The organism is Halospina denitrificans (assembly GCF_004364635.1).
Lineage (GTDB): Bacteria > Pseudomonadota > Gammaproteobacteria > Pseudomonadales > Oleiphilaceae > Halospina > Halospina denitrificans.
Genome location: NZ_SOAX01000006.1, coordinates 1 through 115,343, shown reverse-complemented (window position 1 = coordinate 115,343; position 115,343 = coordinate 1). Strand labels below are relative to the sequence as shown.

At 61.0% G+C, this 115,343-nt stretch carries 105 protein-coding genes and 2 tRNA genes (1 of these 107 running past the window's edge); 50 read left to right on the top strand and 57 right to left on the bottom strand.

Annotated features, from left to right (window positions below; genetic code table 11):
- Positions 1-563, top strand: partial view of a LysR family transcriptional regulator gene (locus DES49_RS12515; RefSeq protein ID WP_341776812.1) — the 3' portion only. It extends 343 nt beyond the left edge of the window; the window shows 563 of its 906 coding nt (coding positions 344-906); the start codon falls outside the window, past its left edge; its stop codon occupies positions 561-563.
- Here DES49_RS12515 and DES49_RS12510 read toward each other — a convergent pair.
- The gene (locus DES49_RS12510) at positions 548-898 is read right to left on the bottom strand and encodes a hypothetical protein (RefSeq protein WP_133736763.1); all 351 of its coding nucleotides are present in this window, start codon (positions 896-898) and stop codon (positions 548-550) included. The two genes, DES49_RS12515 and DES49_RS12510, sit on opposite strands and share 16 nt — an antisense overlap.
- A gap of 121 nt (positions 899-1,019) precedes the next feature.
- Here DES49_RS12510 and DES49_RS12505 point away from each other — a divergent pair, with 121 nt between their 5' ends.
- The 4 genes from DES49_RS12505 to DES49_RS12490 are packed head-to-tail and all read left to right on the top strand — an operon-like array spanning position 1,020 to position 6,553.
- Positions 1,020-2,180, top strand: coding sequence for an isocitrate/isopropylmalate dehydrogenase family protein (locus DES49_RS12505; protein WP_133736762.1), 1,161 nt, complete (start codon positions 1,020-1,022; stop codon positions 2,178-2,180).
- Positions 2,181-2,185: 5 nt separating this feature from the next.
- Positions 2,186-3,151, top strand: a complete 966-nt coding sequence (locus DES49_RS12500; RefSeq protein ID WP_133736761.1) for an AAA family ATPase — start codon at positions 2,186-2,188, stop codon at positions 3,149-3,151.
- A gap of 4 nt (positions 3,152-3,155) precedes the next feature.
- A complete protein-coding gene (locus tag DES49_RS12495; RefSeq protein ID WP_208297042.1) occupies positions 3,156-4,361 on the top strand; it encodes a DUF58 domain-containing protein in 1,206 nt (401 codons plus the stop codon).
- Positions 4,358-6,553 (top strand): transglutaminase TgpA family protein, encoded by a 2,196-nt coding sequence (locus DES49_RS12490; RefSeq protein WP_133736759.1) that lies wholly within the window; start codon positions 4,358-4,360, stop codon positions 6,551-6,553. The genes DES49_RS12495 and DES49_RS12490 overlap by 4 nt, the downstream gene beginning before the upstream one ends.
- Positions 6,554-6,562: 9 nt before the next feature.
- Here the strand turns inward: DES49_RS12490 and DES49_RS12485 are convergent, their stop codons facing one another.
- Positions 6,563-7,555: a D-2-hydroxyacid dehydrogenase gene (locus DES49_RS12485; protein ID WP_133736758.1), complete on the bottom strand. Its 993-nt coding sequence runs from the start codon at positions 7,553-7,555 to the stop codon at positions 6,563-6,565.
- A gap of 184 nt (positions 7,556-7,739) precedes the next feature.
- Between DES49_RS12485 and DES49_RS12480 the strand changes: the two genes are divergently transcribed.
- The 6 genes from DES49_RS12480 (at position 7,740) to DES49_RS12455 (ending at position 13,960) form a co-directional block, all read left to right on the top strand.
- On the top strand, positions 7,740-8,969 hold the full coding sequence (locus DES49_RS12480) for a pyridoxal phosphate-dependent aminotransferase (protein ID WP_133736757.1): 1,230 nt from the start codon (positions 7,740-7,742) through the stop codon (positions 8,967-8,969).
- Positions 8,970-8,996: 27 nt separating this feature from the next.
- Entirely contained in the window at positions 8,997-9,578 is a 582-nt protein-coding gene (locus DES49_RS12475) for a YceB family lipoprotein (protein WP_133736756.1), read from the top strand.
- A 35-nt stretch (positions 9,579-9,613) separates the two neighbouring features.
- Entirely contained in the window at positions 9,614-10,108 is a 495-nt protein-coding gene (locus tag DES49_RS12470) for a TspO/MBR family protein (RefSeq protein WP_133736755.1), read from the top strand.
- A gap of 73 nt (positions 10,109-10,181) precedes the next feature.
- Complete coding sequence (locus DES49_RS12465) at positions 10,182-11,051, top strand: EamA/DMT transporter family protein (protein WP_133736754.1); 870 nt, start codon at positions 10,182-10,184, stop codon at positions 11,049-11,051.
- Positions 11,052-11,166: 115 nt separating this feature from the next.
- Positions 11,167-12,363 (top strand): multidrug effflux MFS transporter, encoded by a 1,197-nt coding sequence (locus tag DES49_RS12460; RefSeq protein ID WP_133736753.1) that lies wholly within the window; start codon positions 11,167-11,169, stop codon positions 12,361-12,363.
- 118 nt (positions 12,364-12,481) lie between these two features.
- Complete coding sequence (locus tag DES49_RS12455) at positions 12,482-13,960, top strand: rhomboid family intramembrane serine protease (protein WP_133736752.1); 1,479 nt, start codon at positions 12,482-12,484, stop codon at positions 13,958-13,960.
- Between the two features lie 6 nt (positions 13,961-13,966).
- Here DES49_RS12455 and DES49_RS12450 read toward each other — a convergent pair whose 3' ends face one another.
- A complete protein-coding gene (locus DES49_RS12450; protein ID WP_133736751.1) occupies positions 13,967-15,265 on the bottom strand; it encodes a DUF4013 domain-containing protein in 1,299 nt (432 codons plus the stop codon).
- 149 nt (positions 15,266-15,414) lie between these two features.
- Here DES49_RS12450 and purU point away from each other — a divergent pair, with 149 nt between their 5' ends.
- From purU to DES49_RS12435, 3 genes are all read left to right on the top strand, one after another.
- Positions 15,415-16,272, top strand: coding sequence for a formyltetrahydrofolate deformylase (gene purU, locus DES49_RS12445; RefSeq protein ID WP_133736750.1), 858 nt, complete (start codon positions 15,415-15,417; stop codon positions 16,270-16,272).
- A gap of 164 nt (positions 16,273-16,436) precedes the next feature.
- The gene (locus DES49_RS12440) at positions 16,437-17,855 is read left to right on the top strand and encodes a DUF1329 domain-containing protein (RefSeq protein WP_424955238.1); all 1,419 of its coding nucleotides are present in this window, start codon (positions 16,437-16,439) and stop codon (positions 17,853-17,855) included.
- A gap of 60 nt (positions 17,856-17,915) precedes the next feature.
- Positions 17,916-18,359 (top strand): YaiI/YqxD family protein, encoded by a 444-nt coding sequence (locus DES49_RS12435; protein WP_133736749.1) that lies wholly within the window; start codon positions 17,916-17,918, stop codon positions 18,357-18,359.
- A gap of 7 nt (positions 18,360-18,366) precedes the next feature.
- On the opposite strand, the gene DES49_RS12430 is transcribed toward DES49_RS12435, so the two are convergent.
- The gene (locus tag DES49_RS12430; protein WP_133736748.1) at positions 18,367-19,071 is read right to left on the bottom strand and encodes a glutamine amidotransferase; all 705 of its coding nucleotides are present in this window, start codon (positions 19,069-19,071) and stop codon (positions 18,367-18,369) included.
- Positions 19,072-19,279: 208 nt separating this feature from the next.
- On the opposite strand from DES49_RS12430, the gene DES49_RS12425 reads away from it, so the two are divergent.
- Positions 19,280-20,512, top strand: coding sequence for an alginate export family protein (locus DES49_RS12425; RefSeq protein ID WP_243865040.1), 1,233 nt, complete (start codon positions 19,280-19,282; stop codon positions 20,510-20,512).
- A 61-nt stretch (positions 20,513-20,573) separates the two neighbouring features.
- Here the strand turns inward: DES49_RS12425 and acs are convergent, their stop codons facing one another.
- The 3 genes from acs to DES49_RS12410 form a co-directional block, all read right to left on the bottom strand.
- Positions 20,574-22,517, bottom strand: a complete 1,944-nt coding sequence (gene acs, locus DES49_RS12420) for an acetate--CoA ligase (RefSeq protein WP_133736747.1) — start codon at positions 22,515-22,517, stop codon at positions 20,574-20,576.
- Positions 22,518-22,609: 92 nt separating this feature from the next.
- On the bottom strand, positions 22,610-24,154 hold the full coding sequence (locus DES49_RS12415; protein ID WP_133736746.1) for a fatty acyl-CoA reductase: 1,545 nt from the start codon (positions 24,152-24,154) through the stop codon (positions 22,610-22,612).
- A 97-nt stretch (positions 24,155-24,251) separates the two neighbouring features.
- Positions 24,252-25,514, bottom strand: a complete 1,263-nt coding sequence (locus DES49_RS12410) for an AAA family ATPase (RefSeq protein ID WP_133736745.1) — start codon at positions 25,512-25,514, stop codon at positions 24,252-24,254.
- Between the two features lie 326 nt (positions 25,515-25,840).
- On the opposite strand from DES49_RS12410, the gene DES49_RS12405 reads away from it, so the two are divergent.
- The 3 genes from DES49_RS12405 to DES49_RS12395 all read left to right on the top strand — a co-directional run bounded on the left by DES49_RS12405 (position 25,841) and on the right by DES49_RS12395 (position 29,958).
- On the top strand, positions 25,841-27,997 hold the full coding sequence (locus tag DES49_RS12405) for a putative bifunctional diguanylate cyclase/phosphodiesterase (protein WP_133736744.1): 2,157 nt from the start codon (positions 25,841-25,843) through the stop codon (positions 27,995-27,997).
- A 238-nt stretch (positions 27,998-28,235) separates the two neighbouring features.
- A complete protein-coding gene (locus DES49_RS12400; RefSeq protein WP_133736743.1) occupies positions 28,236-28,889 on the top strand; it encodes a class I SAM-dependent methyltransferase in 654 nt (217 codons plus the stop codon).
- A gap of 61 nt (positions 28,890-28,950) precedes the next feature.
- Positions 28,951-29,958, top strand: coding sequence for a DUF2156 domain-containing protein (locus DES49_RS12395; protein WP_133736742.1), 1,008 nt, complete (start codon positions 28,951-28,953; stop codon positions 29,956-29,958).
- On the opposite strand, the gene murI is transcribed toward DES49_RS12395, so the two are convergent.
- Both murI and nudC read right to left on the bottom strand, forming a co-directional pair.
- Positions 29,895-30,752, bottom strand: a complete 858-nt coding sequence (gene murI, locus DES49_RS12390) for a glutamate racemase (protein WP_133736741.1) — start codon at positions 30,750-30,752, stop codon at positions 29,895-29,897. The two genes, DES49_RS12395 and murI, sit on opposite strands and share 64 nt — an antisense overlap.
- The gene (gene nudC / locus DES49_RS12385; protein ID WP_133736740.1) at positions 30,745-31,554 is read right to left on the bottom strand and encodes an NAD(+) diphosphatase; all 810 of its coding nucleotides are present in this window, start codon (positions 31,552-31,554) and stop codon (positions 30,745-30,747) included. The genes murI and nudC overlap by 8 nt, the downstream gene beginning before the upstream one ends.
- 129 nt (positions 31,555-31,683) lie before the next feature.
- On the opposite strand from nudC, the gene plsB reads away from it, so the two are divergent.
- Positions 31,684-34,170, top strand: coding sequence for a glycerol-3-phosphate 1-O-acyltransferase PlsB (gene plsB, locus DES49_RS12380; protein ID WP_133736739.1), 2,487 nt, complete (start codon positions 31,684-31,686; stop codon positions 34,168-34,170).
- Positions 34,171-34,182: 12 nt separating this feature from the next.
- Here plsB and DES49_RS12375 read toward each other — a convergent pair whose 3' ends face one another.
- The 4 genes from DES49_RS12375 to ppc all read right to left on the bottom strand — a co-directional run bounded on the left by DES49_RS12375 (position 34,183) and on the right by ppc (position 39,173).
- On the bottom strand, positions 34,183-34,986 hold the full coding sequence (locus DES49_RS12375; protein WP_133736738.1) for a class I SAM-dependent methyltransferase: 804 nt from the start codon (positions 34,984-34,986) through the stop codon (positions 34,183-34,185).
- Between the two features lie 81 nt (positions 34,987-35,067).
- Positions 35,068-35,766, bottom strand: a complete 699-nt coding sequence (gene tsaB, locus DES49_RS12370; protein ID WP_133736737.1) for a tRNA (adenosine(37)-N6)-threonylcarbamoyltransferase complex dimerization subunit type 1 TsaB — start codon at positions 35,764-35,766, stop codon at positions 35,068-35,070.
- 11 nt (positions 35,767-35,777) lie between these two features.
- The gene (gene adk, locus DES49_RS12365) at positions 35,778-36,434 is read right to left on the bottom strand and encodes an adenylate kinase (protein WP_133736736.1); all 657 of its coding nucleotides are present in this window, start codon (positions 36,432-36,434) and stop codon (positions 35,778-35,780) included.
- A 108-nt stretch (positions 36,435-36,542) separates the two neighbouring features.
- Positions 36,543-39,173, bottom strand: coding sequence for a phosphoenolpyruvate carboxylase (ppc, locus tag DES49_RS12360; protein ID WP_133736735.1), 2,631 nt, complete (start codon positions 39,171-39,173; stop codon positions 36,543-36,545).
- 107 nt (positions 39,174-39,280) lie between these two features.
- Between ppc and DES49_RS12355 the strand changes: the two genes are divergently transcribed.
- Positions 39,281-39,493, top strand: coding sequence for a hypothetical protein (locus DES49_RS12355; RefSeq protein WP_133736734.1), 213 nt, complete (start codon positions 39,281-39,283; stop codon positions 39,491-39,493).
- 6 nt (positions 39,494-39,499) lie between these two features.
- Here DES49_RS12355 and DES49_RS12350 read toward each other — a convergent pair whose 3' ends face one another.
- The 5 genes from DES49_RS12350 to cysM form a co-directional block, all read right to left on the bottom strand.
- Entirely contained in the window at positions 39,500-39,838 is a 339-nt protein-coding gene (locus DES49_RS12350; protein ID WP_133736733.1) for a pilin assembly protein, read from the bottom strand.
- A 100-nt stretch (positions 39,839-39,938) separates the two neighbouring features.
- Positions 39,939-40,814 (bottom strand): nucleoside triphosphate pyrophosphohydrolase, encoded by an 876-nt coding sequence (mazG, locus tag DES49_RS12345; RefSeq protein WP_133736732.1) that lies wholly within the window; start codon positions 40,812-40,814, stop codon positions 39,939-39,941.
- A gap of 16 nt (positions 40,815-40,830) precedes the next feature.
- On the bottom strand, positions 40,831-43,074 hold the full coding sequence (gene relA / locus DES49_RS12340) for a GTP diphosphokinase (RefSeq protein ID WP_133736731.1): 2,244 nt from the start codon (positions 43,072-43,074) through the stop codon (positions 40,831-40,833).
- Between the two features lie 3 nt (positions 43,075-43,077).
- Positions 43,078-44,421: a 23S rRNA (uracil(1939)-C(5))-methyltransferase RlmD gene (gene rlmD, locus DES49_RS12335; protein WP_133736730.1), complete on the bottom strand. Its 1,344-nt coding sequence runs from the start codon at positions 44,419-44,421 to the stop codon at positions 43,078-43,080.
- A gap of 38 nt (positions 44,422-44,459) precedes the next feature.
- Positions 44,460-45,353, bottom strand: a complete 894-nt coding sequence (gene cysM / locus DES49_RS12330; protein WP_133736729.1) for a cysteine synthase CysM — start codon at positions 45,351-45,353, stop codon at positions 44,460-44,462.
- A gap of 142 nt (positions 45,354-45,495) precedes the next feature.
- Here cysM and DES49_RS12325 point away from each other — a divergent pair, with 142 nt between their 5' ends.
- Complete coding sequence (locus tag DES49_RS12325; RefSeq protein ID WP_133736728.1) at positions 45,496-48,348, top strand: ATP-binding protein; 2,853 nt, start codon at positions 45,496-45,498, stop codon at positions 48,346-48,348.
- Here the strand turns inward: DES49_RS12325 and pdxJ are convergent.
- The 9 genes from pdxJ to DES49_RS12280 all read right to left on the bottom strand — a co-directional run bounded on the left by pdxJ (position 48,323) and on the right by DES49_RS12280 (position 56,524).
- The gene (gene pdxJ, locus DES49_RS12320; RefSeq protein WP_133736727.1) at positions 48,323-49,081 is read right to left on the bottom strand and encodes a pyridoxine 5'-phosphate synthase; all 759 of its coding nucleotides are present in this window, start codon (positions 49,079-49,081) and stop codon (positions 48,323-48,325) included. The genes DES49_RS12325 and pdxJ overlap by 26 nt on opposite strands.
- Positions 49,081-49,791, bottom strand: coding sequence for a DNA repair protein RecO (recO, locus tag DES49_RS12315; RefSeq protein WP_133736726.1), 711 nt, complete (start codon positions 49,789-49,791; stop codon positions 49,081-49,083). The genes pdxJ and recO overlap by 1 nt, the downstream gene beginning before the upstream one ends.
- Entirely contained in the window at positions 49,791-50,690 is a 900-nt protein-coding gene (era, locus tag DES49_RS12310; protein ID WP_133736725.1) for a GTPase Era, read from the bottom strand. Before era ends, recO begins: the two co-directional genes overlap by 1 nt.
- Positions 50,687-51,382 (bottom strand): ribonuclease III, encoded by a 696-nt coding sequence (gene rnc / locus DES49_RS12305; protein ID WP_133736724.1) that lies wholly within the window; start codon positions 51,380-51,382, stop codon positions 50,687-50,689. Before rnc ends, era begins: the two co-directional genes overlap by 4 nt.
- Positions 51,379-51,711 (bottom strand): DUF4845 domain-containing protein, encoded by a 333-nt coding sequence (locus tag DES49_RS12300; RefSeq protein ID WP_166646079.1) that lies wholly within the window; start codon positions 51,709-51,711, stop codon positions 51,379-51,381. Before DES49_RS12300 ends, rnc begins: the two co-directional genes overlap by 4 nt.
- Before the next feature lie 77 nt (positions 51,712-51,788).
- A complete protein-coding gene (gene lepB / locus DES49_RS12295) occupies positions 51,789-52,589 on the bottom strand; it encodes a signal peptidase I (protein ID WP_133736722.1) in 801 nt (266 codons plus the stop codon).
- 8 nt (positions 52,590-52,597) lie between these two features.
- A complete protein-coding gene (gene lepA / locus DES49_RS12290) occupies positions 52,598-54,400 on the bottom strand; it encodes a translation elongation factor 4 (RefSeq protein WP_133736721.1) in 1,803 nt (600 codons plus the stop codon).
- Positions 54,401-54,545: 145 nt separating this feature from the next.
- Positions 54,546-55,964, bottom strand: coding sequence for a DegQ family serine endoprotease (locus DES49_RS12285; protein WP_208297041.1), 1,419 nt, complete (start codon positions 55,962-55,964; stop codon positions 54,546-54,548).
- A gap of 95 nt (positions 55,965-56,059) precedes the next feature.
- Entirely contained in the window at positions 56,060-56,524 is a 465-nt protein-coding gene (locus tag DES49_RS12280) for a SoxR reducing system RseC family protein (protein WP_166646078.1), read from the bottom strand.
- A 147-nt stretch (positions 56,525-56,671) separates the two neighbouring features.
- On the opposite strand from DES49_RS12280, the gene nadB reads away from it, so the two are divergent.
- The 4 genes from nadB to ygfZ are packed head-to-tail and all read left to right on the top strand — an operon-like array spanning position 56,672 to position 60,010.
- Positions 56,672-58,276, top strand: coding sequence for an L-aspartate oxidase (nadB, locus tag DES49_RS12275; protein WP_133736719.1), 1,605 nt, complete (start codon positions 56,672-56,674; stop codon positions 58,274-58,276).
- A 42-nt stretch (positions 58,277-58,318) separates the two neighbouring features.
- The gene (locus DES49_RS12270) at positions 58,319-58,573 is read left to right on the top strand and encodes an FAD assembly factor SdhE (RefSeq protein WP_133736718.1); all 255 of its coding nucleotides are present in this window, start codon (positions 58,319-58,321) and stop codon (positions 58,571-58,573) included.
- The gene (locus DES49_RS12265) at positions 58,557-59,021 is read left to right on the top strand and encodes a hypothetical protein (RefSeq protein WP_133736717.1); all 465 of its coding nucleotides are present in this window, start codon (positions 58,557-58,559) and stop codon (positions 59,019-59,021) included. The genes DES49_RS12270 and DES49_RS12265 overlap by 17 nt, the downstream gene beginning before the upstream one ends.
- Before the next feature lie 8 nt (positions 59,022-59,029).
- Positions 59,030-60,010 (top strand): CAF17-like 4Fe-4S cluster assembly/insertion protein YgfZ, encoded by a 981-nt coding sequence (ygfZ, locus tag DES49_RS12260; protein WP_133736716.1) that lies wholly within the window; start codon positions 59,030-59,032, stop codon positions 60,008-60,010.
- 22 nt (positions 60,011-60,032) lie between these two features.
- Here ygfZ and ung read toward each other — a convergent pair whose 3' ends face one another.
- The 13 genes from ung to ffh form a co-directional block, all read right to left on the bottom strand.
- On the bottom strand, positions 60,033-60,773 hold the full coding sequence (ung, locus tag DES49_RS12255) for a uracil-DNA glycosylase (protein ID WP_133736715.1): 741 nt from the start codon (positions 60,771-60,773) through the stop codon (positions 60,033-60,035).
- A 6-nt stretch (positions 60,774-60,779) separates the two neighbouring features.
- Positions 60,780-62,297, bottom strand: a complete 1,518-nt coding sequence (lysS, locus tag DES49_RS12250; RefSeq protein ID WP_133736714.1) for a lysine--tRNA ligase — start codon at positions 62,295-62,297, stop codon at positions 60,780-60,782.
- Positions 62,298-62,317: 20 nt separating this feature from the next.
- Positions 62,318-63,413, bottom strand: a protein-coding gene (prfB, locus tag DES49_RS12245; protein ID WP_133736713.1) for a peptide chain release factor 2 whose coding sequence is annotated in 2 segments (ribosomal slippage) — positions 62,318-63,340 and positions 63,342-63,413 — 1,095 coding nt in all. Because the reading frame shifts where the segments join, the coding sequence is not laid out codon by codon here.
- A 212-nt stretch (positions 63,414-63,625) separates the two neighbouring features.
- On the bottom strand, positions 63,626-65,353 hold the full coding sequence (gene recJ / locus DES49_RS12240) for a single-stranded-DNA-specific exonuclease RecJ (protein ID WP_133736712.1): 1,728 nt from the start codon (positions 65,351-65,353) through the stop codon (positions 63,626-63,628).
- 15 nt (positions 65,354-65,368) lie between these two features.
- Positions 65,369-66,775, bottom strand: a complete 1,407-nt coding sequence (gene thrC, locus DES49_RS12235; RefSeq protein WP_133736711.1) for a threonine synthase — start codon at positions 66,773-66,775, stop codon at positions 65,369-65,371.
- 22 nt (positions 66,776-66,797) lie between these two features.
- Positions 66,798-68,099 carry a homoserine dehydrogenase gene (locus DES49_RS12230; protein ID WP_133736710.1) on the bottom strand — a complete coding sequence of 434 codons (1,302 nt, stop codon included), beginning with the start codon at positions 68,097-68,099 and terminating at the stop codon, positions 66,798-66,800.
- A 107-nt stretch (positions 68,100-68,206) separates the two neighbouring features.
- On the bottom strand, positions 68,207-68,956 hold the full coding sequence (locus DES49_RS12225) for a DsbC family protein (protein WP_133736709.1): 750 nt from the start codon (positions 68,954-68,956) through the stop codon (positions 68,207-68,209).
- A 72-nt stretch (positions 68,957-69,028) separates the two neighbouring features.
- Positions 69,029-69,934 (bottom strand): site-specific tyrosine recombinase XerD, encoded by a 906-nt coding sequence (xerD, locus tag DES49_RS12220; protein ID WP_243865039.1) that lies wholly within the window; start codon positions 69,932-69,934, stop codon positions 69,029-69,031.
- Positions 69,927-70,286, bottom strand: coding sequence for a 50S ribosomal protein L19 (rplS, locus tag DES49_RS12215; protein WP_133736707.1), 360 nt, complete (start codon positions 70,284-70,286; stop codon positions 69,927-69,929). The genes xerD and rplS overlap by 8 nt, the downstream gene beginning before the upstream one ends.
- A gap of 44 nt (positions 70,287-70,330) precedes the next feature.
- Positions 70,331-71,089, bottom strand: a complete 759-nt coding sequence (gene trmD / locus DES49_RS12210; protein ID WP_133736706.1) for a tRNA (guanosine(37)-N1)-methyltransferase TrmD — start codon at positions 71,087-71,089, stop codon at positions 70,331-70,333.
- Positions 71,090-71,107: 18 nt separating this feature from the next.
- The gene (rimM, locus tag DES49_RS12205) at positions 71,108-71,635 is read right to left on the bottom strand and encodes a ribosome maturation factor RimM (protein ID WP_133736705.1); all 528 of its coding nucleotides are present in this window, start codon (positions 71,633-71,635) and stop codon (positions 71,108-71,110) included.
- Between the two features lie 30 nt (positions 71,636-71,665).
- A complete protein-coding gene (gene rpsP, locus DES49_RS12200; protein ID WP_133736704.1) occupies positions 71,666-71,911 on the bottom strand; it encodes a 30S ribosomal protein S16 in 246 nt (81 codons plus the stop codon).
- A gap of 113 nt (positions 71,912-72,024) precedes the next feature.
- Complete coding sequence (gene ffh, locus DES49_RS12195) at positions 72,025-73,443, bottom strand: signal recognition particle protein (protein ID WP_133736703.1); 1,419 nt, start codon at positions 73,441-73,443, stop codon at positions 72,025-72,027.
- Positions 73,444-73,560: 117 nt separating this feature from the next.
- Between ffh and DES49_RS12190 the strand changes: the two genes are divergently transcribed.
- From DES49_RS12190 to DES49_RS12175, 4 genes are all read left to right on the top strand, one after another.
- Positions 73,561-74,403, top strand: coding sequence for a cytochrome C assembly family protein (locus DES49_RS12190; RefSeq protein ID WP_243865038.1), 843 nt, complete (start codon positions 73,561-73,563; stop codon positions 74,401-74,403).
- A 30-nt stretch (positions 74,404-74,433) separates the two neighbouring features.
- Positions 74,434-75,720, top strand: a complete 1,287-nt coding sequence (locus DES49_RS12185) for an HlyC/CorC family transporter (RefSeq protein WP_133736702.1) — start codon at positions 74,434-74,436, stop codon at positions 75,718-75,720.
- 148 nt (positions 75,721-75,868) lie between these two features.
- Positions 75,869-78,067 (top strand): DUF1631 domain-containing protein, encoded by a 2,199-nt coding sequence (locus tag DES49_RS12180; RefSeq protein ID WP_133736701.1) that lies wholly within the window; start codon positions 75,869-75,871, stop codon positions 78,065-78,067.
- Between the two features lie 26 nt (positions 78,068-78,093).
- Positions 78,094-78,855, top strand: a complete 762-nt coding sequence (locus DES49_RS12175) for an energy transducer TonB family protein (protein WP_133736700.1) — start codon at positions 78,094-78,096, stop codon at positions 78,853-78,855.
- 10 nt (positions 78,856-78,865) lie between these two features.
- Here the strand turns inward: DES49_RS12175 and grxD are convergent, their stop codons facing one another.
- Both grxD and DES49_RS12165 read right to left on the bottom strand, forming a co-directional pair.
- The gene (gene grxD / locus DES49_RS12170) at positions 78,866-79,198 is read right to left on the bottom strand and encodes a Grx4 family monothiol glutaredoxin (RefSeq protein WP_133736699.1); all 333 of its coding nucleotides are present in this window, start codon (positions 79,196-79,198) and stop codon (positions 78,866-78,868) included.
- A 70-nt stretch (positions 79,199-79,268) separates the two neighbouring features.
- The gene (locus tag DES49_RS12165; RefSeq protein ID WP_133736698.1) at positions 79,269-80,822 is read right to left on the bottom strand and encodes a hydantoinase B/oxoprolinase family protein; all 1,554 of its coding nucleotides are present in this window, start codon (positions 80,820-80,822) and stop codon (positions 79,269-79,271) included.
- Positions 80,823-80,929: 107 nt separating this feature from the next.
- Between DES49_RS12165 and DES49_RS12160 the strand changes: the two genes are divergently transcribed.
- A complete protein-coding gene (locus DES49_RS12160; protein ID WP_133736697.1) occupies positions 80,930-82,129 on the top strand; it encodes an aspartate aminotransferase family protein in 1,200 nt (399 codons plus the stop codon).
- 50 nt (positions 82,130-82,179) lie between these two features.
- Complete coding sequence (argF, locus tag DES49_RS12155; protein WP_133736696.1) at positions 82,180-83,100, top strand: ornithine carbamoyltransferase; 921 nt, start codon at positions 82,180-82,182, stop codon at positions 83,098-83,100.
- A gap of 2 nt (positions 83,101-83,102) precedes the next feature.
- Here the strand turns inward: argF and glpK are convergent, their stop codons facing one another.
- The 5 genes from glpK to DES49_RS12130 all read right to left on the bottom strand — a co-directional run bounded on the left by glpK (position 83,103) and on the right by DES49_RS12130 (position 88,601).
- Entirely contained in the window at positions 83,103-84,584 is a 1,482-nt protein-coding gene (glpK, locus tag DES49_RS12150; RefSeq protein WP_133736695.1) for a glycerol kinase GlpK, read from the bottom strand.
- On the bottom strand, positions 84,581-86,182 hold the full coding sequence (locus tag DES49_RS12145) for an ATP-binding protein (RefSeq protein WP_133736694.1): 1,602 nt from the start codon (positions 86,180-86,182) through the stop codon (positions 84,581-84,583). Before DES49_RS12145 ends, glpK begins: the two co-directional genes overlap by 4 nt.
- Positions 86,175-86,936 carry a response regulator gene (locus DES49_RS12140; RefSeq protein WP_208297040.1) on the bottom strand — a complete coding sequence of 254 codons (762 nt, stop codon included), beginning with the start codon at positions 86,934-86,936 and terminating at the stop codon, positions 86,175-86,177. The genes DES49_RS12145 and DES49_RS12140 overlap by 8 nt, the downstream gene beginning before the upstream one ends.
- Before the next feature lie 110 nt (positions 86,937-87,046).
- Positions 87,047-87,505 carry an FKBP-type peptidyl-prolyl cis-trans isomerase gene (locus DES49_RS12135; protein WP_424955237.1) on the bottom strand — a complete coding sequence of 153 codons (459 nt, stop codon included), beginning with the start codon at positions 87,503-87,505 and terminating at the stop codon, positions 87,047-87,049.
- A gap of 61 nt (positions 87,506-87,566) precedes the next feature.
- A complete protein-coding gene (locus DES49_RS12130; protein WP_133736692.1) occupies positions 87,567-88,601 on the bottom strand; it encodes an NADP(H)-dependent aldo-keto reductase in 1,035 nt (344 codons plus the stop codon).
- Positions 88,602-88,774: 173 nt separating this feature from the next.
- Here DES49_RS12130 and DES49_RS12125 point away from each other — a divergent pair, with 173 nt between their 5' ends.
- Together DES49_RS12125 and DES49_RS12120 are read left to right on the top strand one after the other, a co-directional pair.
- The gene (locus tag DES49_RS12125; RefSeq protein WP_133736691.1) at positions 88,775-89,977 is read left to right on the top strand and encodes a glycosyltransferase family 4 protein; all 1,203 of its coding nucleotides are present in this window, start codon (positions 88,775-88,777) and stop codon (positions 89,975-89,977) included.
- Positions 89,928-90,491 (top strand): phosphatase PAP2 family protein, encoded by a 564-nt coding sequence (locus tag DES49_RS12120; RefSeq protein WP_133736690.1) that lies wholly within the window; start codon positions 89,928-89,930, stop codon positions 90,489-90,491. Before DES49_RS12125 ends, DES49_RS12120 begins: the two co-directional genes overlap by 50 nt.
- A gap of 18 nt (positions 90,492-90,509) precedes the next feature.
- Here DES49_RS12120 and dinB read toward each other — a convergent pair whose 3' ends face one another.
- Positions 90,510-91,586 (bottom strand): DNA polymerase IV, encoded by a 1,077-nt coding sequence (gene dinB, locus DES49_RS12115; RefSeq protein WP_133736689.1) that lies wholly within the window; start codon positions 91,584-91,586, stop codon positions 90,510-90,512.
- A gap of 106 nt (positions 91,587-91,692) precedes the next feature.
- On the opposite strand from dinB, the gene minC reads away from it, so the two are divergent.
- The 6 genes from minC to DES49_RS12085 are packed head-to-tail and all read left to right on the top strand — an operon-like array spanning position 91,693 to position 96,365.
- Positions 91,693-92,448: a septum site-determining protein MinC gene (gene minC, locus DES49_RS12110; RefSeq protein ID WP_133736688.1), complete on the top strand. Its 756-nt coding sequence runs from the start codon at positions 91,693-91,695 to the stop codon at positions 92,446-92,448.
- A 34-nt stretch (positions 92,449-92,482) separates the two neighbouring features.
- Positions 92,483-93,292: a septum site-determining protein MinD gene (gene minD / locus DES49_RS12105; protein WP_133736687.1), complete on the top strand. Its 810-nt coding sequence runs from the start codon at positions 92,483-92,485 to the stop codon at positions 93,290-93,292.
- 2 nt (positions 93,293-93,294) lie between these two features.
- Positions 93,295-93,552, top strand: coding sequence for a cell division topological specificity factor MinE (gene minE / locus DES49_RS12100; protein WP_133736863.1), 258 nt, complete (start codon positions 93,295-93,297; stop codon positions 93,550-93,552).
- A 55-nt stretch (positions 93,553-93,607) separates the two neighbouring features.
- Positions 93,608-94,423, top strand: a complete 816-nt coding sequence (locus DES49_RS12095) for an START domain-containing protein (protein ID WP_133736686.1) — start codon at positions 93,608-93,610, stop codon at positions 94,421-94,423.
- A gap of 3 nt (positions 94,424-94,426) precedes the next feature.
- Positions 94,427-94,942 (top strand): CBS domain-containing protein, encoded by a 516-nt coding sequence (locus DES49_RS12090; RefSeq protein ID WP_133736685.1) that lies wholly within the window; start codon positions 94,427-94,429, stop codon positions 94,940-94,942.
- A 37-nt stretch (positions 94,943-94,979) separates the two neighbouring features.
- On the top strand, positions 94,980-96,365 hold the full coding sequence (locus DES49_RS12085; RefSeq protein ID WP_424955236.1) for a PhoH family protein: 1,386 nt from the start codon (positions 94,980-94,982) through the stop codon (positions 96,363-96,365).
- Here the strand turns inward: DES49_RS12085 and DES49_RS12080 are convergent.
- The 4 genes from DES49_RS12080 to DES49_RS15515 form a co-directional block, all read right to left on the bottom strand.
- A complete protein-coding gene (locus DES49_RS12080; protein WP_133736684.1) occupies positions 96,362-97,486 on the bottom strand; it encodes a succinylglutamate desuccinylase/aspartoacylase family protein in 1,125 nt (374 codons plus the stop codon). The two genes, DES49_RS12085 and DES49_RS12080, sit on opposite strands and share 4 nt — an antisense overlap.
- Positions 97,487-97,488: 2 nt before the next feature.
- On the bottom strand, positions 97,489-98,397 hold the full coding sequence (rimK, locus tag DES49_RS12075; protein WP_133736683.1) for a 30S ribosomal protein S6--L-glutamate ligase: 909 nt from the start codon (positions 98,395-98,397) through the stop codon (positions 97,489-97,491).
- Positions 98,398-98,400: 3 nt separating this feature from the next.
- Positions 98,401-98,859, bottom strand: coding sequence for an ATP-dependent zinc protease family protein (locus DES49_RS12070; protein ID WP_133736682.1), 459 nt, complete (start codon positions 98,857-98,859; stop codon positions 98,401-98,403).
- A 143-nt stretch (positions 98,860-99,002) separates the two neighbouring features.
- Positions 99,003-99,164: a hypothetical protein gene (locus DES49_RS15515; RefSeq protein WP_166646077.1), complete on the bottom strand. Its 162-nt coding sequence runs from the start codon at positions 99,162-99,164 to the stop codon at positions 99,003-99,005.
- A 147-nt stretch (positions 99,165-99,311) separates the two neighbouring features.
- On the opposite strand from DES49_RS15515, the gene DES49_RS12065 reads away from it, so the two are divergent.
- Complete coding sequence (locus DES49_RS12065; protein WP_133736681.1) at positions 99,312-100,703, top strand: cryptochrome/photolyase family protein; 1,392 nt, start codon at positions 99,312-99,314, stop codon at positions 100,701-100,703.
- Positions 100,704-100,858: 155 nt separating this feature from the next.
- Here DES49_RS12065 and DES49_RS12060 read toward each other — a convergent pair whose 3' ends face one another.
- The 4 genes from DES49_RS12060 to hemA are packed head-to-tail and all read right to left on the bottom strand — an operon-like array spanning position 100,859 to position 104,899.
- Positions 100,859-101,614, bottom strand: coding sequence for a HesA/MoeB/ThiF family protein (locus DES49_RS12060; RefSeq protein WP_279591383.1), 756 nt, complete (start codon positions 101,612-101,614; stop codon positions 100,859-100,861).
- A complete protein-coding gene (gene prmC / locus DES49_RS12055) occupies positions 101,611-102,474 on the bottom strand; it encodes a peptide chain release factor N(5)-glutamine methyltransferase (RefSeq protein ID WP_133736680.1) in 864 nt (287 codons plus the stop codon). Before prmC ends, DES49_RS12060 begins: the two co-directional genes overlap by 4 nt.
- Complete coding sequence (gene prfA / locus DES49_RS12050) at positions 102,471-103,562, bottom strand: peptide chain release factor 1 (protein ID WP_133736679.1); 1,092 nt, start codon at positions 103,560-103,562, stop codon at positions 102,471-102,473. The genes prmC and prfA overlap by 4 nt, the downstream gene beginning before the upstream one ends.
- Positions 103,559-104,899: a glutamyl-tRNA reductase gene (gene hemA / locus DES49_RS12045; protein ID WP_133736678.1), complete on the bottom strand. Its 1,341-nt coding sequence runs from the start codon at positions 104,897-104,899 to the stop codon at positions 103,559-103,561. Before hemA ends, prfA begins: the two co-directional genes overlap by 4 nt.
- A gap of 175 nt (positions 104,900-105,074) precedes the next feature.
- Here hemA and DES49_RS12040 point away from each other — a divergent pair, with 175 nt between their 5' ends.
- The 10 genes from DES49_RS12040 to DES49_RS11995 all read left to right on the top strand — a co-directional run bounded on the left by DES49_RS12040 (position 105,075) and on the right by DES49_RS11995 (position 113,808).
- The gene (locus DES49_RS12040; protein WP_133736677.1) at positions 105,075-106,865 is read left to right on the top strand and encodes a tetratricopeptide repeat protein; all 1,791 of its coding nucleotides are present in this window, start codon (positions 105,075-105,077) and stop codon (positions 106,863-106,865) included.
- Entirely contained in the window at positions 106,865-107,491 is a 627-nt protein-coding gene (gene lolB / locus DES49_RS12035; RefSeq protein ID WP_133736676.1) for a lipoprotein insertase outer membrane protein LolB, read from the top strand. The genes DES49_RS12040 and lolB overlap by 1 nt, the downstream gene beginning before the upstream one ends.
- Positions 107,488-108,360, top strand: a complete 873-nt coding sequence (ispE, locus tag DES49_RS12030; RefSeq protein WP_133736675.1) for a 4-(cytidine 5'-diphospho)-2-C-methyl-D-erythritol kinase — start codon at positions 107,488-107,490, stop codon at positions 108,358-108,360. Before lolB ends, ispE begins: the two co-directional genes overlap by 4 nt.
- Positions 108,361-108,379: 19 nt before the next feature.
- Positions 108,380-108,454 (top strand) — tRNA-Gln (locus DES49_RS12025).
- A 55-nt stretch (positions 108,455-108,509) separates the two neighbouring features.
- Entirely contained in the window at positions 108,510-109,463 is a 954-nt protein-coding gene (locus tag DES49_RS12020) for a ribose-phosphate pyrophosphokinase (RefSeq protein ID WP_133736674.1), read from the top strand.
- 111 nt (positions 109,464-109,574) lie between these two features.
- Positions 109,575-110,234 (top strand): 50S ribosomal protein L25/general stress protein Ctc, encoded by a 660-nt coding sequence (locus DES49_RS12015; RefSeq protein WP_133736673.1) that lies wholly within the window; start codon positions 109,575-109,577, stop codon positions 110,232-110,234.
- A 21-nt stretch (positions 110,235-110,255) separates the two neighbouring features.
- A complete protein-coding gene (gene pth, locus DES49_RS12010; RefSeq protein WP_133736672.1) occupies positions 110,256-110,846 on the top strand; it encodes an aminoacyl-tRNA hydrolase in 591 nt (196 codons plus the stop codon).
- Positions 110,847-111,030: 184 nt separating this feature from the next.
- Positions 111,031-112,122 carry a redox-regulated ATPase YchF gene (gene ychF, locus DES49_RS12005; RefSeq protein ID WP_133736671.1) on the top strand — a complete coding sequence of 364 codons (1,092 nt, stop codon included), beginning with the start codon at positions 111,031-111,033 and terminating at the stop codon, positions 112,120-112,122.
- A 144-nt stretch (positions 112,123-112,266) separates the two neighbouring features.
- Positions 112,267-113,622, top strand: a complete 1,356-nt coding sequence (locus DES49_RS12000) for an alanine/glycine:cation symporter family protein (protein ID WP_133736670.1) — start codon at positions 112,267-112,269, stop codon at positions 113,620-113,622.
- A 109-nt stretch (positions 113,623-113,731) separates the two neighbouring features.
- A tRNA-Met gene (locus DES49_RS11995) sits at positions 113,732-113,808 on the top strand.
- 120 nt (positions 113,809-113,928) lie between these two features.
- Here DES49_RS11995 and DES49_RS11990 read toward each other — a convergent pair.
- Complete coding sequence (locus DES49_RS11990; protein WP_133736669.1) at positions 113,929-114,888, bottom strand: hypothetical protein; 960 nt, start codon at positions 114,886-114,888, stop codon at positions 113,929-113,931.
- Between the last annotated feature and the right edge of the window lie 455 nt (positions 114,889-115,343).

The following is a 115,343-nucleotide window of genomic DNA, read 5'->3' as shown; positions in this document are numbered from 1 at the left end:
CGCTCATGCAGGACATGGCGAATTATCCGGGTATTGAAGTGGTCAGTAAGCGGGTGCCGCGACGGGAAATGGAGCAGCAGCTTGCCTCCGGGAAGCTTGATTTCGCGGTGGATGTCCTGCTGCCGGTCAGCGATCAGACAGCGCACGAACGGCTGCATGAGGATCAGCTGGTGGTGGTGGCTTGGAAGGATCATCCGGTGGCGGGGGAACAAATCAGCATGCAGGACTATCTGGCCCAGAATCACATACTGGTCTCCTCCCGTTCGGAGGGCCAGGGGCTGGAGGATTTTGCGCTGAGTGCTCGCGGGCAGCGGCGCAAGATCGTGCTGCGGTGCCAGCACTATTTCGCGGCCTGCCGGGTGGCCTCCGAGACGGATCTGCTGGTGACCATGCCGGCCACCTACGCCGGCATCATCAGCCAGTACCTGGATGTCTGCCTGATGGCGGCGCCGGAGACCATGCCGGATGTGGACGTGCACCTGTACTGGCACCGCCAGTACGAACGGGAACCGGCGCTGATGTGGTTCCGGGAACGGTTGCGCCAGCTTCAGGCGACCAGGTAGAGGCCGCCGAACAGCAGCCCACCCGCCAACGCGGAACTCACCAGCACGACCGAAAAACCCCAGAGGAGCACAGTGGCTTCATGGATCTGGGGCATGACGCCTCGGGCGCTGCGGAAGAAGGCAAAGGTTCCGAGGATGGGCCCGCCGAATCCCATGAACAGCAGTCCGACCCCAAATCCTGCAAAGGTCCAGACGGCGATGATGCGGGAGCGTTCGAAAAGCCGTTCCGTGTCCCCCATGCTCCGCATGAAAAGGGCCGCCCCACCCCACATCAGGCCGAAGGTGAGCAGGATCAGCAGCAGTCCGATGGCAAAGATAATCACTCGATAGAACATGAATCAGTCCGGGAACACGGGGTCGGGAAATGATAGCGCATCAATTTGAATATAGAACTTGCCACAAAAACAACAGCACCTACAGTAGAAAATGTCATCTTCTCTTTCAGGATAACGCGCCATGAGCACTGCCAAACCAGCCCGCGTTGCGGTCACACCCGGGGACGGCATCGGCCCCGAAGTCATCCACCAGTCGCTTCGCGTACTGGAGCATCTGCGTAGCCAATACGGACTGCCGCTGGAATGGGATCAACTGGAATGGCCTTCCACGGACTGGCACCGCCGCCACGGCAGCATGATGCCGGAGGATGCCATGGAACAGCTGGCCGCCTACGACGCCATCCTGCTGGGGGCACTGGGCGACCCCGGGCCACGCCGGGATCCCAACCGCTACGTGCTCTCGGACAGCGTTTCTCTCTCCCCGCTTCTGGAGATGCGCAAGGGCTTTGACCAGTGGGTCTGTGAACGCCCCGCCCGCCAGCTTCGCGGAGCCCGGCAGTACCTGGCGGACCCGCGCGCGGCGGATACCGACATGCTGGTGATCCGCGAGAACAGCGAGGGCGAGTACGTTGGTCAGGGCGGGCGGCTGCGCCAGGGCCAGCCCGGCGAAATCGCCACCCAGACCGAGATCTTCACGCGTTTCGCCACCGAACGCATCATCCGGTACGCCTTTGACCGGGCGCAAAAACGGGCGGCGGAACGCCGCGCGGCGAACGAGGCCCGCACCTTCGAGGCGCTGGACGGGCAGACGTACGAGAGCCAGGTCTGCGTCATCACCAAGCGCAACGCCCTGCGGTACTGGGGTGACCTCTATACCGAGGTATTCGCCGAAGTGGCGAAGGACTACCCGGACGTGGCGACGACCCATGAGCTGATCGATGCCGCCTGCATGAAGTTCGTCCAGGCGCCCTGGCAGTTCGACGTGGTCGTGGCGAGCAATCTGCAGGGGGACATCCTCACGGACCTGGCAGCGGTCATCTCCGGCGGCCTGGGCGTGGCGCCGTCCTGCAACCTCAACCCGGACGACCCCAGCCGCCCCTCCATGTTCGAACCCACCCACGGCAGCGCCCCGGACATTGCCGGCGAGAACAAGGCCGACCCCACGGCCATGCTCTTCACCACCGCCCGCATGCTGGACTGGCTGGGTGAAACCAGGCCACCCCTGGCTGACGCCGGCAAGGCCCTGTTTGAGGCCGTTGCCGCCGACCTGGAAGAGCACGGCCACGAGACGCGCGCCACCGATGCCATTGGTGACGCCATCCTCGCGCGATTGGGAGCCTGATGCTGATGGAGGAACAAAGCCCCAAAGAAGCCCTGACCGCCCTGCACAGGAACCTGTCCTCGGTCATTCTGGGCAAGAGCGAGACAATGAAACTGCTGCTCGTGGCGCTGATCTGCCGTGGCCATGTATTGCTCGAGGATGTCCCCGGCCTGGGCAAGACCACCCTGGCACGGGCCCTTGCGACCTCGCTCAACGTGGATTTCAAGCGGCTCCAGTGCACCCCGGACCTGCTGCCCTCGGACATCACCGGCGTCAATATCTTCTCCCAGGAGGAACACGCGTTCCGCTTCATACCGGGTCCCGTCTTCACCAACATACTGGTAGCGGACGAAATCAACCGCGCCACGCCCCGGAGCCAGTCGGCCCTGCTGGAAGCCATGGCCGAAGGCCAGGTGAGCCTGGAGCGCGAAACACACGCCCTTCCTGATCCCTTCCTGGTGATCGCCACCCAGAACCCGATTGAGTTCAGCGGCACCTACCCGTTGCCGGAAGCACAGATGGATCGCTTCTTCATGCGTATTTCCCTGGGCTATCCGGAGCACGAGGACGAAGTCCGCATCATGCGAAGCCAGCGGAACGGACACCCGCTCGAGGCCATTCAACCCGTGATGTCCGCGGAACAGCTCCAGAGCTGGCAGCGTTACGCGGAGCGAATCACCCTCAGCGACACCATCATGGATTACATCGCCCGCATCGTACGCGCCACCCGGGACTTCCCCGGCATTCGCCTGGGCGCCAGCCCGCGGGGGTCGCTTGCATTGATGCGTGCCGCCCGCGCCATGGCGCTGTTAAGCGGTGAGAAGGAGGTAACCCCCGAACGGGTCCAGCAGGTGGCGCCCTCGGTGCTGCTGCACCGGCTGGTGTTCAAGGACGCCAGCCTGGCCACGCCCCAGGACCAGGCCCGGGTGCTGGAACGCCTGATGGAAGAGGTCGCCGTGCCGGACAACCCGAGCGCGGATGCCACGGCCTGAGCCCATGCCCCTGAAAGAGCGCATCAAGCAGCACCTCAGCCTGCACTGGTTCCTGTGGCTGCTCGCCCTGGCCTGTTTCCTGATTGCCTGGAACCGGGGCCTGGCGCTGCTCTACGGCATGCTGGCGCTGCTGCTGGCGGTGCTGGCGATGTCCTACCTCTATCCCCTGTGGCACCTGCGCGGCATTGGCGTGTCGCGGCCCCGGCAGGCCGAAGCCCAGGTGGGCGGCACCCTGCATCTGCGCTACACGCTGACCCACAGACACAATGCCTATCACATCGAGCTCACCGACGAGCTGCCCTTTGCCGTGGAAGAGGAGCACCCCGGCCATTTTATCTCCCATCTACCGAAACGCGCGGAGCTGGACCTGCCGGTCACCTGTCGCCAGCGGGGCGTGTTCACACTGAGCCGGCTGCGGCTTGCCTGCGCCTACCCCTTCGGGGTCTTCCGTTATCACAAAACCCTGGAAACCCGGCCGATGGAAGTCACCATCCTGCCGCGCACCGTCGCCATTGGCGCGCCGCCGATGCTGACCTCGCGGCAGCACTCCGTCGACGGCACCATCCAGACCACAGGGACCGGTGCCCAGCACGAGTTCGCCGGAGTGCGCGAATACCGCCAGGGTGACAGCCTGCGCCACATCCACTGGGCGGCCTCGGCCCGGCACCAGGAAATGGTGGTCAAGGAATACGAGGACCAGGACCGCCCCAGCCTGCTGGTGGTACTGGACCAGTCCGCCGCCGCCAACATTGGCGAGGCGCCGGAATCCACCTTCGAAACCGCGATAACACTCTGTGCCTCGGTCATCCGCCACGCCATGGAAGCGGGCATGGCCGTGCACGTCATGGGTCGCGGCCAGCATGAAACCCGCTTCAGCGTACCGTCGCACTGTCGTGACATACGGCCCTACCTGGAGCAACTGGCCCACGCCAGCGCTGACGGCAACGATGACGAAGACGCCTATCCCGGCCTGGTTCACGAGGCCCTGGCAACCTTCCCGCAGACCAACACCCTGATGACGTTCCGCAACCGTTCCCGGCGCCAGACGATCGAACCGCCCCCGGGCGTGACCCTTCTGGATATGGAACTGGTGGACGAAAGCTTCATCTATCCATTACGCCGCTTCGAGCAGAGCTGGGGCGACCGGCACGGCAACACCCTGACCTACTCCATCACTCGCAACACGGCGCTGGAGGGGCTTTTCCGATGACGATCGAATCCTTCCGCGTTCACTGGTGGCTGTCCGTGCTCTTCGCCACCGCCGTCGCCGGGGCCCTTTCGGTTCTGGTGTCAGTGCCAGCCGCAATGCTTGGGGGCGCCGCCACGCTCGCAGCCAGCGTCCTCAGCCTCTGGGCGGCCTGGCGCAAACGCGCCCGTGCGGATGCGCTCAAGTGGGCGTCCGACCCGGTGCTGATCGCCGGCATGTTCCTGTTCGTGTTCCTGCTCTTTACTGCCGGTCTGGTGCCCGCGCTGCTGGGACTGCTGTGCGCGGCGCAACTCGGCATGAACCTGGTTTTCCGGCTGCACCGCCACCTCTACTTCAGCCTCATGGTTACCTTCGCGGTGCTGATGTTCGGCGCCTCCCGGGCCACCCATGGCGGCTACCTGCTGTTCTTCGCGCTCTACTGCATCAGCGGCTGCCTCTGTCTGGGTTATGCCTACATGGACCGACAGCTTGGCCAGAACCACAGCGGCGATGCCACACCGGTATGGCGCCATCGGGACAAGGCCCAGGTGTCGCTGGTCCTGATGGTGCTTGCCCTGGGCATCTACCTGGTCATGCCCCGACTTCCGGCCGCCAACATCGGCAACCAGATGGCCAGCGCCCCCGAGTTCTACCAGGACCGCGAATGGGAACAGGAAGCGCAGAGAGACAGCGATCCCCTCCAACAGGACAGGAGCAGGAACAGCGAGAGCCGCGACCCTGGCCGGGAGGGTGGCAGCCCGGCCACTCCCAATGAGGGCAGCACCGGTTACCAGGGGTTCAGCGACCGGATGGACATCCGCGACCCGGATCCGGACAACCAACGCTTCAGTAATGCCATCGTGGCCCGGATGCGGGCCGACAGGGGCGCCTACCTGAAAGTGGAGACCTTTGACCGCTTTGACGGCGTCACCTGGTCCAGGACCAGCAACGGCCAGCGTAAGCACCTGCTTGCGGAAAACGACGGCGACCTGGGCATCACCGGGGAGGACGCCAACTTCCAGCAGCAGATCCACATAGAACAACCCATGGGCCGCTTCATTCCGGCAGCCCCCGTGCCCGCCCTGCTTCACCTGCCCGCCTCGGTGGTGGCCATCGATGCCTACGGCAACATCAAGCTGCCCTCGGGCTTGCAGGACGGCACCCGCTATGCCGTGGAGTCGGTCAGTCGGCAGCATAAAGGCCGCGAGCTGGCGGGCAACACGCCACCACCACGGGACGCCGATCTCGCCCTGCCCGAGGATCTGGATCCACGCATCCAGCAGCTGGCGGAATCCGTTACCGAGGACACGGATAGCCGCTGGCAGGCCGCCCTGGCACTGGAAGAACACCTGCGCACGGAATACGACTACAGCCTGGAATCCGTGTTCGAGTCCCAGAACCGCACGCCACTTCCCCGGTTCCTGTTCGAGGACCGCAAGGGCCACTGTGAATTCTTCGCCAGCTCACTGGCCGTGATGCTCCGCACCCTGGACATCCCCGCCCGCCTGGTCACCGGCTTCTCCGCGACGGACCGCAACCCGCTCACCGGCTATTACGAGATCCGCGCCCTTGACGGCCACGCCTGGGTGGAAGCCTGGATCGACGGTGTCGGCTGGGTCCTGCTGGAACCCACCGCCTATTACCAGCTACCGAAGCCGGAACAGGAGACCCTCACCGCCAACCAGATCCAGGAGTACGCCCAGCGCCTGCAACAAATGGAGAACGCCCTGGGCAACGACCGGGAATTCACCTGGCGGGGTCTGATGCTCGGGCTCTGGGACGTCCTCTACCGTTACAGCATCGCTCTACTGGCCCTGATCAAACTCTTCGTGATGACCGTCTGGCCGTTGCTGATTGGTGGTGCCGCACTCGTTCTGGCCGGCTACCTGCTGTGGCGTCTGAATCGAAACCGGATTCAGGACCGGATCAGTTACTGGCGTGTGAACCGCTACCAGCCCTCGGACCCGAAGCAGGCCGCCGGATTCTACCTGAAGCACCTGCAGGCCATGATGGCGCGGCGCGGTCTTGAGCGTCCGCCAGGGATGACCATTGAGCACTACACCCGGCTACTGGAGGATCAGGCAGATCTCGCCGAGCCACGGGAGATCGTCACCCTGATCAATACGCTGTTCTACAGCGAGGAGGAGGTGCCTGGAAGCGATACCACGGATCCACTTCTGGAGGCGTTCAACCGCCTTTACCATCACCACCGCTGACAACCGAGCTCAACGACGGTTCGGCACATACCCGGAGGCCTTATCCACCACGTTGAAGAGCGCCTCGCCCTTCTCCCGGTTGGCCAGGTTCTCCAGGAACTGCTCCGTCAGGGCCGCTTTCCAGCCGATGAGGTCGCCGGCCATGTGGGCGGTGAGGATGGCGTTGTCCATAGCCCAGAGGGGGTGGTCGGACGGCAGGGGTTCTTCCTCGAACACATCCAGCCCGACGCCGGCAATGTCGCCATTCTGTAAAGCGCTTACCAGGGCCTGGGTGTCCACGATGGGGCCACGGCCGATATTGATCAGGCGGGCGGTGGACTTCATGGCCTTGAAGGCCTTGGCGTCGAAGAGCTTTTCGGTGGCCGGTGTCAACGGCGCGGCAATGACCACGAAGTCGGCCAGGCCAAGCTGATCGTGCAACGCGGCGTTGTCATGCACGGCCACAAAGTCCGGGTCATCACTGCGTGAGCGGCGGGCAATGCCATGGACTTCCAGGCCGATGGCAGACGTCAGTCGGGCGATCTCCCGGCCGATGGAGCCGGCGCCCACCACCAGAACCCGTGCGCCCTTTGCCTTTTCCGTATCCCGGTGCTTCCAATGGTGCTGGAGCTGCAGCCGCATGGAGGTGGGGAAGTCCTTGGCGAACATCAGAATGGTGCAGAGCACGTATTCGGCAATGCCCCGGTCGAAAATCCCCTGGGCATTGGTAACCGTGACTTCGCTGTTGACCAGTTCGGGGAACATCAGTGCATCAACGCCGGCGCTGGTCGCATGGATCCACTGCAGCGCATCCGCCGAGGGCCAGGCCTCGCGCAGGGCCTCGGTGCGGAAGTCCGTCACCATCATGATGTGCGTGCCCGGCAGGGTCTGGCGCAGGGTTTCGGCGTCCCACGCAAAGCGGACGTCGGCGGCCCTGTCGAACAAGGGGTCAAGTCCTGGTGGACGCTCCTCGTCCGGCGCCGTGAGTACCGTGATGACGGGCTTGTTGTCCGTGCTGGCCATGAGAAACCTCCTGCGGGTGCGTTCTGACGTCAGCATAGAGCCTGGGGGCTGACTTTACCATTCCATACCGGCATGATAAGGGTTTTCACGGATTCGCGGGCGGCCGTGAGTCCCTTGCTTTCCGGGGCTTTATTGGCCATTGTGGAAGTAATTATATGTCCATCCAGACACGGGAGAGCGGTTCATGGCAACATCTCCGGGCAAGGCAGTCGCTCCGAGTGCACCCAAGCGCAAGCTGACCTACCGTAAGGCGAAGGCTCGCTGGCATCCGTCCATGCAGGCGATACCGGTACCGGGCATCCGCCGGATGGTGAACATGGCCGCGGAAATGGACGATGTGATCCACCTGTCCATTGGCCAGCCGGATCTCCCCACACCCAAGCACGTCACCGATGCCGTGGTTGACGCCCTCCATGCAGGCCAGACCGGGTACACCATGGATGCTGGCCTGCCGGAGCTGCTGGTGGCACTACGCGACTATTATGGCAACCGCTACGGACGCGAGCTGTCCACGGAGAACATCCTGGTCACCAGCGGTGCCACCGAGGCCATGTACCTCGCGCTGTCAGCAACAGCAGCGCCCGGACGCCAGTTCCTTGTAGTGGATCCTTCCTTTCTCCTTTATGCCCCGCTCATACGCATGAACGGTGGCGAGGTGAAATTCATCCCGACCCGCCCGGAAAACGGCCACCAGCTGGACCCGGACGACATCATCAAGAACATCGGCATGCGCACCTTTGCGGTGGTCCTGAACTCACCGAATAACCCCACGGGTGCGGTCTATCCCAAATCCACGATCGAGGCCATCGTGGAAGAGTGCGCTTTCCGGGGCATCCAGGTGTTCAGTGACGAGGTCTACGACCACATGATCCTGGATGACGAGGAATACGCCAGCGTGCTGAGCTGCGGTACGGACCTGGACCACCTCATGTGCATCTCCAGCTTCTCCAAGACCTACAGCATGGCGGGTCTTCGCGTGGGCTGGGTTATCTCCAGCCAGGGCGCGATCAAGAAGCTGCGACGCTACCACATGTTCACCACCTCGGTGGCCAACACGCCCGCCCAGTTTGGCGGCGTGGCAGCACTGGAAGGCGACCAGCAGAGCGTGCGGGACATGATCGACATCTACCGTGAACGGCGGGACCTGATCGTCGACCTGGTGAACCAGACGCCACACCTGACCGGCTACAAGCCGGGCGGCGGCTTCTTCATCTTCCCGGACCTTCCGGACCATGTGGACGCGGCCGATGTCTGCCTCCGCATGCTCAAGGAAACCGGTGTCTGCGCCGTTCCCGGCGATGCCTTCGGGGAACACTGCACCAACTCGATCCGGTTCTCGTTCTCCACATCAAGCGAGAAGATTGAGGAAGCCTTTGACCGCATCATCCCCTGGATGAAAAAGCAGAACTTCTGATCAACGGAACACACAGGAATCGGAATCTTGAAAGGATTACGTATCATGGTTGCGGCGCTGCTGCTGGGTATGGCCAGCGGCTGCGCCAGCTTCAGCCCCTACAGCATTGATGAAGCGACAGTCCAGGGCCACCTGGCGGAACAGATCCAGAACGTCTCCCGGGACATCCAGGCCAGCGGCCTGCCCATCACCCTTCAGCTGAACCAGGCCGATGTGGCGATTGGGCCGGATAACCGGGAAATCGTCGTGATCGACTTTGCGGGCAAGGCCATTCTGCAGGTGCCGCGCGTGCCCATCGACATCCGGTTCAGCGTGGAGGGCAAGCCCGAGTACGAGCCTGAGGAAAAAGCGATCTATGTGCGCAATGTGAAACTGCTGTCCTCGGAGATCGAGGCCGCTGGAAGCGCCTTTAACCTGTCCCCGCTGAAAGGAACCCTGTCGGATTTTGCCTCGCAGCTGTTGAACGAAAACCCGGTCTATCGACTGGATGAGGATGACGGAGCCGCCCGGCTGTTCGGCATGATGAACCTGAAGGTGGCCATCAAGCCCGGTCGCATTGCCCTGGTTCCTGCTGGTAGCGATGAGGAAGTCCAGCGCCCTGTCCGCTGAGCGGCTGATCCCGGTTCCAGTTCGGAGAATGATGAATGTCGCGTTTTTCCACAACTGAACAGCTGGCAGGTCTGGCTGGGTGGTTCGTGATTATGGTGTTTGTGGCGGTTCTGGGTGCGGTTGCCTCGATCAACGCGGGCAGCTTCTACCAGACGCTGACACAACCGGCCTGGGCACCGCCCGGAAGCTGGTTCGGCCCTGTCTGGACGACCCTCTATACCCTGATGACCCTGGCCGCCTGGCTCATCTGGCGTGATCAGGGGTTCCGGGGTGCCGCGCTACCACTGTCGATCTTCCTGATCCAGCTTGTTCCCAATGTGCTCTGGAGTTGGCTCTTCTTTGCCTGGCATCTAGGCGCACTGTCGGTCGCCAACATCCTGGTGCTGTGGGTACTGATCGTCGCCACCCTGATTGCATTCTGGCGGACAAAGCCGTTAGCCGCTGTGCTTCTGGTCCCCTACCTGCTCTGGGTCAGCCTTGCGGTGGCACTCAATATCAGCGTCTGGCAGCTCAATCCGCAGCTGCTCTGATCGCCCGGAAGCGGGCACTGCCTTTGAACGGGACACCGGGGTACAATGCGTGCCCGTTTCATGGAGTGGTTAATTGGCATACCTGGTTTTCGTCACGGTTCTCTGGGCCTTTTCATTCAGCCTGATTGGGGAGTATCTGGCCGGCGCAGTGGACAGTGACTTTGCCGTGCTGACCCGCGTCACCTGCGGCGCCCTCGTCTTCCTGCCACTGATCCGCTGGCGAGGGCTGGCGCCTGGGCTGCTGCTGGGGGTCATGGTAGTGGGCATGCTCCAGTTCGGCGTAACCTACCTGCTCCTCTACCGCTCCTTTGCCTTCCTGAATGTGCCGGAAGTACTGCTGTTCACCGTCTTTACGCCCCTCTACATCACGCTCATCGACGATGCGTTCTACCGCCGCTTTGCGCCGGTCGCGCTGCTGGCTGCGGCCATCGCAACCCTGGGCGCGGTCATCATCCGCTATGACGGGCTGAGTCCGGGATTCCTGACGGGATTCCTTCTGATGCAGGGCGCCAACGCGGCCTTTGCGGCGGGGCAGGTGGGCTACAAGCACCTGTTCCGCTTCTACCCCACCACGGTTCCGGCCTGGCGCTATTTCGGGTTCTTCTTCCTGGGCGCACTGGTGATCGCCCTGCCCGCATTCCTGGTTTTCGGTGACCGCACGATGCTCCCCGCAACCACGACGCATTGGGCGGTTCTCGGTTGGCTGGGTTTTGCCGCATCCGGAATCGGACTGTTCCTCTGGAATCGTGGCGCCTGCCTGGTGGATGCGGGCACCCTGGCGGTGATGAACAATGCACTGGTTCCCGCCGGTCTGCTGGTCAACCTGGTAATCTGGAACCAGGATGCCAACCTGGCGCGACTTGTGGCCGGTGGCGCCGTGATCGGCCTGTCACTCTGGGTGAATGCGCGGTTCTCGCGCTATGCACGCCTGCGCCTGGCCTGATCCCGCCTGGAGTATCGCGGTATTCACGGACGCCTGCATTGATTAGCCTCCTAACGGGATATCACCGATCAATGATAAAATCCGGTGGTTGCGCCGCCAGGAGGAGACCCGATTCATGCCCCACATCCAGTTCGCCCTTCTGCTGGGAATGACCGTGGCCCTGGGGCCACTGGCGCTGGATGCCTACCTGCCCGCATTTCCGAGGATCGCTGAGGACCTGGGCGCCATGAACTCGGATATCGGGCTTACCCTGAGTGCCTATGTGGCCTCGCTGGGCCTGGCCCAGCTTATCGGGGGGCCACTGTCGGACCGTTACGGGCGACAGCGGATCCTGTTCTCGGGGCTGGCCATCTTTGCGGCCTCGGCACTGATGGTCGCACAGGCGCAGACGCTGTCGGAGATGCTCACCTGGCGCGCCACCCAGGGCATTGGCGGTGCCCTGTGCGCGGTCTCGGTGCCGGCACTGGTCCGGGACCAGTTCCGTGGATCGGAGTCTGCCCGCCTGTTCGGGCTGATTGGCCTGATGATGTTCATTGCCCCGGCTGCGGCGCCTTCCATCGGCACCCTGCTGCTCACGGTCAGCGATTGGCCCGCGATCTTTGTGATGCTGGCCTGCTATGCGGCGCTGCTCGCCATTCTTCTGCACTTTGCGCTTTTCCGGCGACTGCCACCCAGGGAAACCGAAAGCACCCCGGTTCACACCCTGGTGACCAACTACCTTCTGGTTCTGAGACACCCCGTAACCATGCGTTTTATTGCGCTCCAGGCCCTGGCATTCAGCGCCATGCTGGTATTCATCACCCACGCCTCTTTCATCTACCAGGAGTGGTTCGGCCTCTCGAGCACTCTATTCTCCGCTCTCTTCGCCGCCAACATCGGCGGCATGGCCACGTTCAATCTGCTCAACCGCAAACTGCTGCTGCACTTCGAGTCCGTGAGACTGCTGCGAACATGGGTGTTTCTACAGGGCGCCGCCATCGCCGCAATCGTCGTCTGCACCTTGCTGGAGACCCCCTACTGGGCGGTTGCCGCCTGCATCATTGTGGCTACCGGCTGCATGGGCGCCCTGGTGCCCAACAACATGGCCAATGCTCTGGAGTTCTTCCCCAAACTGGGGGGTACGGCCTCAGCCCTGCTGGGGGCTTCGCAGTTTACGGTGGCAGGGGCAATCAGCGCCACATCAGCGGCCCTCGCCGGCGGAACCCTGCTGCCCATCGTGCTGACCATGGCCGCCTGCTCACTCGGCTGTGTGGTGCTCGCGGCCGGAGCGCCACGAGCGGTACGTCGGCAACACGCCGGACAGGGCCTGTAGCCGTGGATAGCGGGGTCCATCCGGACCAACAATGACAGATTGGAAAAGATGGACAAAAATGCAGGGACGCATTCGTATCCGATAACCCCAGCCGCATGACAAAAGGACCTTTGTTGCCGTGTTGATCATCCCCCTTCACAAGAAACTCTCCCGCAGGAATTTCCCACTCGTCACCCTCCTTCTCATCCTGGCAAACGTCTTTGTTTACCTCGGATTGCAGGGGGGCGACACGGAAGTTGAGATGGAGGCCGCCCGCTATTACCACGAAAGTGGCCTGGAAGAGCGCGAGTGGCAATGGCTGGACAGTTACGTGCCGCCGCAGGACCAGGCCTTTCGTGAGGATATGAAGGAGGCCGACGCGCTGGAGGAGGCGGAATATGACCCGGAGCTGGTAGCCATGGTCCGATCACGGGTGGTCGAGTCCCATCCGGACTTTCTTGATGCCGCCCAGGACGGCGCCTTCGCCGAACCCGGCACCGACGAATACAACGCCTGGCACTCCGATCGGCGCGACTACGAAGCGCTGATCGACAGGAGCTTCACCCGCCGCTACCTGATGCGTTACGACGATTTTGATCCAGTCACCGCCCTGACGCACATGTTCATGCATGGCGGCGTGGGGCACCTGGTAGGCAACATGGTGTTTCTGCTTCTGTTGGGGATCCTGGTCGAAGGGGCCCTGGGTCGGGGGCTTTTCCTGGCAAGCTACCTGGTTGCGGGATTTGGCGCCGCCTCGGCCTCACTGGCGGTTCACTGGGGATTGCCCACGGGGATGCTCGGGGCCTCGGGAGCCATTGCCGGGTTGATGGGGCTCTTCACCGTTCTCTACGGCCGGCTCAGGGTGCGTTTTTTCTACTGGGTCTGGGTCTACTTCGATTATGTCCGGGCTCCGGCCATTATCCTGCTGCCCGCCTGGCTTGGCTGGGAGCTTTTACAGTTCCTGATGGCGGACGGCACCAATGTTGCCTATGAAGCCCATATGGGCGGCATTGTGACGGGGGCACTACTGGCTTTCGGGGTTCGCCAGCTGGATTGGCAGAGAGATGATTTTCTGGAGGAGGAATCCCAGCGTGACGATGACCGGGAAACACTGGCGTCAGCACGCGCGGATATTGCGGAACTGCGCGTCCCCCAGGCCAAGCACAAGCTCAGGCCACTGCTGGAGCGTCATCCCGGAGATACCGCCGTACTCAAGGCCTGGTACGGGGCCTGCAAGCTCAAGGCGGACGATCCGGAAGTGAATGATGCCGCCCGCCGCATACTGGCCCTCAAAGGCGAAGACAGCGACGAACGCCAGCTGGTGATTGATACCTTCCGGGAACACCGCCGACGCGCCGGCATGCGCATGGATGGCAGCCAGGCCCTTCAGCTTGCCTCCCGACTCATCCACTGGGGGGCGCTCGACGAGGGTCGCCTCCTGCTGAATGGGCTCCTGCGCAAGCCCAGGGACAAGGAGGGGCTGGCCACCGCCTGTCTCAAGCTGGCAAACAAGCTGTCCGCGGACGGGCGCGGTGATGAGGCCCGGCCCTACGTCGAGCAGGTCCCGAAGCTCACCGAGGACCCGGCCCTGCTGAACGCGGCCAGGAACCTGGGCTAGGTCCGTTCAGGCACTGCTGCTGTTTCCGACCACGCTGTTGGCGACGTTTTCCGCGGTCGCTGCCAGCTGGTCAATATCATCCTTCAGCGGATGTTCCGGGAACCGTTTCTGCAGCTGGCGAAGCACTCCAAGGGCCTTGGTTTCATCCCCGCGACCGTAGAAAAGCGCCCTGGCGCCGAGATAATAATTCTCCACCACGTCCGGATGACTGGGATGGCGTTTGGCAAAACCATTGGTCAGCCGCATGACCAGCTCATGCCAGTCGTAACGGTCCGCAATGCGGGCCAGGTCCCGGACCTGTCTGGGGTCGGACGGTTCAAACCGGGGATCGATCTTCAGGCAGTGCTCGGCCACGCCCAGGGCCTTTTTGGGCTGCTCAACCCCATACAGCAGAACCGGAATGTATTCTCGGCCATGGGCGAGCAGATCCTCATTGCGCCCCTGCAGCTCAAGCAGCTTGCGGTAGCGGTCGTGTTCCTCCGGCTGTCCCCCGGTACGCAGTTCGCGATAAAGCAGCGCGATCGCCTCGTCCACATTCCCGTCCCGCACCAGCGCCTCTGCCTGCTGGAGCGTGGGGCTGCGACTGTCATTGGCGGCGGCACGGGTGCTTGCATCAACTTCCTGCTGAACCCCAAGTGCATCATGATGCTGGAAAACCAGGTACCCCATGAGGTGAAAAGAGGCGATCAGGAAGTAGCCCCCCACAAGGAAAAGACCAATATGACCAATAAATCCCGCACCCACCGCACCGGTAAGCAGGGACTCGGCAACTCCTCGGCTGATACCCAGCATAAAGAGCAGCAACGAGGCGATGAAATAGGGCAGGCCCACGGTGCGCATGATATCGACCCAGGTGGCGGGATTGAGCGCATTGATCAGGCTGCCGGTAATAGCCAGGGTGATAATGGCTGCGGGCGTCGCCAGCACTATGAACACGACCCCGGCAATCAGCAGCAACATCGATCCTGTGACGCTTGCGATCATGACAAGACCAAAGATCAGGACCATGAAAAGTCCTATCGTCTTGAACAGCACAAGGCTGCTCGTGCCCCGCTGGATCTCGGGGGGCGAATCCCAGCCGCGGGCGGTGGCATCCAGAACGTCGTAGGCAAACTTGTACAGCCCGATCCAGGCGGCCAACCCAAACAACAGACCGATGACAGGAATCAGGATTCCAATGGCATAAAGGACCGCGTAAAGACTGAGGGCCGTCAGGCAGGCTGACTTGAAGGGATAGCCGAACACCTGGGGCAGCCGCTCCCAGATGGGCGGGACGCGGTCCTCGTCCGTGGCAAGTGAACTCATTGTACCTCCGTTTAATACGCCGCCACTGCGCGACTTTTTTCCGTTTCCACCGGAATGCCTGCCCGGCGGGTTATGATGACACTGAAATGGAACATAGCAGGCTCTCCCAGCGATGAGAAGCCGACAACCCCCAACCAGGAGATACCGTTATGGACGTCTCGGCCATCCTGCTCATCCACTGCCCGGACCAACCCGGCCTGGTGGCCGCCATTTCCAACTTCATAGCGGACAACGGCGGCAACATCCTGGATCTGGACCAGCATGTGGACGATGAGCGGGGCGTGTTTTTCATGCGGGTTGAGTGGGATCTGGCCGGTTTCAGGATTCCGTTGCCACAGATTGCTGAACGCTTCGGCGACGCCATCGGTACGCCCTTTCACATGCAGTGGCAACTACACTTCTCCAATGAACGGCCTCGAATGGCCATCTTTGTCTCGCGCCTGCCTCACTGCCTCACCGATCTCCTTGCCCGCTGGCAGTCGGGCGAGTGGCAGGTCGAGATTCCGCTGATCATCAGCAACCACGATACACTGCGGCCCGTGGCGGAGCAGTTCGGTATTGAGTTCCGGGTCTTTCCCATCGATGCCACCAACAAGGCTGAACAGGAAGAACGGGAGCTGGCGCTGCTGCATGAATTCGCGATCGACCTGGTGGTCCTCGCCCGCTATATGCAGGTGCTGTCGCCAAGGCTGATCAATGCCTTTGACGCACGGATCATCAATATCCACCACTCCTTTCTACCCGCCTTTCCCGGCTCCAGGCCCTACCATTCGGCCCACGCAAGGGGCGTTAAGATCATTGGTGCGACCAGCCATTACGTCACGGAAGAACTGGATTCCGGCCCCATCATTGCCCAGGACGTGACACCTATCACCCATCGCGACCCCGTGGACGCACTCGTCCGCAAAGGTAGGGACCTGGAGCGCACGGTGCTCGCCAGGGCCATCTGGTTCCATATACAACGAAAGGTTCTCAGCTACGACAACCGCACGGTGGTTTTCGACTGACCCGGCCGTCTGTAACCGTTTTTTCAATACGCAAAAGACTGTAAAAGCTCCGGGGCTTGCTGTTTCAACGGCAACCCAGTCCTGATATTCTTCGCGCCTCCTGATGATTCGTGCCTCCCCGCATCACACTCAACATTTCCATTGATAGACCAAGGTTCCCGATCATGTTTGACTCGAACCCCCATAAGGGTCCCGTGAGCCGCCTCACGCTGGGCGTTTTTGCACTCTTCATGTTCTGCGCGATTCCTGCCATGGGCGCGGTATCCCCCGAAAAGGCGGAACTCCTTGGCAGTGACCGATTGACCCCCGCCGGCGCGCCGCGAGCGGGAAGCGAGGACGGCGTTATTCCGGCATGGGACGGCGGGATCGAGGAGCCACCACCGCATGTAGAGGGTTACGACGGATCGGGTGATTTCCATCCGGATCCGTATGCCGGCGATGATCCGCGCTTCACCGTAACCGCGGACAATATGGATGAGTACAGTGACTATCTGACACAGGGCACTCAGGCGCTGCTGAAAACCTACCCCGAGACCTATGAGCTGAAGGTCTATCCCTCCCGGCGCAGCGCGGCCATGCCCGACTGGGTAGCTGAAAATACCCGGGAAAACGCCACGGAGGCGACCCTGGTTGCCAGCGGCGATGGCATTGAGGGTGCCTACGGCGGCATCCCCTTCCCGATTCTCCACGGAACCAACGAAGACCATGCCATGCAGGCCATCTGGAACCACAAGACCAGCTGGCGCGGCATTCACGTGAACCGGCGTTCCGGCGAAGCCGTGGTCGAGCCGGGTGGTTCCTACAGCCTGGTGATGTCGGAACAGGACGTCTTCTACAACTTCTACAACCCAGAGGGCAGCGAAGAGACGCTGGACAACACCCTGTTCTACTACCTGTCCAAGACCAAGTCTCCCGCCCGCCTTGCCGGCGGCGCTGTCCTGATCCACGAAACCCTGAACCAGGTGCAGGAACCGCGTCAGGCCTGGGGGTACAACCCGGGCCAGCGTCGTGTGCGGCGTGCGCCCAATCTGGCGTATGACTCACCGGTCGCCGCCGCCGAGAACCTGCGGACCGCCGATGAGACCGATCTGTTCAACGGAGCCCTGGACCGCTACAACTGGGAATACCGCGGACTCAAGCAGTACTTCATTCCCTATAACAACTACCGGATTGCCCAGGAAGGCGTCACCTACGATGAGATCCTGACGCCGCACCACACCAACCCGGATCTCCAACGCTGGGAGCGCCAGCGGGTGCATGTGGTTGTCGCCACCCTGAAGGAAGGGCAGCGCCACATCTTCTCGAAGCGCGTCTTCTACATCGATGCGGACAGCTGGAAAGTCGTAAGCGTGGACCAGTACGACAGCCGGGGCGAGCTCTGGCGGGTCAGCCAGGCGATGCTGAAGAATTTCTACGAGGTTCCCACCGTCTGGACCGCCATGGATATATTCCATGACCTGCAATCAAGGCGCTATCACGTCCAGGGCCTGGATACCGAGGAAGGCAAAACCCGCGTGATTACCGATAAGGTTCCGGGCGAGCGCTACTTTACGCCCAGGGCCGTACGCCGTCGCGGGCGTTGAAGTCATGCTATGCTGGTCCGTTCATGCCGAATTCAGTGACCGGACCACGCGGGACATGCTATGACAATCTGGGTCGACGCCGACGCCTGCCCCGGCGTCATCAAGGAAATCCTCTTTAGGGCCGCCGAGCGCACCGGAACCCGGGTGACGCTCGTGGCCAACCAGCCGGTTCGCACTCCCCCGTCCAGGCTGATCGACAGCCTTCAGGTCTCGTCCGGTTTCGACGTGGCGGACGATGAAATCGTGCGTCGTGTTGAGCCCGGGGATCTCGTGATAACCGCCGATATACCGCTGGCGGCGGAAGTTATGGAGAAAGGGGGGCATGCGCTCAATCCACGCGGGGAACTCTACACCAGGGACAATATCCGCGTGCGTCTGAACATGCGCGACTTCATGGATACCATGCGGTCCAGCGGCGTCCAGACCGGCGGACCACCACCATTGGGCCCCCGTGAAAAACAGGCTTTTGCCAACCATCTGGACCGGTTACTGCAACAGCGCTAGCGTCGCCCTATCGTTCAATCTGCGCCAACCAGCGCTCAAATACCTCACTAGCAACCGGCTCCAGTGCAGGAAGACACTCACGGGCCCTCTCCCTGAGCGCAGAAACATCCAGCCCCGCCGCCTCCAGCTCGGCGCAATGCCCAATCAGCCAGCGCTCAAAGCTCGAAAGCGTCACTTCCAGATGAAACTGCAACCCCAGCACATGGGGTACTGGCTGGAATGCCTGGTTATTGCACATCCCGGTTTCCGCCAATGAAGGCGCCATTGTCAGAAGCGCACACTCCTCGCCGTGCCAGTGCAGGACATCATGCCCATCCGCCAGGGGCGCAAGCACCGAATCCTGGCCCGCCTCTGTCAGCTCCAGGCTGGAAAAACCGATCTCCTTCCCCGTCATCGGCGTGACCGGCGCTCCCCAGGACCGCGCAATAACCTGGGCTCCAAGGCAGATGCCCAGAACGGCAGTCCCTGCCCCTGCCAGTTCGGAAACCAACCGGAACTCGTCCTCGAGGAAGGGGTAACGCATGGGGTCATTCACCGAGATCGGCGCTCCCAGAATGATCAGAACATCCGGCTTCTCCTGTTCGATGCGCTTGAGGTCATCCACCCCGGCTTCGCGGTAGGACACGCGGTAGCCATGTCGTAACAGCAGTGGTTCCAGCAGCCCCAAATCCTCAAAGGCGAGATGGCGAATGGCGATCGCTTTCCGGCTCATGCTCCTGATCCCCTTATCGGCGTTCACGCGAATCATCCATGCTCCTCCTGCCCCTGTAAAGTGGGAATGCCATTCCCGGGAAGCGCTCCTGAAACGACCAACACGGTTTTTTAAAATTCATTGAGAACAATCATTTTAAATATTTCTTAACTGAACGACGCTACTCACACGATGAAGACTCAAAGCAACCTCAAGGGAGAAACAACCCATGATTAAAAACCGTAAACCCCATCTCGCGACAGTCAGGATGCCCCTGGTATTGGCTCTGGCCACGGCGCCATTGGCCGCAGCGCCGGTAGCCGCAGACCCGGTCACAGAGGCCATCAAAAACGGTGAGGCCTCGCTGAGTGCCCGCTACCGCTACGAATTCGTGGACCAGGCCACCATCCCCAATGACGCCCACGCCTCCACACTGAAGACCAAACTCGGCTATCGCACGGGCAAGGTCAGTGGCTTCAGCGGCTTCCTGGAGGCTGAAAGTGTTACCGCTATCGGATCTGAGAATTTCGCGAGCCCCACGAACAACGTCACTAACCACCCGGTGGTCGCGGATCCGACTGAAACGGAGATCAACCAGGCCTACCTCCGGTATCAGGGCCTGGCGGATACGGACATCAAGTACGGTCGCCAGCTCTTTACCCTGGATAACCACCGGTTCGTCGGACACGTCGGCTGGCGCCAGAATGAGCAGACCTATGATGCAGCCACGGTGGTGAACCAATCCCTCGCGGACACAACCCTGACGGCCGGCTACATCCACAACGTCAATCGGATTTTCTCCGAAGCCGCCGGCGCGGCGGGCGATCACGGCATGCAGAGCGGTATCTTCAACGCGCGCTATGACGGGCTTTCGGCCGGCTCACTGACGGCCTACAGCTACCTGCTGGACTATGACAGCGTCGATACCAACTCCACCAGCAGTTACGGCCTTCGTTTCACAGGCGGGACCGACCTGAGCGACAACGTCAGGGGACTGTACACGCTGGAGTACGCTCAGCAGTCTGACTATGCCGACAACCCCAACAGCTTCGATGTGGATTATTATCGGGTCGAAGGTGGGGCCAGTGTTTCCGGCGTCACCCTCAAGCTGGGTCAGGAAATGCTTGGGTCGGATGACGGTAATGCCGCCTTCCAGACGCCTCTGGCCACACTCCATGCCATGAACGGCTGGACGGACAAGTTCCTTGGCACACCGGCCAACGGTCTTGTTGATACCTACGCCTCTATTGGCGGTAAGGCCGGGGACATCAAGCTCATGGCCATTCACCACCAGTTCGAGAGCGATACCGCGAACCAGGATTATGGGACCGAAACAGGCGTACTGGCCACCAAGCCGCTGAACGAGACCTACACACTGGGCTTCAAGGCCGCCAGCTACAGCGCGGACGATTTCAGCGTGGACACGGATAAGGCCTGGCTCTGGGTTCAGGCTTCATTCTGAACCTGATGCCAATCCCCTGCCCCTGGCGGCCATCACACCTCCAGGGGCAGTCGGCTATCGATCAACGGAAGGCGCGGTGCTCCATGAGCTCATCCACAACTCCGGGATCTGCGAGTGTGGACGTATCCCCGAGATTCTCAGTCTCGTTGGAGGCGATCTTACGCAGGATCCGGCGCATGATCTTACCCGAGCGGGTCTTGGGAAGACTCGGCGCCCACTGAATGACATCCGGCGCGGCAAGCGGCCCCAGGCGCTTACGCACCCACTGGACCAGTTCATCGCGCAGTTCATCACTCGGGTCCTCACCGCTCATCAGGGTAACGTAGATGTAGATACCCTCCCCCTTCACATCGTGGGGATAGCCAACCACGGCTGCCTCGGCCACCTTGTCGTGAGCAACCAGTGCACTTTCAACTTCAGCGGTACCCAGGCGGTGGCCTGACACATTCAGTACGTCGTCAACCCGGCCCGTGATCCAGTAGTCGCCATCCTCGTCACGCTTGGCACCATCACCCGTGAAGTAAACACCGTCATAGGTACTGAAGTAGGTCTTCATGAAGCGCTCATGATCACCAAAGACGCTGCGCATCTGCCCGGGCCAGCTGTCCTTGATGCCCAGGTTTCCTGACGCGGCCCCTTCCAGCTCATTGCCTTCGTTATCAAAGAGCGCGGGTTGGATGCCAAAGAATGGCTTCGTCGCCGAACCGGGCTTGAGTTCAGTTGCTCCGGGGAACGGCGCGATCATTATGCCGCCCGTCTCGGTCTGCCACCAGGTATCCAGAATGGGCGCCTGCTCGTTGCCGATAACCCGGTAGAACCATTCCCAGGCCTGGGGATTGATCGGCTCGCCCGCAGTCCCCAATAGCCGAAGGCTCTTGCGGGAAGTGCCGTCCATAACGTGGTCGCCCCCGGCCATCAGGGCCCTTATGGCCGTCGGCGCGGTATAGAGGGTGCTGACGTTGTGCTTGTCCACGATCTGGCCAACACGCGAGGCATCGGGATAATTGGGAACTCCCTCGAAAATCACGGTCGTGGCCCCATTGGCCAGGGGACCGTAGAGCGTGTAGCTGTGGCCGGTTATCCAGCCAAGGTCCGCCGTACACCAGAAAATCTCACCACGGCGGTAATCGAAGACATACTCGTGGGTCATGCTGGTGTAGACCATGTACCCCCCGGTGGTATGCAATACCCCTTTGGGCGCCCCCGTGGAACCGGAGGTGTAGAGCATGAAGAGGGGATCCTCCGCTTTCATTTCCTCCGGCTCACACCAGGGTTCCGCCTCTTCCATCAGCCGGGCGAAGTCCACGTCACGCTGGTCGTGCCAGTCGATATCGGCGCCCGTATAACGAAGCACAATCACCTTCTCAACAAAGTCGAGCGCCGGGTTTTCCACCGCCTCGTCAACGTTGTTCTTCAGCGGAATCCTGCGCCCACCCCGCATACCCTCGTCGGCCGTGATCACGAACCGGGAATGGCCATTCTCAATACGTGCACCCAGTGCCTCCGGCGAAAAGCCCCCAAACACCACCGAGTGGAGGGCACCGATCCGAACGCAGGCCAGCATCGCAACAGCCGTCTCAACAAGCATGGGCATATAGAGAGTAACCACATCGCCTTTTTTGACGCCCAGCCCTTTCAGAACATTGGCGAAACGGCAGGTCTTCTCATGCAGTTCGCGATAGCTTATGTGGCGTGAAATACCGGGGTCATCGCCCTCGAAGATAATGGCGGTGTCATCGCCGTGCTCAGCAAGATGACGGTCAAGGCAGTTAACGGAGGCGTTCAGGGTGCCGTCCTCGTACCAGCGGATATCCACCTTGCCGCGCTCGAAGCTGGTGTTTTTCACTTTGGTGTAGGGTTTGATCCAATCAATGCGCTCGCCGTGCTTGCGCCAGAATCCGTCCGGATCCTCGATGGATTCCCGGTACATCGTCTCGTAGGTTTGCCGGTCTACGAGTGCATCTTTCATGGAATCCTTGATGGGGTATCTGCTGTCTTCAGCCATGGCCGTATCTCCGTGTTAGAGCAAGAGCGCTTACCATGACTGTATGACAGCTTTGACGAGGGTACTAGTACCTGTTATACCAAAGTATAAGCTCAGGCCACCTTGCGCTTTTTCGCAGCCGCGCGAAGCCGATAGAGCTTGCGCTCCTGCAGGGCATAACGATTCAGCCCGGCAAGGTGCACCTCCCTCAGGTAATGGCGCCAGCCAATACGCCGGGCATCCACGGGGAACAGCTTCTTGTCCTCCAGCCCCATACGGTCAGCCATCTCCACCAACCGCTCGTTGTGGAAGATGTAGTTCGGACAGGAGTAGAAGCCGAATATGGTCGCCAGCTTCATGGTCGTCTGGAAATTCTTTACTGTGCGCAGTTCCGCGTCCTGACCAAGGAGCTTCAGTCCCTTTTCCACTCCATTCAGTGGCAAGTGGACGCCGCGAGTCACGGTATTGAAGATACGCCGGTTGACGGCCACAAATGGCAGCGTCGGACGCTTGTAGAACAGATGCTCGTACGCCTGATGGTTTTCCTGTGCTTCCCTCTGGACGTGTTCGATAAACTCACCCAGCTTGAGGGGATTGCTGGAGCCGCTGCAGCACTGGTAAATCCGCTGCCGCCCCGGAGATTGAAGCTGCTCGGCCAGTGACAGAATCGCGCTGTTGGCAACCAGATCCGCGGGAATAACATCGATGACGGCCCTGGTTCTGCCCGGGAAGAACAACACCTGACCGCGGGCGTACCCCATGATGATGGCATCGGCGACTTTTACCCCCTCAACCCAGCCGGGAACAGGCTCCTCGAGCGTGCTCTCAATGATCGAGGGCCTGAGGATCGTCAGCGACCCGCCACGCAGGCTGCGCGCCAGCAGCTGCTCGCCAATCCACTTGGTCAGGGTATAGGTGTCGTTCCAGCCAAGACGGTTGGCTTCGCGGATACCCAGGTTGACCAGTTCATCCCGGAGCCGCTGGCCACTGAATCGGCTTTTGGTGTCCGCGATCCGGTCCTGGAGTGTCAGGATCAGATCCTCCACACGACAGGTGCCGTCCTCGTCCCGCTCGACAGTTCCCCTGGCGGGGGTCACCAGCTCCTCATGACGGTGGCCACTGTTATAGCCGTTGACGTAACAGGTGGAGACCTGAATCAGCGGTACATCGCCAGCCGCCTGCACCAGCTCGGTGATATTGCGAAGGCTCAGGGTGTTGATGGCCAGGGCTTTGTCCAGCTCTTCCCGAAAGTCGACGCTGGCGGCCACATTGATAACCGCATCGGTCTGTTCAGCGAGTTCCGTGAAACCCGATTGGGTGAGACCGAACAGGGGTTCCGTGAACTCGCCGGTGACACACGCCACCTTCTCCTCGAGAAAGCGGTCGAAATACTCGGGGTGATCCACCTTTAAATGATCAAAAACGGAGGCGCTCGCGACCTCATTCAGGAACCGGTCGCGGGCAGAGGCAAAGTGATGGTTGCCGCGGATAAGCAGGGTGACACCACCGATACCGGGCACCGAGCGCATCAGCTTCTCGAGGACAACCTTCCCCAGAAACCCGGTCGTACCTGTGACCAGGACCCGCCTGCCATGAAGCTGGCGAAGCGCATTGGAATGTGCTCCGGACGATCCCTCGTTCTTATTCAGGTCTGTCATATCCCCTCCGCTTGAGCAGAAACTGAACTCTCACACTATCATCCCTGATCGCTGGGAGGTATTAATGTGACTGTTTTCCAATTTCCGCCAACAGGCTTCAATCGTTCTCGCGGATACTGCTGAGCAGACGGTCCAGGGATGAGCCATTGCCTTTGCTTAAAGCCATTGCTTCCTCGGGAGTGGTCCCGCCGGGCGGAGCAACATACCGGGCAAGCTGATCGAAGTGGGCGGCTGCACTGCGGCGCACAGGATTACTCGCCGCATCCCAGTTCATCGCGGCAAGCCCCGTCTGCAGTGCCTCAACACGATCCTCGTCGATCTCCTCGCCGAGGGCTTCAAGCACCCCTGTGATCAGGCGATACTGGAGCAGGGGATCATCCCGGCTGCTGGAAAGACGCTCCCGAAAATGGTTCAACCACTCATTGATTGAGGCCTCGCTGGATGGCTGCCTTCCAGCGGCCTCCCCTGTCTGGCGGCGCTGGTGGCGACGGCGTACAAGCCGTGCCCAGTAGCGCGCAAAGCCATTGGCCGGCTGCACCCCCTGGGACCAGCGGACAGTAAGCATATCAGCAAGGGTCCAGAACTGACGGCAGGACGGGTCCTCCGGGGCCATCATGGCCACCGGCCGCTGTGTGGTGATGGACTGGGCAATAGTCTCGTCCCGCCAGATTGCCCCGAGATAGTGGAGCTGCACGCCGATGTAGCGTGACACCGCCGCGGAAAAACGACGGTATATCGTCTGGGCTTCAGTGGCACCCCGGGCCATGTTGACGATTACGCTGGGGGTGCGCCGATACCCCTTCCGGTGAAGCACCTTGACCAGCGAAAAGGCATCGGTCATCGAGGTGGGATCCGGTGTTACGACAATGGTGGCAAGGTGCGCCGCGGCCACCATGTGCAGAGCCTGGCTGGTGAGGCCGGCCGCTGTGTCAATAATGACCCGGTCGTACCGCCGTTCAAGATTGGCCAGGTTCTCCAGGAAGGTCTCGCGATCCTGACTCCCCATCTCCAGGCAGCCGGGAACCCCCGAAGCGCCAGGCAACAGATCCAGGTTTTCCGTCACCGGCAGGAGCACCTCATCCAGGGTGCGCTCGCCCAGCACAACATGCTCAAGCGTCATCCCCGGATACACACCCAGCATGACGTTCACGTTGGCCAGCTCGACATCGCCGTCAAGCAGCAGGGTCCGGTAGCCCTGCTTTGCCAGCACCAGCGCCAGATTAAGCGCAACCTGGGTTTTTCCCACACCGCCCTTGCCGCCGGTCACTGCCAGAGTCAGCGGGGCATGCTCGGTTCCACCCTGCTCTGCATTATTCCCGTGGCGGCTTACTGCGCTGGAATGATTCTTGTTTTGGCCCATATGACACCGCAGCTACTGCCAACCGCACTGGCAGCATTGTACGCCGATTGATCAACGGAGGACAGAACTGCATCACGAACTGATCAGTTGTTATTTCCGGTGATTCGATTCGTTTCCTTGAGTGGAAATTCAACTTGCTCAATCAAGCCTTTCATTTTGAAGAGGTCTGAATTACGCTTCGGAATAACAGATAAAGTGAGACGGGATTCAAAGTTTAAAGGGTTGCTCCTCGCCCTGATGTGTCAAACAACTAGAATACCTGTCTGAATCCATCCGGAGGCAGAATCCGGTTGTTGCCCCGGGCAACTGATAAACAATGTACTGCCATGAGCCTCGATAATAACGATAACAGTGGCACAACGTCCGCAGGCCAGGCATCCCTGCTGGTTGTTGATGATGATCAGGATGTGCTTGCCAGCATCACGCAACTGCTCCAGCATCACGGTCATCAAGCCGACATGGCCGCTACGGGCGAACAGGCGTGCCAGAAACTGCTAACGGGTCAGTATGGACTCGTGCTTCTGGATCTGCGCCTTCCCGACATGCATGGCCAGGACGTAATCACCTTCATGCATCACAGCGGCATCGACACGGCCGTGGTGGTTATCAGTGGCGACACGTCTTTCAAGTCCATCAGCCGTGCACTGCGTCGCGGCGCCTACGATTACCTGAGAAAACCCTACGACGCCGAGGAACTCACGGCGACCGTCGCCAGCGTCCTTGAAACCCGGAACCTCGAACAGTCCCACGAAGAGGCCCGGTCCCGGCTCCACCAGTCCGAGCAGCTGCACCGCTACATAGTCAACAGCTCCCCAGACATCGTCTTCATGCTGGATGGCTGGGGGCATTTCCAGTTCCTCAACAGTAAGGTGGAAAGCCTTCTGGGATACCGGCCGTCCGACCTTCAGGGCCGCCACATCCGGCACCTGATTGAGGACCAGGATCTGGGGCGTGCGGACTGGGCATTCCGGGATCCCTCAATTTCGGCCGAGAACCCGAGAACCATTGAACTTCGCCTCAAGTCCCGTGGCAGCGCCCGCGGCAACCGCCATTTTGAGGTAACGGCCTTTCCGGTCACCAAGGAGGCGGAAAACGGCATCCATATCCGCCAGATTTACGGTACCGCCCGTGATATCACCGAACGCAAGGAAGCGGAAGCCTTCATCAACTTCCAGGCTTACCATGACCTGCTGACCCGCCTCCCCAACCGGGCCCTGTTCAAGGATCGCCTGGGCCTGAGCATCTCCCAGGCCGAACGCAACCATCAGAAACTGGCGATAATGTTCATCGACCTGGACCGTTTCAAGGTCATTAATGACACCCTGGGCCATGCCATGGGGGACCGTCTGTTACAGGCCGTCACCCAGCGCCTGGAAGGCTGCCTTCGCCAGGGAGACACCCTGTCCCGTTTTGGCGGGGATGAGTTCACCCTGCTGCTGCCCGAAATCCATAACACCGAAGATGCCCGCACCATTGCCCGCAAACTGATGGACGCACTGAAAACGCCCTTCAAGCTGGGTGAACACGAGGTGTTCGTCGGTGTAAGCATTGGCATCTCCATGTATCCGGATTCGGGGTCGGGCCTTGAGGAGCTGGTCCAGCAGGCCGACGTCGCCATGTACCACGTCAAGGGGCGCGGCAAGGACGGGTACCAGTTCTTCAGCGAATCCATGAACGTCAACACAACCTATCGATTGGGCCTGGAACGGGACCTCCGAAGGGCGCTCCAGGCCGGCGAGCTTCGCGTGTTCTATCAACCCCAGGTCAACCTGCGAACGGGACTGTGCCGCGGTTTCGAGGCACTGGTACGCTGGCAGCACCCCACACGCGGGCTGCTTCACCCGGGCGAGTTCCTGCCCCTCGCGGAGGAGACCCGCCTTATTGGAGACCTGAGCGAGTGGGTGCTGGCAACGGCCTGTCGCGAGATGAGACCCTGGCTCAGGGATGCGGACGAGGACCTGCGCCTTTCCGTCAACTTCTCTCCCATGCAGGTTGAGCACCCCAGGTTCGTGGAGCTCCTGCTCCAGAAGCTGGACTACTATGACCTGCCTCCGGAAAAGCTTGAGATTGAGATCACAGAGAACATGATCATCAACGATCTTGAACCGATCAGCCGCAAGCTGGACCAGCTTTCGAGTTATGGCGTACGGGTTGCTATTGATGACTTCGGCACCGGTTACTCGTCCCTCAATTATCTGCACCGACTGCCCATTCATACCCTTAAGGTGGACCAGAGCTTTATCCGGGACATCCGCCACGGCGAGGAAGGCGCCTGCATCGTCAATGCCATTGTCGCCATGGCGCGCGGGCTCAAGCTCGACATCATCGCCGAGGGCGTGGAAACCCAGGGACAGCTGAGCTACCTGCGCGAGCTCGGGTGTGACAGTGTTCAGGGCTATTACTTCGGTGATGCCCGCCCGGTCGACTGGCTTGAACTGCCCTCCGCCAAGGCCCCCCTGGCCCGCTATTCAGGAGTAAGCTGACGGGTCCACCCTGCCCTCCCACCCAAACCGATTGTAGAACATTACCCTAACGTATTGTCTGACAATCATAATAATTTATTGATTAATTTTGGTTTTTTTGGCCATTCCGTTAACTCGCGCACCATAAAAATGCGGCCTGTTACACAGCAGTAACGCTTGCCCTTGTTTAGCATGGAATCACATTCGGAGACGCACCCATTCCTCCGACAGACCCAAAACAAGGCTGGCAGTACCGACCATGCAGGACAAATACAAGCACATCGGCCCGGTTTACGATTTTCTGAGCAATCTATACAGCGGCAAAAGCATTCAGGACTGTAAGACCGCAATGCTGGATGCCAACAACGTCAAACCCGGAGATCGTATCCTCATTGCGGGCGTTGGCCACGGACGGGATGCACTGCGGGCGGCACAGCTCGGCGCGGATGTAACCGTCGTCGACCTGTCGGAAACCATGCTCCGCAAGTTCCGCGAGCTGCTGGAATCGGAAGCGCCCGAACTCAGTGTTCGCACCATCCATGACGACATCATGAACATCGATGAACATGAGAGTTATGACATGGTGGTCGCCAATTTCTTCCTCAATGTCTTCGATGAACCAAGGATGGTCGAGGTACTCAGGCACCTGATCAGTCTCGGCAAGCCACGCGCCCAACTGGTCGTGGGCGATTTCATCTACCCCACGGGCAACATCCTGGCGCGACTCTTCAAGAAGGCCTACTGGTACACCGCGGTTTTCATCTTCTGGCTGTTCACCAACAACGCCTTCCACCAGGTCTACAACTACCCGGAGCATCTGGAGAACCTCGGCCTGGAAATTCGCGACAAGAAGCGTTTCTCACTGCTGAACATCAACTGTTACTGGTCAATTCTCGCCGAGAAGCGTGGTTAGAACGGAATAAAAAGAAGCATGAATCGCTGCCCATCGGGGCCGGCACAGGAGGAACAGAACCATGACACACCAGACCCTGACCCTTGATGGCATCCACGACCTCCCCGAAGGCCCCATGTCCTTTGCGGAACGCGTGGATCTGCTGAAGCAGCACGGTGGGCATTCGCAATCCTTTTCCACTCTGCAGCCGGGCATGCACTATTTCGACGTGCCGGGCGTTGGCTACATCGGCTACATGAAGAAGTGGGGCATGAACTTCGTGCTTTCCGACCCGGTGTGCGCCCCAGAGCATCGTGAATTCCTGATCTCACGTTTCGAGCGCAGCGTCTCCAATGTCTCCTACATCCAGGTATCACGCCCGGTTGTGGACATTCTCTCCAATCGCTTCGGTTACTACGGCACCCAGTTCGGCTCGGAAGCCCGGGTCGATCTCAGCAAGTGGTCGCTGAAGGGCAAGAAGAAGCAGGTGATCCGGACGGCGCTCAACCGCGCGGAAGAGGCGGGCATTACCGTTCAGGAACGTTTCAGTGATGACCACACCCGCGAGATTTCCGACGCCTGGATCAAGACCCGCAAGGTCAAAAGCAAGGAAATCCGCTTCCTGATCCGGCCAATGCACATGGAATACCGGGAAAACGAGCGCCATTTCTATGCCTATCAGGATGGCAAGGCGGTTGGCTTCATCTACTTTGACCCGATTTACTACAGAAACGAGATCGTCAGCTACGTGCCCAATATTTCCCGGGCCAATGCCAATTTCCGTCAGGGTATTTTCTATGCCGTGATGGCACACGCCATGGAAGTCTTCCAGGCCGAAGGCGTGCCCTATTTGGACCTGGGTCTGATCCCGCTGAGCCTCCATGACGAGAATGAGCCCCAGGAGAGCCGCATGCTCAAGGGACTTTGCCGGAAGGTCTATCAGCACGGCAACATGTTCTATAACTTCAAGGGGCTCGAGTTCACCAAGTCTCGGTTCCGGGGCGACGTTGAAAAGACATACTGCTGTCACCGCCCCGCTTTGCCGATGCTTGAGTTTCTCGCCATGTTCAAGCTGACTCGGCTGCTCTGACGCGGCATTTCAACGCCGTGCTCAGTGCCGGCACGGTCCATCCAGGCCTCCAGGCCTGATGGCGCCGCGCCGGTCAGCAAAAACGCCTCCATCGCGCTTCGCCCGCTTACGTGCGCGGTTCCCATATCACGGAGAAGCTGCTCCACCCGACGGGCAATAGCTCCTCCGGAATCCACCCAGGCAATGTCTCCAGGCATGGCCGCCATCAGGGACTCACGAATCAGTGGGAAGTGGGTACACCCCAGGACGACGGTATCAACGCCACCGCGAATGAACGGAGCCAGGATGGGCTCGACCCGGTGCCCGGCAACTGCTCCCGTCTCCAGACTGTCCTCCGCCAGTCGAACCAACTCGGAACTGCCCACACGGATGATCTCGCAGTCCGAGGCATAATCATCAATCAATCGCTGCAGGTAGGGTCGGTCTACCGTCGCTGGCGTCGCCAACAGCCCGATTCGACGGTTGCCGCTCATGGCAGCGGCAGGCTTGATCGCCGGCACAACGCCGACCACGGGCTGGCCAATCCGAGCCCTGAGTTCCGGGAGGACCACTGTGCTCGCCGTGTTGCAGGCAACCACGACAACATCACAGGGGTATTCCGCCAGGGTATGTTCCACAAGAGCCACACAGCGTTCAACCACTTCGCCCTCGGAACGGTCGCCATAGGGAAATCGGGCATTATCAGCGAGATACACGATGCCGAGGCCGGGTAAATGACGCCACAGAGAACGGGCGATGCTCAGCCCGCCCATGCCGCTGTCAAACAGCAGGATACGCGGACGACCCTCAGGCATCCGACTCCCCCCCGGCCACCAGGCGGATCAACCGCCCGGCAATGGTCCAGTCGCCGGGCACCCGCGGCAACGCATCACGATGGAACCAATCCAGCCCGGCCAGTTCATCCTCGGCACGCTGCAGTTCCCCACCGGCAAAATCGGCCACATAACCCAGCATCAACTGATGCGGGAAAGGCCAGCTTTCCGAGCCCTGATAACGGACATTCGTTACCGCAATCCCGGTTTCCTCCGCCACTTCCCTCGCCACCGCCTGTTCTGCCGATTCCCCGGGTTCGATGAAGCCGGCAATCAGAGACCAGAGGTCCGGTGGGTGTCGGTGACTCCGCCCCAGAAGCAGCCAGTCCCCGTTTCGTATGGCAATGATGATACAGGGAGACAAGCGCGGATAATGTCGGCGCTCGCAATGGGCGCAATACAGCGCGTACTCGCCTTCATGCCACCTGGTTTGCCGGCCACAGCGGCCACAGAAACGGTGATCCCAGACCCACTGGAGTCGTTGCTTTGCCGCCCCCAGCGCCGCGCGTTCCGCCGCATCGGTTTCACCGAAAAGCGACCGCAGCGACAGGGCATCCTCGCGCTCATCGCCAACGCGGGCAGCCAGAACCCGGCGTTCACCAATCCGTCCCACCGGCAGCAGTTCCGGAGGCGGGACAATCCCGGCAAACCCCTCACGGGGCCACCAGATACCGCCATCGGGGCTGGGACAGAGGTTGAAGGCGTCATCGAACAGAAGGATACGGTCATGCTCGGCTGGCGCCTCTGGTAACGGTTCCGCTACAAATTCCGTGATTTCACTCATGCACGAACTATAATCCCACCCCGAAGACCCCACAAGGCAGGAGCCGCTTTATACTTTGCCCCGACTTCGCGAGCAAGTAGACTTGGCCTGCTGTAAGCTGCACTCAACACCAACGACTCGGGAGCTGGAATGCGTTCCTTGACGGGATTGACGAGCCTCCTATTAACTCTGCTGCGCAAATTTCTTTACCTGTGGGTCCGCAGCAAAGTGGTCGGCGCCAGCCGCGACCAGCTCGACCTGGATCCGGAAAAGCCGGTCTGCTACGTCATCCAGCACAATTCCCTTTCCAGCCGCCTGGTTCTGGAGCAGGAACTGAGGCGGGCCGGCCTGCCATCAGCAGAGCAGCGACTGAGTGTCCCGGGAGGCCCGCGTCGGTCTTTCTTTTTCCTCTATTACCGCCGCGTACGAATCAGGCGGCGGCGGCAACCGCCGACCATGACGCCTCGTCTCAGGGAGCTTGTAAACCTGAGCGTCAACGAACCCTCGCTGGATGTCCAGATCGTGCCGGTCTCGCTCTTCTGGGGACGTTCCCCGGACAAGGAGCGCTCGCTGCTTAAGATCATCCTGGCCGACAGCTGGTCGGTCACCGGGCCGCTGCAGAAGTTTTTCACCATCCTGATCCACGGCCGAAACCTCTTCGTCCAGTTCAGCCGGCCGTTCTCGCTGAAAGACGCCATTGCCGAATCCCCCAACGAAGAGCTGGCCCAGCGCAAACTCGCGCGCGTTCTGCGGGTCCACTTCCGTCGCGTCCGTCAGGCCGTCATCGGACCGGACCTGTCCCACAGGCGGACCCTGGTTAACTCCCTGGTGCGCAGCCAGCCGGTCAAAAAGGCTATCCGTGAAACCGCGGAGCACGAAAACATCCCCCGGCTCAAAGCCCGGGACCGGGCGCTGAAATATGCCCACGAGATTGCCTCCAACTTTTCCATGGCGACCATCCGCTTTCTGGAGGTGGTACTCAGCTGGCTCTGGAACCGTCTCTATGACGGGATCCGGATCAACAACATCGAAACCGCCCAGGAAGCGGCCCAGGACAATGCCGTTGTCTATGTGCCCAGTCACCGCTCGCACATTGATTACCTGCTGTTGTCCTATGTTCTCTACAAGAACGGTCTGATGCCACCGCACATCGCTGCTGGCATCAACCTGAACATGCCGATCATCGGCCCCCTGCTGAGACGCGGCGGCGCCTTTTTCATGCGCCGCAGCTTTCGGGATAACCCGCTCTATTCGGCGGTGTTCAATGAATACATGCACGTGATGTTCACCCGGGGTTTCTCGGTTGAATATTTCGTCGAGGGCGGGCGCAGCCGTACCGGCCGGACCCTGCAGCCACGGCCCGGCATGCTCTCGATGACGGTTCGCAGTTTCCTGCGCGATCCGCGCAAGCCCATTGTGTTCGTCCCCGTCTACTTCGGCTATGAAAAGGTCCTGGAAGGGGGATCCTATCTGGGCGAGCTCCAGGGCACCCGCAAGAAAAAGGAAGGGCTGCTCGGCCTGGTGCGCTCGGTACGGAACCTGAAGCGCTCCTTTGGCCAGGTCTCGGTGAACTTCGGGCAGCCCATCCAGCTCGCAGAGGTGCTCGACGAGCAGAGACCGGGCTGGCGCACCGAGAGCTATGATGAAGACTACAGGCCCGAGTGGCTCCCCTCGGTGGTCAATGATCTCGCCAGGCAGACGGTCACACGCATCAACGAGGCCGCCGCGCTCAATCCGGTGAACCTGCTGGCCACCGTCATGCTCGCCACCGAGCGGCTGGCCATGGACGAACGCCTGCTGGCCCAGCTGATGGAGGATCTGTGCAACCTTCTCCGCCAACAGCCCTACAGCGACCGGATGACCTTCCCGGAAGGAAGCGGAGCGGACTGGATTGCCTATAACGAGAAGATGGGCCTGATTGTCCGCCGTCGCCAGAGGCTGGGCGACATCATCATGCTGGAGGGGCGCCATGCGGTGCTGATGACCTACTACCGGAACAACGTGCAGCATCTTTTTGCGATTCCGGCACTGATCGCGAGCCTGTTCGAGAACAACAGTTCCCTGGAACGCGAACGCCTGATTTTCCTGGCCCGCTCCATCTATCCCTACATACGGTCGGAACTCTTCCTGCGGTGGGACCCGGCCTCCATCGACGGGATACTCAATGACTGGATTGACCGCCTGGTGGATGAAGGGCTTCTGGTGGCCGAGGGCAACCTCCTTTACCGGCCCGCGCCCGGCACCGCGGACGTGGTCCGCCTGAGCATCCTCTCTCACGGGATCATCCAGACGCTGCAGCGCTACTACCTGAGCATCGCGATCCTCAGGAAGTTCGGGTCCAACGCGATTACCGCCGAGGAGCTGGAGGAGCAGTCCACACTGCTGGCGGAACGCGTGTCCGTGCTGTTTGGCCTGAATGCGCCGGAATTTTTCGACAAGACCCTGTTCCGGAACTTCATCGCCAACCTACAGGCGAACGGCATTCTCAAGACCGATGACGAAGGCCGTCTCTCCTACCGTTCAGGACTGGAGGAAGTCGCGGAGGAGGCCCGACTTGTGCTGAGTTCGGAGCTTCGCCAGTCCATCCTGCAGGTAACCAACGTCAGCGTACCGGTACCGGAACAGTCCGAACAGTAGCCATCGAACCGGTCAGGGCAGCGCCCGCCGGCTGTAGATGTCAAACCGGCTGCTGCGTCCGACCACGGATGAGGCCGGTGATGGGCCGGGGAGTGCCTCGGCCTTGCGTGGACGCTTGACCACGACCCGGTGGCCCGCGGCGGCAAGGGCCGCCTCAAGCAGCTCACCCGCGTCGGCGTCGTCACCCACCAGATCCCGACAGATCCGCATTTCCTTGCGGACCTCGGCGGACTGGCGTCGCTCCGGGAACATGGGATCGAGATAGACCACGTCCGCCGCCTCCGGATGATCCCGCAGCCAGTTCACCGCGTTGTCACCCAGCAGCCTCATGCGCTCAAGCACCGGCGCAAGTTCCGGATCACCCGCAGCGCGTCGCATGCCATCCGCCAGCAGTTCCGCCATCACGGCGGAACGCTCCAGCATGGTCACATGGCAGCCGTGGCTGGCCAGGACCAGGGCATCCTCCCCCAGCCCGGCGGTCGCATCAATCACCGTGAGTGGTCTTGTGGCACGGGCAGCGCCCACGGCCTTGACCACCAGTTCGCCGCCGCCCTGGCGACGGCGATGGGCGTTTTTGCCGCTGGCCCAGTCAACCATAACCGGGCCAGGCGCCTTCTTCCCGGTTTTCTGGAGATAGAGGCCGTCAAAGCCGAATACCAGCAGCACCGCGGCGTTATCATGACGACGCGGCTCCGGTACAGCATAGGGCAGAAGATTCACCCCAAGCCTGTTGGCCAGGGCTTCGGCATAGGGCATCAGAACCTTATCAATGGCGGCAACCGAGAGGGGAATGTCGCCGGAAACACGGCCGGTCATTGGAACACTGCCCCTTACGCGGGTTGGTTGTCAGGGTATCTGTTAACACCGTCCAGTATAGCCGGTTCAGTAACCGACCCGCTAACGGCCCGGCGTCTTCTGCCATCCCACATCATCGCGGATGTAGGAAGGCTGCACGGCCGCCGCATCAACGGTATTCCCGCGCGCCAGCTCCGGAAGCGCGAGTCTTGCCACATCAGCCGCATCAGGCATGGCATCCGCGTCAATCGACGTCATCGCCGACATCAGCGCCTCGGGAATAGCCTCATGGTACTGCCAGCCGGTTCCGACGCCGACCCAGGAATCATGGTCAGCCACTGAAGGCAGAGAGAGGTCGCCGGGGAGCAGAAGGCAGTCATCAACGAGCACCTGCAGGGTCCGGTCGGCAGAAACGCGGTAACAGCTCCAGTAGACCTCACCCATGCGCGCGTCCAGCGCGGACGCCACGGGCACAGAGCCACTGCCGGGACTGACCGAGAGGGCCATCGCCGCCAGCGAGGAAACCGGAACAACCGGGCAATCCAGCCCCCAGGCAATGCCCTGGACAAACCCGGCAGTGATCCGAAGCCCCGTAAAGGACCCCGGCCCACGACCGTAAGCAAGACCATCCAGGTCATTGAGAGACAGGCCGGCTCGAGCCAGGAGACGATTCATCATGGGCTCGAGCAGGCGGGTATGGGAGCGCGGCTCGTCACTGTGTTCGACGATGACCTCACCATCAACAGCCAGCGCCACCGACCCCCGCTGGGCGGAGGTATCAACTGCGAGCAATCGCGCCATCAGAGGATTACTCAGCCACGCAGGGCGGCCATGATCCGGTCGCGGATCTCCTCCGTGGAGCCGACGCCCTCAACGCGCACATAGTGCGGCGCATTTTCGGGATCCTTGGCTTCAAAATCCTGATAGAACCTGACCAGCGGCTCCGTCTCCTTGTGATAGACGTTGAGGCGGTTCCGAACGGTTTCTTCCTTATCGTCCTCGCGCTGAACCAGGGGCTCCCCGGTCACGTCATCCTTCCCGGGCTCTTTGGGCGGCATGTGGGTAACGTGATAGACACGGCCGCTGGGTTCGTGGATCCGGCGACCGGACAGGCGCTCAACGATTTCCTCATCGTCCACGGCAATCTCAACCACATAGTCAATCTTGACGCCCTCGTCGCGCAGGGACTGGGCCTGGGGGATGGTGCGGGGGACGCCGTCCAGAAGGTAGCCGTTCCTGCAGTCATCCTCGGCCACCCGGTCCCTGAGCATGCCGATGATGATATCGTCGGACACCAGGCCACCGGAGGCCATCACCTCTTCCGCTTTCTTACCCAGAGGCGTGCCGGCCTTGACCTGAGCGCGCAGCATGTCACCGGTGGAAATCTGGGGAATATCAAAGGCTTCCGTGATATAGGCGGCCTGGGTTCCTTTCCCCGCTCCTGGTGCACCGAGCAGAATAATTCGCATAGCTGTTCGCTCCCCTTGGCTTGCTGGCCCCTCTGGGGCCGGTCGTTGCGGATTGGAACTGCTCATTATACGTAGCAAGCCGGGTGTGGCAAATCAGGTGTCCAGGCGTCATCCAGTGTTGCGCATACCCGCCGCAATGCCAGCCATCGTCACTTTCAGGGCCTTTTCCACGTTCTCCGGTACGCGGCCCGCGGCCTCGCGGTCCCGATGGAGCAGCTCCGCCTGCAGGTAATGAAGTGGATCGGTGTAGGTGTTGCGGACCTTCATGGAATGCGCAAAACCCGGCTGGTCCTCGAGGAGTTCGGTCTGCCCTTTGAGGCGTTTCACCGCCTCCACGCAGGCTGACAGGCGTTCACGCAGGTTTTCCCCCAATGGCCGCAGTTCGGGTTCGACCATCTTCTGCTCATAATAGTGAACAATCCGCAGATCCGCCTTGGCCAGCACCATTTCCAGCATATCGACATGGGTCCGGAAGAAGGGCCAGTGCCGGATCATCTCCTTGAGCTGGTCCTCATGACCAGCCTTCAGTGCATTACCAAGCGCTTCATCACTGCCGAGCCAGGCCGGGAGCATGAGGCGCATCTGGGTCCAGGCGAAAATCCAGGGGATGGCCCGCAGACTCTCAACACCGCCGGTGGGCTTGCGCCTTGCGGGACGACTGCCGAGGGCCAGTTTTCCCAGCTCCTGTTCGGGCGTTGCCTGGCGGAAATAGGTCACGAATTCCGGCGTATCACGGACCAGGGCCCGATAGGACTGGACGGCCTCCTGCGTAAGGTGATCCATGGTCTCGCGCCACTCCGGAGCAGGATCCGGTGCCGGCGCTACAGAAGCTTCCAGAACAGCACTGGTGTATAGAGTAAGGCTCTGGTGGGCAATCCGGGGAAGCCCGAACTTGAAGCGGATCATCTCGCCCTGCTCCGTCACCCTCAGACTGCCATTCACCGAACCCGGGGGCTGGGACAGGATAGCCTGGTTGGCGGGTCCACCGCCTCGCCCCACAGTGCCGCCCCGACCGTGGAACAGCGTCAGATGAACGCCGTAGCGCCGCGCCACGTCGGTCAGCTGCTCCTGAGCCTGGTACTGGGCCCAGGCGGCCATCATCTGGCCAGCGTCCTTGGCGGAATCGGAATAGCCGATCATCACCTCCTGCTGACCCCCGGTGTACTGGCGATACCAGTCGAGCTCAAGAAGCGACGTCAGTGCCTGCGGGGCATACTCCAGATCTTTCAGTGTTTCAAACAGCGGTACGATCCGCATGTTATGGCTCATGCCGCACTCGCGCAGCAGCAGGATGACACTCAGTACGTCCGAGGGCTGGGCCGCCATGGAAATCACATAGGATCCCAGGGCTTCCGGCGTCTGACGGGCGATGACCGAGCAGGTATCCAGCACCTCGCGGGTCTCCGGGGACGGCTCCCAGTGTCTCGGGACCAGCGGGCGCGCGCCCTCCAGTTCCTTGATCAGGAACGCCTGACGATCCGCCTCGGACCAGCTCTCGTAGTCGCCCATCCCCAGGTGCTTCAGTATTTCGGCAATGGCCTGGGTATGGCGGCTGGCCTCCTGGCGGATATCCAGGCGGATCAGTTCGAGCCCAAAGCAATAGGCCCGGCGCAGGGTGTCCCGGAGCGGGCCTTCCGCAACGCTTTCCATACCACAGGCCCGGAGGGAGTCGTAACACAGCTGCAGCGGCTCAATAAGGTCCGCGGAATTGAGCAACACCCGGTCATCGGGTGCAACATTGTGGCGCACGGCCTCTTCCGCCCAGTCCCGGGTCGCACTGAGACGATCACGCAACTCCGAAAGCAGCGCCCGATAGGGTTCCCTGTGCCCGCCAACACGCTCCTGGAGCTCAGGCGTCGCCTCCCACATGGACAGCTCCGCCCGCAGCCGCTGCAGGTCCCGGAGAAACAGATCCGCAGCCATCCAACGGCTCAACAGCAGAACTTCCCGGGTCACCTCCGACGTGACGTTGGGGTTGCCATCCCGGTCGCCGCCCATCCAGGAGGCAATGCGTATGGGGTTGGCGGACAGGGGGAGCCGCTCTCCGGTCTCCTCCCACAGGGCCCCATCCAGTTGGTTCAGGAAATCCGGCAGCGCTTCCCAGAGGCTGTTTTCGATCACAGCAAAGCCCCAGCGGGCTTCATCCACGGCAGTCGGACGTTCATGGCGGATCTCGTCCGTGTTCCAGGCCTGGGTAATCAGCTGGCGCAGCCTTGCCGTTTCGGCTTCGAGCTCTTCATCCAGAAGGTCGTCACGGTCCAGACGCTCCAGGCAGGCGGACATCTCGTCGTATTTCATGATGAGGGTGCGTCGGGCCACCTCGGTCGGATGGGCCGTCAACACGAATTCGAGGCGCATGTCGCGGATGCATTCATGCAGACGCTCCGGGCTTACACCCTGACGGGCCAGGCGCGCCAGGGTCTGGCGTACGGGTTCCACCGTGGTCTCCTCATCCCTGTGACGACGTATGCCATGGTACTGCTCCGCCAGGTTGGCAAGGTTGAGGAACTGGTTGAAAGCACGGGTCACCGGCACAAGCTGGTCATCCGTGAGGCTGCTGAGAAGCTCACCAAGGCGCTGCCCCGAGCCGCTTTCCTGCATACGGTCGGACTTGGCCGCCTGACGTACTTCCTCCACCCGTTCAAACCATTCGGGGCCGGGTTTCTCGCGGATGCAATCGCCGAGGATCTCGCCCAACAGGCGCACATTTTCTCGCAACGCGGGATGGAGCTCTGTCATGAAGGTCGGTTCCCTGTATCCGGTCAACAATAGTGGCGGGCCGTGCTACGCTATGAGCAAGCCTCAGGGTGCAGTATGCCCCATCATGACCGGAGAGACGCAAGACCATGAAAATCGCCGACCTGCCCAATCAATGGGAAACCGGAAAATCCTGCGACGAAGAACGCAAACACGAGTACGAGATGACGGTGACGCTTGAGGATGCAGCCCGGCTCAGAGCGTTGGCGGAGCTCTACCCGGACTATTCTGAGGAGGAGTTGCTGAGCGACCTGCTCAATGCCGCCCTCTCGGATCTCCCGGACCCGGGGAGCAAGCGCTGAGGGTGGCTAGGCCACCCGGGACCCGTTCTTGAGTTCCTTCATGTACTTCTTGGAGAGATCCAGGAACCGCGGGGTGAGGCCGGCATCCTCATAGATCTCGAAGCCATCCTCATCCCGCGCCACAACACGGGTTCCCTCGCGGTAGGGAAAGCAGGCTTCCAGCTCGGTCAGCGCCGCGCACATGAGGTCGCGCAGCAGGTCCTCCCGGGACTTCAGCGGATATTGACGCGCCAGGGCATCCAGGGCCTCCTGGTCCCCATCCGAGATACGGACCTTCATACGATCACTCGCCAAACGACCTCGGGCGTGCTGATCCCAGTAATTGACAAGATTCTTAAGCCGCATGACTGCCTCCGTAGATACCTGACTTCTATCCCCTACTGTAGTTGATTGGGGTCAACAGCGTGAGGGGCCCAAGGTAACGGATTGTACGTATGCGAAGGCGTCAGGCGTCTTCCGGAGTATCGGCGTCGGACCGCTGCTTGGCGTCCTGCCAGAAAAGCTCCAGCTGCTCGACCGGCTGACCGGCGAGTTCCACGCCCTCTTCCGCCAGCATGGTTTCCATGCGGCGGAAGCGTCTCTCAAACTTGCGGTTGGAGCGGCGCAGCGCCTGCTCGGCATCCACACCAAGGAAACGGCTGAGGTTGACCGCCACGAAGAGCAGGTCCCCCAGCTCGTCTTCCACGGCATCGGTATCCGTTTCATCCTTCATGGCCGAGTAGGCGGCCCGGAGTTCCCGGCTCTCCTCCGCCAGCTTTTCAAAGACCATGCCCGTATCCGGCCAGTCAAAGCCCACCTTCGCGGCCCGCTTCTGGAGCTTGGCCGCTTTCTGGAAGGCGGGCAGTCCGGGCGTGATGTCATCAAGCTGACTCGCGGGCGCGTCATCGGCACCCCCAGGTTCCTCCCCGCGCGCTTTCGCTTCCTCGGCCTTGATCCGGTCCCAGTTCACGAGCACATCGGAGTCCGTCATGCCATCGACGGACGCAGGCCGGCTCTCCAGAGTCCCGTCCGGAAAGATGTGCGGATGGCGGCGTATCAGCTTGCGGGTAACCTGATCGACCACGGCATCGAAGTCAAAGCGCCCCTCTTCCTTGCCCAGCCTCGCGTAGAACACCACCTGGAACAGCAGGTCTCCGAGCTCATCGGGAAGATGTGCCAGGTCACCGCGCTCAATGGCGTCGGCCACCTCATAGGTTTCCTCGACCGTATGCGGCACAATGCTGCGATAGTCCTGCTTCAGGTCCCAGGGACAGCCGGTTTCCGGGTCCCTGAGACGATCCATAAGCTCAAGCAGGTCCTGCACATCATACTGGCTGCTCATCGGTTACTCCCACAGTTCAACTGTCACGCCGACGATGCACATCCATCACGTTGCTCAGCTGACGGATTTTGGCCAGCAGCTGTGACAGTTGCTCAATGTTGCTGATCTCCACCGTCAGGGCAATGGTGGCGGTGTGTGAATCCACGTCCGACTGGGTCTGCAGGGACAGGACATTGGTCTTGCGGTTGGCCAGGACTGAGGTGATATCCCGCAGCAGCCCCTCCCTGTCATAGGCCTGGATCTCGATATCAACGGGATAGCGGGCCTCGGCATCCTCACCCCAGTCCACCTCAATGATCCGATTGGCCTCCTGTTCGCGCAGCTGCAGGAGGTTCATGCAGTCATCCCGGTGGATGGTGACGCCCCGCCCGACGGTGATATAACCCACGATGGGGTCGCCGGGAACCGGGGCGCAGCAGCGGGCAATGTTGGTCTTGAGGTTGCCCACACCCTGGATCCGGACGTCCGGGTCTCCCCGACTTTCCGAGCGCCCCCGCAGCCGCGGCAGTCGGAGATCCAGTTGCCGATCACGCGGTTCAAGGATTTCCTGGGCAACATTCACCACCTGGACAGGCTTGAGATCCCCCGCTCCAACAGCAGCAAACATATCATCGGCGGACTGGTAGTTCACCTTGCGCGCGAGATCGTCCAGATCCAGGTCCCGCAGGGACAGGCGCCCCAGCTCGTCCTCCAGCACCAGGCGCCCATCCGAAATGTTCTGCCCCCGGTCCTGCATCTTGAACCAGTGCGTGACCTTGGCCCGGGCGCGGGACGTCTGGATATAGCCCAGTCCCGGATTCAGCCAGTCGCGGCTCGGGGCGGCTTCGGTGGTGGTGAGGATATTCACCTGATCGCCAGTGCGCAGTTGATAGGTCAACGGCACAATACGCCCATTGACCTTGGCGCCCCGGCACTTGTGGCCAACTTCCGTATGGATCTTGTAGGCGAAATCCACGGGCGTGGCTCCGCGCGGCATATCCACCACATGCCCCTCGGGCGTGAACACATAGATGCGCTCACTGCCCACATCACTGCGCAGCTGATCCACCAGTCCCGAAACATCACCCAGCTCCTCCTGCCACTCGATGACCTGGCGCAGCCAGTTGATCTTGGCCTCGTAACCCGCCTCGGAGCGGTTTGTATCCGTCCCCTTATAGCGCCAGTGGGCACAGACGCCAAGCTCCGCATCCTCGTGCATGCTGTGGGTCCGGATCTGCACTTCCATGGTCTTGCCCTCGGGCCCGACAACAGCCGTATGCAGCGACTGGTAACCATTTTCCTTGGGGTTGGCAATATAGTCATCAAACTCGTGCGGAATATGGCGCCAGAGCCCGTGAACAACCCCGATGGCCGCATAGCAGTCCCGCACCTCCGGAACCAGGACCCGCAAGGCACGGATATCGTAGACCTCGGAGAAATCGATCCCCTTGCGCCGCATCTTCCGCCAGATGCTGTAGATGTGCTTGGCACGACCGGCCACATCCGCCTCGATGCCCGCGTTGCCCAATTCGGTCTGGAGCGTCGACGCGACACGCTTGACGTAGGCATCCCGGTCCAGGCGTTTTTCGTCGAGGAGCTTGGCGATCTTCTTATAGGCAGACTCGTGCAGGTAACGAAAGGACAGGTCCTCCAGTTCCCACTTGATATGACCAATGCCCAGCCGGTGCGCCAGGGGCGCGTAGATATCGAACACTTCCCGCGCAACGCGCAGCCGCTTTTCGGGAGGCGCGTCCTTGACCGCCCGAATGGCACAGGTGCGCTCGGCAAGCTTGATCAGCGCCACCCGCACATCGTCCACCATGGTGACCAGCATCCGGCGGACATTATCAAGCTGGCCCTGGCTCTGACCGAGTACGTTGCCCTTGAGCGGCGTATGGAGTGTGGAAATGGATGCCATCCTGAGAACGCCGTCAATCAGGCCGGACACGGCCGAACCGAAGTCCGCTTCCACCTCGGACAGCATCATCCGCTCCTCGCGCACAGCCCGGTAGAGAACTGCGGCGACGAGGGTCTCCTGGTCCAGACGCAGCTCTGTCAGGATCTGCGCCATTTCCAGTCCGGTTTCAAAGCTGCTGGCGCCCGGCGCCCAGAGCCGGTCCTCGTGAGCGGCCTTCTGGTCAATGGCGAGGCTGCGCTCACAGGCACGGATCAGCTGCCCCGGATCCTCCAGAGGCTGCTGCGAGCCGATATGGTCCACCCAGGCGGCGACATCGATGCGGCCATCGTCGGTAGCCGCGTAACTTTCACGAACCTTGACCATGATTCAGGACGACTCCCGCTCAAACAACGCCATGGATTCCACGTGGGCGGTGTGGGGGAACATATCCATAACACCGGCTCGCACGAGCCGATACCCCTTGCTCACCAGAATACCCGCATCCCGGGCCAGAGTGGCCGGGTTGCAGGAGACATAGACAATCCTTTCAGCGCCCGCCGAGGCCAGGGTCTCAACCACCTCCTGGGCGCCGGAACGTGGCGGGTCAATCAGGATGCGATCAAAGCCCTCGCGCGCCCAGGGTTCGGTGGTGAAATCCGCCTGCAGGTCCGTGGCCAGAAAACGGGCATTAGCCAGCCGGTTGTGTTCCGCATTCTCACGCGCCCGCACCACCAGTGCTTCGTCACCCTCAACGCCAACCACTTCCCTTGCATGACGGGCAATCGGCAGGGAGAAGTTGCCCAGCCCGCAGAACAGGTCGAGAACCCGGCTGTCCGGCTCGGGTGCAAGCCAGTCCATTGCCTGCTTGATCATGCGCTGGTTGATATCGGCATTGACCTGGGTGAAATCCATGGGGTGGAAGACCATTTCCAGGTCGGAGTCCGGCAAGCGGTAATGCAGCCGCTCCGGCCCTGACTCCGGCCAGAGGCGGTGGACCGTATCCGGACCCTTGGGCTGCAGGTAGATCTGGATGTCGTGCTGCTGCGCAAAGGCAACCAGGGCCTCCCTGTCCGCCTCTGACAGCGGGTCCAGGTGGCGAAGGACGAGCGCCACATCGTCATCGCCACAGGCCACCTCGATCTGGGCAATGCGGTTGTAGACGGAGAGCCCGTGAATGAGTTCCTTCAGGGCCTCGATCCGCTGCCCCACCCTGGGATCCAGGACGACACAGGCATCAATGGCGGTAATAAAGTTGTTGCGCTTTTCCCGGAAGCCCACCAGCACTTCATCACGCTTGGTCACATAGCGCACGCCCAGCCGGGCCTTGCGACGGTAACCCAGCGTCTGGCCGGTCAGCGGCTCCGCCCATTCCAGAGGCTCGATACCCCCGAAATGCGTGAACTGCTCCCTCAGCGTATCCGCCTTGAAGCGGATCTGGGCGTCCGGATCCATATGCTGGAGGCTGCAGCCACCGCAGAGCCCGGCATGGGGGCACGGCGGCTCGACCCGCTGCGGCGAAGGCGAGGCCTCCACCTCAAGAGCTCTGAGCCCGTCGTGGCGCCGGCGCACCTCGAGATAACGGGCAAGGACCCGCTCTCCGGGGAGGGCTCCGTCCACAAAGGCAGTCTTGCCCTCGTTCCGAGCCACCCCGCGGCCTTCATGGCTGAGGCTTTCTATCTCAAGACTGACAGGTTCACTGGGGATACGCGGGCCGCGCCGGCGTCGGCTCATGGGGACCTCTGCTGTTCATGCATGACGGGGGCTGGCTCTTATTCCTGGGAAAATACACCCGTTGAAAGATACCGATCGCCCCGGTCGCAGATAATGGCGACGATGGTGGCATTTTCAACCTCCCGGGAAATCCGTAATGCGCCGGCAACACAGCCACCGGAAGACACGCCACAGAAGATGCCCTCCTGGGACGCCAGGGCCCGCATGGTATCCTCGGCTTCCTGCTGGCCCATTTCCAGGGTGCGGTCCACGGCGGAGGCATCAAAAATACTCGGCAGGTAGGCTTCGGGCCAGCGCCGGATACCGGGGATGGCCGCGCCATCGGCTGGCTGAAGGCCAATGATCTGGATGTCAGGATTGCGCTCCCGGAAATACTTCGACGCTCCCATGACAGTGCCCGTTGTTCCCATGGAGCATACGAAATGGGTAATGGCCCCGTGAGTGCCTTCCCAGATCTCGGGCGCCGTGGTGCGGTAATGGGCCAGTGGATTGTCCGGGTTGGCAAACTGGTCCAACACCCGGCCACGCCCTTCACCGGCCATCTGCTGTGCCAGGTCGCGGGCGCCTTCCATGCCCTCCTCGCGGGTAACGGTCACGATCTCGGCCCCGTAGGCCCGCATTGAGGCCCGGCGCTCCTCGCTCATGTGCTCGGGCATGATGAGCACCATGTGATAGCCACGGATGGCGGCGGCCATGGCCAGAGCAATACCGGTGTTGCCACTGGTGGCCTCGATCAGCGTATCCCCCGGCTGGATTTCGCCACGCCGTTCCGCTTCCCGGATCATGCTCATGGCCGGGCGGTCCTTCACCGAGCCGGCAGGATTATTGCCCTCAAGCTTGACCAGAATGGTGTTCGTGGTATCACCGGGCAACCGCTGGAGCCGCACCAGGGGCGTATTGCCTACATAATCTTCAATGGTGGGGTATGCCATGAGTGCCGTCTCCCGTTGAATGTGACACCGGCGGAGCACAGCCGCTGGTCTGGTGTGTTAGCATCCGGAGCACATGATACGCTGATCCGGGCCCGTGCCCAACCGGCCCGATGACTTCAAATGCAGGGGGCGAACCCTTCCGATGCGCCGCTGGGGAATTCAGAAAAAGGTCTTTTTCCTCTCCCTGGTCCCCACCATGGTCCTGATGATTGTGGTGGGCGTCTACTTCACCCACAGCTGGGTCAGCAATCTCACCCACATGTTACAGGACCGGGGCCATTCGCTCAGCCGCCAGCTCGCCTCGGCGTCCGAGTATGGCGCATTCACGGGTAACCGCAACCTGCTCTTTGGCGTGGCCAGCTCAATACTGGACGAGGAGGACGTGCGTGCGGTCACCATCTATGACAGCAATGGCCGTGAGCTGGTCCACACGGGCCCCAGACGCCAGGTACCCGGGCCTGAACTGATTCAGAATGTCACCAGTTCAAGCATGCGCGAGGGTGAGGATGCCTCCCTGTTCATTGCTCCCATCTACCCCCAGGACCTGATGATCGATGGACTCCTGGATATGAACAAACCCTCATCGGACTCGGAGGAGACTCCCCTGGGCTGGGCCAGCGTGGAACTCTCCCATGCCACCACGGAAAAGGAACAGTACCAGGCCCTGCTGGTCAGCCTGCTGCTGATCGGTGGTGGGTTGCTGATCAACACACTGATCGCGGTTCATCTCAGCCGCTCGGTCACCGACCCCATTCACGAACTGACGCGTGCGATCAGCCGCCTGCGCGAGGGTAAACTCGATACGCGAGTGGACATGGACGCCAGCCCCGAACTTGAGGAACTGGCCGCGGGCCTCAATGCCGTGGCCGAGAGCCAGCAGCAGGCCCAGGACGAGATGCAGCAGAATGTGGACCAGGCCACCGAGGACCTGAGGGAAACCCTGGAAACCATTGAGGTCCAGAACATCGAACTGGACCTGGCCCGGAAACAGGCCCTGGAGGCAAGCCGGATCAAGTCCGAATTCCTGGCCAATATGAGTCACGAGATCCGCACGCCCCTGAACGGCATCATTGGTTTCACCGACCTGCTGCTCAAATCGCCGTCATCGGCCCAGCAACGGGATCATCTCAGCACCATCCGCAAGTCGTCCGAAATCCTGCTCACCATCATCAACGACATACTGGACTTCTCCAAGATCGAGGCAGGCAAGCTGGTATTGGATCGCACCCCCTTCCGTCTGCGCGACACCATTGAGGAGGTCATCGTGATGCTGGCGCCGGCGGCCCACGACAAGAACCTGGACCTGGTCCCGCTGGTCTACAACGACGTGCCGGACGCCATCATGGGGGACCCGCTGCGGATCAAACAGGTCATCACCAACCTCATCAACAACGCCATCAAGTTCACCCAGAGCGGCGAGGTGGTGCTCAGGGCCATGCTGGACGACGATGACAGCAGCGGCACCCGCATACGTATCAGCATTACGGATACCGGCGTCGGCCTCTCCCAGAACCAGCAGCAGAGTCTCTTCCACGCCTTCAACCAGGCGGATCCCTCCACGGCCCGCCAATACGGAGGGACTGGGCTTGGCCTTGTCATCTCACGACGCCTGGTTGAGGAGATGGGCGGCGAGATTGGCGTGGAAAGCGAACTCGGCAAGGGCTCCTGTTTCTGGTTTACTCTGCCCGCCGATATTGCCTCTGAAAACGACTCTCAACCCGTTCGTAAAGGCCTGGAACAGGAACGCGCGCTCTACCTGGAATACCAGGAAACCACGGGACTGGCCACCGAGAACCAGTTGCGGGAGTGGGGTATGGACGTGCAGCGGGCAGCCACGCCGACTGAGGTAATCCAGGCCGTCCAGGAGGCGCAGACCGGCAAGCTGGGCTTTGCCGTGGTCATCCTCGGACTGGCTCGCCACCTGCTGCACTCCAACCAGCACAGGGAGCTGGTTCGCACCCTGGAATACGAGTGTGATTGCCGGGTCCTTCTGCTCACACCGACCCTCAATGAGGAAAACAGCTCTCTGGTGGATCTGGTGTCAGCCCATCTGACCAAGCCCGTTCGCAGGGAGCGCCTGTTTGAGAAGCTCTATCAGCTGGTCCATGGTCAGGAGCCGGACATCACCACGCGCCAGCCCCGGGAACGTATACCGGCACTGGGCCCTGACACGGACTCTCCCCGTATTCTGGCGGTGGATGACAACGAGGCCAACCTCAAATTGATCGTGACACTGCTGCGCGACCTCAATCTATCGGTCCAGGGCGCATCAAGCGGCTATGAGGCCCTGCAGCATCTCCAGAAGAACCGCTTTGACCTGGTTTTCATGGACGTTCAGATGCCCGGGATGGACGGCACCGAGACAACAGCGCGCATACGTACCCTCGATAATGCCAACGCACGCCTGCCGGTAATCGCCCTGACGGCCCACGCCCTGTCGGAGGAACGCGAACAACTGCTGGGCTCCGGGTTTGATGGTTACATGACCAAACCAATCAGCCAATCCATGATTGCTCGCACGCTTGAGCGCCATACCGGCACGGGCATCCAGGCCGAGGATGCCCCCGAAACAGAAACAGAAGCGCCGGCAATCCGGCCCTCGGCGAGAACCCGGCAACAGTCAGTGGTGGACCCCGACGCCTGCGTACAGCTGGCCGGGGGAAAGGTGGACCTGGCAGAGGAGCTTCTGAGCATGCTCCTGGACCATGTGCATCACGACCGGGATGCGATTCGGGCCCATTACGCGAACGGGGAACAGAAGGCACTGCTGGAGCGGGTCCACAAGCTGCACGGCGCCACACGCTACGCTGGCGTTCCCGAGCTGCGGGCCCGCGCCAATAAGCTCGAATCCATGCTCAAACAGGGCGAGGATGGCATTGGTGACGCCATTGATGCCCTGATTGAGGCCATTGACCGGCTCGAGAACTGGTGTCGGCAGACCAATTGGCAGGAACAGCTTCGCACGGTCGCTAACGACGAGTCGCCCGGTCAATAAGGTTCCTCATCTCCCCGACCGATTCCTTGAGCCCGGTCATCAGGGCCCGGGCGATAATGGCATGACCGATGTTGAGCTCGTTCATACCCGGGATTGCGGCCACCTCCGCAGTATTATGGTAATGAAGACCATGGCCGCCGTTAACGACCAGCCCCAGCGACGTCGCGTAGGCCGTGCAGTCACTCAGACGCACCAGCTCCCTCTTCCGGGATTGTTCATTGGCTGCCAGCGCGTATTCGCCCGTGTGGAGCTCGATGGCCGGAGCGCCGCACGCCGCTGCCGCGTCGATCTGCTCAGGCTCCGGGTCGATAAAGAGTGACACCTCCGAGCCCAGCTCCGCCATCCGCCGGCAGGCGTCGGCAACGCGTTCCCTCTGACCGGCCACGTCGAGCCCACCCTCGGTGGTCAGCTCCTCGCGCTTTTCCGGCACAAAACAGCAGTGCTCGGGCCTGACCTGTTCCGCGAACGCCAGCATCCGGTCGGTGACCGCCATTTCGAGATTCATCCGCGTTAACAGGGTTTCGCGCAACAGGTGAACATCACGGTCCTGAATATGGCGCCGATCCTCCCGGGGATGCACGGTAATCCCGTCGGCGCCCGCCTCCTCGGCAAGCAGCGCCGCCTGGACGGGATCCGGGTAGCGTGTGCCGCGGGCCTGACGCAGGGTGGCCACATGGTCAATATTGACCCCGAGCAGTACGCCCCGGGGTCGGAACTGGGTCGTCTCCGTCATTACTGGACTCCTTTTTGAGAGAAAAGGCGACGGCTGTGCAGCGGGCGCCCCTGTAACAGGTGATCCATCAGATAGCGCATCAGTTGCTTCGCCAACCTCAGAACCCCCGGGTCGGACAGGTCATCCCCGGCCAGGGCCAGGAGTTGCCAGCCGGCAATCCCTTCCACCACGCCCCGCTCGGTCTCCAGAACGCCGCGCCCCGGGTCAAAACCGTATCGGCCCTCGCTGTATACGGCGTTGCCGGTATCCATCGCCTGGCCCCATGAGATACCAAATCCAAGTTCCGTCGCAAGATACTGCTCAAACCGACGGAGTATTGGCTCCATGGGGGCATCCGCACGGGTCAGCTCTTCCAGGGCATTGAGGTAGGCGCTGAAGAGCCCCGGAGCAGGTTCCGCCTCCGTGAGCAGGCGCTGCAGCAATTCGTTGAGGTAGAAACCACAGAAAAGCCGGTTCCCCTTGAGGTTCAGGGCGGGCGCCGTGGATTCAGAGCCGGTGAGCGTTTTCAGCGGACGGTTACCGCGCCAGGAGAGTCGAAGGGGATGAAAGGGCTGGAGTTCCGCCTGCCAGCGGTTACCCGCCCGACCAGCGCCCCGGGCCACGGCCGAAAGGCGCCCATGATTCAGGGTCAGAAAGTCCACGATCAGGCTGGTTTCCCGGTAGGGGCGACGGTGCAGCACAAATGCCGCCTCCAGCTCGCCACCCGGCATCAGCTTGCCCCGTACCCCAGGCTTCGCAGTGCCCGTTCGTCATCCGCCCATCCCTTGCGGACCTTGACCCAGAGACGCAGCATCACCTTCTGGTCAAACAGGGCCTCCATGTCCTCCCTGGCTTCCTTGCCAATCTGGCGCAGACGCGCACCCTGCTCCCCGATGACGATCTTCTTCTGGCCCTTGGTCTCAACAAGGATCAGGCCGTTGATGTGCAGCACCCGGCCTTCCTGCTCAAACGCCTCAATCTCCACGGCCATGGTATAGGGAAGTTCGGCTCCCAGTTGGCGCGTGATCTTCTCGCGGATCAGCTCCGAGGCCAGAAAACGGGAGCTGCGGTTGGTCAGCTCATCGGGCTCAAAGTGATGCGGACCCTCGGGCAGATAACCGCGGATGGTCTCCTCGAGGCGGTCCAGGTTGCGGGAACGCAGGGCCGAAACGGGGACGATTTCCGTAAAGGGGTACTGCTCACTGAGCCACTGCATGTGTGGCAGCAGCTGGTCCGGATCCGCCATCCGGTCGACCTTGTTGATGACCAGTATCACCGGGCATTCCAGGTGGGACAGCTTCTCAAGAACATGGGCATCGCCCTCATTCCAGAGATCACGCTCGACCACGAAAATCACCAGATCCACATCCCGGAGAGCCGTCGTCGCCTCCCGGTTCATATGACGGTTCAGGGCCCTGGGTTCCTCGGTGTGGATACCCGGCGTATCCACAAAAATCATCTGGTCTCTATCCAGGGTATGAATTCCCAGAACCTGGTGGCGGGTGGTCTGCGGTTTGCGCGAGGTAATACTGAGCTTCTGCCCGAGCAGGTGATTCATCAGTGTGGACTTGCCCACGTTGGGCCGGCCCAGCAGGGCGATGAATCCGCAGCGTTCCGGTTGATCAGTCATTCATTGGATCCTTCTGCCCCTATGGCTTCAAGTGCGGCGCGCGCGGATTCCTGTTCGGCGGTTCGTCGGCTTCCGCCACGACCCTCGGTAGGCTCGTCCAGAAGCGGCACGGTGCAGGTCACATAGAAGGTCTGCTGATGGGCCTCACCACGAACCGCCGTCACCTCATACTGGGGCAGCGCCTGGCGCCGGGACTGGAGATACTCCTGAAGCCGGGTCTTCGGGTCTTTCTGCGTGTCCTGCAGGCTCAGGTTGTCGAGGCGCCTGTCGTACCAGGCCAGCAGTCGTTCCCGGGCCGCTTCCAGGCCATTGTCCAGATAAATGGCCCCGACAATGGATTCAACCGCATCGGCCAGGATGGACTCGCGACGGAATCCGCCACTCTTGAGCTCCCCGGAGCCCAGACGGAGACAATCCCCCAGCTCGAACTCCAGGGCAATCTCCGCGAGCGTTACACCGCGAACCAGCCGGGCACGCAGACGGCTGAGCTGGCCCTCACGGGCCTGTGGAAACTGATGGAAAAGGTACTGGGCCATCACCATGTTCAGGATGGAATCCCCCAGGAATTCCAGGCGTTCATTGTTGCGGCCGGCATAGCTTCGGTGGGTCAGTGCCAGTCTCAGGTGATCCAGGTCGGCAAAATGATAACCAATGCGTTTCTGTAGCTGAGCAAGGCGTTCCGCTTCCGTCACTGAACCCCCATCTCGTGGTGGTGTTCAAACTTGATGACCGTATCAATGTTACCCATGAACGGCGTTCGGGCCTCGTACTCAAAATCAATCGTGAGCAGTTCATTGCCATACTTGATATCCATATCTGAAACGCTGACGCTTTCAATCCTTTCCAGTCGTAAGCGTTTCTTCAGGTACACACGGACGTCACGTTCCGAGTCAATACCGCGGCGACTATCGCGGTCATCAATGGAGTCGATGATCTGACTGAGCGTGAAGTCATCGATATAGACAGGAACAACCCTCACCACCACGGTGAGGAGAAAAAAACCGATTATGATTGCCATCATGATGGCAATCATGGAAAAGCCACCCTGGTGGCTGGGGGGACGTTGGTCATTCAACATAAGCTGCCCTGTTGCTAGTGTTATTCAATCCAACCCACCCGATGGAAACTCGGCAGGCTCGTCAGGGATTCCCAGTGCATCCATATGGCAAAGGCCTCGCCCACCACATGGTCTTCCGGAACCATTCCCCAGTAACGGCTGTCACGGCTGTTGTCCCGGTTGTCTCCCATGACAAAGTAGTGGTTATCGGGAACGACCCACTCGCCTTCCGCCCTGGGATCGCTGCGCCCGGATGAATGAAGCAGGCGATGGCGTGTTCCATCGAGCGTCTCCTCCAGCAAATCTTCATTCGGGAGCCGTGCCACGAAATCCGTCTCAACCCGGTCACCATTGATATATAGCTGCTTATCCTCGTACCGAACCCGGTCACCAGGTGTTCCCACTACCCTCTTAATATAGTTGATAGAAGGCTCAACAGGATAACGGAAGACCATGATGTCCCCGCGCTCGGGATCGTCCACACTGAGAAACTCGTAGTGGGCCACCGGCAACCGCAACCCATAGGCGAACTTGTTGACCAGGATGAAGTCCCCGACCTGCAGCGTCGGCAGCATTGAGCCGGACGGGATCTGGAAGGGCTCCACCAGGAAGGAGCGCAACAGCAGAACCACCAGCAGGATCGGGAAGAAGGAGCGACTGATCTCGGCCAGCCAGGGCTGATCCGGATCCTCGGCGTCCGCTGCCTCTTCCACCGATTTGCGTGCCCCCTCCTCCTCGTAGCGCGCCAGCCTTGCCGGCCTGAAAAAGCGTGCATCGATGAGCCAGATAATGCCGGCCGCTGCCGTCAGCGCCACCAGCAGAAGCGGAAAATTAATGTTCATGGGCCGTCCTAGTCATCATTCACCCGCAATACCGCAAGGAAGGCTTCCTGGGGCACTTCCACATTGCCGACCTGTTTCATGCGCTTCTTGCCTTCCTTCTGCTTCTGGAGCAGTTTCTTCTTCCGGCTGACGTCGCCGCCGTAACACTTGGCCGTTACATTCTTGCGCAGCGCCTTGACGGTCTGGCGGGCCACCACGTGGTTCCCGATCGCAGCCTGGATGGCAATATCAAACATCTGGCGCGGAATCAGTTCCTTCATCTTCTCTGCCAGCGCCCGCCCCTTGCTGTGGGCCTGCTCCCGATGGACCACGATGGCGAGTGAATCGACACGATCCCCGTTGATCAGTATATCGAGACGGGCCAGGTTCGCCGCCTGGAAACGCTGGAACTGGTAGTCCAGGGATGCGTAGCCACGAGTGGCGCTCTTGAGTCGATCGAAGAAATCCAGAACCACTTCGCTCATGGGCAATTCATAGACCACCTGGACCTGGGTCGCCAGGAAGTTCATGCTCGTCTGGCTGCCCCGGCGCTCCTCGCAGAGCGCAATCACATTACCCAGGAACTCCTGCGGAACCAGTATGTTCGCCTCGCAGATCGGTTCGCGGATTTCCTCGATCTCGGCCGGATCCGGCAGGCGCGACGGGTTCTCGATGTACTCGACGCTGCCGTCCACCATCACCACTTCGTAGACCACGGTCGGTGCGGTGGTGATGAGGTCGATGCCGTATTCGCGCTCCACCCGTTCCTGGATGATCTCCATGTGGAGCATACCGAGGAAGCCGCAGCGGAATCCGAAACCGAGCGCATCAGAGCTCTCCGGTTCGAAGAACAACGAGGCATCATTGAGGGTGAGCTTCTCAAGGGCATCCCGGAAGGCGTTGTAATCGTCCGAGGAGACCGGGAAGATGCCCGCGTACACCTGCGGCTTGACCTTCTGGAACCCTTCCAGCTGGGCCACGTCGGGCGTATTAGCGTGGGTTATGGTGTCACCCACGGGCGCGCCCTTGATGTCCTTGATCCCGGAGACGATGAAGCCTACCTCCCCGGCCTTGAGTTCCGGGATGGTTGTCGGCTTGGGATTGAAGTACCCGACCTTGTCCACCACGTGGCTCTTGCCCGTGGACTTGACCAGGACCTTCTCGCCCTTGCGCACACTGCCGTGCATCACCCGCACGAGCGAGACGACGCCCTGGTAGTTGTCGAACCAGGAGTCGATGATCAGTGCCTGCAGGGCCTCATCCACCTCCCCCTGAGGTGGCGGAATGCGGTGAATCAACGCCTCCAGAACGTCCTCTACGCCAGTGCCGTTCTTGGCACTGCAGGGCACGGCACCACTGGCATCGATTCCGATCACGTCCTCGATCTCGGACATAACCTTCTCCGGATCCGCCTGCGGCAGGTCGATCTTGTTGAGGATCGGAATAACCTCAAGCCCCTGATCCATGGCCGTGTAACAGTTGGCCACCGACTGGGCCTCCACACCCTGGCCGGCATCCACCACGAGCAGTGCCCCTTCACAGGCCTTGAGGGACCGTGACACCTCATAGGAGAAGTCCACGTGTCCCGGGGTATCAATGAAGTTGAGTTCGTAGACGTTGCCATCCTTCGCCCGGTACTTGAGCGTCACGCTCTGGGCCTTGATGGTGATACCGCGCTCACGCTCAAGATCCATCGAATCCAGCACCTGCTCCGCCATTTCACGATCCGTCAGCCCCTCACAGACCTGGATGAAACGGTCGGCGAGCGTGGACTTGCCATGGTCGATGTGGGCGATGATGGAAAAGTTGCGAATGTGGCTTAGATCACTCACTGAAGCTCCAACCTGATTGCCGGGAAACGTGGGGATGTGTCGGGCCCACGAGTCTGCGCGATTTTACCGGACAGCCACCGGAAAGACCATGGCACAAAAAAACCCGCCAGAGGCGGGTTTTCGCATCACCGGCAGGCACCGTCATTCATTCGGGAACACGGATCGCCACAATGCGTGGGGTGCCCTGGCGGATCAGGGTCACCGCGACCGGCTGCCCCGTCGGAATGCTGTCAACAACCTCCTGGAACTCGCTGACGGAGGTCACTCCCTGATTGCCGATCTTGCGGATCACATCGTTGCGACGGATACCCGCCTGGCGTGCCGGTCCACGACCGACTTCAGTCACCAGGACACCACCATCGAGTTCCCACTCGCGGGCAAGCTGTTCAGGCAGATCCTTGACCCGCAGCCCAAGGCGATTGCCAGTATCCGTTTCCGGCTGCTGCTGCGCGACCTGCTGATCATCCTCGGGCAGTTTGGCAACCTCGAAGGTCACCGTCTGCCGCTCCTTGTCACGCATTACGGTCAGCTCTGCTTCACTGCCGACATCCGCCTGACCCACTTTCGGTGGCAGGTCCGAAGAACGGGTTATCTCCTCGCCATTGAACTCGAGGATGACGTCACCGGACTGGAGGCCTGCCTCGGCAGCCGGCGAATCCGGTACCACATCGGCCACAAGGGCTCCGTAGGGACGTTCAAGTCCAAAGGTCTCCGCCAGATCCCGATTCACTTCCTGGATCATCACCCCCAGCCAGCCACGGGTAACACTGCCCGTCTTCTTGAGTTGCTCAAAGACGTCCATGGCCACATCCATCGGGATGGCGAAGGAGACGCCCATGAACCCGCCAGAACGGGTGTAGATCTGCGAGTTCACGCCAATCACCTCGCCGTCCATGTTGAACAGGGGACCGCCGGAATTCCCGGGGTTAATGGCCACATCGGTCTGGATAAAGGGTATATAGTTGTCCCGGGGCAGGGAACGGCCTTTCGCGCTTACGATGCCCGAGGTCACCGTGTAGTCAAAGCCAAAGGGAGAACCTATGGCGAAAACCCATTCCCCAACCTCGAGATCTGACGAGTTTCCAATCTTGGCCGCAGGAAGGTCTTCACCCTCAACCTTGAGCACCGCAATGTCGGAACGGGCATCCGATCCCACCACTTCCGCCTCCAACTCACGCCGATCATTGAGCCGGACGATGATCTCATCCGCGCCTTCAACCACATGGTTGTTGGTAAGAATGTAGCCATCAGCGGAAACGATAAAGCCCGACCCCATGGACTGTTTTTCCTGCTCGCCCCGGGGCATGGGATTGCCCCGGAAGCGATCCTCGAAGAAATCCCGGAAGAACTCGGGCAGTTGCTCCATCTGCCCGTCGCCGAAGGGCGACACCCCACGGTTTACCTTGGAAGTGGTACTGATGTTCACCACGGCATTGGCATTATCCTCGACCAGCTGGGTGAAATCGGGCAACCCGCTCCTGGACTGGGCCGGTACGGCAGTGGCGGCTGCCATGAATGCCAGCATCACCAGAAAGACTGAAAAAGCGCGAAGGGTCTTTTGCATAACGTCTCCATGAATTGGATTACGCGGCGAATGAAAGTTGTTGAAGTCAGTCAATCAGATTGTCACCGGACAATGTGTGGCTCCGGTCCGAATTTTCAAGTTAACAATTCGTCAGCTGCCCCGGATGCCATGCGCAGCAGTTGCGGCTCGAACTGGCCGCGTAGCCGGCGGTCGCGAACCAGATAACGCACCCCGACAAAGCCTGCTGCAAGACCACTTATACCCGAGACCGCCGCTAAAGCCTCCGATCCTGGCCAGAGCACACCTGCACCCAGCGCGGCAAGCATCATCAGCACCAATGGCATCAGATAAACCAGTGACGACGCCATCAGAAGCCCTCCGGGCGCCATACCAAGCACCACGACATCGCCAACATCAACCTCTATGCCTGCCGGTTCCGGAACCGGGACACCGTGAGCCGACTGACCTGCAAGCTGGCCAATGAGGCCCTGGCCACACCCCTGCCCCGCTTCACAGCGTGCACACCCCGGGGATGGATCCACTTTCACGTGAATCCGGCCGTTGCCTTTGGCGGTTACCGTCCCAGTCTGTTCAATCATGGTGGACATCAATCAAAGGTACCATCTTCAATCATCTTCTCAAGGCCACCGGAACGTATCACCAGACATTGAGCGAAATAGACAGGCAGGGCAAACTTTAGTTCAATAGCGAGGCCCGCTCTCGATTCAACGTTTCCCAGGAGCAGCATGAGCAAATTCCACAGTCACGACGTGCTTATCATCGGCAGCGGCGCCGCGGGCCTGACCGCAGCGCTCAACCTGTCCAGTGATCTGGACATTGCCGTCATCAGCAAGACGACGCTCGACAGCGGCTCCACACAGTGGGCGCAGGGTGGCATTGCGGCCGTGCTCGATGAAACCGACAGTGAAGAAGCCCATGTGGCGGATACGCTGGACGCCGGTGCGGGCCTGTGCCATGACGATGCGGTACGGCGTACCGTCCATGACGGCCAGAAAAGCATTGAGTGGCTGGTGCAGCAGGGGGTGCATTTCACCCGGTCCGATGGCGAGCACTTTCACCTGACCCGTGAGGGTGGCCACAGCCACAGACGCATCATCCACGCGGCGGACGCCACCGGCCAGGCCATATCAACAGTGCTCTGCCAGCGCGCGCGGGATGCCGCCAACATCCACATCTATGAAAACCGCATGGCGCTGGATCTGATCACCCACAAAAAACTCTTCCTTCCCGGCAACCGCTGTGTTGGCGCCTACGTTTTCAACCGCGAGTCCCAGGAGGTGGAACTGTTCCAGGCCAGGTTTGTGATACTGGCAACGGGTGGCGCCAGTAAGGCTTACCTCTATACCAGCAACCCGGACAGTGCCACCGGCGATGGTATCGCCATTGCATGGCGGGCAGGCTGCCGGGTTGCCAACATGGAATTCAACCAGTTCCACCCCACCTGCCTTTATCACCCCAGGGCCAAGTCGTTCCTGATCAGTGAGGCCGTCCGCGGCGAGGGCGGGCACCTGCTGCTTCCGGATGGAAGCCGTTTCATGGACCGTTTTGATGAACGCGGGGAACTGGCGCCCCGTGATATTGTCGCAAGGGCCATCGACCACGAGATGAAACGTCTGGGCGCGGACTGCCTCTACCTGGATATCAGTCACAAACCCGCTTCCTTCATTACCGAGCACTTCCCGACCATCGCCGAACGCTGCCTCGAATACGGTATCGACATCACGCAGGAGCCGATCCCCATCGTTCCCGCCGCCCACTATACCTGCGGTGGTATCATGGTGGATGAGCAGGCGCGCACGGACGTGAACCAGTTATACGCCGTGGGGGAGTCTTCCTTTACCGGCCTTCACGGCGCCAATCGCATGGCCAGCAACTCCCTTCTGGAGTGCCTGGTCTACGGCCGGGCAGCGGCCATCGACATCAATGAACAGATCCGCCATGTGCCGACGCCCCCACAGGCGCCCCACTGGGACGAGTCACGGGTACGCGACTCCGACGAGGACGTGGTCATCGCCCACAACTGGGATGAGCTGCGGCATTTCATGTGGGACTATGTGGGCATCGTGCGCACGACCAAGCGTCTGCAGCGGGCCAAACATCGAGTGGATATGCTCCACAGTGAGATCCGTGAATTCTACAGCAATTACCGGGTCAGCAATGACCTGCTGGAACTTCGCAACCTGGTCGCCGTGGCCGACCTCATCATCTGCTCGGCGCTGCAACGACGGGAAAGCCGGGGACTGCACTACAACCTGGATTACCCGGGCAAACTGGCGGATCCCCAGGATACCGTTCTGGTCCCAACCACTTTCATGGCCTCCGACGCCTGATGGCGCCGGGCATCCAACCCAACACAGGATGGTTACCAACTGATGGAGAACGACATCGAATACAAGCGGCTGATATGGCACAGCCGCCGGGGCATGCTGGAACTGGATGTCCTGATGCTTCCTTTCGTCAAGGAGGTCTATCCGTCCCTCCCCGAGGAAGACCAGGCGCGCTATCGGCAGCTCATTGAATGTGAGGATAACGATCTTTTTGCCTGGTTCATGCAACGCAGCCGCCCGGAAGATCCGGAACTTGCCCGCATCATCGACCTGATCCTGCAGCGTGTTCAGCCGGGTTGACCTTGAGGTTGGGGCCGCCCCGGGCATCGGAGTGATTGCAGCGGCACCCTGGACGATACCCGCCATCCTGTTCTTCGCCGGCACAACCCACTACGTATGGCTGGCCGTTCCGGCCGTTGGCTGTGTATGGGCCAGTGCCCTGGCCTTCCTGCGCCAGGGGCTGCTGCGCGGATCCCGCACGCTCTCAGGGATCGAAGTACGCGGGGACAGCCTGTGGATACTCACCAACACAGGCGCCCGCCACCCCGCCAGGGTTGCGCCGGAGTCGCGAATCGCGCACCGTTGGCTCTGGCTCCGGCTTGACGATGGCTGCAGGAACCATACCCTGCTGTTGAGTGATCGGCCCGGTTTTCGCAATACTGATCCGGCGTCACTGCGTCGCCTGACGGCCTGGCTGCGATACTGCCAGCCGGAGCGAAACGACACTCAGAGACCGGCTTTCAGATGAGGTAAAGCATGCAGAACCCGTCTCAGAGCATCACGGCCCCGGACAAGCTCCCGGATACCTTCACGGCCCCTATCGACAACCATCAGGTCTTTGAGATCCAGGGACCGGACACGGACCGGTTTCTGCAGGGTCAGGTCACCTGTGATATCCAACAGCTGACACCCGGGACAAGCCTGCCGGGCGCCGCCTGTAACCCCAAAGGGCGGGCCTACGCCCTGTTCCGCCTGCTACGGGTATCAGAAGACTGCGTCATGATGCAGTTGCCAGCAGCCATTGCCGAGGAAGTCAGCAATCAGCTCAGCAAGTACCTTGCGTTTTTCAAGGCCGAGATGAGTCCCGCCGGCGACTGGTCCCTGACCGGCCTCGTTGGCACCGACGCGGCCATGGCTCATGTATCCGCTGAGGCCCTGCCCAGCGCCTGCAACCAGGTTGTCGAGACGGCTAACGGTTACCTGGTGGCGACGCTACCCCTGGCCGATGGCACACCACGCTTCGAGCTCTGGGAAAAGGGACCCATCAGTGACGGCGGGGCGCGTCACATGCCCGGCTCTGCCTGGCGACTGACCGAAATCCAGAGCGGCCTCACTACCCTCTCCCCGGAAACCGTGGGCGCGTATATCCCGCTTAATCTCAACCTGCATGCCATTGACGGCGTGAGCTTCACCAAGGGGTGCTACACGGGTCAGGAAGTGATCGCACGGATGCACCATCTCGGGCAGCTCAAGAAAAGCCTCTTCCGCCTGGAGGCGACCTTCGTGGACAGCACCCCGGTGATTGGCGATCCATTGGTGGATGCAGATGGCGGCAAGCTTGGCAGCATCACGGACTGTATTGCCACGGAAGCAGGCGAGTGCCATATGCTGGCGGTGCTCTCGCACAAGGCACTGGAGGCAACTGTTACCCTGGCGGACCAGCCCGCCGCCCGGGTACGCATCAAGCCACTGGGCTATCGTGTGCCTGAACAGCAGGGCCCCAGTGACGAGCCATAATGGAAAATGGGCCGCTGCCGACCTACCCCTGGCGGCGATAGCGCTCGATCAGGGTCTTCTGGTCCGGCAGCCCCCATTCAACCTGGTGCAGTCCCTTTTCCGCCAGCCACTCGTTGGCACGGGAGAAATAACGCCCGCCGAAGAAGCCCCGGTACGCGGACAGCGGTGAAGGATGCGGGCCCTCAAGGACCAGGTGCCGGTTGCGGTCAATAAAACTGCCCTTCTTCTGCGCGTAGCTTCCCCACAGCAGGAAGACCACTGATTCCCGCTCATCATTGAGGTAACGGATCACGCGGTCGGTAAAGGTCTCCCAACCCTGGCCACGATGGGAACCGGCATTGCCCTGGCTCACCGTCAATACGCTGTTGAGAAGCAGAACCCCCTGCTCCGCCCAGGGCTGGAGGCAGCCGTGATCCGGTATCGGGGTGCCGAGATCCTGGTTCAGTTCCTTGAAGATGTTCACCAGTGACGGCGGCACATCCACGCCCGGACGGACACTGAAGCAGAGCCCGTGGGCCTGGCCCGGACCGTGGTAAGGATCCTGCCCCAGGATCACCACCGAGACATCCTCGAAGCCGGTGGTGTTCAGGGCATTGAAGCAGTGGGCCGCCTTGGGAAAGATGGTTTTCCCCGCCTTCTCCTCGGCGGCGAGAAATTCCCCCAGCGATTCCATGTACGGCTGGGAGAATTCCGGCTCCAACCGTTCACGCCAGCCGTTGTCGGGCTTGAGCTGTCCAAGCAGCGCTTCCGTGGCCGGATGCATGACGATTCAGCCTTTTTCCGGTCTCATGGCGGGGAACAGGATCACGTCACGGATCGAGGGCGAGTCCGTCAGCAGCATTACAAGACGGTCGATGCCGATGCCTTCGCCCGCTGTCGGCGGCAAACCGTATTCCAGAGCGGTGATGTAGTCCTCGTCATAGAACATGGCCTCGTCATCACCCGCGGATTTTTCCTCTGCCTGTTCCCGGAACCGGGCTGCCTGGTCTTCGGCGTCGTTGAGCTCGGAGAAACCGTTGGCAATTTCCCGGCCACCGACGAAGAGCTCGAAGCGCTCGGTCACCGAGGCGTCGTCATCGCAACGGCGCGCCAGGGGCGAGACTTCCGTGGGGTAGCGGGTAATGAAGGTCGGCTGGACCAATCTGTGCTCTGCCGTCTCCTCGAAGATCTCGGTCTGGATACGGCCCAGCCCCCAGGAATCCTTCACCTCAATCCGCAGAGCTTCGGCCACTTTCTTCGCGCTGTCGCGGTCCTCAAGAGCCGCGGCGTCCAGATCCGGATTATGCGCCAGGATTGCCTCCTTGACGGTCATGCGCTCAAAGGCCTTGCCGAAGTCGTAGGTAATGCTCTCGGTCACTTCCCCATCCGCATCGCGGACCGTGTTCGTGACCTGCGGGGTGCCGCAGACGTCCTCGGCCAGGCGCCGCAGCAGGGTCTCTGTGAGGTCCATCAGATCATGGTAGTCCGCGTAGGCCTGGTAGAACTCGAGCATGGTGAATTCCGGGTTGTGGCGCGTGGACAGCCCCTCGTTCCGGAAGTTACGGTTAATCTCGAAGACCTTCTCGAAACCGCCCACCACCAGCCGCTTGAGATAAAGCTCCGGGGCCACCCGCAGGTACATGTCGATGTCCAGCGCGTTGTGATGGGTGATAAAGGGTCGTGCCGTGGCACCGCCCGGAATTACCTGGAGCATGGGCGTCTCCGCCTCGATGAAATCCCGGGTGGTCAGGTAATGGCGCATGCCGTTGACCACCTTGGCGCGTGCCTGGAAGGTTCTGCGGGTCTCCTCGTTCATGATGAGATCCACGTAGCGGCGCCGGTAGCGCTGCTCCGGATCCACCAGCCCCTTGTGCTTTTCCGGGAGCGGGCGCAGGGACTTGGTCAGGAGCACGTATTCCTCCATGACCACGAAGAGATCGCCCATGCCGGACTTCGAGAGGGTGCCGCGAACACCAACGATGTCACCAAGATCCCAGTCCCGCGTCTCCTGCTGGACGGCCTTGTCCGCGTAGATCTGGATACGGCCGGTCATGTCCTGCAGGACCTTGAACGCCTTGCGATCGAGCATCATACGCCCGGCAACGGCCACCGTCTGGTTCAGCTCGGCGAGTTCTTCCTTGCTGTAATCACCGTATTTCGATTCCAGCTCGGCCGCCGTGCTGTCCCGGCGGAAGTCATTGGGAAACGGGATCTCCGCGGACTCGCGCCGTTGCTGGAGCTTGGAACGGCGCTCGGCAATCAGCCGGTTTTCGTCCTGGGATTGGGGGGCGTCGGTGTTATCCGTCATGGTGCGGTTGATTCTCCCGGTTAGAGTCCCTGCTTGAGACTGGCAACGATGAACTGGTCCAGGGACCCGTCAAGGACGGCCTGGGTATTACTGGTTTCCACGCGTGTGCGCAGATCCTTGATGCGCTGGTCGTCCAGTACATAGGAGCGGATCTGGCTGCCCCAGCCGATATCGGACTTGTTCTCTTCCTTGGCCTGTTTTTCCTCGTTGCGCTTCTGCAGCTCGAGCTCGTAGAGCTTGGCCCGCAGCTGCTTCATGGCCTGGTCCTTGTTGGAGTGCTGGGAGCGTCCGCTCTGGTTGGCCACCACAATGCCGGTGGGCTGGTGCGTCAGCCGCACGGCGGATTCGGTGGTGTTGACGTGCTGACCACCGGCGCCGGAGGCGCGGTAGACATCCACCCGCAGATCGGATGGGTCAATCTCGATCTGGATGTTGTCATCAATCTCGGGCGATACAAAAACAGACGCAAAGGACGTATGCCGGCGGCTGCCGGAATCAAAGGGCGACTTGCGCACCAGGCGGTGCACGCCGGTCTCGGTCCGCAGCCAGCCGAAGGCGTACTCGCCCTCGATCTTCACGGTGGCACTCTTGAGCCCGGCGACATCGCCGTCCTGGGCTTCCACCACTTCGGCCTTGAAGCCCTTGGCCTCGGCCCAGCGCAGGTACATGCGCAGCAGCATGTTGGCCCAGTCCTGCGCCTCGGTGCCGCCGGATCCGGACTGGATGTCCAGGTAGCAGTTGTTCTCGTCCATGTCTTCGGAGAACATGCGGCGGAACTCGAGGGTCTCAAGTTCAGCCTGCATTTTCTCAAGTTCGCTGGTGACTTCGTCGGCAGCACCCTGGTCTTCTTCCGCCTCGGCCATTTCCAGCAGTTCTTCGGCATCGCGGATGCCGCTGGTGAGCTTGTCCAGGGTGGCGATGATGCCGTTCAGCCGGGACTGTTCCTTGTTCAGGTTCTGGGCGCGTTCGGGGTCGTTCCAGACTTCGGGCTGTTCGAGTTCGCGTTCGACTTCGGTCAGTCGTTCTTTCTTGGTGTCGTAGTCAAAGATACCCCCTAAGCGCTTCAGTGCGCGCTTCCAGGTCACGAATGGTCTGAACGATGGGATTGGTTTCCATGCCTGACTACCTTCTTCTATGCGGCTGGTGATAATGAATGGGGCATTTTAACGGATCAGTGTTCTCATGAACACGCGGGAGTAGTGAATGAGCTGTCAGAGGGGATCGGGAGCCTTATCCGGGAATCGCTGTGAATACTTCCATGTACGCTGCCCTCCGCCATCCATGGCTCCGGAGCTTCCCGGATAAGGCTCCCGATCCCCTCTGACAGCTCATTCACCCAAGGCTTCGAGGTAGATCACCCTGAACTGCAACCGCTCTCTGCCCTTGTACCGATTTACGTCCAACTGATACGCCAAACGCGCCCACTCACCCCGAGTTGGCCACACGGTGGTATCCACGTTGAAAGCAATGCCGTCCACCAGACGGTCTACCCCGGGCACCTGAATCAGGACCTTGAGGTGGCGCTCACCCACAACGCGTTGCTCGACGAGACGGAAGTCGCCGCTGAAAACCGGCTCCGGGAAGCCCTGCCCCCAGGGGCCGGCGCTGGCGATCAGGCGGGCGGTGTCGAGGGTCATGTGGTCGGGTTCGAGTTCGCCGTCGGTGTGGATTTCCGGGGCGAAGAGTTCGGGTTCGGTGCGTTCCTCGATCAGGGTGTTCAGTGTCGAGCGGAAGCGGTCGAGTTGGTTGCGGGCGAGTGACATGCCTGCGGCCATGGCGTGGCCGCCGTAACGGGTCAGTAGTCCAGGCTCTCGGGTGTCGAGGGTGGCCAGGAGATCGCGGATGTGGAGGCCGGGGATGGAGCGGGCGGAGCCTTTGAGGTCGCCGTCGTCGTCGAGGGCGAAGGCGATGACGGGGCGATGGAATTTTTCTTTCAGACGCGAGGCTAGGAGGCCGATTACGCCCTGGTGCCAGGTTTCGTCGAACAGGCAGAGGGCGCCCGGGAGTTCGTCGCCGTCCAGCGACAGGGTTTCCACGGCTTTTTCCGCTTCTTCTTTCATGCCGGTTTCGATGGAGCGGCGTTCACGGTTGAGGGCGTCCAGCTCGCGGGCCAGTTCGTAGGCCCGGTGTTCCTCTTCGGCCAGCAGGCATTCGATGCCCACGGACATGTCGTCCAGCCGGCCTGCGGCATTCAGGCGTGGGCCGACGGTGAATCCGAGGTCCGAGGCCTGGATGGTTTCAGGGTCACGTCCGGCAATATCCAGGAGTGCCCGGATGCCGGGGCGCATACGCCTCGCCCGGATTCGTTTCAGGCCCTGCTCCACCAGGACGCGGTTGTTGTGATCCAGTGGTACCACATCGGCTACAGTGCCAAGGGCAACCAGATCCAGGAGTGCGCCAAGCGATGGTTCCTTTTCCCCGAACCATCCGGCATCCCGCTGCAGGCTCCGCAGGGCGCTGAGCACATAGAACACCACGGCAACGCCGGCGGTTCCGGATGAAGGGAACTCGCACCCGGGCTGGTTCGGATTTACGATAGCGCTGGCGTCGGGAAGGGCTTCGCCCGGCAGGTGGTGATCGGTCACCACCACTTCAATGCCGGCTTCGCGCGCTGCCGTGACGCCCTCGTGGGCGGAAATGCCATTGTCGACGGTTAGCAGCAGGTCCGGAAGACGGCCTTCATCCCGCAGGCTGTCGATGATCCCGGGTGTCAGTCCATAGCCGTCCGTGAAGCGGCTGGGAACGCGGTAATCCAGGTGACGGGCGCCAAGCATCCCGAGCCCCAGGATCGAGACGGCGGTGCTGGTCGCTCCGTCGGCGTCGAAATCGCCGACCACCAGGATTCGCTGGCCGGCTTCAATGGCACCCATAAGGTAACGGGCGGCACGGTCAACATCACGGAGCTGCTGGGGATGAGCCAGGGCGCCGAGCTGGTAGTTCAGCTCCGAGGCGGACGTGATACCCCGTGCGGCATAGAGGCGACGCAGGAGCGGGTGCAGATCCTCTCCGGCAAGCGCCTCCGGCGGTACCGAACGGGGAACAAGGGTCTTGCGCATCAGCTTCTGCCGTAATCAGTCTTCGGCGAATTTCCAGTTACGGGCCATGAAATCCTGGATCTCGGCAAGATCGTTGTTGAGCACCGTAAACCGCTCCTCCCGTTCCAGAAGGTCGGAGAGATGGTCTGGGAGGCTGGCCTCCACGCCCACACCGGAGCGGGATACCGCCTCGGGGAACTTGGCCGGATGGGCCGTCCCCATGGTCACCATCGGCACCGTCACATCCCGGCGGCAGCGGCGAGCCGACTCGACGCCAATGGCGGTATGCGGATCCAGCAGGTACCCGGTCTCGCCGTAGACCTCACCAATCACCTCACAGGTGCGCTGGTCATTAACTGAGAAGCTGTCGAACAGTTTCCTTGCGCCCTGCCAGCGGGTCTCCTCGAGCTGTACAGCGCCATGGGAGGCCGCTTCCAGGAAATCCACCACACCGGAGCTGTCCCGACCGTAGAGGTCAAAAAGCAGACGCTCGAAGTTGCTGGAGATGGTAATGTCCATGCTCGGCGACAGGGTGTGCTGGAGTTTGCCCGGCTCATACTGGTTCTGGCTGATGAACCGGTGCAGGATGTCGTTCTGGTTGGTGGCGACCACCAGCTGCTGAATCGGCAGCCCCATCTCCCGCGCCAGGTAGCCGGCAAAGATATCACCGAAGTTGCCCGTGGGTACCGAGAACGCCAGGCTGCGATGCGGTCCGCCCAGGGCCAGGGAGGCGTAGATGTAATACACAATCTGGGCCATGATCCGGGCCCAGTTGATTGAGTTCACCGCCACCAGCGACGTCTTGCCGCCCAGGAAGGACTGGTCGCCGAAGCTGGCCTTGACCATCTTCTGGCAGTCGTCAAAGTTACCCGTGACCGCGATGTTATGGACGTTGTCGCTGTGGACCGTGGTCATCTGGCGGCGCTGCACCTCGGAGACGCGCTCATGGGGATGCAGTATGAAGATGTCCACATGACTGGAGTGGCGACATCCCTCAATGGCAGCCGATCCGGTATCCCCGGAAGTTGCCCCGAGAATCACCACGTGCTGGTTGCGCTTCTCCAGGAAATAGTCGAGCAGGCGACCCAGAAGCTGCAGTGCAAAGTCCTTGAACGCCAGGGTCGGGCCACGGAACAGCTCCATTACCCACTCGTTGGCGTCGAGCTGCACCATGGGCGCCACGGCCCGGTGCGTGAATCCGGCATAGGTCTCCCGGACCATGGCCCTGAAATCGCTCTCCGGAATCGACCCTTCCACAAAGGGAAACATCACCCGGCACGCCAGCTCATCATAGGGCAGGCCGCGAAGCGCCATCAGCTCTTCCGGCGTATAGCGCGGCAGCGTTTCCGGTACATAGAGGCCACCGTCGGTGGCCAGCCCCGTCAGGAGGACTTCTTCAAAATCAAGCGCTGGGGCCTTGCCACGGGTACTGATGTATCTCAAGGGTCAATCCTGTCGTCAGAATTCAGAGAAAGTTTTCGGCCCGGATGCGCACAACCTGATCTTCGACCTCAGGCAGCGCCTCGATTTCGGAGATGGCCTTGTTCACCTGCTTTTCGAGCACCGTATGGGTAAGCAGGATCAACGGGATATGACCATCATGAAGCTCGGATTCCTTCTGCATGATGGATTCGATGTTGATGCCCTGGTCACTCAGGATCGCCGCAATCTTGGCCAGGACGCCGGGCTTGTCGAGCGCCTGAATACGCAGGTAATAGGCGGAGCGGAACTCATCCGCCGACAGGATCTGATGATCTGTCACAGCCTCCGACTCAAAGCCAAGGTAGGGAACCCGCTGATCGCTGCCGCTCGCAACGACCCGTGCCACATCAACCAGGTCCGCAATCACCGAGGAGGCCGTTGCCTCGTCGCCGGCGCCGGGACCGTGATACATAGTCTGTCCCACGGCGTCCCCGTCCACAAGGATGGCATTGGTCACGCCATCAACCTTGGCGATGAGATTACCCTCCGGGACCAGCGTGGGGTGGACCCGAAGCTCAATGCCATCCTCGCGCGAGCGCGCAATCCCCAGGTGCTTGACCCGATACCCGAGCGCTTCGGCATGGGAGATGTCATAGGGGGTTAACCTGCTGATGCCCTCGGTATAGGCACGATCAAACTGCAGAGGCACACCAAAGGCCGCGGAAGCCATAATGGTCAGCTTGTGGGCAGCATCCGTACCTTCGACGTCGAACGTCGGGTCCGCCTCCGCGTACCCAAGATCCTGGGCTTCCTTGAGCACTTCGTCGAAGGCCCGCCCCGCCCGCATCTCGGTGAGAATGTAGTTACCGGTGCCATTGATGATGCCCGCCAGCCAGTTGATCCGGTTTGCAGCGAGGCCTTCACGGATTGCCTTCATAACCGGGATACCACCGGCCACACCCGCCTCATAGGCCACGATGACATTCTTTTCCCTGGCTGCGTTGAAGATCTCGTTGCCGTAGACCGCGATCAATGCTTTGTTCGCAGTTACCACATGCTTGCCTTCGGCAATAGCCGCAAGCACCAGGGCGCGGGCCTCGTCATAGCCACCGATCAGCTCCACAACCACATCAATGGAGGGATCACGGATTACATCGTAAATATCGGTGGAAAACGGAGTATCGCCAAGGCCAAGATCAGGCCTGGGGCGCCGGCTTGCCACGCGGGCGACCTTAAGGTTGCAGCCAGCACGACCGGCAATCAGTCGGGCATTGCGCTGGAGCACTTCCCAGGTTCCGCCCCCGACGGTTCCCAAGCCACAGATTCCGATATTCACGTCCTTCAACTGAGCACCTCTATGATCCGGTTCGCGTTTGTTATGGGCACAACGCCTGAAGAAAAGCGCATATTATACGCTTTAGGGTCCAAAAAAAACTCGATCCAATCGCAGGCTTAGCTGTTCAGGTCCAGGATCTTCTCAAGCGCCTGAGGCGGCCTGAAACCACGCACCATCCGGCCACTCTCGAGGATCAGCGCCGGAGTCCCGGAAACACCCAGCGCCTGACCGAGTTCAAACTGTTCTTTCACCGGGTGGTCACAGTCGCGGTCCGGAATCGACTCGCCCTGTTTTGCCCGCGTGATGGCGCTTTTCGGATTATCCGAGCACCAGGCATTGATCGCCTTGCGGTACCCTTCCGTTCCAGGTCCTCCGCGAGGAAAGGCGAGATAGTTCACCTGGATTCCCATGTTGTTCATGGCCTCCATGTTCCGGTGCAGCTTGCGACAATAGCCGCAGTTGATGTCCGTGAACACGTGGAGTGTCGCCTTGACCTCCGATTCCGGCGAAAAGGTGATCATGTCCTCGGCGGAGACGGACGCGAGAGCTTCGCGGCGCTCCACTGAACGTCCCTGTTCAGTGACATTCACGAGGCCATCCTCGTCATCAAAACGCAGCATGGTCCCGAGGAAGGCATGGCTGGCGTCCCCTGTCATGTAGAGGGTTTGCTGTGCCGTGCGCACCTCATAGATATCGTCCATGTCCGTCTCCCGAACCTCCCTGACCTGCAACTGCGGGACCTGTTCGGACAGTACACTGCGAATCCGCTCCTCCGCGTTCTCGGCCATGACCGATGAGGCAAGGACAAACGCGAAAGGGATCAGCAGGATGCGGAACAGGGAACGCTTAGAACAGAAATAAGCCATCTTGGTCTCCGAAACAGTCAGCTCAGTCGGTAATGCCTACAGGGTAACGAAAAAGACGCGCCCTGTCCCCGCCTAGCCCCGCGGATGATGGGTTCTGTGAAGGTTCTGCAGCCGTTCCCGGGCCACATGGGTGTAGATCTGGGTGGTGGACAGGTCACTGTGCCCCAGCAGCATCTGGACAACGCGCAGGTCCGCGCCGTGATTGAGAAGGTGGGTCGCAAAGGCATGGCGCAGTGTATGCGGCGAAAGCGGCTTGTTAATGCCGGCCCGGGTAGCGTACTGGCGAATCCGGTACCAGAACGCCTGGCGTGTCAGGTGGCCGCCGCGCGCCCCCGGGAAAAGCGCGTCACCCCCGTGATCACCAGCCAGGATGGGTCGGGCCTGCTCAAGGTACTGCTCAAGCCATTCCAGGGCTTCCTCGCCCATTGGCACCAGTCTTTCCTTGTTTCCCTTGCCCGTCAGGCGCACCACGCCCTGGCGCCGGTTGACCTGGACGATGCGCAGCGCCACCAGCTCGGAGACCCTCAGGCCACAGGCATACAGCAGCTCCATCATGGCGCGATCACGCAGCTCCAGGGGTTCATCCGTGTCAGGACAATCCAGCAGCGCCTCAATATCGGCCTCCGTGAGCGTGTCCGGAAGACGGCGGGTCAGGCGGGGGTTATCAAGCTTGAGGGTAGGATCCTGTGAGATATGCCCTTCACGCAGAAGGTAGCGGTAGAAGCGTCTCAGGGTTGAAAGGCGGCGTGCTGCGGTGCTGGCCCTGGCGCCCTCGGAGAGCACACTGGCCAGGTAGTCCATGAGGCAGGTTCGGTCCACCCCGGCAAGTTCAGTCCCTGGATGACGCTCGTTCAGCCAGCGACTGAATTGCCGCAGATCGCTTTCGTAGGAAAGCCGGGACCGATCGCTCAGGCCCGACTCGAGCCAGAGCGACTCACTGAAATCTGCAATGAATGACTCATTGCGTGTTTCAGCCAAGCTTTTCCTTGATCCGCGCAGCCTTACCAGACAGTTCACGCAGATGGTAGAGCTTGGCCTGCCGGACATCACCGCGACGCTTGACGGAAATATTGTCAATCAGCCGCGAGTGCGTCTGGAAGGTACGCTCAACGCCAATGCCATAGGACCGCTTACGCACGGTAAACGAGGAGTTGAGGCCGCGATTGCGCTTACCAATCACCACACCCTCAAACGCCTGGAGGCGCTCACGGTTGCCCTCCGTCACGCGGACCTGGACCACCACGGTGTCACCGGGGCCGAACTCAGGCACGGATCCTTCTTTGATCTGTTCTTTTTCAATCTCTTGGATGATGCTGCTCTTGCCACTCATCGTTCGCTCCTAAACACCAGTCTTGGATGCCCCGGTCCGGACCATCATTTACCTGAAATAGTCGCTCCTGACTGCTCCTCTCGGATCTCAGCCAGCAGCTCCTGTTCTTCCTTCGACAGCACCCGTCCTTCGAGAAGGTCGGGCCGTCGTGCCAGCGTCCGTTCCAGTGATGCCTTCAGACGCCAGCGTCGTATCCGTTCGTGATCTCCCTGAAGGAGCACCTCCGGCACAGGGCGATCATGAAACCGCTCCGGTCGGGTGTAATGGGGACAGTCAAGAAGCCCATCGGCAAACGAGTCTTCCGCCGCCGACTGGCTGTGTCCCAGCACCCCCGGAATCTGGCGGACTACCGCGTCCACCAGCACCATGGATGCGAGCTCTCCACCACTCAGGACATAGTCACCGATGGAAATCTCGTCATCCACGCGGGCTTCAATAACCCGCTCATCGACCCCTTCATAGCGGCCTGATAACAGTACCAGCGCCGGCTCTTCCGCCAACGCCTCCACCAGGGACTGATCCAGCAGCCGTCCCTGCGGCGAGAGGTAAACAACCCTCGCGCTCCCCCCAACGGCATCCACGGCCGAATCCAGGGCAGCCTCCAGCGGCTCGGGCTTCATGACCATGCCCGGTCCACCCCCATAGGGGCGATCATCCACGGTGCGATGCCGATCCGCGGTGAACGCCCTCGGATTCACGGTCTCCAGCTGCAGCAGCCCTTCAGACACCGCGCGGCTGGTGACGCCATAATCCGTAATGGCCCGGAACATCTCCGGGAAGATCGTGACCGCCCCTATGCGCAAGTCGCGCTGCTCCCCTGTTCAGAAGTCCGGGTCCCAGTTCACAACCACAACGCCGGACTCAAGCTGGACCGATTCAATGCTCTGATCCGGCAGAAAGGGGATCAGTCTCTGCCGACCATCAATACTTCCGGAGTCCGGTTCAACCACCAGAACATCGTTGGATCCGGTCTCGATAAGGTGATCCACCACACCCAGATCCTGATCATCGGAGGTCAGCACCCGGAGTCCTTCGAGCTGGTACCAGTAGTACTCGCCCTCCTCCAGCGGAGGCAGATCCTCGGTGGCAACACGGATTTCGTTGCCACAAAGCTGCGCTGCCTGGTCACGATCGTCCACGCCCTCAAGCTTTGCCAGAAGCGTCTTGCCGTGCCAGCGTCCCCTGACGAGCCGGTAACGCCTTGAAGCCCCGGTTCCGGCCAGAATCCATTCCGGATACTGGAAGATATTGTCCAGTGGTTCCGTATAGGAGTAGACCTTGACCCACCCCTGAATACCGAACACCGACGTTATCTGACCCAGCACCGTCTCACTGGAAACGGACGTCACCCTCGCCTCCTTCGACGCTGACCGCCGCCGTTACTTGGAAGCTGCCTCTTTGATCAGGCTGCTCACCCGCTCGCTGGGCTGGGCGCCCTGATCAATCCAGTGCTGGGCGCGCTCGGTATCCAGGCGCAGCCGCTCTTCATTGCCACGCGCAACCGGGTTGAAAAAACCCAGACGCTCAATGTATCGGCCATCACGGGATTTACGGCTGTCCGTCACCTGTACGTGATAGAACGGACGCTTCTTGGCGCCACCTCGTGTCAAACGGATTGTTACCATTTCAACGACTGTCCTGTTGTATTAATAAAATTGCAGGGCGATTCGAAACCGCCCGTGCGAAAGGGCTGGCATTCTACTGCAAAAAGCCGGGCCTGAAAACCGTCAATCCGGATTCATCGCCGACCCATGGGCGGCATGCCACCGCCGGCGCCACCAGCAGGGCCGCCCGGTCCTCCAGGTCCACCCTGGCCGCCCATCATGCCCTGCATTCCACGCATCATGTTGGCCATGCCACCTTTGCTGCCCATCTTCTTCATCATCTTCTGCATCTGCTTGTGCTGCTTAAGCAGACGGTTGACTTCCTGCATCTGCACCCCCGAACCATTGGCAATACGGCGCTTGCGCGAACTACTGATGACATCGGGGTAGCGGCGCTCATGGGGGGTCATGGCGGAGATGATGGCTTCCATGCGGCCGAAGGACTTGTCATTCATCTGTTTCTCGGCCATTTCCTGGTATTGCCCCATACCGGGCAGCTTTTCCAGCATTGCCCCCATGCCGCCCATATTCTTCATCTGCTGGAGCTGGTCGCGGAAATCCTCAAGATCAAACTTCTTACCCTTCTTGATCTTCTTGGTCAGCCGCTGGGCCTTCTTTTGGTCAACCTTCTGCTCGGCATCCTCGATCAGCGACAGCACATCGCCCATACCCAGAATGCGCGAGGCGATGCGGTCCGAATGAAAGACTTCCAGCGCGTCCGTCTTTTCGCCCACACCCAGGAACTTGATGGGGCGCCCCGTGATATGGCGAACCGAGAGCGCCGCACCCCCGCGCGCGTCGCCATCCGCCTTCGTGAGGATGACACCACTGAGTGGCAAGGCGTCACTGAAGGCCTTGGCGGTATTGGCGGCGTCCTGGCCGCTCATGGCATCCACGACGAAGAGGGTTTCGTTGGGCGAAACGGCCTTATTCAGGCGGCCGATTTCATCCATCATGCCCTCGTCCACGTGCATGCGACCGGCCGTGTCCACGATCACCACGTCGATAAAGCGACGGCGAGCGTCGTCCACGGCATTATTGGCGATGGTGACCGGATCCTGGTCAGTGCTGCTGGGATAGAAGCTGGCGTCCACCTCGCCCGCGAGAGTCTCCAGCTGGTTGATGGCGGCCGGACGGTAAACGTCGGCGCTGACCACCATCACGGATTTCTTCTCACGCTCTTTGAGGTAGCGGGCCAGTTTGGCAACGCTGGTGGTCTTACCCGCGCCCTGCAGGCCCGCCATCATGATCACCGCCGGGGGCTTGCCGCTGAGTTCAAGAGGCTCCGCAGCGCCCATGACCGCCTCAAGTTCGCTCTGCACGATCTTGATGAAGGCCTGCCCCGGGCTCAGGCTGCGCATGACCTCCTGTCCGACGGCCTTCTGGCGCACGTTCTCAACGAAAGCCTTGACCACCGGCAGCGCGACGTCCGCCTCCAGCAACGCCATACGGACTTCCCGCAGCGTTTCACTGATGTTGTTTTCCGTCAGTTTTGCCTGACCGGAGATTTTTCTAAGGCTTCCGGAAAGCCGGTCTGTCAGATTATCAAACATGAAACGTTCGGCATTCGTTGGTTGGCTAATAGGAACGGGAGGGTCCCATCCAGTTGCATCGACGGGCTATTATAACCAGACTGAACGCCTGACACGAACCGGGGCCGGAAAATCCGTTTGACGGACGACCCCGAAGCCGACACAAGCCGGAAATTCATGACGCCCATGGGCACAACCATTATCGCCTTCACTGCCGTTATTCTCTATGGCGCCGGATTTGTCCTTCAACTCCTGCACCTCCGCACACAGCAAATGCCTGCGCAGCGCCTGGCGCTTCTGGCGGGTGCTCTCGGCGTAGCCGCTCACCTGGTGCTGGCCGCGCAGTACATGGTGCTCGACAGCGGCGTCAACCTGTCGGTTCTGGTGGCCGCTATGGCGGTGTCCGCCCTGGTTGTCATTCTGGTTATTGGCCTGTCGCTGGCCAGACCCGTGCACAACCTGCTGCTGGTCGCCTACCCGTTTGCCGCGACCACAATCCTCGCAAAACTGGCATTCTACACGGGCCCGCGCGTCATCGATGAATCCAATATCGGCGTCCTGCTGCATGTACTTCTGGCGGTGACCGCATTCAGTTTTCTTGCCCTGGCGGCGATACAGGCCGTGCTTCTTTACTTCCAGCACCACCAGCTCAAGGCCCACCGAAACAGCCTTCTGGTTCGGACGCTGCCGCCACTGGAGACCATGGAAAGCCTGCTGTTCGGGCTCATCAACACCGGCGTCGCCATCCTGACACTGGCCATTATTGTCGGGGCCGTCTTCATCGAGGACATTTTCGGGCAACAGCTTGCCCATAAAACAGTCTTCACCCTCCTGGCCTGGCTGGTCTTTGCAGCCCTGGTCGTAGGCCACCAGCTCCAGGGGTGGCGAGGGGCTGTGGCCAGCCGCTGGACCCTGGTTGGCTGCGTGCTTCTGACGCTGGGCTATTTCGGAAGCCGCCTGGTCATTGAATTCATTCTGTAACCTGACACTCAACGCCAACGGAATCCAGCTGTGAACGACGCATCCCTGACCGCCCTTGGCAGCATCCTGGTTCTGCTGATCATCCTCTCGGCCTTCTTCTCCAGCTCCGAGACCGGGATGATGGCGCTGAACCGTTACCGCCTCAAACATCTCAGCAAGGAAGGCCACCGAGGCGCCAGGCGGGCCACCCGACTCCTGGAGCGGACGGACCAGCTCATTGGCGTCATCCTCATTGGCAACAACTTCGTCAATATCTTCGCCTCGGCCATCGCCACCCTCATTGCCGTGCGCATCTGGGGCGATGCGGGTGTTGCCATCGCCACCATCGCCCTGACCATCACCATCCTCATCTTCTCCGAGGTCACCCCCAAGACGCTCGCGGCCCTGTACCCGGAACGCATTGCCTTTCCGGCGTCCCACATCCTTGGCCCGCTGCTGAAAATCTTCTACCCGGTGGTCTGGGTACTCAACCTGATCACCAACAACCTGCTTCGCCTGATGGGCGTGCGGTTGAAGAGTGGCTCCGGCGAGGACCACCTCAGCCGTGAGGAACTGCGCACCCTGGTCAATGAATCCGGCTCCATGCTCCCCGGCCGGCACCAGGATATGCTCATCAGCATTCTCGATCTGGAGAAGGTCACCGTTAACGACATTATGGTGCCGCGCAACGAGGTTATTGGCATCGACCTGGAAGACAGCGTCGGCGAGATCCTCAGGTTGATACGGGGCAGCCAACACACGCGCCTGCCCGTGTATCGAGGGGACATCAACAACACCGTGGGCATCCTGCACCTGCGCAACGTCAGTCGGCTTCTCGACGACGACGAAGTCAACAAGGCCACACTGATGCAGCTCTGCCGGGAGCCCTATTTCATCCCCGAAAGCACCCCCCTGCACACCCAGCTTTTCAATTTCCAGAAAGAGCGCCGCCGTATTGGAATCGTTGTTGACGAGTACGGTGATGTACTGGGCATAGCAACACTTGAGGACATACTCGAGGAAATTGTCGGCGAGTTCACTACAGACTTTGCCTCGAGCAGCAGCCAGGATATCCTGCCCCAGTCGGACGGGACCACCATTGTTGACGGCACCACCCCCATCCGCACCCTGAACCGGGCTCTGGAACTCCAGCTGCCCACTGACGGCCCCAAGACCCTCAACGGACTCATCACCGAATACCTGGAGACCATTCCCGAGAGCAATCTCTGCCTCAACCTCTACGGGCTGCGCCTTGAGACCCTGCAAATCAAGGACAACGTCATCCGTACCGTACGCATCCATCCCCAGTTGGCAGCAGCAGCGCCCCGACAGCAATAACGCGGACCAGCTCACAGACTCCGACACGTAATCTTTTGTTATTTTTTTGTATACTTTGTATACTTTAATTTCCGGTGGCACTGCAGTATCCAATGCCGACAGAGCCATTCCCCTGCCCCGCGGTCGAGGCGTCCCTACGGAGTCAGCCATGAGCGAACAACCCGGAATTCATTCGGTCTCCTCGACACTGGGCGCACAGGCCGACAACCGGCTACCACGGGAAATCCGGCAGGTTTGGGAGACTGTTGCGCCAGGACTTGCAGACCTGCTTGGCAGCGCCCTTGACGCCATTGACGACTCACTTTTCGAACTCGCCAATGGGGCCCGGAGCAACAATGACCAGAACCGCTATTTCGAGACCATGCGCGAGGTCCGCATCAAGCGCAAAGGAATCGAAAAGCAGTTCCAGGAAGGGCTGGCCAACCTCTTCCGCCACCCCCCGGCAAGCGACATCAGCCGGCGGCACGAGAAGCCCCCGCAACCCGTCAGCGCGCACAGTCTGTCACTGGTGGATAATGACGACCTGGAAGAGCAGGTAGCCATCAATGCGATGACCAATAAGGCGGTCGTCAGCTTCCAGGGGACACTGCTGCCACTCCAGACCCGGCTTACCTCGCTCTATCCCGGACACAACAAGGACAGCCCTGTGAACCCCCTGGCCCCAGAGCCACTCAGCAACCTCTTCCGCGAAGCCTGCAGCGACCTGGATATTCAGATCCGTGAGCGACTCATCCTGCTCAAGCACTTTGACCGTTACGTGCTGGCCAGTCTTGGGCTCGTACTGGACGAGGCAAACCGTATCCTGATCCAGGCGGGCGTCGTGCCCAATTTCCACTATGAGGCGCGCAAAAGCGAACAGGTAACGGAATCGCAGACACGTCGGAACAAGGAAAAGGAGAGCGCCGCGGATGCCGCGTCCGGCAAGGAGTTCCTTGAAAGCATCGGGGCATTGCTTTCTGGCTACCGACGCCACAGCCCGCATGCATCCGGGGACACCTCAGGGCCTGACTCATTTTACATCGTATCCAAAAAGGAATTGTACGATTTGCTATCACAGATGCCGCAACCCCAAGCCGAATCGGATCTGACCCAGGGGCGACCGGAACGCCCGGACCTAAGGGAGATGATCAGTGACCTGCTGGCCCGTCAGCCGACCACAGAGGGTCGCACGGCGGCGCTGGAGAGCATGGATGAAGACCTCATCAACCTGGTTGCCCTGCTGTTCGAATTCATCCTGGACGATCATAACCTCTCGCCCCCCGTCCAGGTACTGATCAGCCGGCTGCAGATTCCGATCCTGAAAGTGGTGGTCAAGGACCGGAGTTTCTTCAGCAAGCCCTCGCACCCAGCCCGGAAGCTGTTGAACGCACTGGCGCGCGCGGGTATTGGGTGGAGCAATCACGGGGAAAAGAATCGCGACCGCCTCTATGACGAGATCCATCGTGTGGTGCATCGTATTATTGAGGAATTCAACGGAGATGTTACCCTCTTCGAGACATTATACGACGAGTTCGAAACGTTCCTGAGCCGGGAAAACCGCAAGGCCACCCTCGTGGAGCAGCGTACCCGGGAGTCAGAGCGCGGGCGCATCAAATCCCGAAAAGCCCAGGAGACCGTGGACCAGGTCCTGAAGGAGCGACTGGAAAACCGCCAGGTTCCGGACAGTGTGCGCGAGCTTCTCGTTAATGGCTGGAGCCGGGTCATGTTCCTCGCCTACCTGCGTGACGACGCCGAGCATCGCTGGGCCCAGACCGTTCGTGTTGTGGATGATCTTCTGTGGTGCCTTCGCCCACACCCGGAGAGCCAGGATCGGGAACAGTGGGTTCGCCTGGTCCCCGCTCTGATCAAATCGGTGCGTGCTGGGCTCGAGGAAGTCTCCTATAATGCCAACCGGCTCGACAGCACGATGGCCGAGCTCAAGAAGGAACTGACCGACTCCTTCCGCCGCCAGGCGCTGGCCGAAGCGGCGGAGGACAGCCTGACCGCGGAGGAGACTCCGGAAGTAGTACCCCAGGCACCGAGCTCTACGGCTGTTGAGCGGGAGCAGGCGCTTGAGGACGCGGCCATGGCCGAGCATTATGAGACCCTCGAGGGCATTCAGGTGGGTGACTGGGTCGAATTCCGGCTGGTCAATGGGACCTGTTTCCGGTGCAAGCTTTCCGCGGTTATTGAGGAAGCGGACAGCTTTGTCTTCGTCAACCGCATGGGGCTCAAGGTCGTCGAGAAGAGCCGCAACGAACTGGCCCATGAGTTACGGCGGGAACGTCTCATGGTTCTTGAGCAGGGCGCCCTGGTTGACCGGGCGTTGGATGCTGTTGTTGGAGGCCTCACCCGCAAGGCCGGCTGAATTCGCTGTAAACGGCCCGGGATTCCATGCAGGAGTCAAAGAACACAACAGCCTACCGGATTATCCTGTCGCTCTCGCTTGCGCTGTTCGTCCATGTATTGCTGGCGATGCTGGTCCGCGCCTGGCTCCAGGTTCCACCGGAGCCGGAACGCCCTCCCCTGACCGTCAGCGTCCGGATTGCGCCCGCGGGCGAGAGCCCGAACCAGTCAGCCGCCTCCCGTGAGAATCGCCAGGGCACTCCCTCCCGGGCGCAAACGAGCGAATCCGGCGGCAGCAAGCCCGTGATTGGTCGTGACAATGGGGAACGCACCGCTCCGATCCAGGCACCGCCGGAAACGCAAACACCGGGGCGCCCGGATCTCTCCGCCGCCAATCCCGAATCCGGCAGCGAGGACTCCGTGTCGTCATTCCGGCAGCTGTTTGGCAACCGATCCCCGGAAACCGACGCCCCCGCCGAAGACGCACAGGTCACAAGACTCAGCCGTGAGGACACACGGAATCTGTCTGATTATGAAATACAACTGTGGGAAAAAATCGCCGGAGAAATCCGGTATGAGGCGGCCCTGGGGGATCTTGAAGAGCCGCGGGCCGTGACACTGGAACTGCGCCTGATGGGCAACGGCGCACTGCGCCGCGCCCGAATCAGGAAGTCGTCAGGCTCGGAGGCGCTGGACAGCCTGGGGCGCCAGGCCGCTCTGGCCGCCAGCCCCTTCCCGGAACCGCCTGAGGGCAGCGGTCGATTCCGGGTCAGGCTGATTTTCGAGCCCCCCGAAGAAAAGGCGCCCTAGAGCAGGAGGCTCAGGATTCGCTGTTCTCCTGGGGGGCGGCGTTCTTGACCACCTCCTCGAGTTCGCCGCTTTCATACATCTCGAGAATGATGTCACAGCCCCCCACAAGCTCGCCGTTCACATAAAGTTGCGGGTAGGTAGGCCAGTTGGAATAGGTCTTCAGTGCTTCACGCAGCTCATCGTTCTCCAGGATGTTCACATACGCAAAGCGCTCACCACACGCCATCAGCGCCTGCACCGTCTTGGCGGAGAAACCGCACTGGGGCGCCTGGGGCGTACCCTTCATGTACAGAAGAATCGGGTTGTCCTGAAGCTGTTGCTTGATGTTGTCATTGATATCCATGAGTCCTCCGGTCGTCGCGCGTAGCTGGTAAGGCGTTGCGCAGAATTTTACACCACCAGAACATACTTGACTATTGTACTGGGTCTTTCCGACCCCAGCCACCACCTCCCGGGGACGCGATGGACAATCGGTCCCCCGCCTCAACCAGTAACCGCGCCTTCCCGGTAAGCGGCTCGCCATTGAAGAGGTTCTCTCCGGCAGCACCGGCCTCCCCACCCGCTACCCCCCAGGGCCCGCGCCTGCGACGCTCCGTCAGAAGGGTAACTTCAGCGGGCGCCAGGAACTCATAGTCACGCACAACCCCGTCTCCACCCCGGTTCCGGCCCTGGCCTCCGGAACCGCGACGCAACCGGTAGGACCAGAGGCGCATGGGATAGTGCAACTCCAGGCTCTCAATCGGGGTATTACGCGTGTTGGTCATGTGAGTGTGAACGCCATTGAGCCCGGAGCCCGCAGCATGTCCCCCTCCGCCGCCACCAATGGTCTCGTAGTAGTGCCATTCGTTACCCGCCGCCCTGCTGCCGATGGCCAGGTTATTCATGGTGCCCTGGGAAGCCGCCGGAATCCGCTCCGGGATCACCTGGGCAAGGATGCCCAGGCACACATCCACGATGCGGGAGCTGGTCTCCACATTGCCGGCAGCGACCGCCGCCGGCCCGCGCGCATTCACAAGACTGCCTTCCGGCGCCGACAGGCTGAGCACCGAAAAGGCACCCGCACAATCCGGAATCTGGGCCGGCAACAGGCAGCGTAAGCTGTAGTAGGCAGCGGCGGCTGTCACACTCAGGGGGCAGTTGATATTACCCTCGACCTGCTCCGAAGTGCCGTCAAAGGACAGATGCCAGCGTCCGCTGTCGATCGTGAGTGTGCCCTGGATGGCGATATCCGTCGCGCCAGCCCCGTCAGAGTCCATGCTGTCCGTGAAATGCCACTGCCCGTCGGGGAACCCTTCCAAAGCCTTGGCGGCGAGCCTGGCCGCGTAATCGTTCATCGCCCCCAGCCCCTCGCTGAAAGGCGCCCGGCCCTGCTGTCCGACCATGACCGAAAGCCGTTGAACACCCAGCGTCACAGCACTGAGCTGGGCCTCAAAATCCCCGGGTAGCGTCCCCTCCGGCACACCCGGCTCGATGGCGCCAAGACGGTTCACCATCGCTGTCACACGCTCACCGGCGGCAACCAGGCGTGCGGGGGCGATCACGATGCCCTCCTCCTCAAGGCGGGTTGAAAGCGGCATGGACCCCGGGGCGCTGGCGCCTATGCTCGCATGGTGGGCCCGGTTGGCGGCGAAGCCCAACAGGGCCCCCTCCGAGAATACCGGCGCCACCAGTGTGATATCGGGAAGATGAGTGCCTCCCAGGAAAGGATCGTTGAGGATCACCACATCGCCTGGCTCCCACTCAAAACGGCTGACAATATCCGCCATGGCGTAAGCCATGCTGCCCAGATGGACCGGGATATGGGCGGCCTGGGCACAGAGTTCCCCATGGGCATCAAAAATGGCGCAGGAGAAATCCATGCGATCCTTGATGTTCGGCGACAGCGACGCACGCCTCAGCACCGCCCCCATATCATCGCAGATGGCGGTCAGGCGACTGACGAAGAGACTGAGCTCGATGGCATCCACTGGGGCGACCTCCGGGACATTGCGAGAGTGCCAGTTTAACGCTAGTATTACGTTTTTACAGAGGCAGCTATGACAGCTGCCTTTTTTATTTGAGACGAGGCCCTGCCATGGCCGAACAGCCATTGCTCAACACTTACGGTCGTCTGCCGGTTGTTTTTGAACACGGCCGGGGCATGTGGCTCTACGATACCGAAGGCCAGCGCTATCTTGATACCTTCACCGGCATCGCGGTCTGCGGCCTCGGCCACAGCCATCCCGGAGTGGCACATGCCATCAGCCAGCAGGCCGAACGCCTGACCCACTGCTCCAACCTGTTCCACTGCAAGCTCCAGCAACAGCTGGCTCAGCGGGTCTGCGACCTGACCGACATGGATGGCGTCTTCTTTGCCAACTCCGGCGCGGAAGCCAATGAAGCCGCCATCAAGCTGGCCCGTCACTACGGGCACCAACGCAACATTGCCTCCCCCGCCATCATTGTCATGGAGAACGCTTTTCACGGGCGCACCCTCGCCACCCTCACCGCCACCGGCAACCGCCGTGTCCAGGCCGGTTTCGAGCCCCTGGTCAGCGGGTTTGTAAGGGCGCCTTTCAATGACCTTGAAGCCGTGGAAGCGATTGCCCGTTCCAACAGCAACGTCGTGGCCGTACTGGTAGAGCCGATTCAGGGCGAAGGTGGCGTGGATATTCCGGACGATGATTACCTTCCGGGGCTTCGCCGCATCTGTGACCGCGAGGACTGGCTTCTCATGCTTGACGAAGTTCAGACCGGCAACGGTCGTACCGGCACCTACCTGGCCTGTCAGCAGCAGGGTGTCCAACCGGATGTCGCCACCGTCGCGAAAGGCTTTGGCAACGGCTATCCGATCGGGGCCTGCCTGGCCCGCGGCGCCGCGGCCAAGGTATTCAGCCCGGGAAGCCATGGCTCCACCTTTGGGGGGAATCCACTGGGGTGTGCCGCGGCAATTGCCGTTCTGGATGCGATCGAGCAGGATGCCCTGATGGACCGGGCGCGCATTCTCGGCGAACGTATGCTGAACCGCTTCCGGGAACACCTGATGGGGGCGGACTATATCGAGGACATCCGGGGCCAGGGCCTGATGCTGGCGATTGAGCTGACTCACCCCTGCTCCGAACTCGTCCTTCTGGCCAAGGTCCAGGGCCTGCTCCTGAATATCACGCGCGAGCGGGTGATCCGGTTGCTGCCGCCGCTGACGATGACGGATGATGAAGCAGACTATCTCGCGGATCAGGTTATTCGCATCATCAAGCTCTACGCCGCGGATGACCGCGACCGCCCCCGAAACTGATACAGCCAACCCCTGGACTGATCGACAACCCGTAAAAGATGGATCGCAGCATGAATGTCCGACACTTCCTGACCCTGCTTGATTTCAGCCCGGACGAACTGATCCGGATACTGGACCACGCGAGCGCACTGCGCCGCGCCCGCAACGATGGTCTGTCACGGGACAGCCTGCACAACCGTTCCCTGGGTATGATCTTCGAGAAGTCATCGACACGAACCCGGGTTTCGTTTGAAGCCGGCATGACACAGCTCGGCGGCGGCGCCATCTTCCTCTCCCCGCGCGATACCCAGCTCGGGCGTGGCGAGCCGGTTGAGGACAGCGCCCGGGTAATATCACGCATGGTGGACGCGGTCATGATCCGGACCTTCAGCCATGAAACCCTGGAGCGCTTTGCCACCTTCTCGGCAACACCCGTGATCAATGCGCTGACGGATGACTTCCACCCCTGCCAGCTGCTGGCCGACATGCAGACCTGGCGCGAACACCGGGGCTCGATTCAGGGCGCCAAGGTTGTCTGGGTCGGCGACGGCAACAACATGTGCAACTCCTACATCAACGCCGCGCTGCAGTTCGACTTTGAGCTGGTTGTCGCCTGTCCCGAGGGCTACGAGCCCAACCAGGGCCTGATGGCGGCCAACAGTGATCGCGTATCCGTAGTTCGGGATCCCGCCGAGGCCGTCGCCGGCGCCAACCTGGTGGTAACCGATGTGTGGGCCTCCATGGGGCAGGAAGAAGAGCAACAGGCGCGCACGCGGGCCTTTACGGAGTACCAGGTGAGCCCGGCACTGATGGAGAAAGCGCACCGGGATGCCCTGTTCATGCACTGCCTCCCCGCTCACCGCGGCGAGGAAATCTCCAAAGACATGCTCGAGCACCGCAGCTCCGTGGTCTGGGATGAAGCCGAAAACCGGCTGCATGCCCAGAAGGCACTGCTGGAAGCCCTGATTCTGGGCCTTGACCGCATTAACTGAGCCTACCGGGAGCGGGTCACCTTCTCCACGGCATCCAGCCAGCCCTGGTAGGCCTTTTCACGGACTGCCGGGGCCATTTCCGGCTCAAAACGCTGATCAACCTGCCAGCGCTCGCGGATCTGATCCAGGTTGTCATAGACCCCGGTCTGGAGCCCTGCGAGACAGGCCGCTCCGAGCGCGGTGGTTTCCGTAATCGCGGGCCGGTCCACGGCCACATTCAGGATGTCCGCAAGAAACTGCATCAGCCAATCGTTGACCACCATGCCTCCGTCCACACGGAGCTCCTTCAGCGGTGCCCCGTCATTCTGGATAGCCCGGACCAGGTCCTTGGTCTGATAGCACACGGACTGCAGACCAGCCGTCACAATATCAGCAATCCCGGTATCCCGGGTCAGCCCGAGTATGGCGCCACGCGCGTGGGGATCCCAGTAGGGCGCTCCCAACCCGGTAAAGGCCGGCACCAGATAGACCGGGTTATCAACGCCAACGGAGTGGGCCATTGCCTCGGTTTCCCCGGCATGCTTGATCAGGCCCAATCCATCCCGCAGCCACTGGACGGCCGCGCCCGCAACAAAGATACTGCCCTCCATGGCGTAGGTTGTGCGCCCGCCCAGGCGATAGGCAACCGTTGTCAGAAGCCGGTTCTCCGAGCGTATGGCTTCCTCCCCGGTATTCAGCATCAGAAAGCAGCCGGTCCCGTAGGTGCTTTTGGCCATGCCTTTCTCGAAGCAGGTCTGCCCGAAAAGCGCCGCCTGTTGGTCACCGGCAATGCCCCCCACACTAATGGGGCCACCAAAAAGATCCGCCTCGGTACGGCCAAAATCAGAGGCGCTGTCACGTACTTCGGGAAGCAGGGAGGCGGGAACGCGGAAGATCGAGAGCAGCTCGTCATCCCACTGCTGGGTATGGATGTTGAAAAGCGCAGTCCGCGAGGCATTGGTGGCATCCGTCGCATGGACACGCCCATTGGTCAGCTTCCACAGCAGCCAGCTGTCAATGGTCCCGAACGCAAGTTCGCCCCGTTCAGCACGCTCGCGCACACCGTCCACATGTTCCAGTATCCAGGCGATCTTGGTTGCGGAAAAATAGGGGTCCATGATCAGGCCGGTCTTCTCGACAACCCGGGGCTCCAGGCCATCATTCCGGAGCTTCTCGCACAGGGGCGTGGTCCGCCGGTCCTGCCAGACAATGGCGGGGTAGACGGCCTCGCCCGTGGCCCGGTCCCAGATAACGGTGGTTTCACGCTGGTTGGTAATGCCGATACCAGCCACTTCCCGTGCCGAAAGGCCCTCCTGATGCAGGACCTCAAGGCACACCTGACGGGTTGACTCCCAGATTTCGGCAGGGTCATGTTCAACCCAGCCATCCCTGGGATAGAACTGCCTGAACTCCTGTTGCGCCACCCGCTGCAGGCGCCCTTCCCCGTCAAAGAGAATGGCCCTGGAACTGGTGGTGCCCTGGTCAATCGCAAGTAATCGGGTCATTGAATCGCTTCTCCAGCATTGTCCGTTGCCTGATAACGGGGCCAGACCAGGGTGAAGCAGGCACCCCCGAGTTTCTCACTGCGCCCCACGAAAGCCTGACCGCCATGCCAGTACAGTATCCGACGAACAATCGACAGGCCGAGCCCATAGCCTCCGGACTTACGGGTGCGGCTGTCGTCCAGCCGGGCAAAGGCGGTGAATACCTTATCCCAGTCCTCTTCGGGAATACCGGCACCATCGTCCTGCACATCAATTCGCATGGTCTGGTCGTCAAAATGGCATTCCACGAGGACGTTGGCGTTCGCATAACGGGTGGCGTTGCCCACCAGGTTCTGTATGGCCCGATGAATGTAGCGGGGTTCGGCCTCGGCCCAGGGCTTCTCACGGGCTTCGTCCGGTATGGTCGCGTTGATGGTCAGGTCGGGGCGGGTACTTTGCTGCTCACGAATCACCTGCTCCACGGTTTCGACGATATCCGTGCGCTGCACCGCCATAATGGGTCCGCCCTGCTCCAGCCGCGCGTAGGTCAGGATCTCGTCAATGAGCTCATCCAGCTCCTGGATGTCACTGTCGATCGCCGAGAGTTGGGAGCGGAGCATATCCGGATCATCGCAGTCCTCGATCATCTGCACCCCGAAACGGATCCGGGCCACGGGGGTACGCAGTTCATGGGACACCCCATGGATCATTTCCCGCTGCACGCCAACAAGACGTTGTATATGATCCGCCATACGGTTGAAAGCATCGCCCAGACGGCCCGCGATCGACAGGTCACCACTGCCAACACGGGCATCCAGCTCACCCCGGGCAATCCGGGATACCGCACCTTCAATGCTGCGCAGTCGGCCATGGAGTCTGGCAAGGAGGTAATACACGACCACGCCCAGTGTCAGCGCCACCAGGATTCCAGCCAACAGGATCATGGGCCAGGCCCAGAACTGGAATGGCGCGGGATGCCGGACCTCGATGAGGGTGCCATCCGTCATCCGGGCGAAGGTGCGGGCCGCGGCCCGCCGGCCTGGCTGATAATAGGCCAGGTCCTGCTCAACAACCTGACGCAGGACATTATCGCCCGGCAGAGCGTCGGTGGACTCCAGTGGACGTGCCAGAACACCAAGCCGGACGCCAAATGCCGTCAGGGCATCCGGCTCACTTTCAGAGAGACCGTGGCGGTCAGCCAACCGCAATGTCCGGGTGGCCAGTTCCGCAATCTGGCGGTAGAAATTCTCCACGCGGATCTCAAGAATACTCTCCGTATTCATCAACCGGTAAAGATAGATTCCGTCACCCCGGTTGCGAGCCAGAACCTGCCCATGGGCCAGGCGCTCTTCGGCGACATCATTAAGCGAGACGGTATCCATGGGCAGCAGCCGGAGCCGCGCCCCGGCATCACTGGCCGCAAGCTCGCGGACGGCGCCAGGATGATTGGCCAGCCAGCGCATCAGTGGCTCGGGCGTGTCCTCGAGAAAAGCCTGGTGGCGCACCGCATTGAGCCCCAGCACCAACGCGCCGCCGAAGAGCGTCACGCCCAGGGCCACCAGGGCGAGGAACGCGTAGACGCGCAGGTAATAGGGCGTCAGGGATAAGGTGTTAAACATCCTTCACGAACAGGTAACCCTTACTCCGCACCGTCTTGATGCGCCTGGGGTGAACCGGATCGTCACCGATCTTGGGCCGGATGCGCGAAACCCGAACATCAATGGATCGGTCCTGTCCGTCGTATTCAATACCGCGCAGGGACGTAAAAATCTCTTCCCGGCTGAGCACACGCCCGGCATTGCTGGCCAGCAACCAGAGCAGATCGAATTCAGCACTGGTCAGATCAATGCTGTCGTCGTCCAGCCAGGCTTCACGCATGGAGCGATCCACCACCAGGTTGTTGAATACCAGTCGAACCGGCTCTTCGCTGGATTGCGCAGCCGCCGCCGGCTCCGTTGAGGTCTCACTGATACGGCGAAGCAGTGCGCGAATGCGGGCCAGAAGCACCCTGGGACGGACCGGCTTGGACATGTAATCATCCGCGCCCATCTCCAGCCCCAGAACCTGATCCAGGTCATCGGTACGCGCCGTCAGCATCAGGATGGGGCCGTTGTAGTACGGGCGCACCCGTCGGCAGATGGCAAGGCCATCCTCGCCGGGGAGCATTAGATCGAGAACGACAAGGTCGGGCAGTTCGTTGCGGATACGGTCCACGGCATGGCTGCCGTTGGTCTCCAGCGATACCACCAGCCCGTTCTTCTCCAGAAAATCACGGGTCAGTTCCGCCAGGCGTTCGTCGTCTTCAACGATCAATACCCGGGAGGCTTCACTGCTCTGTTCCACGGCGTCCGTCTCTTTATTTGTTGTTTCCATTGTCTGTCCTGTCGCGGGGTTAAGGCGCAACGACCTGATGAATATTCAACATTGTGTAACACAAGTATACACACTGATGGCGACTTTGCATGGTCACTGCCCCTTCCCCCTCAGGTCATGGGCATACCCTGGGCCACCTCTTCCTCGGTAGCCTCGCGTGCTTCAAGGATTTCCAGGTCAAAATAGAGGGTGAAACCGGCCAGCGGATGGTTCGCGTCAATAACAACCTGGTCGTCCTCAAACCCGATGATCTTAACGATCTGCGCGTTATCGCCCGAGTTCGTCTGGAACTTCATGCCCTCGTGCAGTTCCTCGGTGCCCTGGAACATACTGCGCGGCATACGCCGGACCAGGTCCTGCTGGTGCTCTCCATAGGCCATTTCCGGGGGAATGGTTACCTCAAGACACTCGCCGGCCTCGCGGCCTTCAACCGCCTTCTCAATCCCCTGGATCATCTGGCCCGCACCGCTGACAAAGTGCAACGGTTCGCCATTGGCGGAATTGTCGACAACCTCTCCAGCCTTGTTCTTGAGTTGATAGGCAAGGGTATAGACTCTCTGTTCTGACACAATCAACCTTCCTGAATGCTGTTTTGATTCCGAATCCGCAAGGTTACGGCTGCGCCACTGCTCACGGACACGGATAGGTGTAACGCTGATGCAGGCTCTCGATGCGGCCCAGCAGCTCGTCGGAAAGCGTAATATTCGCGCTTTCAATATTTTCCCCAAGCTGATCGAGGGTGGTCGCCCCGATCAGGTTACTGGTCACGAAGGGGCGGCTGTTCACGTAGGCCAGCGCCATCTGTGCCGGCGAGAGGCCGTGTTCCCAGGCCAGGTTCACATAGGCCGCGGTCGCCTCCACCGCATGCTCGGAGGTATAGCGGGTGAAACGCGTAAACTCAGTGAGCCGGGCCCCCTCCGGATGACGCCCGCCCAGGTATTTGCCGGTCAGAGCCCCAAAGGCCAGGGGTGAATAGGCCAGCAACCCACAGTCCTCCCGCATCGAGATCTCGGCGAGCCCCGCTTCATAGGAGCGGTTCAGCAGATTGTAGGGGTTCTGGATGCTCTGGATGTGCGGCCAGCCGTGCTTTTCCGCCTGCCGGAGGTACTCCATGGCGCCCCAGGGGGTTTCGTTGGAAATTCCAACATGACGCACCTTGCCCGCCTCTACCAACTCGTTGAGCGCGCCCAGGGTCTCTTCGATGGGCACCGCATCCCCGTCGTCCTTGGGTTCATAACCGAGTTTGCCGAAGAAGTTTGCCTTCCGTTCCGGCCAATGGATCTGGTAGAGGTCGATGTAATCCGTCTGCAGACGACGAAGACTGTCGTCCACGGCCTGGTGGATCTGCTCACGAGTCAGGCGCGGGCCACCCCGCATATAGTCCATATCACTGCGGCCCGTTACCTTGGTGGCAATCACCAGGTCTTCGCGATTCCCACGGGCGTTCAGCCAGTTCCCCAGGTAGGTTTCCGTCAGACCCTGGGTTTCAGCTTTCGGCGGTACCGGATACATCTCGGCCGCGTCGATGAAGTTGATGCCGTGATCAACCGCGTAGTCCAGCTGCTCGAAGGCATCACGCTCGGTGTTCTGCTGCCCCCAGGTCATGGTACCGAGGCCGATCAGACTGACATCCAGATTGGTTCTCCCCAGCTGCCGTTTTTCCATCGTGGTCACCTCCCGTTAGCGTTCACCGCATGCTAAGGCGTCTACCGGGCCATGGCAACGCCAGCCGACGGTTTGGGGAGCCCCGCTGTCATCCAATCATCACAGAACTGTCACAAACCAGTAACCGCCGCTCCCGATACTGGAATCATCAAACGGGACCCACCGGAGGCACCATGGGACCACGTCACATCTGTCTGGTAACCGAGACCTTCGCGCCGGAGATCAACGGGGTGGCCAATACCCTCGCCAATCTCTGTCGTGAACTGCGGATGGCGGGCCACCAGCTGAGCGTCGTAAGACCCTTCCAGCGCGGTGAATCCCGGCAGGGAGATGGTAGTTTCGAGGGCGAACGTCACCATCGGGTACGGGGGCTACCCCTCCCGGGCTACCCGGAACTGCGCTTTGGATGGCCATCCCCGCGCCGGTTGCGCGCCGCCTGGAAGAAAAACCGGCCCGAGGCTGTCTATATCGCCACCCAGGGCCCGCTCGGATGGATTGCCCTCAGCCTGGCACGCCAGATGGGAATTCCGGCCCTGTCCGGGTTCCACACCAACTTTCACCAGTACAGCCGCTACTACGGCGCCGGTTTTCTGGAAAGCCTGATCCGCCGCTATCTCGTTGCCTTTCACAACCGCTGCGGTGCAACGCTGGCGCCCACAGCGAGGGTCTGCCGGGAACTTGAGCGCTGGGGCATCGGCAATGTCCACTGCTGGAGTCGCGGCGTAGACAGCCGCCACTTCCACCCGGCGCGGCGAAGCAGTGAACTCCGCTCTCAATGGCGCGTAAACGAAAGCCAGCTTGCGGTGCTCTATGTGGGGCGCCTGGCCGCCGAAAAGAATCTGGCCCAGGCCATCAGCACCTTTGAGCGGCTGAAGGCGATACACCCTGGCGCCCGCTTCATCCTCGTGGGGGATGGGCCACTCAGGGAGAAGCTCCAGCGTACACACCCGAACTACCTGTTCTGCGGTATCCAAACGGGGGATGCCCTGGCGCGGCATTATGCGTCAGCGGATATCTTCCTGTTCCCCAGCCAGTCAGAAACGTTCGGTAATGTGGTTCTTGAAGCCATGGCCAGCGGACTTGGTGTTGTGGCCTTTGATCACGCGGCCGCCCATGAGCACATCGATGACGGCATCAACGGGCGCAAGCTGGCCATGGACGACGGCGAGGAATTCAGCCTTGCCGCCATGAGCCTCGCGGATCAGCCAACACTGCTTAGCGCGGTTCGCAGCCGCGCGCGCGAGCATGCCGAATCACTGGACTGGGCGTTACTCGCCCGCTCTTTCGAACAGCACCTTTTCAATGAACCGCAGGAGGCCATCGACAATGGCACAGAGCAGAGCGTCGCGGGTTTTCAGTCGCATCGATCGGTTTGAACACCGCTGGTGCGAGCAGATCAACCACAGCGCTGGCTTCCCGCTGGTGCGCGACTACTTCCGGTTGATCAGCTGGCTGGGCAACGGCTGGTTCTGGTATGCGATTATCCTGTTACTGCCAGTCACCTACGGCTGGTGGGGCTGGAAGCTTGCCGCGCTGATGACGGCCACCGGCATCGCCTGCACACTGCTCTACAAGGTACTCAAGACGTTTCTGGTGCGTGAGCGCCCCTTTATCTCTTTCCCCGTTATCCAATGCGTCACGCCACCGCTGGACCGCTACAGCTTCCCCTCCGGGCACAGTCTGCACGCGGTCTGCTTCAATGGGCTGCTGATCAGCTACCTGCCACTGCTTGGCGCAGCCGTGCTGCCGTTCACCATCAGTGTCCTTGCCTCGCGGGTCATACTCGGCCTCCATTACCCCAGTGATGTCCTGGCGGGTGGGCTCATTGGCGCGGGCTTTGCGGTCCTGACCACGGTCATGGCGTCAGGCTTCCTGCAGGGCCTATCCTGAGGGAAAGTGTGGCACTGTTCAGAACAGGGAGAGTTGATAACCGGCGCCGCGTCCGGAAGCCACCGGAAAACGCACCCCCAACCCCAGCAAGCGAACCGGGCGGGGAACGTCGCCATAGAGGGTTTCCAGAAGCGGCAGAAAATCCCCGGTTCCTGGAAGCTGGGGCTGGCGCCAGAGAGACTCGCGCGTATGGGTTTCAAAGTCGGCAAACCGCAACTTCACGAAAAGCTTTTCCATGGCGGTTGCCCCGGTTCCATCAATACCCTTGCGCCCCATGCGCCGGTGCAGGTCCGCAACGAGCCCCTCCAGGGCGGACTGGCACTGGGCCAGGGTTTCCAGGTTGCGGTTGTAGGTGGTCTCGACACTGATGGACTTGCGCGGCCGGCTGATTGCAACTGGGCGGTCATCCTCGCCGCGTGCCATGCTGAACAATCGCGCCCCGTGGCGACCAAACCGCTCCCGCAGCGCCATCTCCGACCATTCCCTGAGCTGCTCACAGGTCTGAATGCCCAGCTCGTGCAATCGCTCCGCCGTGCGCGGACCGACGCCCACCAGCTTTTCAACCGGCAGATCCGTTACGAAATCGGCGACATCCTCGGGCGCCACCACGCACAGGCCATCCGGCTTGTTCCAGTCACTGGCCACCTTGGCCAGGAACTTATTGGGCGCGACACCGGCGGAAACGGTAATTCCCAGCTCCTGCCTAACCCGTTCGCGGATCGCCCGGGCCATCAAGGTCGCGCTGCCCTGATAGTGCTCACTTCCCGACACATCGAGATAGGCTTCATCCAGGGACAGTGGCTCTACAAGGTGGGTGAACTCGCGCAGAATGTTCATCAACTGTTTGGAAACCGCCTGATACCGTGGCATGTCAGTACTCAGAAGCTCCAGGTGCGGGCAGAGTCTGAGCGCCTCCGACACCGGCATGGCCGAGCGCACCCCGAAAGCACGGGCCTCATAACTGCAGGTCGCGACCACGCCCCGTCCGGAGGTGCCCCCGATGGCAATGGGCAACCCCGCCAGCTGCGGATTGTCACGAATCTCGACAGCGGCGTAGAAACAATCCGCGTCACAGTGGATAATCTTCCGAACCAAGGCCCTGCAGCCCTCCAGAGTTGCTGTAAACAGAAGTACCGCTGTATCTTAGGGCAGCGCATCAACAGTATCAGGACATGCAAGAACCCGGACACAGGATACCCCGATGACAGAATCCGCCGCCATGGCCGGAACCAGGGACGCCTGCTTTGAGTTTCGCGGCGCCACACAGACTCTTACGGTTCTGGAACTCCGCTATTTCGACATGGAAATGTTCGAAAAGAACCTGCGGGATAAAATCCGCCAGGCCCCCAACTTCTTCCGGGACCTGCCCCTGGTGATCGGTCTCGACCAGTACGAGGGCAACCTTGCGGATCTGGATTTCTTCCAGCTTATTGGCTGCTGCCGCACCCATTCCATACAGGTGCTGGGCGTCAGGGGTGGCGACGAGGACGTGAGACGCCTTGCCCGCAACGCCTCGCTGGCGTGGCTCCCCGCCGGGCGAGCCGGTCATCCCCTGCCGGATCCCGCCGAAGGCGACACCGCCGAAGCAGCCACGGAGGCCCATGCGGACAGCGATGCCGCGCCCGGCGCGGGCAAGGTGGTCACACAGCCGGTACGCTCCGGCCAGCAGGTCTATGCCCCGGAGGGCGATCTCATTATCATGGCGCCTGTAGGCGCTGGCGCCGAGGTGCTGGCCGCGGGTCACATCCATATCTATGGTCCGCTGCGGGGCCGCGCCCTGGCAGGCGTCCACGGTGACAGCAACGCCAGTATTTTCTGCCAATCACTGGAAGCAGAGCTTGTGTCCGTGGCAGGACACTATAAAATCTCCGAGGATCTGCAGGACAGCGGCTGGCGGGAGCCCGCCCGCGTCAGACTCAACGGAGATGCACTGGTGGTCGACCCGCTCGGCCGATAACAGGAAGCTATAACAGGCAAACAGGACGATAACCTTGGCTAGAATCATTGTCGTTACATCAGGTAAGGGAGGCGTTGGCAAAACCACGACCAGCGCGTCCATCAGTACCGGTCTGGCCCAGAAAGGCTACAAGACGGCCGTCATCGATTTCGATGTGGGCCTGCGCAACCTGGATCTGATCATGAACTGCGAACGCCGTGTGGTTTATGACTTCGTCAACGTCATCCAGGGCGAGGCCACCCTCAACCAGGCCCTGATCCGGGACAAGCGCGTGGACAACCTCTACATCCTCCCCGCCTCCCAGACCCGGGACAAGGAAGCACTGACTCACGAGGGGGTGGAAAAGGTCCTCAACGAGATGTCGGAAACCTTCGACTATCTGGTCTGCGACTCGCCCGCCGGAATTGAGCACGGCGCCCTCATGTCGCTGTACTTCGCGGACGAGGCCATCGTGGTGACCAACCCGGAGGTCTCCTCCGTACGGGATTCGGACCGGATTCTCGGCATCCTCCAGAGCAAGTCGCGGCGCGCGGAGCGTGGGGACGACCCGGTGAAGGAGCACCTGCTGCTGACCCGCTACAACCACGAGCGTGTGGAACGCGGCGAAATGCTGTCCATCGAGGACGTCAACGACATTCTCAGCATCCCGCTGCTCGGGGTCATCCCCGAATCCCAGGCCGTGCTGAACGCCTCCAACCAGGGCGCCCCCGTCATCCTGGACGAGGACACCGAGGCCGGGCAGGCGTACGAGGACGCCGTGGCCCGACTGCTCGGCGAAGAACGTGAACTGCGCTTTCTGGATCCCCAGAAGAAAGGCTTCCTCAAACGGATGTTCGGAGGCTGATGATGAGCTTTTTCGATTACTTCAAGACCAAGAAACAGACGTCCGCGTCCATCGCCAAGGAGCGGCTGCAGATCATTGTGGCGCACGAACGCAACACGCGTGATCAGCCGGACTACCTTCCGGAACTGCAGCAGGAGCTGCTTGAGGTGATACGGCGCTATGTGGCCATCCGTGACGACCAGGTCCAGGTCCAGCTGGACAAGAACGACAGCTGTTCTGTCCTTGAACTGAACGTCACGTTGCCCGAAAACGAGAGATGACCGGAACGGCTCCATCCAAACTGCCAATCGCTTATCATTCGGATGGAGCCCCTTCGTGCTAGAGTCCCGACCCGATACCGACGACCAATCCGAGAGGCCCATGCGAACCGGCTTTTTCAGTTTCCTGACCCTTGCTTTCCTGCTTTTGATGCCGACCTTCGGTAGCGCCAGCGTTCCCACCGGTGAAGAAAACTGGAATCTTGACCTCAAGGAGGACGGGATCCGGGTCTATACCCGCAATATGGACGACTCCCGGATCAATGCCTTCCGCGCAGAGATCGTGCTGGAGGCCCCACTCGAGGCCGTCCTCGCCGTGATGTCCGATCCCCGGTCCTGTATGGAATGGGTCCACCAGTGCGCGCAGGCTTACAACCTTTCCGGCGGCTCATTCAACGACCGCTACGCCTACTCCATCAACGACATGCCCTGGCCCGCCAGCGATCGCGACTATGTGTTGCATATCAAAACCATGACCGGCTCGAACCGTGATGAAATCGTCATGGAGATGGAGGCGGTACCCGATCGCAAGGAAAAGCGCGATGGCTATGTGCGCATGGAGGAAGCCTCCACGGTCTATGAATTCACACGCGAGGGCGAGAACCGCACCCGCATGATCTGGTACCAGCACGCCGAACCCGGCGGGTCGCTTCCCGTGTGGCTGGTCAACCGGCTTGCTACGGATATACCCTATGAGTCACTGAAAGAGTTGAACCGGGTCGTGCAGGAAGAGCAGTATCAGGGTTATACCATTGAATACGACCAGAACGGCCAGATCCGGAATGTGGTACCGCCGGAGTCCACGGACGAGGCAACCGCCGCCGAGAAGGCGCGTCGCAGCAAGAGTGACGACTCGGCCGATATGGAGGGCTGAACCATGACCGTAACTGCCCGTGACATCATGACGCCCAGCGTCAAGGCGGTCCCCCAGAACTGGACCATGCAGGAGCTTGCGCGTTTTCTCACCGAAAACGAAATCACGGGCAGCCCCGTGTGCGACGAGGATGACCACATCATCGGGATCGTAACCCTCAAGGATATTGCCGAGTTCCGTTGGAATCGGGCAAACCCGGAGACCGAAAAAGAACTGAGCCCCGAGGAACGGGACGAAGCCCGACGACTCAAGCAGCTCATGTTCGACGGTCTGAGCCGGATGCCCGTGGAAGTGCGGGACATCATGACACCAAGCGTGATGTCGGTTGAAGAAGATACCAGCGTACGAACCATCGCGGACATCATGATGGCGGAACACCTGCATCGCATCTTTGTCACAAAGGATGAATCCATTACTGGTATCGTTACCACCTATGACATGCTGAAACTGGTGGCCGACCCCGAGCTTACCCGCCGTTGTCTTGATGATGACGGACGGGGCGGAGCGTCAGCCGTTTAATCCACCGCTTGAACAGCGTCTGCCGGAAGGTGCTCGCATGACCCGGGAAGACCGGTCTCAGACCAAGATGTACGTCGTTGATACCAACGTCCTTATTCACGACCCCTCAGCAGTGCTGAACTTCGAGGAACACGACGTTGTCATTCCCATGACCGTCCTGGAAGAACTCGACCAGCTCAAGAACGGCAAGCAGTCCGTCGCGGCCGACTGCCGCCAGGCCATCCGGACCATTGACCGGATCCTTGAGAGTGCCGACCCCAGCGCCATTGAAACCGGCGTCCCCATCACACGGGGCGAGAAATCCGCCCCACTGGGCACCCTGGCCATCGGCATGGCACGCAGCAGTGCCTCGGAGCACCAGCTTCCAGAGCACCTGAACGACAACCGCATCATCAACCTCCTTGCCGAGCTCCAGAAGCGCCACGGCGACAAGCCCATCATCCTGGTCAGCAAGGACATCAACATGCGCCTCAAGGCGCGTGGCTTCGGGCTGGAAGCCGAGGACTACCACACGGACCAGCTGGTGGACGACGTCCGCTACCTGCCCAGCGGCTATCACGAATTCGAGGGCTCATTCTGGGACCGGATCGAGAAGGTTGAGACCGTCCAGCGCGCCGGCATCACCGAGCACCTGGTGCCCCGTTCCGAGGAAATGGAAGACTACCAGATCAATGAGTTCATCCTGGACCAGCAGGGTTTCATCGGCCGCATCACGGAGACGGAGCCGGAAAGACTGGTCATCGAGGACCTCTACCGTGACGACCTGATGCATCAACAGGTCTGGGGCCTCACACCGCGGGACATCTATCAGGCCCTGGCGCTGAACCTGCTGATGGACCCGGACGTGCACCTGGTGAATCTGACCGGCTCGGCGGGCTCCGGCAAGACCATCCTGGCCCTCGCTGCAGCCATTGAGCTTACCGTGGCCAGCAAGGACTACAAGCGGATCATTACCACGCGCAGCACCCAGGGGCTGGACGAGGACATCGGCTTTCTGCCGGGCACCGAAGCCGAGAAAATGGAACCCTGGCTGGGCGCCATTGTGGACAACCTGGAAGCCCTGCACGAGGATGACGAGAACATGCACAGCAGCGTGGACTACATCCTCAGCAAGGTGCCCATGCAGTTCAAGTCACTGAACTACATCCGGGGCCGCAGTTTCCAGCACAGCCTGATCATCATTGATGAAAGCCAGAACCTGACGCCGCACCAGCTCAAGACGATCATCACCCGCGCCGGCACCGGCAGCAAGGTGGTCTGCCTGGGTAACCTCTCTCAGATCGATACCGCCTACCTGAACTCCCTGAGCTCCGGCCTGACCTATATGACCGAGCGCTTCAAGGGCTTCAAACACGGCGGTCACATCCACCTGCAGGGCGTGCCACGTTCACCACTGGCGGAATACGCCGAGGAAAACCTCTAGCTGTTTTCGTCGTCGCTATTATCGGGGCTGGTGTCGCCGTTATTGTTGTCCTGCCCCAAGTCATTATCCCAGGGGTGGTCCGCCATGCGCTCCTCCCCCTGGAGGGGCTTGTAACGGTCACGGAACGCATCCATGGTTTTCATCGCCTCGTCCAGCTCGTCGAACCGGGCAACGTGGTACAGCGCCTCCCCTTCATTGACCATGGGCAGGTTGTTCATACCAATAACGATTCCCGATACCGAGCTGAGCACGGGCGACTCCAGGCGCCCGAACGGATCCGCCACCACCGCCAGGCGCTGGCCTTCCCGCACACGGTGCCCAATGCCCGCAACCGGGCGCATGATGCCGTCCGTCTCGGCCCGCATCCAGGTTGAGGTGGAGGCCACCTCGGCGCGCTTGCGGGGTTTGTGCCGGCCACGGCGGCGGTTCGGGAGCATTTCCAGCATCCGCATCACGCGCAGCGTGCCGCGTACCCCGGTGTTGATCGCCACCTCGTCAAACCGAAGCGCCTCGCCCGCTTCATAGGTGATCACCGGCGTATCGGCCGCATCGGCACAGGCCCTTAGACTGCCCTCGCGCAGGGTCGCATTGAGCACGATGGGGGCGGCAAAACTCTCCGCCATGTCAGCAGTGGCCGGATTACGGAGTTCCGCCCGGATCTGGGGCAGATTGAACCGGTGGTTGGCGCCGGTGTGAAGGTCAATCACATGGGTCGCCTTGTCCAGGACCTGGGTCCTGAACAGATAGGCGATGCGCCCGGCCAGGGAGCCCTTCTCGCTGCCCGGGAAACAACGGTTCAGATCGCGACGGTCCGGCATATAGCGTGACTGGTGAAGAAAGCCGAACACATTGACGATTGGCACCACCAGCAGCGTCCCACGGAGGCGCTTGAGCCCGGAGGTGCGCAGCAACCGACGGGCAATCTCCACGCCATTGATCTCGTCGCCGTGAATGGCGCCACAGACCAGCAGGGTCGGGCCCGGACGCCGGCCGTGGATCACCTCCACAGGGATGTGCAGGGGCGTCTGTGTGTAGAGTCGACCGATGGGAACCTCGACCTGAAGCCGCTCCCCGGCCGGAATCCGCTCATCACCCAGCCTGAAGGCTGCACGTTTTGCCATGGTCAGCCCCTGGCCCCTTTGGTCGCGGTCTGCCAGGGCTTGGCCCGCTTCTCGATGAACTCGATGATCATGCCCGCGACGTTCTTGTTGGTTGCCGCTTCAATGCCCTGGAGTCCCGGCGAGGAATTCACCTCCATGATCAGGGGCCCGCGACTCGAGCGCAGCAGGTCAACACCGGCGATATTCAGGCCCATGGCCTTGGCGGCTGCCACTGCGGTCTTGCGTTCCGTAGGCGTAATCCGAACCAGCGAGGCCTGCCCACCCCGGTGCAGGTTGGAGCGGAACTCGCCTTCCCCCGCCTGGCGTTTCATGGCCGCGATCACCTTATCGCCGATGACAAAGCAACGGATGTCGGCCCCCGCGGATTCCTTGATGTACTCCTGGACCAGGATATCCGCCTTCAGGCCCATGAACGCCTCGATGACACTCTCGGCAGCCTTGCGGGTCTCGGCCAGCACCACACCGATACCCTGGGTTCCTTCCAGCAGTTTGATGACCACGGGCGTGCCGCCAACCATCCGGATCAGGTCGGGCACATCGTCCGGCTTGCTCGCAAAGCCCGTAATCGGCATCCCCAAACCCTTGCGGCCCAGAAGCTGGAGCGAGCGCAGCTTGTCCCGGGAGCGGGTGATGGCCACGGATTCGTTGGCTGGAAAAACCCCCATCATCTCAAACTGACGCAACACAGCAGCGCCATAGAATGTAACCGAGGCCCCGATCCGGGGAATCACCACGTCAAATTCCGGTAACTTTTCACCACGGTAATGCATGGTGGGGCTGGCCGGCGTGATGTTCATGTAACAGTGCAGGAAATCAAGCACCTGCACATCGTGATCACGTTTCTTTGCCTCCTCGACCATCCGGCGAGTGGAATAGAGACGCTTGTTGCGCGACATGATTGCAATTCTCATGGATTACTCCTCACGCGGTTTTCCAGCCAGAAACGAGGCAGCAGGATCAACGCAGATACCTCCAGCCATGGCGGTTCGACCCAACAGCATACGGAAGCGCATGGTATCCCGATTGGTCAGAGTCATTTCAATGGGCCAGCACTCCGCCCCGATCCAGATCCGTGTTTCGATCACAAAGCGCATCTCCCGGTGGCCCCCGGAATCCGTCACGACCCGTTCGTCCAGAAGGGGGGCGTCGCAATCGATGACCCAATCCAGGCGCTTGCGGCTGGGGTGGATCCGGAACCGGACCCTGCGCCCACCCTCCCCTTCATAGGCTTCCAGATCAAAGGTGTGCAGGCAGGATGTTCGGGCTCCGGTATCCACTTTGGCACGCAGCCGTGGAATGCCCAGATCCGGGAGTGCCACCCATTCCCGCCAACCGAGCCAGTATCGCTCATCCGCCTTGTCGCTGTCTGTCATGACTTGTCCTGATTGTGCTGTACCGACACGGGAATCGGGTCCGAATGCTGGCCAGCGTAAAGTGTGGTATGTGGGAACGGAATCTCAATGCCTGCGCGGTCAAACGCCGCCTTGATGGCAAACAGCATATTCGAGCGCAACTCTCACACATCCTCCCGCCGGAGCCGGAACGACAGCTGAAGGTCCACCGACGAGGCCCCGAACTGCTGAAGAAAGACGAAGGGCTCGGGTTCTTCCATGCAATGGGAATTGTTCGCCACCAGGAGGATGAGGTTATCCAGTGTCAGCCAGTCCAGTGGATTCATTGATCGATCCGTCTATTCCGTCCCCGGCCTAGCCGAAGATGTGCTCCATGGTGCGAGCAACTCCTGAATATTTTGGACAATCACTATAATCCAAAGGAGCCCCTGCAGCGAACACATCACTACCCTTTTCAATCAACAGGACGCGCCGTGACTCAGCTGATCTGGTTCCGCAACGACCTTCGCCTTGCCGATAATCCGGCACTGACCGCCGCCATGCACCAGGGGGAGAAGGTTGAGGCCTGTTTCCTGCCCACGCCGGACCAGTGGCGGGAACACGACTGGTCCCCGGCTCGGACGGACCTGATGCTGCGCAGCCTGGACAGGTTGGCGGACGATCTGGCCAGCCTGGGTATTCCCCTGCACATCCGCACACTGGCACGCTTTTCCGACACCGATGACGCCCTGCTTGAGCTCTGCCGCGAGATCGGCGCACAGGCTGTCCACTGCAATGAGGAGTACGCGGTCAACGAGCGCAACCGCGATCACCGGCTCAAGCACTGGCTCGAACCATCCGGCATCGGGTTCCATATTTACCGGGACCAGACGGTGGTTCCCGTCCGTGCGCTCTATACAGGCGGTGGCACCCCCTACACGGTGTTCACGCCCTATTCCCGCCGCTGGTGGCAGTGGATCGACGAGAACCCGCCCAGCCTGCATCCCCGTCCCGCGCCCCAGGCTGAACCGGTTGAGCGTCCCGCCATTCCGGAGCTGAGTGAGTGGCGTACGGAGAAAGCGCACTGGGTGGCGCCGGGGGAGAGGGTCGCGCACGAGAAGCTTGAGCGCTTCCTTCATGAGCGCATGGCATCCTATGGCAACAACAGGGACTTCCCGGCCCTGAACGGCACCAGCATCATCTCGCCCTACCTCGCCCTTGGTGTGCTCTCTCCGCGCCAATGCGTAATCAAGGGGCTTGAGGCCATCCGTGAAAGCCGGCGGCCGGAGGCGGGTCGAACCTGGTTGAACGAGATCGCCTGGCGGGATTTCTACATCCAGCTGATGGTGCACTTTCCGCGGCTGTCGAAGCACCGTCCGTTCAAGACGGAGACGGACGCGTTGGTATGGAATGAGCCGGGTGAGGCTTTTGATGCCTGGTGTGAGGGGCGCACGGGGATACCGATTGTGGATGCGGCCATGCGGCAGCTGAATGAAACGGGGTGGATGCACAACCGGTTGCGGATGGTGACGGCGATGTTCCTGACCAAGAATCTGTTTATTGACTGGCGTTTGGGGGAGCGGTATTTCATGCGGTCTTTGGTGGATGGGTATTTGCCGTCGAATAATGGGGGGTGGCAGTGGAGTGCGTCGACGGGGACTGACGCGGCGCCCTACTTCCGGATTTTCAATCCGGTGACGCAGAGTGAGCGGTTTGATCCGGAGGGGGCTTTTATTCGGCGGTATGTGCCGGAGATTGGGCATCTTGAGGGCAAGGCATTGTTTAATCCGAATGGTGGGGTTCGGGGGTATCCGGGGCCTATTGTGGATTTGAAGGAGAGTCGGAAGGAGGCGATTGCTCGGTTTCAGGCGTTATCCAAGTCCTGAAGCAGCTTTTGGGTATTGGTGCAGGAGTCGGGCAGGTGCGTCTTTCCGGGAACCGCCACTAGTACGTCCCTGTAGGCTGCCCTCCGCCATCCATGGCTCCGGAGCTTCCCGGAAAGACGCACCTGCCCGACTCCCTCAAGCTACGAGTTACCGCTTCAGGAGTTGCCGCAGACTTTGCATTGGGGGTCCGGTGGGATTTTCATTTCTCGCCAGTGCATGCGCCAGGCGTCGAGGATCAGGAGGCGGCCGGTTAGGGGGGCGCCGACGTTGGCGAGGAGTTTGATGGCTTCCATGGCCTGGGTGGTGCCGATCATGCCGACGAGGGGGCCGAGGACCCCGGTTTCGGAGCAGCTGAGGGTGGCTTCGCCGACGTCGGCGTAGAGGCATTGGTAGCAGGGGGAGTTTTTGTCTCTGGGGTCGAAGACGGCGATCTGGCCTTCGGCTCGGATGGCGGCGCCGGAGACGAGGGGGACGCCGGAGGCGACGGAGGCCTGGTTGATGGCGAAGCGGGTGTTGAAGTTGTCGGTGGCGTCCAGGACGAGGTCGTATTCGCCGAGGTTGAGGCCGAGCCATTGGGGGTCGGCTCGGGCGGTTTCGGCGGTGACGTTGGCGCCGGGATTCAGGGCCCTGGCGCGGTTGGCCAGGGCTGTGGCTTTGGGGTGGTCCAGGTCGTCCATGGTGAAGGCGATCTGGCGTTGGAGGTTGGCGAGTTCCACCCTGTCGTCGTCGATGACGTGGATATGGCCAACACCGGCGCCGGCCAGGTAGAGGACGACGGGGCAGCCGAGGCCGCCGGCGCCGACGACCAGGATGCGGCTGTCGGCGAGGGCCTGCTGGCCGGCGATGTCGAATTCAGGCATCAGGATCTGGCGGCTGTAGCGCTGGAGGTCGTCGTCGGTGAGCGGGCTCACGAGGCGCCGCCTCCGGGCCAGCGTCCGCCCGTGACCCGGAAGCGGCCGGTGAGATCGCGGCGGCTGAACAGGTCGCGGAAACCGGCCTCGCCCAGGAGATCGACAACGGCCTCTGCCTGTTCATAACCGTGTTCAAGGAGCAGCCAGCCCCAGGGATTAATGTGTGCGGGGGCCTCACGGGCAATTAGGCGTATCGCATCCAGGCCATCCGCGCCGGCAACCAGGGCGGAATGGGGCTCGAAGCGCAGGTCGCCCTGCTCAAGGTGTTCATCGCCTTCGGCCACATAGGGCGGGTTGGAGACGATCAGGTCCCAGCGGCCCGGTTCAAGATCGCTGAACCAGTCGCTTTCCACAAAGGTCACCCCGGGCAGCCCCAGAGCCTCCCCGTTGCGGCGTGCCAGAGCGATGGCGGCGGGCGAGGCGTCACTGCCGGTTACGTCCCAGCCATAGCGCTCACTCCCCAGTGCCAGCGCAACCGCCCCGGTTCCGGTGCCCAGGTCCAGGACCCGTGCATCGTCGGGGAGCGGCAGCAACAGGGCCTGTTCAACCAGGGTCTCGGTATCCTGGCGGGGAATCAGGGTGTCCGGCGAGGTGGCAAGTGGCAGGGACCAGAACTCGCTTTCGCCCGTGATATAGGCAATGGGCAACCCTTCGCACCGTTTCACAACCAGCGCCCGATATGCCTCGGAATCCTCAGGACTGACCTTCTGTTCCGGCCACGTCATAAAGCGGGTGCGGGTGCAGTCCAGTTGGTGGCAAAGAAGCAGTTCCGCATCCAGTCGGGGTGTGGCGGTTCCGGAGCCTTCCAGGCTTTCGGTTGCATCCGCCAGCAGGCTTTCGATCGTGTCTCCTTCCCTCATGCCGTTTCGGCTCCCAGTGCCTCCAGCTGCTCAGCCTGATGCTCCTGAAGCAGGGGATCAATAATCATGTCCAGGTTACCTTCGACCACGTCCTCAAGCCGATAGAGGGTCAGGTTGATGCGGTGATCCGTGACTCGGCCCTGGGGAAAGTTATAGGTGCGGATGCGTTCGGAGCGATCACCACTGCCGACCAGATTGCGGCGGGTATCCGCCTCCTCGGTTGCCAGCCTCTCGCGCTCCGCCTGCTCAAGCCTGGACTGCAGGAAAGCCATGGCCCGGTCCCGGTTCTTGTGCTGGGAACGTTCCTGCTGGCATTCAACCACCATGCCTGTGGGAATATGGGTGATGCGGATGGCGGAATCAGTGGTGTTCACGTGCTGCCCGCCGGCCCCGGAGGAGCGGAAGGTATCCACACGCAGGTCGTTCTTGTCGATGCTGATCTCATCCGGCGCGTCCACCTCGGGCAGGACCGCCACGGTGCAGGCGGAGGTGTGGATGCGGCCCTGGGATTCGGTTTCCGGAACCCGCTGTACCCGATGACCGCCGGACTCAAACCGCAGGCGCCCGTAGACACCGTTGCCCTCCACCAGTGCGATCAGTTCCTTGTAGCCGCCGTGCTCGCCCTCGCTCTGGCTCAGGACACTGACCCGCCAGCCCCGGTTCTCGGCATAGCGTCCGTACATGCGGAAAAGATCCCCCGCAAACAGCGCCGCCTCGTCACCACCCGCACCCGCGCGGATCTCGAGGTAGGCATTGTTGTTCTCATTGGGGTCCTTCGGTAGCATCAGGCGTTGGAGCTCCGCATCGAGCTCCGTCAGACGGGCTTCGCTGGCGGCAACCTCGTCTTCTGCCATGGCGCGCATATCCGGATCCCCATCGCGCATCAGTGACTGCGCGTCGGACAGGTCCTCCTGAACCTTGCGGTACTGCTGGTAATGCGCCACCACCGGCTCGATTTCCGCGTATTCCTGGGAAAGCTCGCGGAACTGTTTCTGGTCCCCGATGGTGGCGGGGTCGGCAAGCAGCGCGCTGATTTCCTCGTGGCGCTCAACCAGGCGGTCGAGCCGCCGGGCTATGGAATCCTTCATGAAGTGCTCCGGGTACCACTTGTGGGCTCTTCCTGGGGCGTTTCACTGGATTGGTCGCCGACTTCGGCTGCATTGGCGTGTTCGGCGGCCTCAATACCATGGAGTTCACGCAGCCAGTCCGTGACCTCAATCCGGCCTTCCGCCGTGGCCCTGCGCACCTGCACCGTGGGCTGATGCAGAAACTTGTTGGTGAGGCTGCGCGCCATGCTGCGCAGCAGGGTTTCCGGATCGCCGCCGGATGCCAGCGAACGCAGTGCTTTGTCCAGCTCCGCATCCCGCACGTTCTCGATCTCGCCACGGAACTGCTTGAGCGTGGCCACCGCATCCAGGGCCCGCAGCTGGTACATGAAGTCGGATGCCCCTTCGCGGATGAGGTTTTCCGCTTCCTCGGCCGCGCCTTCCCGGGAACGACGGTTTTCTTCGATGACCCCATGAAGGTCATCGACGGTATAGAGGAAGACGTCGTCCAGCCGACCCACTTCCGGCTCAATATCCCGTGGCACCGCAAGATCCACCATAAACACGGGTCGGTGCTTGCGCTTGCGGATTGCTTTTTCCACCGCGCCCTTGCCGAGGATCGGGAGCTGACTGCCCGTGGAGGCGATCACGATGTCCGCCGCCGGCAACTCGTCCGGAACAACCGCCAGGCTTATCGAGCGGCCGCCGAACCGCGAGGCAACCATCTCTGCCCGGTCGAGGGAGCGGTTGGCCACTACGATGTCCCTGACCCCCGCTTCATAGAGGTGCTGGGCAACCAGCTCCACCGTCTGGCCCGCGCCGATCAGCAGCGCGGTGTTATCGCGCATGTCCGAAAAGATGTGCCGGGCCATCGAGACCGCGGCATAGGCAACTGAAACAGGGTTTTCGCCAATAGCGGTATCCGTGCGAACCCGCTTGGCCACTGAAAAAGCATATTCAAACAGGCGGGAGAGAATGGTGCCCGTGGAGCCGGCGCCGAACGCCAGCGAATAGGCTTCCTTGAGCTGCCCGAGAACCTGTGGCTCCCCCAGGACCATGGAATCCAGGCCACAGGCGACCCGCATCACATGCCGGACCGCCTCCTGGCCATGATAACTGTAGACATTATCCCGGAAGCTTTCCGTATCCAAATCCAGCCAGGCGCCCCACCATTCAATCAGGCTTTCAACGCCGACATCCTCGTGGGAGACGTAGAGTTCAGTACGGTTACAGGTGGACAGCAGCGCTATCTCGGCCACGCCGGGCAGCTGCAGGGCATTGCTCAACGCCGAGGCCTGTTCCCGGTCCGGGAAAGCCACGCGCTCGCGTGTTTCCACACTGGCCGTGCGATGATTAATACCAAGCACCAACAACGCCATAACTGCTACCCGGAGCCCTCTGCCTTCACGCTGCCTAGTGTAACGGCCAACGCCGGGCAGTGCTACTGATACTGGCGGCGCAAGGTTGGGCAAGACTTCCCAGCTGTGCCATTATTAGGCGTCAATCCAGTATCACAAGCCTGCGGGTAACCGCATCGCCAGCAACGGATTCAAAATGCGAAAACACCAATGTGCCTTACTGCCGGTTCTGGGCCTCACCTTCCTCATGGTGGGCTGTTCCGGTCTTATGACGGAGCCTTCCAAGCCGTCCGACACTGATGACAAGCCTGCAACCGAAGAGGACAAAAGCACGGAAGACAAGGTGGCCGAGGCGACCCTGGACGAGGAGGAGATCAGTTATCGGGACTTTCCGCCCGATGTCCTCTTCGCCCTGCTGAGCGCGGAACTGGCGGCGCAGCGCGGGCGCTTTGACGTCACTCTCGTCAACTACACCCAGGCGGCAGCGGACACCGGCGATGAAGGCGTTATACGCCGCGCCATGCAGATTGCCCAGGCCCTGAACGCAACCAACGCCCAGCGCCAGATCGCCGCCATCTGGCTGAAGGCCAACCCCGACGCACCCCAGGCCCTGCGCATCGCTGCCCTGCGTGCCCTGCAGAACGACGAGTTTGAGCAGGCAATCCAGTACATGGAGCGCCTCTACACCCAGGGCGAAGTCGCCCAGTTCGACACCCTGGCGACCCAGGCCCGTGCCATGAAACCGGAACAACAGCAGGAACTGCTGCGACTCTACCGGGAAGTTCATGACCGCCATCCGGATCAACCGGACGTCACCTACAGCCTGGCGCTGCTTAACGACAACGCCGGCAACACGGAAGAATCACTGTCGCTGGTCAACGGCATTCTCGAAAGCCATGACAATTTCCAGCCGGCCATCACCCTGAAAGGCAAACTGCTTTACGACCTTGAGCGCAACGAGGAAGCCATCAATTACCTGCGTCGCCAGACCCGTCGCTTCCCGGACAACCGCCGTCTGGGCACCCTCTATGCGCGGATCCTGGTCAACGCCGGACGGCTCCAGGCTGCGGAAGACGAGTTCCAGTCACTGATGGAGCGCTTCCCCGAAGCTTCGAGCCTGAAGCTGTCACGCGCGCTTGTCGCCCTGGAGAACGACAACAACCGCGTGGCCAGAACGCTGCTTCAGGAACTTGTCGCCGAGGGTCTCCACACCAATGAAGCCCATTTCTACTTGGGTCGGCTCGCGGACGATAAAAATAACGCCAACGAAGCCCTGCACCATTATCGCCAGGTCCAGGGGGGCTCCCACTTCTTCTCCGCGCTCTCGCGTGCCAGTTTCCTGGAGGCAAAGCAGGGCGAACTCGACAGTGTGCGAAACAAGCTCGAGAACCTGCGCGCACGGCTGCCGGAACAGCGCGAGCGGCTCTGGCTTCTCGAGATCAACCTGCTGCTTGACCTGGGCGAGCATGACGAGGCACTGACAGTGGCCGACAGCGCGCTGTCTGAGCATCCGGAAAACTCCGACATCCGCTATGCCCGCGCCATGCTGCATGAGCGCGCGGGACAGATCGAAGCCATGGAAGCCGACCTGCGCGGCGTCCTGGAGCAGGAACCCAACAATGCCGTGGCCCTGAATGCGCTGGGGTACACCCTGACGGTGCACACCGAACGCTACGGGGAAGCCAGGCAACTGATCATGAAGGCGCTGGAAATCCAGCCGGAAAACCCGGCCATCCTCGACAGTGCCGGCTGGGTTCACTACCACCTCGGCGAGAACCAGAAGGCGCTGGATTATCTCAAACAGGCCTATGACATCCTTCCGGATGTGGAGATTGCAGCCCATCTTGGACGGGTCCTCTGGGCCATGGACAAGAAAGACGATGCCAGGATGATCTGGCGCCGCGCGCTGGACGAAAACGAGGAACAGCAGCTCACTCCCCTGCTGGAGATCCTGGATGAACTGGGCCTGAGCGCGGAGGACTTCTGATGGCGGTACGGTACTGGTTGCTGGCCGGTATCGTGCTGCTGCTCCAGGGATGCATGACCGCTCCCCCGGCGCCACCGCCGGACGACAGCTACACGACCGAGAAGCCAGACGATTGGCCTGAAAGGCGCGAGCGCCTCAGCGACTTCAACCACTGGGAGCTCCAGGGCAAGGTCGCGGTTCGTCACGAGGAAGGAACGGATTCAGCCGTGATCCGGAGCTGGACCCAGCGCGGGGACTATTTCCGGATTGAGATGTCATCCGCATTCATGGGCATGGGCACCGTGCGACTGGAAGGCTCACCCGCCTCGCTGGTGATAACCGACCCGGACGGCAAGACCTACCAGTCCGCCGATCCCGAACAGCTCATCGAGGACACACTGGGCTGGACGCTGCCGGTACAGGCCCTTTACTACTGGATTCGAGGCCTGCCGGTCCCTGGCGATGACCACCAGCTCTTCTTCAACACCCAGGGCCAGATCGCCTACCTGCGCCAGCACGGCTGGGAACTGAACTTCGACAGCCACCAGACGCTTGAAGGATTGCCCGAGGTGCCCAGAAGCCTGACAGCCACGCGTGGCGATCTGAGACTGAGACTCGTACTGACCCGGTGGACACCGCAGCAATGAGCACCCCTGCAACGTTGACGCTGCCAGCCCCGGCCAAGCTCAACCTCTTCCTGCACATCACAGGACGGCGCAACGACGGCTACCACGAACTCCAGACACTCTTCCAGTTCCTGGATTACAGCGACTCCCTCACCTTCACAGCGCGGGATGACGGTGAAGTCTCCCTGAGCGGGATGGGTGAGTTGCCCGCGGCAGACAACCTCATCACGCGCGCCGCCCACCGACTGCAGCAGAGCGGTGCTCCTGGCGGACAGAGCCATCCCGGAGCCGATATCCGGATCGAGAAACACCTTCCTTCGGGAGGTGGGCTCGGCGGTGGAAGCTCCAACGCCGCTACCACCCTGGTGGCCCTCAACCGGCTCTGGGGCCTGAACCTGTCACGCACGCAGCTGGCCGATATTGGACTGTCACTCGGGGCCGACGTGCCCGTGTTTATCCATGGCCATGCCGCCTGGGCCGAGGGCATTGGCGAACAGCTCACGTCGGTTGAACCGGCCGAGCCCTGGTACCTGGTGCTGCACCCGGACTGCGAAATCAGCACGGGTGAGGTTTTTGGGCATTCCGACTTGACACGGAATACGCCGAAAAGGAGAATACGCACCGCTTTCGAGGGTAGCGGTAGCGGCTTCCGCAATGATTGCGAGGCGGTTGTTCGTTTGCTGTACCCGGAAGTCGATAAGGCCCTGGCGTGGCTGCAACACTACGGCGAGGCACGACTGACGGGAACAGGGGCTTGCGTTTTCTGTCCATTCGAGACACAATCCGCAGCCATTACCGCATACGAGGAAAAACCCTCAGGCATCAACGGTTTCATCGCCCGTGGCAGAAACCGATCTCCACTGTACACGCAACTGGGTGAGCTGGATTGATGCCAAGAAGACGATCAAATGGGGTGTCGCCAAGTGGTAAGGCAGCGGGTTTTGATCCCGTCATTCGCAGGTTCGAATCCTGCCACCCCAGCCATCTTTCTCCTTCCGAACCGCACCAAACACCAGACGAAAATCAGAGGGATTCCGCCGTGTCCAACCTGATGGTCTTCTCGGGGAATGCCAATCCCCGGCTGGCACAGAATGTCGCCAAAAAACTGAATATTCCCCTGGGCGATGCCACAGTCGCGAAATTCAGCGACGGTGAAACCACCGTTGAGCTGAATGAAAACGTGCGTGGCCGCGATGTATTCATACTGCAGTCCACCTGCGCGCCCACCAATGACAACCTGATGGAACTGCTGGTCATGGTCGACGCGCTGCGTCGCGCCTCGGCAGCCCGAATCACAGCGGTCGTCCCCTACTTCGGCTACGCCCGCCAGGACCGCCGCCCGCGGTCCAGCCGGGTTGCGATCACCGCGAAGCTGGTCGCGGACATGGTCACCAGCGCCGGCATTGACCGGGTACTGACGGTGGATCTCCATGCGGACCAGATCCAGGGCTTCTTCGACATTCCCGTGGACAACATCTACGGCACCCCCGTGTTGCTGGAAGACATCGAACGCCAGCACTACAGTGACTACGTCGTGGTTTCCCCTGACGTGGGCGGTGTCGTCCGGGCCCGGGCCATCGCCAAACTACTGGATGCCGACCTGGCCATTATCGACAAACGCCGCCCCAGGGCCAACGACTCCCAGGTCATGCACATCATCGGTGACGTCCGCGACAAGACCTGCATCCTGGTGGACGACATCGTCGACACCGCCGGCACCCTCTGCAAGGCCGCCAACGCACTCAAGGAGTATGGGGCCACCCGGGTCATGTCCTACATCGTGCATCCGGTCCTCTCCGGCCCGGCCGTGGAAAACATCCAGAACTCCCAACTGGATGAACTGATCGTCACAAATACGATTCCCCTGGGTGACAATGCGGCCAAGTGTGATAAAATCCGCGCCCTCGATATGTCGGGCCTGCTTGCGGAATCCATCCGCCGGGTCTGCAACGAAGAGTCCATCAGCGCCATGTTCAGCTACACCATCGACTGAGATGGTGTAGGAACAGGGCGTTCATGGTTTTAAACGCCCACAGGGGCTGAATCGAATCATCCGCAGCACAGCCTGGTCGCGGGCCCTGTGGATGCCCAGGAGGAAACATCCATGGCACAAGCATTTGAACTCGAAGCGTTTAGTCGCGACGACCAGGGGAAAGGTGCGAGCCGCCGCCTGCGTCGCGTGGAACGCAAGATCCCCGCCATCGTCTATGGCGGTGAAGGCAAGAGTCCGAAGCCGATCACGCTCTGGCACAATGACCTGAAAAAGGCCATCGAGAACGAAGCCTTCTTCACGCACATCATCTCCCTGAAGATCGATGGCAAGAAAGAAGACGTGATCATCAAGGACCTGCAGCGCCACCCCTACAAGCCGATCCTGACCCACGCGGACTTCCTGCGGGTCGAGAAAGGCCACAAGATCAACGTCAACGTCCCGATCCACTTCCTCAACGAGGAAAGCGCGCCCGCCATCAAGCTCCAGGGCGGCTCCGTCTACCGCGAAACCATGGAAGTGGAAGTCACCTGTCTTCCGGACGACCTGCCCGAGTACATTGAAGTCGACCTCTACGAGATGGAGCTGGAACAGATCCTCCACCTGTCCGACCTCAATGTGCCCAAGGGCGTGGAAATCGTCGCCCTGCAGCAGGGTGAAGACCACGACCATCCGGTTGTTGCCATCCACAAGCCCAAGGGCAAGAAAGCCGACCAGGCTGGTGGTGAAGCAGCAGGCGAGGAAGGCGAAGAAGAGGAAGGCGGCGAGGACTGATCCGCCGCCCCGGTGCCCGGAATGGAAACAGAACCGCTCAAACTCATTGTGGGACTGGGCAATCCGGGCCCGAAGTATGCCGGAACCCGGCACAACGCCGGGCTCTGGTTCCTGGAAATGCTCGCCCGGGAAACCGGGCAGCCACTGCGCGAAGAGCGCAAATTCCAGGGCTACCACTGCAAGGCCCACTGGCTGGGCACCGACCTCCACCTCCTGTTCCCAACAACCTTCATGAACCGCAGCGGCCAGTCCGTGAAAGCGGTCGCCGACTTCTTCAAGATCGCACCCGAATCCATACTCGTCGCCCACGATGAACTCGACCTGCCCCCGGGCACCGCGCGATTCAAACAGGGCGGCGGCCACGGCGGCCACAACGGCCTCCGCGACATGGTCCGCCACCTCGGAAGCTCCGACTTCCGCCGCCTCCGCGTCGGCATCGGCCACCCCGGAGACAGCAAACAGGTGGTAAACTACGTGCTTTCAACGGCCGGAAAACAGGAAACCACCGCCATAGAAGCCGCCCTGGACGAAGCCATACGCGCCCTCCCGGACGGCATCAAAGGCGACTGGTCCGCAGCCATGAACCGGCTGCACGCGTTCAAATACGAATAAAGCACCTGACTCTAAGTGAGCCATGGCTTGGTCGGGGCGGGCTTTCCGGGAAGCTCCGGAGCCATGGATGGCGGAGGGCAGCCTACACGGATGTACTTGTGGCGATTCCCGGAAAGCCCGCCCCGACCAAGCCATGGCTCACCGGCAACGAACCAACAGTCTCCAGCAGCAGAGTACAAACGATATGGGATTCAAATGCGGCATCGTAGGACTTCCGAACGTCGGCAAGTCCACCCTCTTCAACGCCCTGACCAGCGCCGGCATTGACGCAGAAAACTTCCCCTTCTGCACCATCGAACCCAACGCCGGCGTCGTCTTCGTCCCCGATCCACGGCTCTACCGCATCGCCGAGATCGTCAAACCCGAAAAAACCATCCCCACCGCGATGGAATTCGTCGACATCGCCGGCCTCGTCTCCGGCGCCTCCAAGGGCGAAGGCCTTGGCAACCAGTTCCTCGCCAACATCCGCGAGACCGAAGCCATCGCCCACGTCGTGCGCTGCTTTGACGACGACGACGTCATGCACGTCTCCAACACCATCGACCCGGCCAGCGACATCGAGGTCATCAACACCGAGCTCGCCCTCGCCGACCTCGACACCATCGAAAAGGCCGAAAAGAAGAGCGAACGCAACGCCAAGGGCGGCGACAAGACCGCCAAGGCCCAACTGGCGCTCTTCGAGAAGATCAAGCCCGTACTCAACGAAGGCGACCCGATCCGCAGCATGGATCTCTCAGAGGACGACCACGAGCTTCTGAAAGAACTCCACCTGCTCACTGCCAAGCCCACCGTCTACATCGCCAACGTCAACGAAGAGGGCTTCGAGAACAACCCGCACCTGGACGCCGTGCGCGCCATAGCGGAGAAAGAGGATGCCGGTGTGGTGGCCATCTGTAATAAGATCGAAGCCGAGATCGCCGAGCTCGAAGACGAGGAAAAAACCGAATTCCTCGCCGAGATGGGCATGGAAGAACCGGGCCTCGACCGCGTCATCCGCGCCGGCTACAACCTGCTCGACCTCCAGACCTATTTCACCGCCGGCCCCAAGGAAGTCCGCGCCTGGACCTTCCCGAAAGGCTCCACGGCCCCCAAGGCCGCCGGTGTGATCCACACGGACTTCGAGAAAGGCTTCATCCGGGCGGAAGTGGTGAGCTACGAAGACTTCATCGCCTACAACGGGGAAAGCGGCGCCAAGGAAGCAGGCAAATGGCGCCTGGAAGGCAAGGAATACATCGTCCAGGACGGTGATGTGGTGCACTTCCGTTTCAACGTCTAGCACGAAACACTGGATCGGTAGCCCCCTCTCCTGTCAGAGTTGACGCCAGTGGCGGCCTGAAGCGGGACTCCCCCAGGACCACACAGTGCGGAGCGTACATCAAGAGCGCGCTTCCAAAGTCGGAACCTGAAGCTGGAGAGCAACATGGAACTGATAACGAGCACACTGGAAAGCATCAGCGGCGTGGTCTGGGGGCCTGCCATGCTGGCCCTGCTGCTGGGAACAGGCCTTTACCTCACGCTGGGGCTGCGCGGCATGCCCATCCGCCGGATCGGCTATGGATTCCGGCAGATGTTCCTGGGGCGGCGCTCCAGGGACCAGGACAAAGGGGAGATCACCCCCTTCCAGGCTCTCTCCACGAGCCTGTCCGCAACCATCGGCACCGGTAACATCGGCGGCGTGGCCACGGCCATTGCGCTGGGTGGCCCCGGCGCCGTGTTCTGGATGTGGATGACGGCACTGGTAGGCATGGCCACCAAGTACGCGGAGGCCGTCCTGGCCGTGAAATACCGTGAGGTTGATGAAGAGGGGCGCTATGTGGGCGGGCCCATGTATTACATCAAGAATGGCCTCGGCCCCCGCTGGCACTGGCTGGGTGCCCTGTTCGCATTGTTTGCCATGGTGGCGGCTTTCGGCATCGGTAACACGGTGCAGGCCAACGCAGTGGCGGACGTGCTGGAAACCAACATGGCCGTACCCGCCTGGGTAACCGGTGTGGTACTTGCCGTCCTGGTCTTCCTGGTGATCATCGGCGGCATACGTCGCATCGCCCATCTTACCGAAAAGGTGGTTCCCCTGATGGCCGTGATCTACATCCTGGGCGCACTCGCTGTCGTCGTCTGGAACCTCCCCGAGGTTCCCGGAGCGCTGGCACAGATTGTAACCGGCGCCTTCACCGAAACAGCTGCCACGGGCGGATTTGCCGGAGCTGCTGTATGGGCAGCGATCCGGTTCGGCGTGGCGCGCGGCGTCTTCTCCAATGAAGCCGGCCTGGGCTCAGCACCCATCGCGCACGCGGCAGCACAGACCAACAGCCCGGTGCGTCAGGGGACCGTGGGCATGATGGGTACCTTCATCGATACCATCATCGTATGCACCATGACAGCCCTCGTAATCGTGCTCACCGGGGCCTGGAAAACCGGCGAGACCGGCGCGGCCCTGACGTCCATGGCGTTCGATCAGGGCATCCCGGGCGGCAACTGGGTGGTCACCTTCGGCATGATCTTCTTCGCCTTCACCACCATCGTCGCCTGGAGCTATTACGGCGAGCGCAGCGCGGAGTTCCTGTTCGGCGTGAAGGTGATCATGCCCTACCGCTACCTGTGGGTCATCCTGCTGGTTGTGGGCGCGGTCGCCAACCTGGAGCTGATCTGGCTGATCGCGGATGTGCTCAACGCCCTGATGGCCATCCCCAACCTGATCGCCCTGCTCGCCCTCTCCGGCACGGTGTTCGCCATTACCAAGGAGTACTTCGCCAACGAGGGCGCTGGCGGGAACTAAGCCCGACCGGCTCGTCTCTCAGTGATGCCCGGGGATGCCTTGACACCCCGGGCAAAAATCCAGAGAATACGCGCCTCAGTTCAGTGCTAGAGGCGCTGCAACAGTTTCTGGCAAGGTAGCTCAGTTGGTTAGAGCACGGCACTCATAATGCCGGGGTCGGCGGTTCGAATCCGCCCCTTGCTACCAAATTCAAAGGGTTACGGCCTCCTGCCTAGCCCTTTCCCCCGCTTTGACTACAGTTGCCTACGCACGCCCCCTCACTGCAAGGACCATTACGATCAACTCAACGGTTCCGGCAGCTTGTTTTCAATCCTGAGGCCAGAGATAGACGACTGGCACAGCCGACTGCCAGATGCCATAAATCTCGGCTCTCGGCGCTTTAATGTAGCCGCTGTTCAGCCCATCACAATTCCCAGAAAATGCGCCGCTCAGCTTGAACTGATAAACCTCGTATGGATCCTTCATCCCAGTGCTTGCGTTCGCGGGATCAAGTCTAAAACTACGCCCTTTGGCCACTGTACCCTGACTCAGCTGACACGCCGCTTCCGACAACGCTTTATCTGAATAAACCGTCGTGTCCTCCATGATCACCAACTTTGAGTTAAAGGAGTTGCCAATGCTTGAAGGGTCGCAACTGAAACTCAACTTCGCTTCCGCGTCCTGATCCAGAGAAAAGACGACCGGTCCGACCTCAAGTAGCGCTACGACATCGAGGTCCCCAAAGGACCGAGATGAAACCAGGAACTCCTGACCTTCACGCACCAGAAACCTCGGGTCATCGGAGCCTGTCGGATAAGCAAAGGACTCGTCAGCCGTCGCCACGCAGAAATCCTCCCATTTTGACCCTGGCGATTGAGTACGCAAAGCATCCACCCCTTCCCTTGAAGCAGGAGCGCTCTCGGCTTCAGCGGTTGCCGATGCATTCGAACCCCCCTCAATGTCGCAATCTGCTTCATCCATTATTTCCTGTAATGGACGATTTCCTCCCTGGCGATAGGCATTGGCCGCTTTTTTCCTCAACTCTTCTGAAAAACGACAAACAAGCCTCGTATTGTTCGGCATCTCTTCTTCATAGAGACACTTCCCACCCCTGAGGCCTTTTACTTCCCGTTTCTTCATCTCACCATCAAAAGGGTGTTCAAAGCTCATCGTAAACGGCTCGCACATTACCAGATGATTCGCCAGATTCCTGGTGGTTTGAGCCTGAACAAGACCAGAGCAGAAAACCATTAGCATCAAGAACGTTAGAGTCCCTTTTGTTCTCATTACACATCTCCTCTTCAACAGTGCGGGCGGATCAATTTTTTATGATTGCGTAGAGGCTATCAGGGACCACTCACCCCCGATAGCATCGCGAGAAGCAACCCAGCTTGAAGGCAATGCTGAAGCGTTTCATCAATTGAAACTGCCTGCTCCATGCTCGTGTGTTCGTTCGTCTTCACCATACCGAGGATAGCCACCAATCTAGCCCACCTGGAAAGACGCCGCCATCGGACGGTTCAAGCACTTTGACTACTTGCCTACGCTCGCGACCGAAAGTGACCTTTAGTGAACCTCCGCCCGACTGTAAGGTCCTGTTTTGATCAGCACAGATCCTTTATCACCGGTGCCCCTCATCACTCATAATGATCTGCCCCACTGAAAACGGACACTCGGTTAAGCACTGGTTTTGAGCTCGTAGTCCATGGGACTGACATAGCCCAAAGCACTGTGCCGTCGTC

Bases quoted from the DNA above. Each gene is read 5' to 3' on its own strand.
- DES49_RS12510 (WP_133736763.1), bottom strand. From the start codon at position 898: ATGTTCTATCGAGTGATTATCTTTGCCATCGGACTGCTGCTGATCCTG.
- DES49_RS12505 (WP_133736762.1), top strand. From the start codon at position 1,020: ATGAGCACTGCCAAACCAGCCCGCGTTGCGGTCACACCCGGGGACGGC.
- DES49_RS12500 (WP_133736761.1), top strand. From the start codon at position 2,186: ATGGAGGAACAAAGCCCCAAAGAAGCCCTGACCGCCCTGCACAGGAAC.
- DES49_RS12495 (WP_208297042.1), top strand. From the start codon at position 3,156: ATGCCCCTGAAAGAGCGCATCAAGCAGCACCTCAGCCTGCACTGGTTC.
- DES49_RS12490 (WP_133736759.1), top strand. From the start codon at position 4,358: ATGACGATCGAATCCTTCCGCGTTCACTGGTGGCTGTCCGTGCTCTTC.
- DES49_RS12485 (WP_133736758.1), bottom strand. From the start codon at position 7,555: ATGGCCAGCACGGACAACAAGCCCGTCATCACGGTACTCACGGCGCCG.
- DES49_RS12480 (WP_133736757.1), top strand. From the start codon at position 7,740: ATGGCAACATCTCCGGGCAAGGCAGTCGCTCCGAGTGCACCCAAGCGC.
- DES49_RS12470 (WP_133736755.1), top strand. From the start codon at position 9,614: ATGTCGCGTTTTTCCACAACTGAACAGCTGGCAGGTCTGGCTGGGTGG.
- DES49_RS12460 (WP_133736753.1), top strand. From the start codon at position 11,167: ATGCCCCACATCCAGTTCGCCCTTCTGCTGGGAATGACCGTGGCCCTG.
- DES49_RS12450 (WP_133736751.1), bottom strand. From the start codon at position 15,265: ATGAGTTCACTTGCCACGGACGAGGACCGCGTCCCGCCCATCTGGGAG.
- purU (WP_133736750.1), top strand. From the start codon at position 15,415: ATGGACGTCTCGGCCATCCTGCTCATCCACTGCCCGGACCAACCCGGC.
- DES49_RS12440 (WP_424955238.1), top strand. From the start codon at position 16,437: ATGTTTGACTCGAACCCCCATAAGGGTCCCGTGAGCCGCCTCACGCTG.
- DES49_RS12435 (WP_133736749.1), top strand. From the start codon at position 17,916: ATGACAATCTGGGTCGACGCCGACGCCTGCCCCGGCGTCATCAAGGAA.
- DES49_RS12430 (WP_133736748.1), bottom strand. From the start codon at position 19,071: ATGAGCCGGAAAGCGATCGCCATTCGCCATCTCGCCTTTGAGGATTTG.
- DES49_RS12425 (WP_243865040.1), top strand. From the start codon at position 19,280: ATGATTAAAAACCGTAAACCCCATCTCGCGACAGTCAGGATGCCCCTG.
- acs (WP_133736747.1), bottom strand. From the start codon at position 22,517: ATGGCTGAAGACAGCAGATACCCCATCAAGGATTCCATGAAAGATGCA.
- DES49_RS12415 (WP_133736746.1), bottom strand. From the start codon at position 24,154: ATGACAGACCTGAATAAGAACGAGGGATCGTCCGGAGCACATTCCAAT.
- DES49_RS12410 (WP_133736745.1), bottom strand. From the start codon at position 25,514: ATGGGCCAAAACAAGAATCATTCCAGCGCAGTAAGCCGCCACGGGAAT.
- DES49_RS12405 (WP_133736744.1), top strand. From the start codon at position 25,841: ATGAGCCTCGATAATAACGATAACAGTGGCACAACGTCCGCAGGCCAG.
- DES49_RS12400 (WP_133736743.1), top strand. From the start codon at position 28,236: ATGCAGGACAAATACAAGCACATCGGCCCGGTTTACGATTTTCTGAGC.
- DES49_RS12395 (WP_133736742.1), top strand. From the start codon at position 28,951: ATGACACACCAGACCCTGACCCTTGATGGCATCCACGACCTCCCCGAA.
- murI (WP_133736741.1), bottom strand. From the start codon at position 30,752: ATGCCTGAGGGTCGTCCGCGTATCCTGCTGTTTGACAGCGGCATGGGC.
- nudC (WP_133736740.1), bottom strand. From the start codon at position 31,554: ATGAGTGAAATCACGGAATTTGTAGCGGAACCGTTACCAGAGGCGCCA.
- plsB (WP_133736739.1), top strand. From the start codon at position 31,684: ATGCGTTCCTTGACGGGATTGACGAGCCTCCTATTAACTCTGCTGCGC.
- DES49_RS12375 (WP_133736738.1), bottom strand. From the start codon at position 34,986: ATGACCGGCCGTGTTTCCGGCGACATTCCCCTCTCGGTTGCCGCCATT.
- tsaB (WP_133736737.1), bottom strand. From the start codon at position 35,766: ATGGCGCGATTGCTCGCAGTTGATACCTCCGCCCAGCGGGGGTCGGTG.
- adk (WP_133736736.1), bottom strand. From the start codon at position 36,434: ATGCGAATTATTCTGCTCGGTGCACCAGGAGCGGGGAAAGGAACCCAG.
- ppc (WP_133736735.1), bottom strand. From the start codon at position 39,173: ATGACAGAGCTCCATCCCGCGTTGCGAGAAAATGTGCGCCTGTTGGGC.
- DES49_RS12355 (WP_133736734.1), top strand. From the start codon at position 39,281: ATGAAAATCGCCGACCTGCCCAATCAATGGGAAACCGGAAAATCCTGC.
- DES49_RS12350 (WP_133736733.1), bottom strand. From the start codon at position 39,838: ATGCGGCTTAAGAATCTTGTCAATTACTGGGATCAGCACGCCCGAGGT.
- mazG (WP_133736732.1), bottom strand. From the start codon at position 40,814: ATGAGCAGCCAGTATGATGTGCAGGACCTGCTTGAGCTTATGGATCGT.
- relA (WP_133736731.1), bottom strand. From the start codon at position 43,074: ATGGTCAAGGTTCGTGAAAGTTACGCGGCTACCGACGATGGCCGCATC.
- rlmD (WP_133736730.1), bottom strand. From the start codon at position 44,421: ATGAGCCGACGCCGGCGCGGCCCGCGTATCCCCAGTGAACCTGTCAGT.
- cysM (WP_133736729.1), bottom strand. From the start codon at position 45,353: ATGGCATACCCCACCATTGAAGATTATGTAGGCAATACGCCCCTGGTG.
- DES49_RS12325 (WP_133736728.1), top strand. From the start codon at position 45,496: ATGCGCCGCTGGGGAATTCAGAAAAAGGTCTTTTTCCTCTCCCTGGTC.
- pdxJ (WP_133736727.1), bottom strand. From the start codon at position 49,081: ATGACGGAGACGACCCAGTTCCGACCCCGGGGCGTACTGCTCGGGGTC.
- recO (WP_133736726.1), bottom strand. From the start codon at position 49,791: ATGCCGGGTGGCGAGCTGGAGGCGGCATTTGTGCTGCACCGTCGCCCC.
- era (WP_133736725.1), bottom strand. From the start codon at position 50,690: ATGACTGATCAACCGGAACGCTGCGGATTCATCGCCCTGCTGGGCCGG.
- DES49_RS12300 (WP_166646079.1), bottom strand. From the start codon at position 51,711: ATGATGGCAATCATAATCGGTTTTTTTCTCCTCACCGTGGTGGTGAGG.
- lepB (WP_133736722.1), bottom strand. From the start codon at position 52,589: ATGAACATTAATTTTCCGCTTCTGCTGGTGGCGCTGACGGCAGCGGCC.
- DES49_RS12285 (WP_208297041.1), bottom strand. From the start codon at position 55,964: ATGCAAAAGACCCTTCGCGCTTTTTCAGTCTTTCTGGTGATGCTGGCA.
- DES49_RS12280 (WP_166646078.1), bottom strand. From the start codon at position 56,524: ATGATTGAACAGACTGGGACGGTAACCGCCAAAGGCAACGGCCGGATT.
- nadB (WP_133736719.1), top strand. From the start codon at position 56,672: ATGAGCAAATTCCACAGTCACGACGTGCTTATCATCGGCAGCGGCGCC.
- DES49_RS12270 (WP_133736718.1), top strand. From the start codon at position 58,319: ATGGAGAACGACATCGAATACAAGCGGCTGATATGGCACAGCCGCCGG.
- ygfZ (WP_133736716.1), top strand. From the start codon at position 59,030: ATGCAGAACCCGTCTCAGAGCATCACGGCCCCGGACAAGCTCCCGGAT.
- ung (WP_133736715.1), bottom strand. From the start codon at position 60,773: ATGCATCCGGCCACGGAAGCGCTGCTTGGACAGCTCAAGCCCGACAAC.
- lysS (WP_133736714.1), bottom strand. From the start codon at position 62,297: ATGACGGATAACACCGACGCCCCCCAATCCCAGGACGAAAACCGGCTG.
- recJ (WP_133736712.1), bottom strand. From the start codon at position 65,353: ATGCGCAAGACCCTTGTTCCCCGTTCGGTACCGCCGGAGGCGCTTGCC.
- DES49_RS12225 (WP_133736709.1), bottom strand. From the start codon at position 68,956: ATGGCTTATTTCTGTTCTAAGCGTTCCCTGTTCCGCATCCTGCTGATC.
- rplS (WP_133736707.1), bottom strand. From the start codon at position 70,286: ATGAGTGGCAAGAGCAGCATCATCCAAGAGATTGAAAAAGAACAGATC.
- rpsP (WP_133736704.1), bottom strand. From the start codon at position 71,911: ATGGTAACAATCCGTTTGACACGAGGTGGCGCCAAGAAGCGTCCGTTC.
- ffh (WP_133736703.1), bottom strand. From the start codon at position 73,443: ATGTTTGATAATCTGACAGACCGGCTTTCCGGAAGCCTTAGAAAAATC.
- DES49_RS12180 (WP_133736701.1), top strand. From the start codon at position 75,869: ATGAGCGAACAACCCGGAATTCATTCGGTCTCCTCGACACTGGGCGCA.
- DES49_RS12175 (WP_133736700.1), top strand. From the start codon at position 78,094: ATGCAGGAGTCAAAGAACACAACAGCCTACCGGATTATCCTGTCGCTC.
- grxD (WP_133736699.1), bottom strand. From the start codon at position 79,198: ATGGATATCAATGACAACATCAAGCAACAGCTTCAGGACAACCCGATT.
- DES49_RS12160 (WP_133736697.1), top strand. From the start codon at position 80,930: ATGGCCGAACAGCCATTGCTCAACACTTACGGTCGTCTGCCGGTTGTT.
- argF (WP_133736696.1), top strand. From the start codon at position 82,180: ATGAATGTCCGACACTTCCTGACCCTGCTTGATTTCAGCCCGGACGAA.
- glpK (WP_133736695.1), bottom strand. From the start codon at position 84,584: ATGACCCGATTACTTGCGATTGACCAGGGCACCACCAGTTCCAGGGCC.
- DES49_RS12145 (WP_133736694.1), bottom strand. From the start codon at position 86,182: ATGTTTAACACCTTATCCCTGACGCCCTATTACCTGCGCGTCTACGCG.
- DES49_RS12140 (WP_208297040.1), bottom strand. From the start codon at position 86,936: ATGGAAACAACAAATAAAGAGACGGACGCCGTGGAACAGAGCAGTGAA.
- DES49_RS12130 (WP_133736692.1), bottom strand. From the start codon at position 88,601: ATGGAAAAACGGCAGCTGGGGAGAACCAATCTGGATGTCAGTCTGATC.
- DES49_RS12125 (WP_133736691.1), top strand. From the start codon at position 88,775: ATGGGACCACGTCACATCTGTCTGGTAACCGAGACCTTCGCGCCGGAG.
- DES49_RS12120 (WP_133736690.1), top strand. From the start codon at position 89,928: ATGGCACAGAGCAGAGCGTCGCGGGTTTTCAGTCGCATCGATCGGTTT.
- minC (WP_133736688.1), top strand. From the start codon at position 91,693: ATGACAGAATCCGCCGCCATGGCCGGAACCAGGGACGCCTGCTTTGAG.
- minE (WP_133736863.1), top strand. From the start codon at position 93,295: ATGAGCTTTTTCGATTACTTCAAGACCAAGAAACAGACGTCCGCGTCC.
- DES49_RS12090 (WP_133736685.1), top strand. From the start codon at position 94,427: ATGACCGTAACTGCCCGTGACATCATGACGCCCAGCGTCAAGGCGGTC.
- DES49_RS12085 (WP_424955236.1), top strand. From the start codon at position 94,980: ATGACCCGGGAAGACCGGTCTCAGACCAAGATGTACGTCGTTGATACC.
- DES49_RS12080 (WP_133736684.1), bottom strand. From the start codon at position 97,486: ATGGCAAAACGTGCAGCCTTCAGGCTGGGTGATGAGCGGATTCCGGCC.
- rimK (WP_133736683.1), bottom strand. From the start codon at position 98,397: ATGAGAATTGCAATCATGTCGCGCAACAAGCGTCTCTATTCCACTCGC.
- DES49_RS12070 (WP_133736682.1), bottom strand. From the start codon at position 98,859: ATGACAGACAGCGACAAGGCGGATGAGCGATACTGGCTCGGTTGGCGG.
- DES49_RS15515 (WP_166646077.1), bottom strand. From the start codon at position 99,164: ATGAATCCACTGGACTGGCTGACACTGGATAACCTCATCCTCCTGGTG.
- prmC (WP_133736680.1), bottom strand. From the start codon at position 102,474: ATGAGGGAAGGAGACACGATCGAAAGCCTGCTGGCGGATGCAACCGAA.
- prfA (WP_133736679.1), bottom strand. From the start codon at position 103,562: ATGAAGGATTCCATAGCCCGGCGGCTCGACCGCCTGGTTGAGCGCCAC.
- hemA (WP_133736678.1), bottom strand. From the start codon at position 104,899: ATGGCGTTGTTGGTGCTTGGTATTAATCATCGCACGGCCAGTGTGGAA.
- DES49_RS12040 (WP_133736677.1), top strand. From the start codon at position 105,075: ATGCGAAAACACCAATGTGCCTTACTGCCGGTTCTGGGCCTCACCTTC.
- lolB (WP_133736676.1), top strand. From the start codon at position 106,865: ATGGCGGTACGGTACTGGTTGCTGGCCGGTATCGTGCTGCTGCTCCAG.
- ispE (WP_133736675.1), top strand. From the start codon at position 107,488: ATGAGCACCCCTGCAACGTTGACGCTGCCAGCCCCGGCCAAGCTCAAC.
- DES49_RS12015 (WP_133736673.1), top strand. From the start codon at position 109,575: ATGGCACAAGCATTTGAACTCGAAGCGTTTAGTCGCGACGACCAGGGG.
- pth (WP_133736672.1), top strand. From the start codon at position 110,256: ATGGAAACAGAACCGCTCAAACTCATTGTGGGACTGGGCAATCCGGGC.
- ychF (WP_133736671.1), top strand. From the start codon at position 111,031: ATGGGATTCAAATGCGGCATCGTAGGACTTCCGAACGTCGGCAAGTCC.
- DES49_RS12000 (WP_133736670.1), top strand. From the start codon at position 112,267: ATGGAACTGATAACGAGCACACTGGAAAGCATCAGCGGCGTGGTCTGG.
- DES49_RS11990 (WP_133736669.1), bottom strand. From the start codon at position 114,888: ATGAGAACAAAAGGGACTCTAACGTTCTTGATGCTAATGGTTTTCTGC.